The sequence below is a fragment of the Streptomyces prunicolor genome (genome assembly GCF_045162825.1).
Taxonomy (GTDB): domain Bacteria; phylum Actinomycetota; class Actinomycetes; order Streptomycetales; family Streptomycetaceae; genus Streptomyces; species Streptomyces prunicolor.
Window position 1 is genome coordinate 9,995,504 of the sequence record NZ_CP108676.1, and the last position, 112,663, is coordinate 10,108,166.

Genomic DNA, 112,663 nt, shown 5'->3' on the forward strand with positions numbered 1-112,663 from the left:
CCGTGCGGACCATGGTGAACGGGATGATCCCCGCCAGCGCGGCCGCCGTGCCGGACAGGACGCCGGTGATGGTGAGGATCGCCGTCTCCGTGCCGACCGTGCGCAGCACCTGCCCCGGAGTCGCGCCCGCCAGGCGCTGGCCGCCGAACTCGCGGGCGCGGTAAGTCGTCGCCGCGTACAGGGAGTTGACCAGCATCACGCAGACGAAGACCACGATGATGCCGACAACCGTGAAGTTGAGGGTCTCCAGGTTCTTCGCGTCCACCGACTTCGTGAGGCCCGAGGCCTTCACCGCGTCGCTCTCCACCGCCTGCATGTACAGGGTCGCCGTGGACACCGCCGTGAAGAGGATCAGCGACATCAGGATCCCGGCGAGCTGGTCGGCCCGCTCGCGGAGGTTGCGGATCGCCAACCAGCCGCTCGCGCCGGTCAGTTGGAGCCGGTCGAGCAGGCCCTTCAGCAGGCGGGGTGCCAGCAGGGCGAGGCCGACCGAGAGCAGGATCGCACCGTACGCCGGTGCCGCCATCAGCGCCGCGTCCGTGGCGGAGAAGGCGAAGGTCGCCGTCACCGACACCACACCGGCGACCAGCGCGGCGTACGTGAAGAACGTCCGCGCCCGGCCCTGCTGACGGCGCCCGCGTGTCGCCCGTCGTACGGCCAGGAACGCGGCGCCCGCCGACGCCAACAGCGTGATGCCCAGGCCCGATTGGAGGGTGAAGGGGCCGAAGGAGTAGTCGACGGAACGGGCGACTTGGCCGCTGTCCTTGAACGCCCCGAGCAAGGCGCGTCCGCCGAGCATCGCGGGACCGACGGCGAGGATCGCGCCCAGCAGCGCGACGGCCACCGCCTCACCCACGACCATCCGCTTGAGCTGCGCCGGAGTCGCGCCCGAGCAGCGCAGGGTCTCCAACTCCCTCGACCGTTGACGGACGTTGACGGTCAGTGTCGACGCTACAGCGAAGAACACCAGCAGGGTTCCGTAGCCTCCGACGACACTCGCCGACGTGGAGAGCGTGTCGGCGCTGACCGAGTCGATGCCGTGCCGACTCGCCGTGTCCTGAAGGGAGTTGAACGTCATGATGATCGCCGCGCCCAGGAACGCGGCCAGCAGCGTCGCCAGGAAGCGGCCCGGCCGTTGCCGGATCGAACGCATCGCCAGGATGAACATCGCTCACACCCCCACCGTCACGTCGTCACCCAGGTGCGCCAGCCGCTCGGCGACCGCGTCGACGGTCGGCGCGTGCATCCGGCCGGCGAGCCTGCCGTCCGCGAGGAACACCACCGAGTCGGCGTACGAGGCCGCGACCGGGTCGTGCGTCACCATCACCACGGTCCGGCCGTGCACCCGCACCGCCTCCCGCAACAGCAGCAGCACACCCCGCGCGCTGCGCGTGTCGAGGGCGCCCGTCGGCTCGTCCGCGAAGATCACCCGGGGTTCGGTGACCAGCGCGCGGGCGATCGCGACCCGCTGTCGCTGACCGCCGGAGAGCTGGTCGGGACGGTGGCCGAGCCGGTCCCCGAGCCCGACCGAGGTCAGCACCTCCTGGGCCCGCCGCCGGTCGACGCGCCGCCCCGCGAGCTTCAGCGGCAGCACGGTGTTCTGCGCGACGGTGAGCGTGTCCAGGAGGTTGTACTGCTGGAACACGAACCCGATCCGACCGCGCCGGAACCGCGTCAGCTCCGCCTCGCTCCCGCCCGTCATCTCCACGCCGTCGACCATCACGATCCCGCTGTCCGGCCGGTCGAGCCCCGCCGCGCACTGCAACAGCGTCGACTTGCCGGACCCCGAAGGCCCCATCACCGCGGTGAACGTCCCGCGCTCCAGGCTCAGCGTGACCCCGTCCAGCGCGGTCACGGCGCTGTCGTCACGGCCGTAGGTCCTGCTCACCTTGACCAGCCGCAGCGCTTCGGCGGCGGGTCCCTTGTCGTGCGTCCGTCGTACGGTGCGAAACATCGCTCTCACCCTCCGTGCGGCACGCCCTGTGCCTCGCCAACGACGCTACGGAGAACGCCGGTTGCGCACATTGGGCGCAGAACCCGTATCCCGGGGTGTACTCAGCGACACCCCCGAGGCCGGGCTCTCAGGGGGACGCTGTGACAGGGCTGTGACCGGAGGTATGGCTTCCGCCACAGCGGTCCCGGCCCGTTCTTGATCGACTCTGTGGATGCCGAGAAGGATGCCGAGAGGCGTGTACGACACCGTGCTGGTCATGGTGGTGGGGCTCCTCGTCGGCGCCGCCATCTGGACGGTCGCGGACGTGGCGTACGACGATCCCGCCGCCGGACTGTCGAAGCCGGGCCCGGTCTGTCCGCGCGAGGGCATCCGCGTCACGGCCGGACCGGTGAACCCCGCGCTGGGCCTGCGCGCCATGGCCCTCACCCTGGAGAACTGCGGTACCCGCACTTACCGCGTAGAGGGCTACCCCGAGATCAGGCTGCTCGACCGCGACCAGCAGCACGTGACCAGCGTGTCGGTGATCCACGGCAGCGGCGGTATCGCCACGGTGACCGGATTCGACGACGCGCCGGACGCGGTGACGCTGGCCCCCGGCGAGCGGGCCTTCGCCGGCCTGCTGTGGCGCAACACCGCCACCGGCTTCGGCGCCGCGGACTACGTGCCGTATCTGACGGTCGCGGTCCGGACCGGGGCGCTGCCCGTCCTCCTGTCACCGGACGGCGGCCTCGACCTCGGGACGACGGGACGACTCGGCGTCGGACCGTGGCGAACCAGCACCAGCAGTACCAGTACCAACACCACGGGCCCCGGCGGAGGCACCCGATGACCGACCAGGGCACCCCCGCAGCCGGCTTCCCGCAGCGCGTCCTGCACCGCTCGCGCGCACACCGGCGGGTCGACGCCGTCGCGCGCGGGCTGCTCGTCGGCGTGGACGTCCTCCTCGTCGCGCTGATCCTCGTGCTCGGCAGCGAAGGCGTCTTCACCGCGGACTGGATGGGCGACAGCGGAATGATGGACGCCACGGCCGCCTCCTACCAGCACGACTGTGTCGTCTTCCTCTGCCGGGTCGAGGCCGTGACCGTCGCCCTGGCGATCGCCTGCCGCCTCTGGACCACGGCCGTCACGCAACTCGTGGTCCTGACGTCCGCCGCGGTCTTCATCGCCTCCCTCTCCACCTACTGGAACCCCTGACCGACCGCCCGTACGGGTCACCAGAACGCGCCGCCCCCGGCCCCGCCCGATGCAATGGACCTGTGACCGCGCCCCCGGACGACTGCCTCGCCCGCAACGAGTGGATCTGCGGCGAGTACCTGAGCACCCGCCGCCACATCCTCCTCGACGCGGCCGTCCAGCACCTCCAGCTCACCGCGATCTCGGTACTGATCGGCCTGGCCATCGCCCTCCCGCTCGCGGTGGTGGCCCGCCGCTGGGGCTGGGCGGCGGGACCGGTGCTCGCGGTCACGACGATCCTCTACACGATCCCGTCCCTCGCGATGTTCTCGCTGCTCCTCCCCGTCTACGGCCTCTCGGCCACCCTCGTCGTCGCCGGACTCGTCCTCTACTCACTCACCCTGCTCGTCCGCAACATCCTCGCGGGCCTGCGCGCCGTCCCCGAGGAGACCCGACAGGCGGCACGCGGCATGGGCTACGGCCCGATCCGCCTCCTTCTCACCGTGGAACTGCCCCTCGCCCTGCCCGCCGCGATGGCCGGCCTGCGCATCGCCACCGTCTCGGCGGTCTCGCTGGTCACGGTCGGTGCGATCGTCGGCTTCGGGGGACTCGGCAACCTCATCTACGCGGGCATGAACACCTACTTCAAGGCACAGGTGCTCACCGCGTCCGTGCTCTGCGTGGTGATCGCGATCGTCGCCGACCTGCTTCTCCTGCTCGTGCAACGGCTCATCACCCCCTGGACAAGGGCGATCCGCGGATGAACACCCTTACCGACGCCTGGCATTGGCTCACGAACTCCGCCCACTGGTCCGGCGACGACGGCATCTGGCACCGGCTCGCGCAGCACCTCGTGCTCACAGTCGTCTGCCTCGTCATCAGCTGCCTGATCGCGCTGCCGATCGCCCTCGTTCTCGGCCACCTCGGCAAGGGCGGCGCGCTCGCCGTCAACATCTCCAACATCGGCCGCGCGGTGCCCACCTTCGCCGTGCTGGTGCTGCTGCTCCTGACCCCGATCGGCAAGTGGGGCGAGGGGCCCACGGTCGTCGCCTTGGTCCTGTTCGCCGTACCGCCGCTGCTCACCAACGCCTACGTCGGCATGCGCGAGGTCGACCGCGATGTGGTGCGGGCCGCGCGCGGCATGGGAATGACGGGCCGTCAGATGCTGTTCCGTGTCGAACTGCCGCTTTCCCTCCCGCTGTTGATGAACGGCGTCCGGATCGCGGCCGTCCAACTCGTCGCCACCGCCACGATCGCCGCGCTCGCGGGCGGCGGCGGACTCGGCCGCATCATCACCGCCGGGTTCAACCTCGCCAACACCGCACAGGTGGTGGCCGGGGCGGTGCTTGTCGCCGTGTTCGCGCTGCTCGTCGAGGGCGTCTTCGAGGTCGCCGAACGGCTGGCGCCCCGGTGGGCGGGGAGAGCACGATGAAGCGAATGCGACGCATGGCTGCCGCTGGCCTCCTCCTCCTGGTCACCGGCTGCTCGACCGGGCCGTCCCTGGAGAATCAGGAAGCCGTCACCGCACCGCCCGGCGACAGCCACCACCTGACCATCGGCTCGGCCGGTTTCACCGAGAGCGACCTGCTCGCCCAGATGTACGCGCTCCTGCTGAACCAGGCCGGCTACAAGACGTCCCTGCTCACCGTCGCCAACCGCGAACTCTACGAACCCGCCCTGGAATCAGGGCAGATCGACGTCGTACCCGAGTACGCGGCCACCTTCTCCGACTGGCTCAACGCCAAGACCAACGGCCCGAATGCCCCGGCCGTCGGCTCACCCGACCTCACCACCACGATGAAGGCACTGCGCAAACTGGCCACGCCCCGCGGCCTCACGGTCCTCGACCCCGGCAAGGCCGTCGACCAGAACGCCTTCGCCGTGGCCCGCTCGTACGCCAACGAGCACCACCTGAAGACCCTCAGTGACCTGGGCGCCTCGGGACTGAAGGTACGGCTCGCGGCGGGCGACGAGTGTGTGCAACGGCCGTACTGCGAACCGGGGTTGAAGAAGACCTACGGCATCGACATCACCGCCGTCGACCCGAAGGGCGTCGGCACGACCCAGGCGAAGAGCGCGGTGCAGAACGGCCAGGACCAGATGGTGCTGACCACGACGACCGACGCCACGCTCGACCAGTTCGGCCTGGTCCTCCTCGCCGACGACAAGCACCTCCAGAACGCCGACTACGTCGTCCCGGTCGTCAACCGCTCCCGGGCGGGGAGCACGGGCGTGACCAAGGCGCTGGGGGAACTCAATGGCGTGCTCACCACGGCCGACCTTGCCTCCATGAACCAACAGGTCGACAGCTGGCGGAGGTTGGCGCAAGACGTGGCGCGGACGTATCTCAAGGACAAGGGGCTGTTGAAGTGAGGCCACGGGGATTGTCAGTGGCGGCTTGTACCGTTCGGGCATGGGTGTCTATCTGGTCGATGTCGGTGCGGGGGAGTGGCTGAGTGAGGACACGGGGGAAGGGGGGATGGGCGCGATCGCCAAGGGCCTCGACGCGGAGCTGGCCCGGCGCGGACTGCCGTCGTACGCGTCCGTGCCCGAGCGGGACTTCGGGTCGGCGTTCGAGGAGAAGCTGAGCCCGTCCATGCAGGGGTTCGACGCGCTGTGCCGTGCCGAACTGACGCCTGCCGAGCGGGAGTTGATCGGCGACTGGACGGTGCTGGTGCCGATCTCGCTCGACGAGGAGATACGGCTGCCCATCGGCTCCGCCTACACGGACGAGACGGTGATCGCGGGTGCACCCCAGGTGCTCGCCGTGGCCGAGCGGCTGGCCGCGGCACTCGAACTGCCCGCCGGGATACCGGAGGTGTCCGGGAACCTCGCCCTGACGTTCTGGTTCCTGGAGGGCGAGGCGGAGGAGCTGGCCGCTGCCGTGCCCGGCCGCTGGAGCGAGGACCTGGACACGGCCTTCTACGTGGCTCTGTACCTGCGCGCCGCCCAGCACGCGCTCCGACAGGGCTGCCCCGTCACCTACTCCTGAGCCGCCGAGCGACCCTCACGCGTCCGCCACCGAGTCGAAGTCCACCTGCCCCCGGGGCACCCCGAGCGCGTCCGCGTCCACGGACCGCCGTAGCGCCTCATGCAGCTTCGCCGGGGTGAGCACGCCGAGGAAGCGTGCCCCGTCCAGCACGGCGACCCACCCGGCGTCGTGCTGGAGCATCACGCCGAACGCCTGCTTCAAGGGGGCGCCCACCGGTACCCACGCGTTCATCCGGTGGGCGAGTTCGCCGACCGTGCCGCCCGCGGTGAGTTCGTCGGCCTTGACCCAGCCCTGCAGTTCGCCCTGTTCGTCGAGGACCACCGCCCACCTCGCGCCCTCGACCCGCAGCCGTTCGGCGGCCCGCTGCGCAGGCTCGTCCACGCGGGCGACCGGCGGCTGTTCCAGGTCGTCGGGCTCGATCTCCGTCACCGACAAGCGCTTCAGCCCCCGGTCCGCGCCCACGAACTCGGCGACATACGGCGTCGCCGGCGTGCCGAGCACCGCGCCGGGTGTGTCGTACTGCTCGATCCGCCCCTGCCCGTACACGGCGATCCGGTCGCCCAGCCGTACCGCCTCCTCGATGTCGTGCGTGACCAGCAGCACCGTCTTGCGCACGGCGGCCTGCATCCGCAGGAACTCGTCCTGCAACTGCTCCCGCACCACCGGGTCGACCGCGCCGAACGGTTCGTCCATCAGCAGCACCGGCGGATCGGCGGCCAGCGCCCGCGCCACACCGACGCGTTGGCGCTGCCCGCCCGAGAGCTGCTCCGGGTAGCGCGCTCCGTACGTCTTCGGGTCGAGGCCCACCAGATCGAGCAGCTCGGCGGCCCGCTCCCGTGCCTTCGCCCGCTTCCAGCCGACCAGGGACGGCACGGTCGCCGTGTTGTCGAGGATCGTGCGGTGCGGGAAGAGGCCCACCTGCTGGATGACGTATCCGATACGGCGGCGCAGCCGTACCGGGTCGACGCCTGCGATGTCCTCGCCGTTCACGAGGATCCGGCCGGAGGTGGGCTCGATGAGCCGGTTGACCATCATCATGGTCGTCGTCTTGCCGCAGCCGGACGGGCCCACCAGCGTGACGAGTTCGCCCTCGTTCACCTCGAAGGACAGCCCGTCCACGGCCGTCGTACCGTCCGGGTACCGCTTGCTGACCTGCTCGAACCGGATCATGTCCTCACGCTAACGGCGCCGGTCCGCCGCCGCCCTTCAACAGCGTCCCACCGGCTGGTGACGCGGGCATGCGGACCCTGGCATGATCCGAACGACCTCCATCTCCCGGCGGGCCGAAGGGACAGCGGCATGAACGACGGAGTCGACGGAGCCGACGCGACGGCCCGCAACGGAAGGCTGCGCCGCCGTACGTTGCTCACCACGGCGGCCCTGAGCGTCGTCCCCGCGGCGATGGCGGGAGGGAGCGGCGTCGGGGGCGGCGCATCGGCCACCACCACGGTGTCGGGTCTGACCGTGGAACACCGCACCGACCCGCTCGGCATGGACGCGGCACACCCGAGGTTCGGCTGGCGCATGGCGTCCACCGCGCGGGGCCGGCACCAGACGGCGTACCGGATCAAGGTCGCCACCTCGCCCCGGCAGCTGACCCACGGCAGCCCCGACGTCTGGGACAGCGGTCGCGTCGACGCGTCGGACTCGGTCGCCGTCCGCTACTCGGGCCCCGAACTGCGCGCCTCGACCCGCTACCACTGGACGGTGACGGTGTGGGACGAACACGGCCGCGCCGTCCGCGCCGCCCCGACCGCCTCCTTCGAGACCGGCCTGCTGAGCACCGACGGAGTCACCGGCTGGGACGGCGCGCAGTGGATCGGCATGGCGAGTAAATGCCCGAACACCTCCGGCGCACCTCTCCTGCGCCGCCAGGCGGAACTGACCGGCGGGCGGGTGAGCGAGGCCCGGCTGTACGTGTCCGCGCTCGGCGTGTACGACGCCTACGTCAACGGCCGACGCGTCCCGGTGCCGCAGGGCGACGGCACGACCTACGAGTTGCTGACCCCCGGCTGGACCAACTACGACACCACCGTCAACTACTTCACCTACGACGTCACGGACCTGCTCGCGGACCCGTCACAGGTCACCCTCGCGGCCGTGCTCGGCAACGGTTGGTACAACGGCCGCATCTCCGAGAACAGCGTCTACTGGTCGGCCGACGGCAACTCTCTCGCCCTCAAGGCGAAACTCCTCGTCCGGTACGCCGACGGCTCCACCCAGACGATCGTCACCGCCCCCGGCGACGACTGGCGAGCCACCGACACCGGCCCCTACCGCACCGACGACCTCTACGACGGCCAGCTGTACGACGCCCGCGAGGAGCTCCCCGGCTGGGCGGCGAACGGCTTCGACACCTCGGCCTGGTCCGCTGTCGAGGCCCAAGACCCTTTCCCCGACGCCCAGTTGGTCGCCTATCCCGGCGAGAGCGCCCGCCTGATGCCCGAGTGGGACCGCAAGCCGCACTCCGTCACCGTCTACACGGGAGTCACGGGGGTCGAGGGTCAGGACGGCAGCGCGAACGGCAAGGGTCGCATCGTCGTCGACCCCGCCCGCACGGTCACCGACCCCGTACGGGCATCGACCGTCTCGGTCACCCTGCACCCCGGCGACACCGCCGTCATCGACCTCGGCCAGAACCTCGTCGGCGTGCCCCGCTACACCCTGCGCGGCGCGGCAGGCGCCCAAGTCGCCTTCAAACCGGGGGAGATGCTCAACGACGACAGCGCGGGCGCCGACGGACCGGCCGGCTCGGTCTACCGCGCGAACCTGCGCACCGCCGAGGCCACCAGCACCTACATCCTCAAGGGCGACCCGGCCGGAGAGACCCACCAGGACTCGCTCACCTTCTACGGCTTCCGGTACGTCTCCGTCACCACGACCGAGACCGTGACGCTCGTCGAGCTCACCGGCAAGGTCGCCACCTCCGCCCTCCGCGACATCGGCACCGTCACCACCGACGACACGGACGTCAACCAGCTGATCAGCAACGTCCGTTGGGGCCAGCGCGGCAACTACCTCTGGGTCCCCACCGACTGCCCGCAACGAGACGAGCGTCTCGGCTGGACCGGCGACACCCAACTCTTCGCCAACACGGGCCTGTTCAACACCGACGCCGTCACCTTCCTCAGCCACTTCCAGGACACACTGATCGACTCACAGCACAACTACGGTGCGGGAAAAGCCCAGTTCCCCTGGGTCGCCCCCGGCCACCGCTACGGCCAGCCGCTCCCGGCGAGCGGTTGGGCGGACTGCGGGGTGGTCGTGCCGTGGACGGTGTGGCAGATGTCCGGCGACACCACGATCATCGACCGCAGCTGGACGGCGATGACCAAGTACCTCGACTGGATCCGCCACCGCACCGGCGACACCCACGCCGGCCAGGGCGCGGTCTTCGGCGACTGGCTCGCCTTCCAGATCACCAGCACCCAGCTCATCAGCGACGTCTACTACGGCTACAGCGCCCGCCTCATGGCGGACATGGCCCGAGCCACCGGCCGCACCGCCGAAACGGCCACCTATGAGCGGCTGTTCACCCACATCAAACGGGCCTTCATCACCAAGTACTTCGCCACCGACGCCCTCACGGGACAGCTCACCGTCCGGTCGAGCCTCGGCGACCCACCGCCCCACACCCCCGGCAACAGCGCCGGCAAGACCGAGGACGACACCCAGACCGCCCTGCTCTGGATCCTCAAACTCGGCTTCTACGACACCGAGTCGCAGCACCGCCAACTGGTCACCCTGCTCACCGACAACATCGGCAACAGCCCGGCCTACAAGGCCGCCCACCCCGACAGCACTCGCGTTGAGTACCCGGAGAACACCCTCGCCGTGGGCTTCCTCGGCGTGAACGTCATCGCCCCCGTCCTCACCGCCGAGGGCCGCGTCGATCTCGCGTACAGCCTCCTCCACCAGAACGCGATGCCGTCCTGGCTCTACTCGGTGGCCAACGGCGCCACCACCGTCTGGGAGCGCTGGAACTCGTACTCGAAGCGGGACGGTTTCGGGCCGGTCGACATGAACTCCTTCAACCACTACGCCTACGGCGCGATCATGGAGTGGATGTACGAGAGCATGGCCGGCATCGCCAAGGACCCCGAACACCCCGGCTTCAAGCACTTCTTCCTCCGGCCACACCCCGACCCGACCGGCAGGATCACCCGGGTGAGCGGCTCACACGTCTCTCCCTACGGCGAGATCGTCAGCGAATGGACCGTACGGGAAGGGAAGTTGACGTACCGCGCGGTCGTCCCCGCGAACAGCACGGCGACCCTGCGCATCCCCACCACCGACCCGTCGACCGTCCACGAGGACAACGGGCCCCTGGCCGAGTCACTGGGCGTGGAGTTCCTCGGCTTCACGGACGGCACCGCCTCCTACCAACTGCCGTCCGGAACTTATGAGTTGACCTCCGCGCCAGCCTGACCGCTCACCAGCACCACCTCCAGGGTGCGCGGACCGTGCACCCCCTCGACCCGGTCCAGCTCGATGTCACTGGTTGCGGAGGGGCCGGAGATCCAGGTCAACGGGCGTGCAGGATCAAGGCGTTGGAGCGCCTGGGGGACCGAGGAGACGACCTGGTCCGGCACCCGTACGACACAGATGTGGTGGTCGGGGACGAGCGTGATACGGCGGCGGCCCTGGTCCGGGCCGCCGTCCAGGACGATGGTGCCGGTCTCGGCGATGGCGATGGCGCAGCCCGTGACCACGCTCTCGACCTTGTCGAGTTCGTGCGGCGTGCTCACACCGCGGTCGTGGACGCGGGTGGGATCGGCGGCCGACATCCACTCCGGCGGCAGCCCCGGGGGCACGAGGACATACTGCGGTCCCCGTTGGGCGAGCAACCGCATGATGAGGTAGGGCAGTTCCTCTGGGTCCGTACGGTGCACGATCGCCCGGTAGTCCGCCAGGTTCTCGGCGAGCAACTCCACCGTCTGCTCGACACTCCGGTCCCCGTGCTCGCGCAGATAACCGCGTGCGAAGGCCTGGTCGTAGGGCGTGTCGTCCTGCGGCACGTCCGCGAGCGCGCGCTCCACGCGGCCCAGAATCCGTTCCCTGCTGCTCACTTGGAGCCGTCCTTTCCACCGTTCGTGCGCTGCCACCAGTCGCGGAACGGCTCCGGGGGCACGGCCGGCAGGTCCCGGGTGCCGCTCCACGCCTTGCCGGGGCCGGGGAGGGTCCGTGGATGGAAGCGGCGAGTGCGGGACGCGAGCCGTTGCCCGGTGCGCAGGGCGCCCGGGTGGGTGAACGTCCAGCGAGCCGCTCGCATCGCCGCGCGCTCGGCGGCATGGCCCTTGGCGGGTTGCAGGACGACCTTGTTGCCCTCGCGGGTCACCGGCCCGCCCTCCACGACCCGCTCCCGCAGATGCACCAGCACCTCGGGGATGTCGATGGCGACCGGGCACACCTCGTAGCAGGCACCGCACAGCGACGAGGCGTACGGCAGCGAGGCGTCGATCTCGCTTGCCGTGCCCCGGAGTTGGGGGCTGAGGATGGCGCCGATCGGGCCCGGGTAGACCGAGCCGTAGGCGTGACCACCGGCCCGCTCGTACACCGGGCAGACGTTCAGACAGGCCGAGCAGCGGATGCAGCGCAGGGCCTGGCGGCCGACCTCGTCGGCGAGGGTGTCGGTGCGGCCGTTGTCGAGCAGGACCAGGTGGAAGGTGCGCGGCCCGTCCCCGTCCGTCGTACCCGTCCACGTGCTGGTGTACGGGTTCATGCGTTCGGCCGTCGAGGAGCGGGGGAGGGTCTGCAGGAACACCTCCAGGTCCTGCCAGGTGGGCACGATCTTCTCGATGCCGACGACCGAGATCAGCGTCTCGGGGAGGGTGAGGCACATCCGGCCGTTGCCCTCCGACTCGACGACGACGAGCGTGCCGGTGTCCGCGACCATGAAGTTGGCGCCGGAGATGCCGACTTTGGCCCGCAGGAACTTCTCGCGGAGGTGGAGACGTGCGGCCTCGGCGAGTTCGGCGGGTGTGTCGGTCAGTCCTTCCGGTGCCGGGCGGCCCCACTCGCTCATCTCGCGGACGAAGATCTCCCGGATCTCGCCGCGGTTGCGGTGGATCGCGGGGACCAGGATGTGCGAGGGGCGATCCTTGCCCAACTGCACGATGAGTTCGGCGAGATCGGTCTCGTAGGCGCGGATGCCCGCCGCCTCCAGGGCTTCGTTGAGCCCGATCTCCTGCGTGGCCATCGACTTGACCTTGACGACCTCCGACTCACCCGTCTCCTGGACGAGTCGGGTGACGATCCGGTTGGCCTCGTCCGCGTCGGCGGCCCAGTGGACGATGCCGCCCGCCGCCGTCACCGACTCCTCCAACTGGAGCAGATACCGGTCGAGATGACGGAGGGTGTGGTCCTTGATCTGCTTGCCGGCCTCGCGCAACGCGGTCCAGTCGGACAGCTCCGCCACGGCCTTGGCCCGTTTGGCGCGGATCGTGTGGGTGGCATGGCGCAGATTCCCGCGCAGGGTCTGGTTGTTGACGGCCTCGTGGGCGGCGACAGGGAAAGCCGGATAGACGGGCGGGGGAAATGCGGGCATTCCGACGAACGTCTCGCTCATGCGCCCGCCTCCTCTTCTGTCTCCGTCGCGGCCAGAATCTCGGCGATGTGCACCGGCCGCATCTCGGTGTGGAGCCGCGCCATCGTGCCCCCGATGTGCATGAGACAGGAGTTGTCCGCCGCGCACAGCACCCCGGCGCCCGTCGACTCGGCGTTGCGCACCTTGTCGGCGCCCATCGCCGCCGAGACATCGGCGTTCTTCACGGCGAACGTCCCGCCGAACCCACAGCACTCGTCCGCACCGGGCAGCTCGACCAACTCCAGCCCCTTGACGGCCCGGAGGAGCTTCAGCGGCCGGTCACCGAGCCCGAGGCTGCGCAGCCCGTGGCAGGTGGGGTGATAGGTCACCTTGTGCGGGTAGTAGGCCCCGACGTCCGTCACCCCGAGCACATCCACGAGGAACTCGGTCAGCTCGTACGTCTTCGGCACCACCGGCGCCAACGTGGCCGCGAGAGTGTCCCCACGCCCCTCGGCCCGCGCCCTTTCGCCCATCCGCGGATACAGCTCCCGCACCATCGCCCCGCACGACCCGGACGGCGTGACGATCGCCTCGTACTCCCCGAATACATCGGAGAAATGCCGGGCGAGCGGCTCGGCCTCATGACGGTAGCCGGTGTTGTAGTGCGCCTGCCCGCAGCATGTCTGGGCCATCGGGAAGTCGACCTCGACGCCCAGCCTGGTCAGCAGTTTCACCACGGCGCGCCCGGTGTCCGGATAGAGCGTGTCGTTGACGCAAGTCAGGAACAGGGCGACACGCATCGCGGCTCCTTAGTGGTCGATCATCGGATGAGTGCAGCGTAGTCGGAGGTCACCGTCTCGGGGAGCCCCTGGTTCATCGTGCGGCGAGCCGGGCCTCCGCCGCCCGCCACCGGGCGGTGTCGCCCTGAGGCTCATAGCGGGTCGACGGCTGGGTTCGGGCGAGGAGCGCCCGCATCCCGGCCAGGTCACCGACGAGCCCGTGGGCCCGGGCCTGGACGAGCACGTTACCGAGGGCGGCGGCCTCCGTGGGACCCGCGACCACCGGCAACCCACAGGCGTCGGCGGTCAGTTGGCACAACAGCGCGTTACGGGTACCGCCCCCGACGATGTGCACCACATCGACTCCGTGGCCGGCGAGTTCCTGGGCATCGCAGACCGCCCGCCGATGGGCGAGCGCGAGGGAGTCGAGAATGCACCGGGTGATCTCCGCCCGGGACTCCGGCACCGGTTGCCCGGAACCGCGACAGGCGTCGGCGATCCGCTCGGGCATCCGCCCCGGCGCCAGAAACGCCGCGTCCCCCGCGTCCACCACCGACCGCAGCGCCGGAACCCGGGCCGCCCCGCGCAGCAACTCGCCCAACTCCGGCTCGCCCCAGGCCCGTACACACTCCTGAAGCAGCCACAGCCCCATGATGTTGCGCAGATAGCGGACCGTGCCGTCGAGCCCCAACTCGTTGGTGAAGTTGGCGGCACGGCTGGCCTCGCTGAGCACCGGCGCATCGAGCTCCAGCCCGGCCAACGACCAGGTACCGGTGCAGATATAGGCGAACCGCTCCTCAACTGCCGGAACGGCGGCGACGGCTGACGCGGTGTCATGCGACCCGACCACCGTCACCGGCACGGGCCCGCCCAGCCCCGTCTCCTCCACCACCTCGGCGCGCAACACCCCCGCAGGATCGCCCGGTTGCCGCAAGGGCGCGAACAGCCCGAGGTCGATACCGAGGCGCGAGGCGATGTCGTATGCCCAGTCACGCGTCCGGGGGTCGATGAGCTGAGTGGTGGAGGCGTTGGTCAGCTCGGTGCCCTGCTCGCCGGTGAGCCAGTACGACAGCAGATCGGGGATGAGCAACAGCCGCTCGGCGTGCGCCAGTTGGGCGGATTCGCGAGCGGCGGTCAGCTGATACAACGTGTTGAACGGCGCGTACTGCAACCCGGTCGACGCATACAGCTCACTCGCGGGCACGGTCGCCCAGACCTTCTCGGCGACCCCCTCCGTGCGGGCGTCCCGATAGTGCACGGGATTGCCCAGCAAGGCCCCGTCAGCGTCCAACAGACCGTAGTCCACGGCCCAGCTGTCGATACCGACCGAGTCGAGCCGCCCACCGGTGACCCCACCCGCCGCCCGGATCCCGTCGAGGACACCGGCGTACAGCGCGAGGATGTCCCAGCGCAGCCCTTCAGAGGTACGAACAGGCCGGTTCGGAAACCGATGGGCCTCCGCCAACTCCAGGGAGTCGGGCCCGACACGGCCGACCATGACCCGTCCACTGGACGCGCCCAGGTCGACCGCGGCATACGCCTTCACGTCGTCGCTCACCGAAGGAAGGCGGCCGCAACGCCGGCGTCGACCGGGACGTGCAGCCCGGTGGTGTGCGTCAAGTCCCCACCGGTGAGGGCGAAGACGGCATTGGCGACATGCTCCGGCAGCACCTCACGCTTGAGGATGGTCCGCTGGGCGTAGAACTCGCCGAGCTTCTCCTCCTCGATCCCGTAGGTCGCCGCCCGCTGCGCACCCCAGCCCCCCGCGAAGATGCCCGAGCCACGCACGACACCGTCCGGGTTGATCCCGTTGACCCGGATGCCGTGCTCACCCAACTCGGCGGCGAGCAGCCGTACTTGATGGGCCTGGTCGGCTTTGGTGGCCGAGTACGCGATGTTGTTGGGTCCGGCGAACACGGCGTTCTTGGACGCGATGTACAGAATGTCCCCCCCGAGTCCCTGCGCGATCATCGCCCGCGCAGCCTCACGCGAGACGAGGAACGACCCTCGGGCCATGATGTCGTGCTGCAGATCCCAGTCCCGGGCCGAAGTCTCCAACAGGGGCTTGGAGATGGAGATCCCCGCGTTGTTGACGACAAGATCGATCCCACCGAAGGCAAGCAGGGCAGCCTTGAAGGCAGCGCCGATCTGCCCCTCGTCCGTCACGTCAACGGTGACGGCAACGGCCTTGTCGGGCCCACCCAGTTCCTCCGAAACGGCCTGCGCGCTTTCGGAGTTGAGATCCGCAACAACAACACAAGCCCCCTCGTCAACCAGCCGCCGGGCAATGGCTTTCCCGATCCCACTCCCCGCACCGGTGACGAGCGCGACCCGAGTGGCAAGCGGCTTGGGCTTGGGCATCCGCTGAAGCTTGGCCTCCTCCAACGCCCAGTACTCGATCCGGAACTTCTCCGACTCCTCGATCGGCGCGTACGTGGAAACGGCCTCGGCCCCGCGCATCACATTGATGGCGTTGACGTAGAACTCACCGGCCACGCGCGCCGTCTGCTTGTCCTTGCCGAAGGAAAACATGCCCACGCCCGGAATCAACACGATCGCCGGGTCGGCGCCACGCATCGCGGGGGAGTCGGGCAGCGCGTGCCGCTGGTAATAGGCGGCGTACTCCTCGCGGTAGGCGGAGTGCAGCTCCTTCAGCCGCGAGATCGCCTCGTCCAGCGGAGCGGTGGGCGGCAGATCGAGAACGAGCGGCCTGACCTTGGTCCGTAGGAAGTGGTCGGGGCAGGAGGTACCGAGCGCGGCAAGCCGGGGATGCTCGGCCCGCGCGAGAAAGTCGAGCACGACATCGGAGTCGGTGAAGTGCCCCACCTGCGGCCGGTCTTGAGAGGCGACAGCACGAACGTACGGCGCGAGCGCGGCGGCCCGCTCCCGTCGCTCATCCTCGGGCAGCGCACCGTACCCCTCGACGACGGGCCCGAAGGGCTCAGACCTCCCCCGCTCGACGAGGAACGCCTCGGCGGTACGAATGATGTGCAGCGAATTCCGCTCGCACTCCTCGGACGTATCACCCCACGCGGTGATCCCATGCCCCCCGAGCACACACCCGACGGCCTGCGGATTGGCCGCCTTCACGGCAGCGATGTCCAGCCCCAACTGAAACCCGGGCCGCCGCCAGGGCACCCACACCACGCTGTCCCCGAAACACTCGCCGGTCAGCTTCTCCCCATCGGCGGCACAGGCGAGCGCGATCCCGGAATCGGGGTGCAGATGATCGACATGAGCGGCGTCGACGAGCCCATGCATAGCGGTATCGATAGATGGCGCCGCACCCCCCTTCCCATGCAGGCAGTAGTCGAACGCGGCAACCATCTCGTCCTCGCGCTCGACACCGGGGTACACGTCGACCAACGCCCGCATCCGATCCAACCGCAACACGGCCAGCCCGCCCTCGGTGAGCGTCCCGAGATCCCCTCCGGACCCCTTCACCCACATCAACTCGATCCCACTACCGGTGACGGGATCGGTGTCGGTGCCTTTGGCGGATGCGTTGCCCCCGGCGTAGTTGGTGTTTCGGGGATCAGCGCCGAGTCGATGCGACCGGGCGAGGAGAGAGGCGGCTTCGGGGTGCGGTGCCATGAACGTCAGTCCTTTTTGAGAGAGGGCGAGTGCATTCCTTAGGGGCGCGGGGAACTGCGCGACCAGCCACACACGGCCCGCACCCCGCAAACAACAGATCCAGGCAGACGCTCACGCCCCCCAACCGGCCTGCTGCCCCCCAACCCGCTCAGCAACAATCCGCTCCTGCCACCCGCTGGAGCGATACGCAGCAATCGGGTCAGGGGCAAGCCCCTGCTCCTCCCGCACCTCCCGCAGGAGCGGCCGTACATCCGTGTTGTAGGCGTCCATGAGCACGGCATTGGCCTCCAGCACATCCCCGGCACGCTGCGCCGCAGCCAACGCCACGGGGTCCACCAGCAACGCCTTGGCCGTAGCCTCCTGCACGTTCATCACCGACCGAATGATCGCCGGAATCTTCGCCTCGATGTTGTGACACTGATCCAGCATGAAGGCGACATCGGCAGTGAACCCCCCACCCCGAATCACCTCGTACATGATCCGGAACAACTGAAACGGATCGGCCGCCCCCACCATCAGGTCATCGTCCGCATAGAACCGAGAGTTGAAGTCGAACGCCCCGAGCTTCCCCTCCCGCAGCAGCGTGGCGACGATGAACTCGATATTGGTGCCGGGCGCATGATGCCCGGTATCGACCACGACCTGAGCCTTGGGCCCGAGCTTCAGACAATGCGCGTACGCAGTACCCCAGTCCGGCACGTCGGTCGCATAGAACGCCGGCTCAAAGAACTTGTACTCCAGCAACATCCGCTGCCCGTCCCCAAGCCGCTCGTACACCGCGGCGAGCGCCTCACCCAACCGATCCTGCCGCGCGGAAAGATCATCCTGCCCCGGATAATTCGTCCCGTCGGCGAACCAGAGTTTCAGATCGGCAGAGCCCGTCGCATCCATGATGTCGACACACTCCAGCAGATGATCAAGGGCCTTGCGCCGCACCGCCGCATCGGGATGACACACACTCCCGAGCCGATAGTCGTCGTCCTGGAACGTGTTCGAGTTGATCGCCCCGAGCTTCAGCCCGTGGTCCTCCGCGAACTTCCCCAGCGCCCCGAAGTCGTCGACCCGGTCCCACGGGATGTGCAGAGCCACGGTCGGCGCCACGCCGGTGAACTCGTGGACCTTGGCCGCGTCCTCCAGCTTCTCCTGCGGAGTGCGCGGAACGCCCTCCTGGGCGAAGACCTTGAACCGGGTCCCCGAGTTCCCGTACGCCCACGACGGCGTCTCGACTGCCTGGGTCCTGAGAGCGGCCTTCACCGCGGCGAGATCGGTCACTTGAGGGCTCCTGTGACGTGCGACGGAACGGCGTATGTATGAAACGATTCAGAGAGCGAAGTTATGAGCCTCCCGAAGGGGTGTCAAGCCCTACGGTGAACCCTGTGTGCCGTGACTCCAATGTGACCTTTGGCTATCGAAAGTTTTTCGACGCGGACCCATTGACGTGACAAGGCTGGCGCGCCTAACGTCCCGGCAACCAAGTTGAAACCTTTCACGACGCTGTGAGGGCCTACCCGCCGGCGTTGTCGAGGAGCCCCTCATGACCCACCCGTCAGAAGCGGGTCCGGCCCCGGTGCTCGCGCTCAAGGGCATCTCCAAGTCCTTCGGCGCGGTGCGCGCCCTGCGGGACGTGTCCCTCGATCTCTTCCCCGGTGAGGTGCACGCACTCGCCGGTGAGAACGGCGCGGGCAAGTCCACTCTCATCAAGACCCTCGCCGGTGTGCACCGGCCCGACGCCGGCCAGGTGCTGCTCGACGGCGCGCCCGTCCTCTTCCACGGCCCCGGTGACGCCCGCGACGCGGGTATCGCCGTGATCTACCAGGAACCGACCCTCTTCCCCGACCTGTCGATCGCCGAGAACATCTTCATGGGCCGCCAGCCCCGCCGCGCTCTCGGCCGTATCGACCACAAGGCCACGTACACGGCGACCGCCGAACTGATGAAGCGGCTCGGCGTCGAGCTCGACCCCGACCGCCCGGCGCGCGGACTGTCCATCGCCGATCAGCAGATCGTGGAGATCGCCAAGGCGCTCTCCTTCGACGCCCGCGTCCTCATCATGGACGAGCCGACGGCCGCCCTCACCGGCAGCGAGGTGGCTCGCCTCTTCGGCGTCGTGCGCACCCTGCGCGAACAGGGCGCCGCCGTCCTGTTCATCTCGCACCGCCTGGAGGAGATCTTCCAGATCTGCCGGCGCGTCACCACCCTGCGCGACGGCGCCCTGATCTCCAGCGAGCCGATCGAGGGGATGACCGAGGACGATCTCGTGCGGCGCATGGTCGGCCGAGACCTCGACGAGCTGTACCCCAAGCAGGACGTCGAACCCGGCGAAGTCGCCCTGAGCGTCAAGAGGTTGACCCGCGAGGGCGTCTTCACCGACGTGTCCTTCGACGTACGGCGCGGAGAGATCGTCGGTCTCGCCGGGCTCGTCGGCGCCGGCCGTACCGAAGTCGCGCGGGCCGTCTTCGGCATCGACCGGTGGGACGCCGGCGGGGTCGAGGTCGACGGCAAGTCGCTGACGAACGGGGCCCCTTCTGCCGCGATGGCCGCGGGCCTCGCCCTCGTCCCCGAGGACCGACGCGCCCAAGGCCTGGTGATGGACATGTCCATCGAGCGGAACATCGGCCTGACCGGCCTGCGGACGACCGTCAGGGCCGGCCTCGTCGACCGGGGCGCCGAGCGCAGCCGTTCCCTCGACTGGGCGGTGAAACTGCACGTCAAGTACGCGCGGATCGCCGACACCGTCAACACCCTCTCCGGCGGCAACCAGCAGAAGGTCGTTCTCGCCAAGTGGCTGGCCACCGGCCCGAAGGTGCTGATCGTCGACGAGCCGACCCGTGGCATCGATGTCGGCACCAAGGCCGAAGTGCACCGGCTGCTCAGCGAGTTGGCCGCCGACGGGGTCGCCGTCCTGATGATCTCCTCCGATCTGCCCGAGATCCTCGGCATGGCCGACCGCGTGCTGGTGATGCACGAGGGCCGGCTCACCGCCGAGATCCCCCGCTCCGAAGCCACCGAGGAAACCGTGATGGCCGCAGCCACCGGGAGGGCCGCCGCATGAGCAGCGCCTTCATGACGACCGCAGCTTCCGGGAGGGCCGCCGTATGACGGTCACCGCTCCCAACCCCGCGCCCGCCGCCGAAGTGCCCGAGTCGAGCAGCACCCGGCTCGTCGACCGTGTCTTCAAGATGCGCGAACTCGCCATCCTGGTCGTCTTCTTGGTGATGATCGGCATCACCCAGGCGGGCAACAGCGAGTTCCTGTCCGAGCAGGGCATCAAGGACCTGCTTCTCAACGCGACCATCCTGGTGCTGGTCGCCACCGGTCAGTCGCTGGTCGTCATCACCCGTAACGTCGACCTGTCCGTCGGCTCCACGCTCGGCATCACCGCGTTCGCCACCGGCACTTATCTTCAGGGCGGTGGCAACGCTGTCATCGCGATCCTGCTGGCGGTCCTGCTCGGCATCGGACTCGGCCTCGTCAACGGGCTGTTGGTCAGTCTCGGGCAGGTCCCCGCGCTGGTCGTCACCCTCGGCACGCTCTACATCATCCGGGGCGTCGACTCCATCTGGGTCGGCTCACGGCAGATCACCGCCGCCGATCTCCCGGGCGGATTCGTGGACTTCGGCTCCGGCGGCCTGTCCGCGGTGCCCTGGCTGGCGATGATCGCGCTCGCCGTACTGATCGCCACCGCCTACTACCTCAAACACTTCGGCAGCGGACGGGAGTTGTACGCGCTCGGCTCCAACCCCGAGGCCGCCCGGCTCGCCGGTATCCCCGTCCGCAAGCGGATCCTCGCCGCGTACACGTTCTGCGGCGGCCTCGCCGGACTCGCCGGCGCGATGTACCTCGCCCGCTTCGGCAACGTCGACTCCGGGACCGGCACCGGCTATGAACTCACCGTGGTCAGCGCGGTAGTTGTCGGTGGTGTGGTCTTCACCGGCGGCTCCGGCAGCGTGTACGGCGCGGCCCTCGGCGCACTCCTGCTGACCTCCATCAACAGTGTGCTGCCCGCCCTCGGCGTCAGCTCCGTCTGGGTGCTGGCCATCAACGGCATCCTGCTCATCCTCGCCATCGCCGTCGACCGGATCGTCGCCCTGCGTGTGGCCACCGCACTGAAGAAGAGGAACGCCCGCCATGCCTGAGTCGTTGACGCGTGCGATCCGCTGGGACACGGTCGTCGGCGCCCTGCTCATCGTCCTGCTGCTGTTCTCCTTCTCCTTCGTGGACGGCTTCGGCAACGCGCTGAACCTGTCGTTCCTGATCGGCAACACCCTTCCCATCGCGCTGATCGCCCTCCCGATGACCCTCCTTGTCGTCGCCGGCGAGATCGATCTGTCGGTCGCGTCCACGGCCGGGCTGTCGGGCGCGGTGATGGGCAAGCTGTGGAACGACGGCATGACCATCGAGACGATCATCCCGATCTGCCTGCTGCTGGGCGTGGTCTGCGGGTTGATCAATGGGCTGTTGGTGACCCGGCTGGGGCTGCCGTCCCTCGCCGTCACCATCGGCACGCTCGCCGCGTATCGGGGGATCGCGCAGATCGTGCTCGGTTCCGATGCCGTGACCGATTTCCCCACGCAGTACCTGGACTTCGCGTCCGGGCGGCTCGGGGGGACGTTCCTGCCGCAGGCTTTCCTGCCCTTCCTCGTGTTGCTCGCGATCGCTGTCGTCCTGCTGCATGCGACGCCGTTCGGGCGGTCGTTGTTCGCGATCGGGGCGAATGTGGAGGCTGCTCGGTTCGCCGGTATTCGGGTTCGGCGGCAGAAGCTGATCCTGTTCACGGTGACCGGGTTGATGGCCTCGCTGACCGGGGTCTTCTGGGCGCTGCACTACGCCAGTGCGCGCTATGACAATGCCACGGGGCTCGAACTCTCCGTCGTGGCAGCGGTGTTGCTCGGCGGTATCGACTTCGACGGTGGAAAGGGGACGTTGGGAGGTGCGGTCGCCGGGGTGTTTCTGCTCGGGGCGTTGCAGAACGTGATGAGCCTGGTGAATGTTTCCGCGCAGTCGCAGATCGTTGTCACCGGTGTTCTGCTCGTGGTCTCGGTACTTGGGCCTCGGGTTGCTCGGCAAGTCGCTGTCTCTCGGGCCGCGGCACGATCCAGTTAGTAGGTCGGTTGGCGGCTGCGGGCCTGATGTGGCTGGTCGCGCCGTTCCCCGCGCCCCTTGAGGGCGCCTCACTCACCCCTCGTATCAAAAGGAACCCCTGCCATGCGCAAAACATCCCTTCGCCGTGCCCTTGCGGCTCTCGTCGCCGTCACCTCTCTCACCCTCGTCGCCACCGCTTGCGGTGGTACCACCAAGAAGGACGTGAAGGACGAGAACACCGGGTCGGCCGTCACCGGTGGCAAGGCGGACCCGAATGCGGCCCTCAAGAAGGGGCTCACCGTCGCCTTCCTGCCGAAGGCGGTCAACAACCCGTACTTCACCACGTCCGACAAGGGCGGCGAGAAGGCGCTCACCGAACTGGGCGAGAAGTACAAAGAGGTGGGGACGACCAACGCCACCGACACCTCTGGTCAGGTGAGTTACGTCAACACGCTCACCCAGCAGCAGGTGAACGCGATCGCCGTCTCGGCGCAGGACCCGGGCGCCCTGTGCACCGCGCTCAAGCAGGCGATGAGCAACAAGATCAAGGTCGTCACCTACGACTCCGACACCAACCCCGACTGCCGCAACGCCTTCGTCTCGCAGGCCAGCGCCGAGGACCTCGCCCGTACCCAGGTGCAGCTGCTCGCCCAACAGATCGGCTACAAGGGCGAGATCGCGATCCTGTCCGCCGCGCAGACCGCGACGAACCAGAACACCTGGATCGGCTTCATGAAGGACGAGCTGAAGGATCCCAAGTACAAGAACATCAAGCTGGTCAAGGTCGCCTACGGCAACGACGACGCCCAGCAGTCCTTCCAGCAGACCCAGGGCCTCCTCCAGGAACACCCGAACCTGAAGGGGATCATCTCCCCGACCACCGTCGGCATCAAGGCCGCCGCCCAATACCTCTCCGGCTCCAAGTACAAGGGCAAGGTCAAGCTCACCGGCCTCGGCACCCCGAACGACATGCGCAAGTACGTCAAGAACGGCACCGTCGACGGCTTCGAGCTGTGGGACCCGGCGAAGCTCGGCGCCCTCGCCGCGCAGACTGCGGTGGCGCTGGTGTCGGGGCAGATCACCGGCAAGGAGGGCGAGACCTTCAAGGCCGGCGGGACGTCGTACACCATCGGCAAGGACGGCGTGATCAGCCTGGGCAAGCCGACCGTGTTCAACCTGAAGAACATCGACCAGTTCAACTTCTAGTAGATACGGGGGTGTTGATGCAACGCGTGTGCTTTCTACTGAAGGTCCGGGCGGACCGCCTCGACGAGTACCGCGAGCGGCACGCCGCCGTGTGGCCCGAGATGCTCGACGCACTCTCGGCCACCGGCTGGCACAACTACTCGCTCTTCCTGCGTGAAGACGGCCTGCTGGTCGGCTACTTGGAGACCGAGGACTTCGCCGCCGCCCAGGCCGGCATGGAAGCCACCGACATCAACTCCCGCTGGCAGGCGGAGATGGCGCCGTTCTTCGAGTCCCTGGACGGCGCCCGTCCCGACGAAGCGATGAAGCCCCTCACCGAGGTCTTCCACCTCGCGTGATCCCCCACAGGAGCCGCTCATGAAAAGACGCGCCGTGCTTGCGACCGCCATACTTGCGGCCGTGGCAACGCCGGGCATCGCACGGGCGGCCGACCCCGGCCCGTCCGTCACCAAGAAGAGCACCACCCAACTCGACGCCCAGGCCGTCTACTTCGTCTCGTACGACGGCCTGGTCAACAACAACTCGTTCCAGAAGAACGGCCTGTTCACCTACAAGGGCTACCAGTACGCGGCCTGGTACACCGCCAGCAAGCACGCCGTCGTCGCCCGCCGCGTCCTCGGTGGCTCCACCTGGTCCACGATCACCCTCTCCCACACCCTCAAGAGCGACGACTCCCACAACGTCATCTCCATGGGCGTCTCCAAGGTCGACGGCCGTCTGCACCTGCACATGGACTCCCACAGTGACGGCTTCTTCTACGTCAAGTCCGTCGCCGGCCTTCTCGACAACCCGGCGTCCACCGCCTGGACCTCGGCCGTCCTCGGAGCCGTACAGACATCGCTGGACGGCGTCGCCCTCACCACCCAGTTCACCTACCCCCAGTTCATCGCCACCCCCGAAGGCAAGCTCCAGCTCAGCTACCGCGTCGGAATCTCCGGCAACGGCCGCAACGCCCTTGCGGAGTACGACGGTTCGAGCTGGACCGCGCTGGGGGAGTGGAGCGCCTCGACCGGCACCTACACCAGCACCCACGGCTCCAGCACCGCCCGCAACATGTACCTCCACGGCATCGACTACGACGTCAACGGCCGACTGCATGCCTTCTTCACCTGGCGCGAGCAGTCCGCTGCCGTGATGTGCAACAGCGGCGGCATCACCAACCACGACACCGGCTACGTCTACTCGACCGACCGGGGCCGCAGTTGGCGCAACGACGCGGGAACTGTCGTAGGAACAACGGGTAGTTCGAACACCGTGGCCGTCACGGACGCCGGACTGGTCGTCGACCCGCTCGACCCCGACCACTCCCTGATGAACCAGGAGAGCCAGTCCACCGACTCCACCGGCCTCCCGCACGCGATCATCAGCTACGTCCCCGGCCGCTTCGGCCAGTGCACCACCAACTACGTCACCGACCGCACCGCCAACGGCCGCGCCTTCCACGTCCGCAAGAACGCTGCCGGGACCTGGCAGAAGACCGAGATCCCGATCGCCCTCAACTCCAGCCAGCGCACCAAGCTGGTCCTGGACAAGTACGACAACGCCTACGCGGTGCTGCCCTACGGCCGTATCGCGGGCGCGTCGAAGGCCTCCGGGTACACCGACTGGGCGCTGCTGTACGACGGGAGCGGCCTGAACGCGTTCGGCGAGGTCGTCATCGACGAGCTGCGGGTCAAGGCGGACAACGTGCTGTCGGTCATGTACCAGGAGAAGTCGAGCGGTACGACCCCCTCGGCACTCCACGTCGTCGACTTCGCCCTGCCCGCGTGAGCGGCACCGCCGAAGGAGTCGGCACAGGTCATGGCGGTAATGTGAAGACCTGCCCGCCGTCCCACGTCACCCTGGAGGTCTCCGCCTGATGGCCCAGCCGGTGGGTATCAAGGACGTCGCCCGCGCCGCCGGAGTCTCCGTCGGCACGGTCTCGAACGTCATCAACCGCCCGGACACCGTCGCCACGGAGACCCGGGCCCGGGTGCAGTCCGCGATCGACCGGCTCGGCTATGTCCGCAGCGAGTCGGCGCGTCAGCTGCGCGCGGGCCGCAGCCGGATCATGGGGCTGCTGGTCCTCGACATGGGCAACCCGTTCTTCGTGGACGTGGCCCGCGGCGCCGAGCGGGCCGCGCGGGAATCCGGGCTCGGCGTGATGGTCTGCAACAGCGCGCAGAGCCCCGTCGAGGAGGCCGACTACCTGTCGCTCTTCGCCGAACAGCGGGTGCGGGGCGTGCTGTTGACCCCGGCGGACGCGACCGGACGCAACATCGAGTCGTTCCGGCGGCACGGCATCCCGTTCGTACTCGTCGACCGGGTCGCCGAGGGCACCACCGAGTGCTCGGTCTCCGTCGACGACGTCGCCGGCGGCGCGCTCGCCGTGCGGCACCTGATCGACGCCGGGCACCGCTCGATCGCGTACGTCAGCGGCCCGCCCGGCTTCAACCAGGTGCGGGACCGTCGTACGGGCGCGAAGAACGCGCTCGCCGAGGCCGGTCTCGACCCCGACGCGCTGCGCGAGCTGCCCACCGACCGGCTCGACGTGGCGTCGGGGCGCGATGCCGGTGCCCGGCTGCTCGGCCTCGCCGACCGTCCCACGGCGGTCTTCTGCGCGAACGACCTCCTCGCCCTCGGCGTCCTCCAGGCCATGTACGCGGCCGGGGTCGGTGTCCCCGACGACCTCGCGATCGTCGGCTACGACGACATCGAGTTCGCCGCGGCGGCGGCCGTACCGCTCACCTCGGTCCGCCAACCCGCCGTCACCATGGGCGCGTTGGCCGCCGAGCTGCTCCTGGAGGAGACGGAGGCGGAGACCGCCGCGCGTCCGCACGAGCACCGGCGGGTCGTGCTCCAGCCGGAACTGGTGGTGCGCCGCTCCAGCCTGGCCGCCCGCTGACCCGTCGGTCAGTAGCGATCGGCAGGATTTCATGATCCAGGGGGTCGGATATCGGACGCGCATGTGCTGAGATGTGACGCGGCCCGTAAATCGTCCGTCCCAGGAGCCCCGTTGTCCGTCAGCTACCGCCAGCCCGGCGTCGTCCTCACCGACCGCCACTTCACCGTGCCCCTCGACCACGAGGACCCCACGGGCGAGACCATCGAGCTCTACGCCCGTGAGGTCGTCGCGAGCGACAAGGCGCACCGCGAGGACCTGCCGTGGCTGCTCTATCTCCAGGGTGGGCCCGGTTTCGGGGCGAATCGTTTCGTCGGTAGGCAGGCCTGGCTCGACCGCGCGCTCGACGAGTACCGCGTGCTCCTCCTGGACCAGCGCGGCACCGGCCACTCCACCCCGCTCAATCGGCAGACACTCCCGCTGCGCGGCGGGCCCGCCGCGCAGGCCGAGCACCTCGCGCACTTCCGCTCCGACTCGATCGTCCGGGACTGCGAGACGATCCGCCCGGCCCTCACTGGCGGCGCCCCCTGGACCGTCCTGGGCCAGAGCTTCGGCGGCTTCTGCACGGTGAACTACCTGTCCACCGCCCCCGAGGGCCTGCGCGCCGCCGTCCTCACCGGCGGCCTCCCGTCCCTCGACGCGCACGCCGACGACGTCTACCGCGCCGCCTACCCGCGCATCGAACGCAAGGTCGCCGCCCACTACGACCGCTACCCGCAGGACGTGGACCGCGCCCGCCGCATCGCCGAGCACCTGATGCGGCACGAGCCGGTCCTGCCCAACGGCTACCGGCTCACCGCCGAGGCCTTCCAGTCCCTCGGCATCATGCTCGGCGGCAGCGACGGCAGCCACCGCCTCCACTTCCTCCTGGAGAACGCCTTCGTCCGCACCCCGAGCGGCCACGAACTCTCCGACGCGTTCCAGGAAGAGGTCCAGAACTCCCTGTCCTACGCCGGGCACCCCCTCTACGCCCTCGTCCACGAGGCGTGCTACGCCCAGGACACCCGCCCCACCGCCTGGTCGGCGGAGCGCGTCCGCGGCGAGTTCCCGCAGTTCGACGCCGCCAAGACCCTCGCGGGCGACAACCCCCTCCTCTTCACCGGCGAGACCATCCACCCCTGGATGTTCGACTGCGACCCCGCCCTGCGCCCGCTCCGCGACACTGCCGAACTCCTCGCCGCCCACACCGACTGGCAACCCCTCTACGACCCCGCGCGCCTGGCCGCCAACGAGGTCCCGGTCGCCGCGGCCGTCTACCACGACGACATGTACGTCGACGCGACCCACTCCCTCCAGACCGCCCGCGCCATCCGCGGCCTGCGCACCTGGGTCACCGACGAGTTCGAGCACGACGGGGTACGGGCCGGCGGCCCACGCGTCCTGGACCGGCTGCTCGCTCTGACGCGGGACGAGGCGTAAGGCAGGGGCTTTGCGGCTGGGCGCGGGCCCCACCGGGTGGCCGCCGAGGACATGCACTGTCGAAATGTCCGGCATAAGGTTCATTTCGATGAATACCAAGCCACTGAACAGCACGTCGCTCCGCCGGGGGCGCCCGGCCGCCCTGGTCCTCGCCGTCGTCGCGGCGAGCACGGTCGCGCTGGTGTCCTGCGGCGACGACAACGACGACAACGACAGCAACGGCAGCAGCAGCTCGCAGGCTGCGACGCCGCCCACCGCCTCCTTCTCGGGCATGACACCGTCGGCCCTGAAGTCGGCGGCGTCCTCGGCGGTCGAGTCGGCCCGCGCCGCAGCCTCGGCCGCCGCGTCCTCCGCATCGGCCGCGGCCTCCTCCTTCGAGGCATCGGTGTCGGCCGAGGTGGCCCGCGCGAGCAAGGACGCCCAGAACGAGCTCAAGGACGTCAAGGGCCAGGGCAACGCGATGTCCGACGTCGCCATGACCGGCAAACCACGCGCCCAGACCAGCGGCCTGCTCGCCGTCCTCGTCACCATCACCAACAAGACCGACAAGAAGGCGTCCTACGCCGTCCAGGTCGACTTCCTCGACTCCTCGGGGAAAGTGGTGGAGACCCGCTACGTCGGCGCCGAGAACCTCGCCCCCGGCGCGAAGGCCCAGCCGGTCGCCATCAGCACCAAGCCGCCGGAGCCGGTACTGACCCCGAAACTGGCGAAGGCGCAACGCTATTGAGAAACTGCCGACCTGAGCGTTGTGCCCTTTAGGGGCGCGGGGCTGTGACACTGTGCGGCTCCGCCGCGTGAGCGCGACCAGCCCCCACCGGCCCGCGGATTCACGACTGAGCTTCCAGCGGAGCGTCTAGCGCTGGGAGTTGAGCTCGTCCACGGCTGCTCCCGCGTCCCCGATCGTCGTGTAGTCGACGGCGAGGAAGTTCACCGGCCGACCGCGTTCCCGCTCGCAGCGGTGGACGCGGTCGAGCACGTACTGGCGGGCGTTGACCTTCCCCGCGTCCAGGCGGCTGCCGCCGTCGATGGTGATGAAGTGGTTGAGCAGGAACAGGCGTTTGTCGCTGCCCCCGCGATGCGGTGCGCAGCTCATCGCGTCCGGGGTGCGGAACGCGAACGGGGTCTCCATCCCGTAGTCGTAGAAGTTCCGGTACCAGGGTGCCGGGCCGTCGGCCCGCTCGGCGAAGACGACGAGTCGACGCCCGCTGTCGACCATGTCCCCCAGGGTCGGCCACGGCTTCGCGGGATCGGGGTCGGGGGTGTGGATCAGGTCGGTCAACCCGGCCTGCGCGAAGGCCTGTTCGGTGTCCTCGCCGCTGATCGCGTCCTGCACGATCAGGGTGACGACCTCGGTCGGATGGGCACGCATCCAGTCACCGATCTCGCGCAGCGCGGGCACCAGCGCGATCGCACCCGCCCGGCACACGGAGTGGCACAACCACAGCCCCGCACGCGGCGGGTTGAACCTGTCCACGGCCGCGGCGATGAACTTCCGCTGTTCCGAGGTGAAGTCGGACTCGGCGAGCCGCTGGGTGATCTCGTCCGGGCGCTCCCACCGGTAGGTGTCGATCTGCAGGGCGCGCACCCCGTCGTCCAACTGGGCGGAGATACCCGGGTCTTGGAGCGGACCGATGAACCGGTCGACGGTCGTCGACATCGCGTTGTGCGAGGTGAGGTAGGCGACCTCGTCGTAGGGCCGGTCGCACAGTTCCGTACTGCCCTCGCAGGTGCGGGACGCGGCGGGCGTGACGGCGTACGGCACCAGCAGGATGCCGGTGACGGCGGCGCCGCCCGTGGCCAGGGCCAGCCACCGGAGGCGCGGGAGCGCGGGGACGCGCGGTCGAGCTTGGAGGGCCCAGCCCACGCCGGTCAGGAGGGCGCCGGCCAGCACGGGCACCAGGGCCGTCGTCAGGGCGGTGGCCGTGAGCCGGTCCAGGGCGGTGCGCTGCACATCGTCGACCAGCCGGGTCAGGCTCGGCGGCCAGGAACCCGGCGGATCGATCACCCGTCCGCCGCTGACCAGCCGGAACAGGAGGGCGACGAGCGCGGCCAGTACCCCACCGGCCGCGAGCGACCAGCCCAGGGGGAGAAGCCGACGGCCTGGAGGAGTCGAGCCTCCGCCGACCCACAGGACCACCAGCGCGACCACGAGAAGCGCCGAGGCGAGGGCCTCCGCGAGCCCGAGCCCGACGGCGGTGTAGGTGCGGGCACGGTGGAGGGGCGCCAGGTCGTTGCCGGACGCGGCGAGGGTGTCCGTGAGGTTCCAGGTGCCGCCATCGACGGTAGCCCGCAGCTGAGCGGCGGCCGTACGGGTCCGGTCCGACGCGAGTGCGGGGGCGACGGTCGCGAGCGCGGTCGCGACGTCCCCGTCCCGCAGCGCCGTCTCGACCGCCGGACGCAGGGCGCCCCGCTCCGCCACGGGCAGACCGCTCACCAGTGTCCCGGCCGCGCGGCCCGCCTGTGCCTCGGTCAGCGGAAGAGCGGGTAGCCCGCTCGGCACATGCCCCGCGACGACGGCACCCAGGGCGGCGGACAGGTCGGCCGAGAAGCGCGTGAAGTCGGGCTCGGGCCGGTCCTGGACGGAGGCGACGAGATCGCCGAAATAGATCTGGGCGAGGTCGTTGAGGTTGGCCAGCACCGGCCGCAGATCGACCGTGAGGTCCAACGAGTCGCGCTTGCCGCCCAGGTAACCCACCACGGCGTCGATCTGCTGCTGGGTGAGATCCCGGACCGTCTCCGGCGGCAGCACCAGCTTGAGGTTGGAGGTGACCTGCGCCTCCGGCACGGGCAGCCGGGTCAGCAGCCCCCGGGTGACCGGCGCCGCCTTCGGATCTACCAGCACCTGGTTGTACAGCCGGTCGTAGGCCTTCTGCTCGTCCAGCACGGACCGGTAGAAACCCGGTGAGACCACGGTCGAGCGGGCCGTGGCCGCGAGGGTGAGCACGGCCGTGGCGAGGACGACCAGCACCAGGGCCGCGACACGCGGCAGCCTGCGGGACGGGATGCCGACCGGGTCCATGACTCACCATCGTCGTCCCGCCCCACCCGCCCCGCAAACGGACACGGGCCACGGAAGCGGCGTGGTGGTGTTCACGCCATCAGGGACGTCACAGTGACCGGCGGATCACCTCGGGAAAGCGAGGGCGGCTTCGTGCAACGAGGCCAGCAGGTCCAACGGCCGTCGGTCCGGGAACTCCGCACGGGTCAGGTTCATCGTGTACGAGATTCCGACCCGCTCGCCGGGCCAGGCACCGTGCCGTGATCCTCCCGCGCCGGCATGGCCGAAGGCGTCGGGCGGCGGGCCGAACAGGCCCAGCTCCGTGCGGAGTTCGAAACCGGCGCCGTACGCCATCGGGGTGCCCCACAACGGCGAGACACCCCGTCGCAGTTCCCGCCGCCCGAGCCGTACGGTCGCCTCGTCGAGCACCCGGACACCGTCCAACTCGCCGCCCCGGGCGAGGCAGGTGTAGAAGCGGGCCATCGAACGGGCCGTCACATGTGCGCCCACGGCGGGCAGTTGGGCGCGGCGGAAGCCGGCGGAGTTCCACAGGGCGGGTGCGTCGGCAGTCAGCAGGGGATTGCGGGTCAGGACCTGCAAGGCGTCCCTCTCCTCGTCCTCGTCCTCATCCTTCGGCCGCAGGACACCCGGCCCCGCGATCGTCGTCGCGACCCGGTGATGCTCCGTGTCCGGCAGCCCCAGCCAGATGTCCAGGCCGAGCGGGCCCGCGAACTCGTCGGCGAACAGGGCGCCCACGGTTCGTCCGTCCACCCGCCGTACCAGTTCCCCGGTCAGCCAGCCCCACGTCAGCGCGTGGTACACGAACGCGGCCCGCGGATCGGTCGTCGGGGCCTGTGCCGCGAGGAGTGTCGCCATGTGCTCCGGGTTCAGCAACTCCTCTGTGTCGACGGGCTGTTGCACGCCCGGCAGCCGCGCCTGGTGGGACAGGATCTCGGCGACCGTGATCCGCTCCTTGCCGGCCGCGGCGAATTCCGGCCAGTAGCGGGCGGCCGGGGCATCCAGTTCCAGCAGGCCACGCTCGACCAGCAGCAACACGCACGCGCTCGTCAGGCCCTTGGCTCCGGAGAAGACGAGTTGGAGCGTGTCCGCCTGCCACGGTTGCCCTGTTCCGGGGTCGGTCACCCCGGCCCACAGGTCCACGAGGGGTTCGCCGTCCCGGTACGCGGCGAAGGCGGCACCCACCTCCCCGTACCGCGCGAAGTTCGCGGCGAAGACCTCCGCGACCTTCTCGAAGCCGGGCGCCGTGCGGCCCTGGACGTCCATCACGCCCCCTGCGCCGACAGCAGGGCGAGGGCCGCCTGCTTGGCGTCCTCGGCGGCCCGGCCGTGTGGGTCGTGGTGGTCGGCCACGACGGTGGCGCCCTCCAACAGGATCAGCAACTGCCTTCCCAGGAGGGCCGGTTCGCGGGCGCCGGCGCGTTCGGCGATGCCGGTGAGCAGCTCGCCGTAGCGGGCCAGGTGACGGTCCGCCAGTGTGCGGGCGGGCGGTGCGTGCCGCTGCGTCGCCGCGTTGACGATCGCGCAGCCCCGGAAACCGGGTTGTCGGTACCAGTCACCCAACACGTCGAAGAGTGCGGTGAGTTGGGCGCGCGGATCAGGGCCGGCCGCCGCCACCGCCTCCGTCAGCCAGTGCACCACCCGGTCGCTCCTGGCCTCCAGGACCGCCTCGACCAGGCCGTCCTTCGAACCGAAGTGGCGGTACAGCGTCTCCTTGGAGGCGCCGACCGCCCGGCACAGCTCGGCCACGCCGACGCCGTCCAGTCCCCGTTCGTAGAGGATGCCGGTCGCGGAGGCGAGGAGGGTGGCGCGGGTGCGCTCGGGATCCAGGGCCGTTCCTTTGGGTACAGGCATGGAGAAGATGGTACCGATCGGTTCGATGTGAGTCCATGGTGGTGCGGTCAGGTCAGTGCGCTGAACGCCATGGAAGATCACATGGCGACCCGCTGGCGTACGGCTCCCCGGGAGCGGGCGCGCCGGATGTTCGAGGTCTTCCCCGTCGTACGACAGCTCCGCGAACTGCTCCGCTATCCGACCGCGGCGCTCACCCTGGCCGCCGCCGGGCCGATTCACCCCGACCTGCGCCGGGCCCTCGCCCGTACCGAGGACCTCACGCACGGGACGCCCGAGGAACTCGGCGCGCTCGACGTGGGTGTGCACCAGCAGGGGGTCGACGAACTCCTGTTGCGGAGCAGCGAGTTGGTGCGGGCGGGAGTGCGCGGCAAGAAGAAGGAGCGACGCGGTGCCGACCTCATGGGTGCCCGGCTCAAGGGCGCCGATCTGAGCCGGGCCGACCTGCGCGGTGCGGATCTGATCGGTGCCGACCTGCGGGACGCCGATCTCACGGACGCGGACCTCACCGGCGCGTTCTTCCTCACTCAGCCGCAGGTCAACGCGGCCCGGGGGAGCGTCGGGGCCAGGTTGCCGGGGTCAGTCGTCCGTCCCGTGCACTGGACAGCGGGGCTCTGACCGCGCCTCGTCGGGGACCGTGACCGGCGCGGGCGCCGCTGTCGCCGTGCGGCGGTCGAGGTGCAGGCGCAGGCCGTCCGGCATCAGCGTCAGGCGTTCGGTCACGCGCAACTGGTACGCCGGGTCGGGGCGCAGCTCGTAGCGGCGCAGCAGCAGGCCCAGGACCAACGTCGCCTCGTGCAGGGCGAATTGGCGGCCGATGCAGGCCCGCGCCCCTGTCCCGAACGGCTTGAAGGTGTGCGGGGCGCGGGCGCGTACGGCCTTGGCGTCGAAGCGGTCCGGGTCGAACTCCTCGGCGTCCGCGCCCCACACCTCGGGGTCGCGGTGCAGCATCGGCGTGAGGATCAGCGCCCAGGCGCCCCTTCGCATCGGGTGGACCCCGGCCAACTCGGTGTCCCGGGTGGCCTCGCGGGCGTACGCCGGGGCCGTCGGCCACAGCCGTAGCGACTCGTCGAGCACCCGGCGGACGTAGCGCAGCTTGGCGACCTGGTCGTAGCCGGGGGTCTCGGTGTCGCCCCAGACCTGGTCCACCTCGGCGCGGGCGCGGGCTGCGATCTCCGGGTGACGGGCGAGGTAGTGCAGGGCGAAGGAGAGGGAGCCCGAGGTCGTCTCGTGGCCGGCGACCAGGAAGGTGATGACCTGGCGGCGGACGTTCTCGGGGGAGAGGCGCTCGCCGGTCTCCGCGTGGGTGGTGTCGAGCATCCGGTCGAGCAGGTCGCCGGCGCCGCTCCCGCTCGCCTCGCGGCGGGTCCGCACCATCTCGTCGACCGTGCGGTTGAGGTAGGCGATGTCCGCCTCGTTGCGGCGAGTTGCGGTGCGCAGCAGGAGCGGGGCCAGCGGCGACGGTACGGAGTTGAGGCGCTGCGCGTAGCTGAGCGTGCCCACCATCGCCGTCACGAAGGGGTGCGGGCGGTCGCGTTCGAAGGAGCCGAAGTCATGGCCGAAGCCGGTCCGCGAGATCGTCTCCAGGGTCAGCTTGGTCATGTCGCCGGGCACGTCCACCGAGCGTCCGGCCGCCAGCTCGCGGTCCCAGCGGTCCGTGAGCCGCTCGGCCACGGACAGCATCATCGGGTGGTAGCCCGCCATCGCCTCGCGGCTGAAGCCGGGGGCCAGGACGTCGTGCGCCAACTGCCAGTTGGGCTCGTGGTTGTACGCCGTGAACAGCCCGTCCCCGGCGACCGGCCGCAGGTTCGCGACCCCGAGGCCGACATGCTTGGCGAACCGTGACTCGTCCGCCATGTCCGCGACCAGATCGGCGCCCCAGACGAACACGAACTCCTTGCCGAAGGCCCTCCGCCGGAAGATCGGGCCCAGTTGGCGGGCGTAGCGGAGTGTGTCCTGGAGGGGAGTGCGGCGGTCGGCGCCCAGGACGTCACCGAGCAGCGGGACCCGGCGCGGGGGATGCGGGATGCGGTCGAGGCGGGGCCAGCCCTGCTCGGCGCCCCGGAATCCCTTCGGCAGCGCGGTCGGCGTCGCCGTCGTCGTCTCCGCCATGACGCGATCTCCCTTGAGTCTGCGGCAGGTTGAGCCTGTTGTACGTGGGTTCAATAGTGGGTTTCAGTGTGATCCCGCTGTTGAACCGACGTCAAGTAAAGTGCGGGAATGGCCGCGAACCAGGGTGAGCGCACGCGCCGCCGGCTCAGCACCGAGGAGCGCCGGGAGCAACTGCTCACGGTGGGCGCGCGGTTGTTCTCGGAGGATGCCTACGACGACGTGTGGATCGAGCAGGTCGCCGAGATCGCCGGAGTCTCCCGCGGGCTGCTGTACCACTACTTCCCGACCAAACGGGACTTCTTCGCGGCCGTCGTCGAGCGCGAGAGCGAGCGGATGCTGCAGATGACGGCGGCCGTACCGGGCGTACCGGCCCGTGAGCAACTCGCCGTCGCCCTCGACACGTATCTGGAGTACGTGCACACCCACGCGCACGGCTACCGCGCCTTCCACCGTGCCGACGCGGCGGGCGACCAGACCGTACGGCGGGTCTATCAGCGGGCGTTGGCGGCACAGGAGCGGCAGATCCTGGCCGCGCTCGCGGCGGATCCCGAGTTCGGGCCGGCTGTGGGGGAGCGGCCCGACACGAAGCTCGCGGTGCGCGGCTGGCTGGCCTTCACCACCGCCGTCTGCCTGGAGTGGCTGCGGGGGCCGGAGTTGAGCCGGGAACAGGTGCGCGATCTGTGCGCGCGGGCGCTGTTGGGTGTTCTCTCGCCCTGAACGACTCCTGTAGCGCTCGCCCCGAACGACTTCTGTAGAGATTGCGTGGCGTGGTTGGCGTGCGCCCCGATCTTCGGTAGGTTAGGCAAGGCTTACCTAAGGAGGTTCAGGGATGGGTGACAGCCAGACGTGGACGGCCGTGCCTGCCGCGGCCGAGCGAGCCCGCTCGGTGCTCGCCGCCGCATGGTCCTGCGCGGTGACCGCGGAGGGCGGTCGCGAGGAGTTCGTCGGTGCGCACAGCGTGGACGACGACGGTCGGGTGCTTCTTCAAGTGCCCGAGGACAGCGCCCTGTTGGCGGCCGCGATCTGCGCGCCCCGCGGAGAGCCGTCCGCCGTCCTGGAGTTCGCGGACGTCGCGCCCGTCCCCGTGCGCAACCGTATCCGGTCCCGGCTGTGGATGGCCGGCTGGTTCGTCCCCGAGGACGACCAACTCGCCTTCCGGGCAACGCGCGTGGTGCTGCGCCCGGCGACCGGCGCGGTCGTCGTCGACCTCGACGAGTTCGCCGCCGCCGAACCCGACCCGCTGGCCCTGGCCGAGGCCCAACTGCTCACCCACCTCGCCGACTGCCACTCCGACGCGGTCGAGCGGCTCACCCGGCTCGTCGAACCCGACAGCCTGCACGGCGCGGTCCGCGTCCAGCCCCTCGCGGTCGACCGGCATGGACTGACCCTGCGCATCGAGCGCGCCCGCGCCCACGGCGACGTACGACTGCCGTTCCACGCACCCGCCGACTCGGTCACCCACCTCACCGAGCGCATGCATGTGCTGCTCACCCAGGCCAGCGCCGCGTCCTGCCCGCGCCCCCTACAGCGGCAGCGCACAGACGGCGACCGGTGACGCGAACGGCTCGCCCGCGAGCGTGAGTTGACCCGTGTTGTCGTCCACGTGGAACACGCTGACCGTGCTCGACCTCTGGTTCGCGGTGAACAGCAGCGTCCCGTCCGGCGAGAGCGCGATCTGCCGCGGGAAGTCACCGGACACCGGCACCGTGCCGAGCAGCCTGAGCCGGGCGCCGTCCGCCTCGACGGCGTACCGGGCAAGGGAGTTGTCGCCGCGGTTGGCGAGATAGGCGTACGCGCCGTTCGGCGTCACCAGGATCTGCGCCGGGTAGTTGGTGGCGTTGCCCGTGCTGCCGCTGGACTGCGGAGCGCCGATCGAGAGGGCACCCGTGGCCGGATCGTAGGCGCAGACCGCGATGGTGTCGTCGACCTCGTCGGCCAGGTAGGCGTACCGGCCGCCGGGGTGGAACGTGAGGCTGCGCGGGCCCGCACCCGCGCGGGTGTGCGCCTGGGAGACCTCGGTGAGCGTGCCCTTCGTGGTGTCCAGGTGGTAGGTGTAGACCGTGTCGGTGCCCAGGTCGACGGCGAGGACATGGCCGCCGTCGGGACTGGTCACGAACTGGTGCGCGTGCGGGCCGTCCTGGCCGGGGCCCGGCTGCGGACTGGAGTGCTTGGCCAGCGCCGTGCGCTCGCCGAGCGCGCCCGAGGTGTCGATCGGGTGCACGGCCACGCTGCCGGACGTGTAGTTCGCGCTGAGCAGCCAGCGTCCGGTGGGGTGCACGGACAGATGGCAGGGGCCCGCGCCGCCGGTGCTCCGCGAACCGAGGATCTTGCGGTCCGCCAGGCGTACGGCGGTCACCGCCCCGGCCGTCTGCTCGTCGACCGCGTACAGCGTGCGGCCGTCGGGGTGCACGGCGAGGTACGACGGGTCGGCGACCCCGGTGAGGGTGCCCGCGCCGGTGATCTGCCCGGTCGACGCGTCGTAGGTGGCCAGGCCGATGCCCGTGCCGCCGCCGTCGACCGAGGTGTAGGTGCCGAGGTAGAGGGGGCGGGGGCCGGAGGCCTTGCCCTTCCGGTGTGCGCCGGGTGCCGGTGCCTTCGCGGGCGCCGAGGCCGCCGTAGGAGTGGATTCGGGGTCGGCCGGTGCTGAAGCCGGTGCCGGGACCGCGATCACCGCCGCGGTTCCGCCCAGGGCGCCGATGAAACGGCGCCTGCTCCAGCCCTCGCGTGACGCCTCCGCACCACTGGTCATGCCCACACCCTCAGGTCGTCGCTCGCCACGGTCGTCACGGCAACCTTGGCGTGCGGGGCCTGTTGAGCGCAAGACCGGCAACGAGCGTTGCGGAGGGTGCAATGGGTGGCGGGCGAATGACCTATCCGGTCGACTGTCCGGTGAGCGGTCTACCAGTCGCCGTCCTCCACCGGCTTGCCCTTCGCGTCCTTGAGGGGTTGCACCTGGTCGGCCGTGGGCTCCTGCCAGGGTTCGTGGTCGTCGCCGAGCCAGTCGCCGACCGGCTGCACCGCGCCCAGGGTGTCGGTGGGGGCGAGATCCTCGGCGTCCTGGTCGTAGTAGTCGAACCAGGGGAGCCCCGCCCGGGTGTACGCGGCACGGTCCACCGGCGACGGCGGCGGGGCCTCGCCGGTGATGCGGCGCCACTCCGGAGGCGTCACCAGGTGCACGAAGACCCGCCCGGCGGGCGCCTCGGCCCAGTCCTTCAGCGGGCGGTCGTCCTCGTAGACCTCCTGGTGCATCGAACCGCCGACACCGAGCCCCATCGCGGTGGCGGCCCGGGGGCTCGGTGCCGGTGGGGCGCCGGGCGCGGACATCATCGGCATGGCGGGCATACCGTAGCCGCCGGTCGGCAGGGCCGTCGTACGCGCGCGTGACTGCTGCGACCGGCGTCGCTCCGCCTCGCGCCACTTGGTCAACTCCCGTTCGCCGAGCGGGAAGGACTGGAGCTGGACACCGCCCCATACCTCCTCGCCCGTGACCTGCCCCTCGACCGTCGCACCGAGGCCGAGCGGGACCGCCACGAACTGCCGGACCGTCCCCTTGCCGGAGTTGATGCCGTCGAGCCACGGCTGGCGGGGCAGCACCACGTAGTTCTGCGGGCTCCGGGACAGCCGGTCGCTCCACGGCTTCCCCGAGACCGCGCAGACCTTGCCCACCCCGACCTGGAGGGCGGCCGGTTCCCGCGTGCCCGCGAAGCTCAGCCACATCGCCTCGCGCAGATACACCGGCAGCATCACCCCGCCCCGCGCCCGCCACGCCTCCGGCACCGTGTCCGGGAAGTCCGCGACCCGCCGGACCGGGAACTCGCCCAGCCCCGGCGGCAACGGATGCGTACCCGTCTCGGGCAGCCGCAGGGTGCGGACGAACCGCACCGCCACCCCACCGGGCAGCCGCAAGGTGTTCCCGTCGATCCGTACGGTGCTGTCGGTCATGCGCCCGCCCCCCATTGCCGTGCTGCCGAAGGCGCCCCGCCCCCAGGTGACTCCGTCACCTAGAACGATCGGCGCCCCCGCCCCGGTTCCTGCGCAGCCGCTCCGGTACCCCCACCCGCTCCCGCAGCCAGGCCAGCCACGGCAGGCGTTTGCGCTGCTCACTGGAACACCGGTCCAGTTCCTCCAGCAGCCGGCGCGAGCGGTGCTCGGTGTCCAGCTCGTCCAGCATGCGGTTGACCTCGGTCAGCATGGCCCCCAGCAGCTGCCACTGGGCCGCGTCACGCTGGACCTCCTCCAGGAGCAGCTGGGCCAGCTTGTCGCGGGTCGCGGCGGCCGTGTGCAGCTCGGCGGTGAGCCGCGACTCCGCGGACTCGGCGCTCACCGTCACGTCGGTGGTCACCAGCACCGCGAAACTGACCACGGCGTCCCCGATCTCGGACAGCAGTTGTTCTACGGCCGCGCCGGTGGGCGGCGCGAACAACGGCTCGGGGTCGCGCTGTTTCGCCAGGTCGGTGAAGGTGCGGGCGAGAACGCGGAGCACGACCGTGCAGATCTCCAGCGTGTCCAGGCCGGTCCGCAGCACGATCCGGTGCAGCAGCCCCTCGCGCACGCGTGGATTGAGCCGCAGGCTGTCCTCGGCCTGCCGGAGGGCCGCGTCCACCTCGATGATGTCGTGGTCGAGCCGCCGTGCCTCGTGCAGCCGCGCGGTGGCGTGGTCGACGGGTGTGCGGCCCGCCGCCTCCTCGCCCATGCGCCGCATCAGCCGCCGTAGCCGACGGGCCAGGCCCTCGATCGACTCGCCGGCCTCGTCCACCCACACCGGGGGAGCGAGCAGCAGATTGCAGCCGAGTCCGACGACCGCGCCGATCAGTGTCTCCACCACCCGCGCCCAGGCGGTGTTCCCGACCGTGGTGACCCCGAGGACCAGCATCGCGCTGATCGCCACCTCGGGCACGTACTCATCAACTTTGACCAGCCGCCCGACGACCAGCGCGGCCACGATCAGCAGGGCCAGGCTCCACCAGGTCAGACCCACCAGCAGACTGAAGGCGATGGCGACGAGGACGCCGGCGACCACGGCGTTCACCCGGCGGATGCCGTTCGTGAGGGTGGCGTAGAGGGTGACCTGGACGACGAGGAGCGCGGTCAGGGGAGCGGTCAGCGGCGCGGGCTCGGGGCTCAGCCGCAGGGCGACGACGTACGCGACCGTCGCCGCGGTCGCCGACCGCAGCGTCTGGACGACCACCGGGTCCCGGTGCCGTCCCACGAACCGCACCAGTGGCGCGGTCCACTCACGGACATCTCGCATCCCTGGCCTATTCCCTCTCACGGGTGCGCTGAACGTTGTCGTTGAGGACCGTAGCTGTCCGCAAGGCCTCCTAGATTGGCATCACCGCACTGAGCGAAGGGGAACGTTCATGACGAACATCCAGGGCATCGAGGTACTGACCCGCTCGCACGACTATCTGCGTGAGGTGGTCGCCGCCGTGCCCGAGACGGCCTGGGCGGCGCCGACGCCGTGCACCGAGTGGACGGTACGGCAGGTCCTCAACCACGCGCGCATCGACCAGCAGGCATACGGCCTCGTCCTCACCGGCGACCGGCCCGGCTCCGACCCCTTCCACCCCGCGGACACCCTGGACGGGGACCCGGTCGCCGAGCTCGACAAGGTGCTCCGCGCGGTGGCGGACGGCTATGCCCAGCTGCACGCCGACGCCGACCAGGTGCCGACACCGCTGGGCCCGATGCCCTTTTCGTTCGCCGCGGCGACGGCCGCCATGGACGCGGCCGTGCACGCCTGGGACATCGCGGCGGCCACCGGCCAGAACCGGCCGTTGAAGGCGGACCTGGCCGAGGGGATCTGGCCGGCCGCGGACCGACTCGTCGATCAACTCCGGGATTCCTACCAGGTGTTCGCGCCCGCGCTGGAGGTGACGGACGAGAACGACCGGGCCGAGGCGCTCCTCGCCTTCCTCGGCCGCGACCCGCACTGGACACCCGCCGGCTCCTGAGGGAAACCCCACCCCGATACGGAGGACCACCGCATGGTCCCCGCCCCCGGGGTCACGCGACCCTCGCACCATGAAACGGCATCGGACCGGACTGATCCTGACCCTGCTCATCAGCCTCGGCACCGTCGCGACCGGCACCCCGGCCGCGACGGCGGCACCAACTCCCGCGCCCTCGGCCGTGGTTGCGGCCCTCGACCGCTCCGCCCACCCCCTGCGGACCGTCGAACCGGGCGGCCCCACCGACGACTTACACCCCCTCGACCGCATGATCGGCGGCGCCCAGGTCGTCGGCCTCGGCGAGGCCACCCACAGCTCCCACGACTTCCTCGCCCTCAAGGACCGCGTCTTCCGCCACCTCGTCGAGAAGAAGGGCTTCCGCACCTTCGCCCTGGAGGGCGCCTGGAGCACCGGGCTGCGCCTCAACGACTATGTCCTGTACGGCAAAGGGGACCCGCGGCGCATCTTCCGCGAGGAGTTCCAGCGCGACTACCTGTGGTGGAACAACACCGACTACCTGAGGCTCGTCGAGTGGATGCGCGCGTACAACGTCCGGCATCCCGGCGACCCCGTGCGCTTCATGGGCGACGACATCGGCTGGGCCGGACCGGAGCTGTACGACTCGGTCACGGCCTATGCGGCCGACCACTACCCCGAGTTGAGCTCCCGGCTCGCCGAGCTGTACCGAGGGCTGCGGCCCACCGTGCCGGCCGGGACGTACATCGAGCAGTACCTGGACAAGCCGTACGCCGAACGGCAGGAGATGGCCGAACGCACCGGCCGCGCACTGGAGTTGCTGAAGAAGCAGTCACCGGGGAAGGACCGCGATGCGTACGACCGGGCCGTGCAGAACGCGACCGTCCTCGACCAGGTGGCCCGGCAGTACGACTTCGAATTCGCCGACCCCGCGCAGGTTCCCGCGGCGATGCGCTACCGGGACGAGACGATGGCGGCCAACGTCGTCTGGTGGCAACGGCACACCGGCACCAAGGTGTTGCTGTCCGCGCACGACGCCCACATCGGCTATGTGCCGTCCGACCCGGCCAACTACCCCAAGATGCAAGGGGCGTTCCTGCGTGACACCCTCGGCTCCCGGTATCGCAGCGTGGGCCTGACCTTCGACCAAGGCTCGTTCAACGCCACCGGCCCCGACGACGCGATCCACCGCTGGACGCTGGGACCGGCCGGGGCGGGCAGCAACGAACAGACCCTGGACCAGGTGCGGTTCACCGACTACCTGGTCGATCTCCGCTCGGTCGGATCACCGGCCCGCGCATGGCTGGCGGAAGGGCGACCGACCCGAAGCATCGGCACCGACTACCCGGAGGACCTGCGGACCATCGCACTGGCCCGCAGCTACGACGTGCTGATCCACCTTCACTCGGTCACGGCGGCCCGACTGCGCGACCGATAGCCCGCGATCTTCGCGAGGTTGCCGCAGCGGTCCATCGAGCACCAACGGCGGCGGCGGGCCTGGGAGTCGTCGAGGAACAGCAGCGAACACTCCGGGTTCTCGCACTCCTTGACCCGCTCCAGCAGCGGACTGCCCACCAGCAGAACGCCGTCCCGGGCCACCGTCGCCAGCGCCGCGCGTGCCGGATGCGCTGACTTCCAGCGCTGTTCGCCCAGTTGGGGCGCGAGATCCGGTCGCGCGGCGGCCTCGTTGACCCGCTCGACATCGGCCGCCGCCGGTTCCCGACCGGCCATCGCGTCCCGTACGACACGGTAGAGCGCCTCGCGCAGGGTGCGCGCGTCCGTCAGCTCCCGGGCCGTGACCCGCACCGGCTCGGTGCTCGCCGCCAGCTCCGCCTCCGTGATCCAGCCGGCCAGGGCCGCCGGATCGGGGAGCCGCTCGACGGGGGTGCCGTGGCGTTTGCCGAGGGTCGCCACGAAGTTCAGGCACGGGCGTCCGCCGATGAACGGGAAGACGGGCGGGATGGTCATGGCAGCGAGCTTACCTCGCGTACACCGGTTCATGCGGTGTACGGCATGGCGGCCGACGGTGAGCGAAGGGGTGAACGGCGACCCTTGACACCGGTTCGTCCGGTGTCGCATGGTGACACTAGTTCAACAGGTGTCGACCAGATGGTGTGGCCCTGACAGGGAGTGGGTGGCGGTATGCGTGCGGTACGGATCGACGAGTTCGGCGGGCCCGAGGTGCTGGTGTCGGTCGAGGTGCCCGACCCGGTCGCGGGTCCCGGGCAGGTCCTGGTGCGGGTCGCGGCGGCGGGCGTGAACCGCGCGGACGCCCTGATCAGGTCCGGGAACTACCACCGGGCCGGGAAGCCGCCGCTGATCCCGGGAGTGGAGGGCGCCGGTACCGTCGCCGCGCTGGGGGAGGGCGTCACCGGTTTCACGGTCGGGCAGCGGGTGGTGGCCCTCGACGGCGTGAACTCACCCGGTTTCTACGCCGAGTTGACGGTCGTACCCGCCACCCAGGTCACCGCCCTGCCTGACGGCATCGACCTCACGCACGCCGCCGCACTGCCCGTCGCCTGGCTGTCGGCCTGGTACTGCCTGCGGCACCTCGCCCGGGTCACCAAGGAGGACACCGTCCTCGTGAAGGCCGCCGCGAGCGGGGTCGGCAGCGCGGCCGTACAGATCGCCGCCGAGACCGGCGCCCGGGTCATCGCCCTCGCCGGGTCCCCCGAAAAGGCCGCCTGGGCAGGGGAGTTCGGCGCTCACGCCACCCTCGACACCTCGGCACACCCGGAAGACGCCGAGGTCGACGAGGTGCTACGACTCACCGAGGGGCGGGGCGCGGACGTCGTCCTCGACACCGTCGGCGGCCAGGCCTTCGGGCGCAGCCTGCGCGAGATCGGACACGGCGGCCGGGTTGTCGCCCTCGCCAATGTCGCCCTGGAGCCCAGCGCCGTCGACACCCGCGACTTCTATCCGAAGAACGCGTCGATCCTCGGCTTCCAGCTCACCAACCTCCAGATCCACGGCGGCTACGACCCCCGCCCGGACCTGCGCGAACTCGCCGAGCGGGTCGCCGCGGGCGCATACCGTGTACCGATCGAGACCGTCGTACCGCTCGCTGATGCCCGTGCCGCCCACGAGCGGCTGGAGCGACGCGACAACCGGGGCAAGATCGTGATCGCGGTGCCGGGAGACTGACCTCAGACGTACAGCTTGTCGAGGAAGGAGGTCAGATTGCCCACCGTCCGGTCGATCTGCTGCTCCACCGTCAGGCTCTCCTCGATGCGGATGCCCGACTCGGGGATTTTCTTGCCGCGTGCATAGAGGGAGCAGGCGAGGTCGGTGCACATGTACAGGCCGACCGAGTTGCCCTCGCGGCCCGCCGGGCCCGCCTTGCGTGCGGTCATCAGGGAGACCCCGCCGCCCGGGTGGGTCGTCACGCACAGCGAACACATGCTCCGGTGCAGAAAGCCGCGCTGCGAGGACGGGAAGCGGAGCGTGACGCCGATCAGACCGTCCGCCCGCTCGGCGACGAGGTAGCTGCGGTCCGGCGCCCCGGGATCTCGCCAGCCCAGGAAGTCCAGGTCGCCCCAGGGGCGGGTGTCGAGATCGCGGGGGACGGCCAGCCGCTTGGCCTCGCCCTTAAAGCAGTTGACGAACGAGTTGCGGATGTCATGCTCGGTGAGTGATCTCATGGGGGAGTCTCCTGGGGCGGTGTCCGTGGGGGGCGATGTCTGTTGGGTGATGCCTGTTTCCGAAACCTAGGGGGTCTAGGTTTCGGGTCAGAGTAGTAAGCGAGCGGTGGAGGAGCCAATGGATTTCGGGGGCGTCGAGGGCGTCGAGGGCGTTGGTGGCGTCTGGGCACGCCAGGCGCGGGCGCTGCGGCACGTGGCCGAGAGCTCTTCGGGCCCGGCTGTCGACCCGCGCCTGCGCATCACCCTCAACTTGCACCCCGACCGTACGGCGACGGCGACCGGCCGGCCGATCCTCGACGCGCTGGCCCAAGACGGCACGTACCACTCGCAGTTCGTCACCGGCACCAGCAACGGCGGCCTCACCGCCCGCCCCGGCGGCGACCGTTGGCGCTGGGAGAGCCGGATCTTCGCGGGTGCCTACGACGACGCGCCCGCAGCCGAGCGACCGGTGTACGGCGCGTTGGACTTCCGGCGCCAAGTGGTGGGCGCGGCACCGAGGTTCGGCTCCTCGCACTTCCGGCTGACCGGCGCGGCGCTCGCCCGGGCGACCTTCTGCTACCCGGACAGCGCGGCCGAACCGACCGACTTCGGCGTCGCTTCCGCCATGAACCTGATCGCGCTCGCCGAGGCCGACGAAGACGAACAGGACGCCCTCAACGACTACATCGAGACGCAGGTGCACGGCGGTGTCGTCCTCGACCGGGACATGGAGGCCCTCGTCCTGGACGCGAGCTACCGAGGCACCCCCGTCGAGACCGCCGCCCGCCGCCTGCCCTGCCCCGTCGAATGGCACCCCGGCTACCGGCTCACCGTGCGGGAGTTGCGCCGCCACGCTGACTACAGAGGTCAGGAATACACCGACCTCGGCGCCCGTATCGCCGAGCACGGTGTCGTCGACCCGCGCGTCATCGGCGACGCGGCCCGCACCGGCCGTTACGAACTCCAGGACCTGAAGATGGTGTGGCACACCCTCGCCCGCTTCGGGGCGCCGGAGGGGGCGGGTACGGCCTACCGCTCGTCGGCGTCCGTGACAGGGACCGGCGGCCACACTCCCGGCGTCAGCACCCCAAGTGCATAGGCGCGGGCGACCAGTTCGGTACGGTTCGCCGCGTCCCACCGGGCCGACAGCCGCCGTAGGTGATAGGTCACGCCGTCCGTCGTGAGGCCGGTCTCGCGGGCCGTGCGGGCGGTGGTGGCGCCGCTGGCGAGCAGGGCCAGGATGCGGGCCTCGATCGGGGTGACCTGCGCGGGGGAGTCCTCGCCAGGCCTGCCGTCACCGGGTTCGCCCTCGCCCCGCACGCAGAGCATGACCAGCAGCGCCGGTGTCTCCTCGACCGTGTCGCTGACCGGGTCGGCCGTCAACTCCCCATAGCGTTCGGTGCCGTTGGGAGCCCGCCACCGTACCGACACCTGGTAGCGCGACCGGTGTCGCAGCCGCAGCGCCTGCGCGATCCGCTCGACCTGTCCCGACTCCTGCGGCTGGAACAGGTCGAGCACGTCCCGGCCGCGCAGCCGACCCGGTGTCGTACCGCACTCCGCCGCCATCGCGGGATTGGCGACCTGCACCGAGCCGTACACGTCACACACCGCGACCGGCACCGCCACCCGGTCGAAGAGCATCAGGGCACGGTTGCGCCACACCACGCCCTCCCTGCGGGTCCAGTCCACCCGTACCTCCTGCCACGTCCTTGCGCACTACATCATCATGCGGCTCAGTGGCATTTCCCACTGCCGCTGAGGCAGGGCGTGTAGTGCACGGTCGGAGTGGGCGTGGGGTCCGGATGAGCGCGGTCGTAGTCCTGCTGTGAACCCGTGAGCAGGGCGCCCAGGAGCAGAGCGAAGAGGAGGTGCGACACCAGGGTCCACGGTGCGCGGGACAGCGCCGCGACCACTGCCAGGGCGAGCACGACGTAGAGGAATATCTTCATCCAGGCGATTTCCCCGAGCGCTGCCGCGTCGATCTCGTCGGGATCCCCCTGCGCGGCCCAGCTCTCCATGCCGTAGCTGAAAACGATCCACGCCAGGACGACGCCTTCGCTGATGAACAGGACAACGGCGGCGATGACGTCCGAAGTTGTGGACGTCCTGCTGGACCACGGCCGTCTGCTGCGCAGCGGCGGATGCAAGGGCAGTACCTGCGTCATGGGCCCACCCTGCCGGGCCGGTCACGGGGTGCGCATGAGTACGCGCACTCAGTTCGCGCGCCCGACTAGCCGGACCGGACCGTCGAAGCAAGACGCCATCCGTGGTTTTCGCTACACGATCATGTAGTCACGCGGCACGGGCCGCCGGGGCGGGGCGAGCACGCTGGAGCGCAGTACTTCCGTACCGCGAAAGGCAGTTGTCGCGCCATGCCCCCCACCGCGCCGCACCCCCAGCCCGTCGACACGCTCCCCGGCGTGCCCGTCGTCGACATCACCGCGACCGGCCCCGGTCGCACCCCGATGCAGCAGATCATGGAGCTGATGCGCTGTCACGGACCTGTGTTCGTACGGCGGTTGCACGGGCGGGACACACTGTTCGTCAGTGATCTGGACCTGGTGACCGAGCTCGCCGACGAGCGGCGGTTCGCCAAGCACATCGGGCCCGCCCTGGAGAACGTCCGGGCCTTCGCCGCCGACGGACTCTTCACGGCGTACAACGACGAGCCCAACTGGGCCAAGGCGCACGACATTCTGATGCCCGCCTTCGCGCTCGGCTCGATGCGGACTTATCACCCGGTGATGCTGAAGGTGGCCCGCAGGCTCGTCGAAGCGTGGGACCGGGGCTCCCGGGACGGGCAGCCCGTCAACGTGCCCGACGACATGACCCGGATGACCCTCGACACCATCGGACTCGCCGGATTCGACTACGACTTCGGGTCGTTCGAGCGGGCCGAGCCGCACCCCTTCGTCGAATCGATGGTCCGCTGCCTGGAGTGGAGCATGACCCGGCTGGCGCGCGTCCCGGGCGAGGACCACTCGGCGGCCGACGCGGCGTTCCGGGCCGACGCCGACTACCTCGCCCAGGTCGTCGACGAGGTCATCGCCGCCCGCACCGGCACCGACCAGGGCGACGCCGGGGACCTCCTCGGGCTCATGCTCAGTGCCGAGCACCCGGTCGACGGTACGACGCTCGACACCGCCAACATCCGCAACCAGGTGATCACTTTCCTGATCGCGGGCCACGAGACGACGTCCGGCGCGATGTCGTTCGCGCTGTACTACCTGGCCAAGCACCCGGCCGTGCTCCAGCTCGTGCAGCGCGAGGTGGACGCGCTGTGGGGCGACACGGCGGACCCGGAACCGACGTACGACGAGGTCGGCCGGCTCACCTACACGCGCCAAGTCCTCAACGAGGCACTCCGGCTGTGGCCCACGGCCGCCGCGTTCAGCCGGCACGCGCTGGAGGACACCGTGCTCGGCGGACGCATCCCGCTCAGCGCCGGGCAGGCCGTCACCGTGATCGCGCCGATGCTGCACCGGCAGCCCGGCTGGGGCGACAACCCCGAGCTGTTCGACCCCTCGCGCTTCACACCCGAGGCGGAGGCGGAGCGTTCCGTGCACGCCTTCAAGCCCTTCGGCACTGGTGAACGGGCCTGTATCGGGCGGCAGTTCGCGCTGCACGAGGCGACCATGCTGCTCGCGATGCTCGTCCACCGCTACCGGCTGCACGACCACGCGGACTACGACCTCAGGGTGAAGGAGACCCTCACCCTCAAGCCCGACGGCTTCACGCTCACCCTCACCCCGCGCACCCCCGCCGACCGTGTGCACACGCCGCTGCCGGGTGCGGTCGAGGCCCCCGCGACTCCTACGGCCGACACGGCCACCCTGCCCGCCCGCGTCCGCCCCGGCACTGCGGCCCTCTTCCTGCATGGCAGCAACTACGGCATCTGCCGCGAGTTCGCCGCCCAACTCGCCGACGATGCAGCGGTGTTGGGATGCGCGGTGGAAGTGGCACCACTGGACGCGTACGCCGACGGGCTGCCCACCGACCGGCCCGTCGTCATCACCTCCGCCTCCTACAACGGCCGCCCCACCGACGACGCCCTCGCCTTCGCCGCCTGGCTGGAGGAGACCCACGACCTCACCGGCGTGACCTATGCCGTCCTCGGCGTCGGCGACCGCAACTGGGCCGCCACCTACCAGCACATGCCGACCCGCATCGACGCCCGCCTTGCCGAACTCGGCGCCACCCGCCTGACCGACCGCACCGCCGCCGACGCCTCCGGCGATCTCACCGGCGCCGTACGGGAGTTCACGGCCCGACTGCGCACGGCACTCCTGGAGACGTACGGCGATCCGGACGCCATGGACACCGCCGAATCCGTCGAACCGGCCACCGGCTACGAGGTCCGCACCCTCACCGGCGGCCACCTGGACGCCCTCGCCGAACGGCACGACCTCGTCCCGATGACCGTCACCGAGGCCCGCGACCTCGCCGCACCCGGCCACCCGCGCCGCAAGCGCTTCGTCCGCGTCGCCCTACCGGACGGTTCCGCCTACCGCACCGCCGACCACCTCACCGTCCTGCCCGCCAACGCCCCGGCGCTCGTCGAACGCGCGGCCGCGGCCCTCGGCGTCGACCTCGACACCGTCCTCGACATCCGCCCGGCCCGCCCGCGCCGCGACGGCCTCGCGGTCGACCGACCCGTGACCGTACGCCAACTACTCACCCATCACGTCGAGTTGCAGGACCGCCCGACCGCCGACCAGCTGGTCGCGCTGGCCGCCGCCAACCCCTGCCCGCCCGAGCGCATCGCCCTCGCCGCCCTCACCGACGACCCGCGCACCTTCGTCGAACTCGTCGAGGATCACCCGGCGTTGCGCGGCGCCCTGGACTGGCCCACGCTCCTCGAACTCCTCACCCCGCTGCGCCCCCGGCACTACTCGATCTCGTCCTCGCCCGCCGTCGACCCCGGCCACGCGGACCTCATGGTCTCCCTGCTGGAGGCCCCGGCCCGCTCCGGCAAGGGCGTCTATCGGGGCACGGGCTCCGGCCACCTCAACACCGTCGCGCCCGGCGACACGGTGTACGCCCGCGTCCAGCCCTGCCGCGAGGCCTTCCGGATCGACGACTCCACCCCGGTCGTGATGATCGCGGCGGGCACCGGCCTCGCCCCCTTCCGCGGAACCATCGCCGACCGTACGGCCGCCCTCGCCTCGGGCACCGAACTCGCCCCGGCGCTCTGCTACTTCGGCTGCGACGCCCCGGACGCCGACTACCTCCACGCCGACGAACTCCACGCCGCCGAGCGCGCCGGAGCCGTCTCGCTCCGCCCGGCGTTCAGCGCGGCCCCGGAGGGCCAGGTGACCTTCGTCCAGCACCGCGTCGCCGCCGAGGCCGACGAGGTGTGGGCCCTGCTCGACGCGGGCGCCCGGGTGTTCGTCTGCGGCGACGGCTCGCGCATGGCACCGGGCGTGCGGGAGGCGTTCCGTACCCTGTACCGGGACCGCACGCCCGGCGCCGACGACGCGACGGCCGAGCGGTGGCTCAACACACTGATGGCGGACGGACGTTACGTCGAGGACGTGTACGCCGCCGGCTGACCGAGAGGGAGAGGTGGGCGCACGGTGACGGACTCCTCGGAGCGAGCCCGACAGGTACTCCGCGCGGCGGGCATCCCGCCCGGCGACCTCGCCCACCTCCGCCCCCTCGGCGGCGGCACCTACAACACCGTCGAGGAACTCACCCTCACCGACGGCACCCGCTACGTCCTGAAGACCGCGCCCACAGCCCCCGGCCTGGCCCACGAGCGCCAACTCCTCATCTCCGAGGCAGACTTCTACGGCGCCGCCGCCAAGGCCGGGGTGGCGGCGCCGCGCGTCGTGGTCCTGGAGGGCGACACCCTCCTGATGATGCTCTGTCCGGGCGAACCCTGGGACGACTCGCTCACGGACCCCGAAATCACCGACCTGCGCACGGAGTTGGGCTGCCAACTCGCCCGCCTGCACGAGATCACCGGCCCCGGCTTCGGCTACCCTTCCGGCGCCCTCGGTCCGCTCGCCCCCGACTGGCGGACCGCGTTCACCACGCTCTACGACGCCGTCCTCGACGACACCCGCCGCTACGAGGCCTGGCTGCCGCTCCCCGCCGACGAGATCGCCCGCACGGCCCGGTCGGCGTACGTCGCCCTGGACGAGGTCACTGTCCCGAGTGCCGTCCACTTCGACCTGTGGCAGGGCAACATCCTGGTCGACCGCACGACCGGAACGCCCCGGATCGGCGGCCTCATCGACGGCGAGCGGATGTTCTGGGGCGACCCCCTGGCCGACTTCGTCTCCCTGGCGTTGCTCGACGACATCCGGAAGGACGAGGCGTTCCTCGCGGGCTACCGGGAGGCGGGCGGGCGGGCCGAGTTCGACCGGTCGGCCGACCTCCGTTACGCCCTCTACCGCAGCTATCTCTACCTGATCATGCTCGCCGAGGCGGTCCCCAGGGAGTTCGGCGCGGAAGAGAACCGCTGGCGCCGGGAGAAGGTCGGCCCCGAGCTGCTCGCCGCCCTGCGAGAGATCGACGAGACGGCTTCCACCCCGTAGTGTGCATTCCGCCGCCCCTTAGTTCAGGGCGTGAATTAAGAGGGCGGGGAAAGTCGCGTCCGGCGGGACCGCAGGAGTATCTTGCAGGTCGGGCAGGGTTCGGAGGGAGCCACATGGCGGGGCGGAACGGGCGCACGGTACGCGACCTCAGGCGGGCCAACCGCACGGCCGTACTGCAACGGCTGTACTTCGACGGACCCCTCAGCCGCTTCGAACTGGGCCCGGCGACCGGACTCAGCTCCGGCTCGGTGAGCAACGTCGTCGCGGACCTCGTCGCCGACGGCTTGGTCGAGGAGGCCGGCAGCGTCGACTCCGACGGCGGCCGCCCCCGCACGCTGCTCCAAGTCGCCCCGCACAGCGGCCACATGATCGGCGTCGACGTCGGCGAGACCCGCGTCCGCGTCGAGCTGTTCGACCTCACCCTCACCGAACTCGCCCGCGCCGAACGCCCGTTGGAGCAGCAGCGCTACGAGGTCGAAGTCATCGTCGGCCACATCCGCGACGGCATAGCCGAGGTTCTCGCCACCGCCGACATCGCACCGGAACAGCTCCTCGGCGTCGGCATCGGCGTCCCCGGCATAGTCGAGCACACCCCGGACCACGGCGCCGTCGTGCACGGCCAGACGATCGGCTGGGACGCGGTCCCGCTCGAAGAACTGCTCCGCTCCACCTCGCAACTCCCCGACGCCGTCCCGTACTTCATCGACAACGGCGCCAAGACGCTCGGTCAGGCGGAGATGTGGTTCGGTGGAGGGCGCGGCGCGCGCAACGCGATCGTCGTCCTCTTCGGCTCCGGCGTCGGCGCCTGCCTGGTCACCCCGGAAGTGGAGAACGGGCGGGCGGTCGAGTGGGGGCATCTGACCGTACGGGTCCGCGGCCGCCGTTGCCGCTGCGGCGCCCTCGGCTGTCTGGAGGCGTACGCGGGCGCCGAGTCGCTGCTCGACCGCTGGCGCGAGCAGGGCGGACGCCCGCCCGAGGGCACCGACGAGGAGACCGCGATGACCGCGCTGCTGGTCGCCGCCTACCCGCCCGAGGGCGTCGAGGCCGACCCCGTCGCGCTCGCCGTCCTGGAGGAGACCGCCGAGTACCTCGGCGCCGGCCTCTCCGACCTGATCAACCTCTTCCAGCCCGAGCGCATCCTCATCGGCGGCTGGGCCGGGCTCCAGCTCGGCACCCGCTTCCTGCCCGCCGTACGCCACCACGCCACCGCCTACGCGCTGCGTCACCCCGCCGGACGCGTGACCATCGAGCTGGGTCGCCTCGGCCCCGACGCGGTCACCGTCGGCGCCGCGATCCTCCCCCTCGCCGACTTCTTCGCCCGCGGCGGCCGCCGAGCCGAACCCGAACCCGAGGGCCCGCCGCCCGCCTGGCGCACGGCACTTGAGGAACGCGCCCCGCACTGAGCGGAACGGCGGCTGGGGGATGATCACTCCATGACCGAGATCATCCTGATGTCCGACGCCCGGGTCGCCGCCATCCCCGTAGTCGAGTGCGGGGAGCCCCTCGTCGACGTGAGCGACTTCCTGCTGGTCGACGACCGCAAGAACAAGGAGTCTGACAGCGGCGCGGAACTCCTGCTGCGCCGGGGCGTGTTGGACCGACTCCTCGAAGCGCAGGCCCTGCTGCCCGACGGCCTGCGCCTGCTGTTCGTCGAGGGCTACCGGCCGCCGCCCCTCCAGCGCCGATACTTCGAGCGCTACGGCGACGAGTTGCGCGCCGCCCACCCGGACTGGCCAGCCGATCGCATCCGGACCGCCGCCAGCCGCTATGTGTCGCCGCCCGAGATCGCCCCGCACTCCGCCGGCGCGGCCGTCGACCTGACCCTCGCCGACGCCGACGGCCGCGAACTCGACATGGGCACCCCGATGAACGCCAACCCGGAGCAGAGCGACGGGGCTTGCTACACCGGCGCCGACAACATCACCGCCGAGGCCGCGGCCCACCGCGCCGTGCTCGGCAGGGCGCTCGACGCGGCAGGCCTGGCCAACTACCCGACGGAGTGGTGGCATTGGTCGTACGGTGACCGCTACTGGGCCCTCGCGACCGGCGCGCCCGCCGCCCTTTATGGGCCGAAGGACCTCGACCCTTCGTGAAGCTGTGCCCGGAACTATCCGGCAAACGCGTCCACACCGGTTAGATCGGCGGACAGCTTCCACAGACGGGCCGCCTGCTCGGGGTCGGTCGCCCAGGACTTGACGTGAGTGCGGTCTTCGTCGCCGTCGGTGGCGGGCTCGGCGATGTCGCAGTCCACCAGGTAGACACCGCCCATGCCGTCCAGCTGGGGCGAGGTCGCCGCCCATACCTCGGTGGCCGCGCCCTGCTCCGGAGTCTTGAAGCCCTCGGGGTTGAGCGTGTTGCCCTGCTCGTCCACCCAGCCGCGCTCGACCATCTCCGCCCGGGGGAGGTGGCGTTGCAGCGGCGTCAGGATCCCGCCCGGGTGGAGCGCGAAGGCGCGGACGCCCCGATCGGCGGCGAGCTTGTCGAGGTGAACGGCGAACAGGACGTTCGCGGTCTTGGCCTGGCCGTACGCCTCCCACTTGTCGTAGCCCCGGCTCCACTGGACGTCGTCCCAGCGCATCCCGGAGTTGTGGTGGGCGCTCGACGACACCGAGACCACACGGGCGCCGCCCGACTCGATCGCGGGCCAGAGCCGGTTGACGAGGGCGAAGTGGCCGAGGTGGTTGGTGGCGAACTGCGCCTCCCAGCCGGGCCCGACCCGGGTCTCCGGGCAGGCCATGATCCCGGCGTTGTCGATCATGTGGTCGACGGTGCGGCCGGAGGCGAGGAACCGCTCGGCGAAGCCGCGCACGCTCTCCAGGTCGCCGAGGTCCAGCTCGTCCACCTCGACACCGGGCAGTCCGGCCACGGCCTCCCGGGCGACGTCGGGGCGGCGGGCCGGGACGATCACCTGGGCGCCCGCCTCGGTGAGCGCGCGGGTGGCCTCCAGGCCGAGGCCGGAGTAGCCACCGGTGACGATCGCGAGCTGTCCGCCGAGGTCGAGGCCCGCCAGGACGTCGTCGGCGGTGCTCTTCGCGTCGAATCCCGAGCCGATCTTGTGCTGTGCAGTGGTCATGAAAGGAACGCTACGAATTGAAGTGCGCTCGAAGTCAAGCGAAGGCAGTGGGCGCGCGAACCCGGACATGGGGAAGCCCCGACCGCGACGGGGGAATCACGGCCGGGGCGGCCAAAGGGGTGGGCACGGAAGGCGGTCGCCTCGCGGCGAAAGGCTCCACAGGGCTTCAGCCGAACGATCTTCCCTGTGGGCGGAGGTTGAGGCCCGGGGACACTGTTCCCTCCGCACCCACAGTCTGTTCAACGGGGAACTACCGGTGAGTGTTCCTGCGTACGCCGCCGCGACCGGTGATGTGCATCACGCGCCATTGGTCCAGTCCAGTAGCGCGTCCGCCGACCAGGTCGTGATCACCCGTTCGGCGGCCACCCCGCACTCCTCCGCCCGCGCACAGCCGTTGATCTGCCAGTCGAGCTGCCCTGGCGCGTGCGCGTCGGTGTCGATCGAGAACAGCACCCCGGCGTCGACGGCCTTCCGCAGCAGCCGCCTCGGCGGGTCGAGACGTTCCGGACGGCTGTTGATCTCCACGGCCGTGCCCGACTCGGCACACGCGGCGAACACCTCGTCCGCGTCGAACTCCGACTCCGGCCGCGCGGCACCCCCGTCCCGCCCGATCAGCAGCCGCCCGGTGCAGTGCCCGAGGATGTCCGCGTGCGGATTCCGTACGGCGGCCACCATGCGCCGGGTCATGGCGCGGGCGTCCATGCGCAGCTTGGAGTGCACGGAGACCACGACCACGTCGAGCCGTTCCAGCAGCTCCGGTTCCTGGTCCAGTGAGCCGTCGTCGAGGATGTCGCACTCGATGCCGGTCAGCAGTCGGAAGGGTGCCCAGGTCTCGTTCAGCGCGGCCACCACGTCCAGCTGCTCGCGCAGCCGCTCCGGGGACAGTCCGCGGGCCACGGTCAGCCGGGGCGAGTGGTCGGTCAGCACGGCCCACTCATGGCCCAGCCGGGCCGCCGTACGGCCCATCTCCTCGATCGGGCTGCCGCCGTCCGACCAGTCGGAGTGGAGGTGGCAGTCGCCGCGCAGCAGGGCGCGCAGTTTTTCGCCGCCGGGGCCGGCCGGAGCGGGAGCCTCGCCCTCCAGCTGCTCCAGATAGGCGGGAACCTGCCCGGACAGGGCCTCGCGGGCCACCTGCGCGGTCTTCGGGCCGATGCCCTTGAGGGATTCCAGCGTCCCGGCCGCCGCGCGTTCGGCGATCTCGCCCTCGGGGAGTGCCGCCAGCACCCCGGCCGCCGTACGGAAGGCGCGTACGCGGTAGGTCGGGGCCAGGGAGCGTTCCAGCAGGAAGGCGATCCGGTCCAGTGCCTGCACGGGATCCATAGAGCCTCCTCCCGCGAGCGGTCCCCGGCCGGGAACCGTGGACCACTCGCGTCCGCGTGATGCGTTCTAGGCTCTATTGCATGACCGAAATGTCCAGCCCGCACATCTCCAGCCCGCGGATCATGGTGCTCAAGGTGCAGCCCGGTACCCCGCCGTTCCGCATCGTGGAGATCGACGGGGAGATGGTCGCCGAGGCCACGGGGATCACAGACGTGCTCCAGGTCGCGGCCGTGTGCGGCATCACGGTCCGCGACCTGGACGACCCGGACGTGGTCCGCTGGGTCGGTGGGGACAAGCTCACCTGGTTGCCGCACTAGGCCTTACGGATTCAGCCGACGGTCCACTTCTGGTTGGCGCCGCCCGAGCAGGTCCAGATCTGCAGCGGGGTGCCGTTGGCGGAGGTGTTGCCGGTGACGTCCAGGCACTTGTTGGCCTGTGGGTTGACGATGTCGTTCGCCGAGCTGACGGCCCACTGCTGGGCCGCGGAACCGTTGCAGTCGTAGAGCTGCACCTTGGTGCCGTCCGCGGTGCCGCCTGCGTTCACGTCCAGGCACTTGCCGAGCGCGCGGATCGTGCCGTCGGAACCCACCGTCCACTGCTGAGCGGCCGAGCCGTTGCAGTCGTAGAGCTGGACGGCGGTCCCGTTGGCGGAGCTCGCCCCGTTGACGTCGACGCACTTGCCGGCGAGTCCCTTGATGGCCACGCCGGTGGCCGTGTCACTCGTGGTCACCGACACCGAGTCCACCAGCAGTTGGGCCGGGAAGGCCGTGGCACTGTTCGGGTCGCCGGGCCAGTCACCGCCGACCGCGAGGTTGAGGATGAGGAAGAACGGCTTGTTGAACGCCCAGGTGTTGCCGCCGACGTCGGAGGGCGTGCGGGTCTGGTAGACGACCCCGTCGACCGACCACTTGATCGAGTTGGGCGCCCAGTCGACGGCGAAGGTGTGGTAGGCGTCGGCGAAGGCCGCGCCGTTCGCCAGCGTGTAGCCGGCGCCTATCCCGTTGGCACCGGAGTAGCCGGGGCCGTGGATGGTGCCGTGGATCGTGGAGGGCTCGAAGCCGACGTTCTCCATGACGTCGATCTCACCGGAGTTGGGCCAGCCGACCGACCCGATGTCGGTGCCGAGCATCCAGAACGCGGGCCACATGCCCTGCCCGCGCGGGATCTTCATCCGGGCCTCGACGTGCCCGTACTGCGCGCTGAACTTCCCGGAGGTGTTCAGCCGCGCCGAGGTGTACTGACAAGTGCCGTACCAACACTGGTAGTTGGCCGGGTTCTCCTTCTTGGCGGTGATCACGAGATGGCCCTGGCCGTCCAGGGACGCGTTGTTGGTGCCGGAGGTGTAGTACTCGCGCTCGTGGTTGTTGACGTTGTCGCCGGTCTCCTGCGTCCACTTCGAGGAGTTGACCGCGCTGCCGGCGGCCCCGTCGAAGGTGTCGGAGAACGTGACGGCGTCGGCCTGGGCATCCGACGTGGAAGCCGCCTGCGCCGGACCGATCGCGGCGGACGCGACCAGTGCGGCGGACAGGGCGGCGAAGAGGCATCTGCGGAGTACGCGTGGGGAGGCCACGGCATTCCCTTCTGTACGGCGGACGTGGGGACCGACACGCCGACTGAGGTGGGGGGTGAAAGCGTCGCCTCTTGATTTAAGGGATGAGATAAGGGGAGCGTCAATACCTTGGTACGGACCAGTAGTTGAATGTTACGGACCGGTAGTCGAAGGTCATGAAGTGGCCTTCGGCGCTTTGGACGCCTTCGATGCCTTTGTTGTCCTTGCTGCCTTCACGGGCTTCGCCGACTGCTCGGTCTTCGCCGGCTTCTCGGGCTTCGGGGTCTTCGCCGCGGGCTTCCGCGCGTGTACGGCCTTGCCCAGCCGCCGCCCCATCAGGACCCAACCGATCAGCGCGCCCGTGGTGTTGAGGATGACGTCGTCGATGTCGAAGGCCCGGCCGGTGATCAACGCGCCCTGCGCGAACTCCACCAGCAGCATCACGGTCGCCGTCAGCAGCAGCACCCGCAGGATGCCGCGCGCCCGGGGTGCGAACACCGGTACCAGCACACCGAACGGGATGCCGAGCACCACGTTCCCGCCGATCTGCTTGATGGCGTCCCGCATGGCCGGCTGGTCGAGATAGGCCTTCAGGGAGCGGCCCGGGTGCAGATTGGTGTGCACCAGCGCCTTGGACGCGGGGGACGGCTCCAGGGTGAGCTTGGCCAGCACGACGGCGAACGCCACCATGAAGACGAAGGCGAGCAGCATCGAGAACACCCGTAGGACGAGCGGGAGTTGATGCCGCTCGGGGCGGGCGGGCTTCGGTTCGGGATCCGTCTTCCTGGTGCGCAGGCGTGCGGTGGTACGGGCCATGCGGTGGTCCTCCAGATGTCAACGTTCCTGCGTCGTGAGGCGGATACCCGTGAACCGGCCGGCGATGCCCTCGCCGGCCGGCGTCCGGTCAGGCGCTGTACGAGATGTTCACGTTCTTGAAGCCGAGCGAGCCGAGCAGCCCCTTGAGCATGTTGGTGGTGTTCGTCTCGGCCCGGGTGGTCAGGCCGCTGGTCTTGGCCGCCTCGGCTATGTGCTTGGAGGCGAGCTTCTGCACCGCCTGCTCGCTGTTGGGGTTGTCGGAGAAGATGTCGCCCAGTCGGTCCAGCAGGCCCCGCTGCTTGGAGACCGTATAGGAGTGGTCCGGGTCGAGCGCCGGCTTGCCGAGCGTCGCCTTCGGCAGCTTGATACTGGCCGACGTGCGGTCGCTGTTGACCGTCACGTCCTGCTTGCCGAGCTTGCCCAGGTCGACATACCCCTCCACGGTGCCCGCGCCGACGTACAGCGTGCGGGTGCCACGGATCGCCTGGGGCAGGAACTTGGCGTCCTTCTCCAGGTCCACGACGACCTGGAAGTTGCCGGAGGCCGCGTCGTAACGGCTCATGTCCTGAATGGACTTGAGCAGAGCGGGACCCGAACGGTCATGGGTCTCGGTGCCGAAGATGTCCCGCAGTCCCGGGAGCACGGCCAGTCGGAGCCCCGCGAACAGCACGGCGATCACAACGACGACGGCGGTGAGCACCTTCGCCCAGCCCGGCATGCGCCGGGTAGTACGGCTGATGGAAGTCGTCATGGGGACGGCCCTCCCTTCCTCTGTATCCGCATGCCCCTCAAATCGCTTGTCAGACCGACCTGTTGGCCGAACGGACACCCTGACGGGAGCGTGGAGGGCGCACTAACGTGAAAAGTCACTTTTCCGGCCCGCCAGGAGTCCCGGATGACCGCAGACAGCATTTCCCCGCAGCTTCGCCCCATGCATCTCGTGACCTACCCGGAGCCCGCTCCGCCCCGTCTTGTGACACTGGCCACCGGTACCCCGGTATGGCTGGTCACCCGGTACGCCGATGTACGCCGGGTGCTCATGGACCCGCGCTTCGACCGGAGTTCGCTGCACGCGAAGGACGCGCCGCCGCTGCTCGTCGTACCGAACATCCTCGACAACCCGGACGGACTGCTGAACCAGGACGGTGCCGGGCACCAACAGCTGCGCGGCACGGTGCAACGGGCGTTCACCCCCCGCGCGATCGCCCGCTGGCGGCCCTGGGTGGCAGCGGTGGTCGACACGCTCCTCGACGACCTCGCCCGGCAGCCCCAACCCGCCGACCTCGTCGGGGAGTTCACCTGTCCGCTGCCCGTCACGGTGATCTGCCGGCTCATGGGACTCGACCACCTGGAACTGGCCCGCATCCGTGGCTGGGCCGACCACGCCCTGTCCGGCGGCGCGCACACGGCGGACCAAGTCATCGCCGCCATGACCGAGTTCGGCGCCTTCGCCGGCCGACTGATCGGCGAACGGCGCCGCGAGCCCGGCGACGACCTGGTGAGCGCACTGGTGACGGCCGGCGACAGCCTCGGCATCGAGGACCGGCACCTGGTGGCGCTGGTCTGCGGGCTGGTCGTCGCCGGACACGAGACCACCATGACCGCGCTCGGCAACATCGTCGTCTACCTCCTCACCGACGGAAACGCGGCCCGGACCGCCCTCGCCGAGAGCGAGGAGTCGGCCGCGAACGCCGCCGAGCAACTGCTGCGCCATGTACCGCTCAGCGAGGGGCGCGTGCTGCCCGGGCTGCTCCGCCGAGCCGTCGAGGACGCCGAGATCGGCGGGGTGACGATCCCGGCGGGCAGCGTGGTCGCCGTCCAGACCAACTCCGCCAGCCGGGACCCCGACGTCTATCCGGTGGGCCCACCCGACGTGAGAGCCCCGCTGCCGGTACCCGGCGTGATCTTCGGGGCGGGACCCCACCACTGTCTGGGCGCCTGGCTGGCCCGCCTCGAACTCGAACTGGGCCTGCACCGCCTGATGGTCCGCTTCCCGCTGCTGCGCGCCGAGTTCACCCCGGACACCATCGAGTGGCGGGAGGGACAGCTGACCCGCGGCCCGCTACGGTTGCCGGTGTCCTGGTGAACACCTCCTAGTGCGGGCGCAGTTCACGGTCACCGGACGGACGCGACCACCACACCCCCTCCCCGTGCGTGAGCCCGGGCAGGCTCAGCTCCACCTCACGCACCCGGCGGGCCGGCAGCTCACCGGTGATCAGCCAACCGCCTACACCGCCCGTCGTCCCTGCGAACTCGGCGCAACAGGAGGCGAGTTGCGCGGTCACCGGCGCGAGCGCGTCCAACGGGACCTCCGTCTCGAACGTGACGTACGGCTCGTACAGTCGCGTCCGCGCCAGCCGTAGCGCCCGGCGCAGCACGATCGGGGTGAGACCGCGGAAGTGCGCCGCCGTGCTGAGCGGGGCCGAGTACCCGGAGCGGGTCAGGGTGACCCGGTAGTCCGTCACGGGCGCGCCCTCCAGCCCCCTGAGCAGGGTCACGTGGACGGTGTCCTCGATGGCCTGGTGGAACGCCCTTGGGAGCGCGCCGAGTTCGGTCTCGTAGCCGAAGATCCCGCCTGAGCCGCGCTCCGCCGGTTCGACGCGGAGCCCGATCGTGGCCCAGTAACGGGTCCCGTCGTGCCACGGCCGTTCTTCGCAGGCCTCACCGGCCCCGGCCGGTCGTTCCAGGAACCGCACCCGGATCGGCTCGAAGGCGGCCTCAATTCCGAAGTCCTGCACGAGAGTTGCCGTGAGGACCTCCTTCTGGACCTCCCCGTACAGGAGCAGCACGGTCGCCCCGGAGACGGTCGGCCGCGCGTGCAGCAACGGGTCCTGGTCGGCCAGCGACAGGAGTGCCGAGCGCAGTGCCGCCGCCTGCTCGGGCTGCCGGGCCCGTACGACCGTCTCCAGGGTCGGCGGCGCGAACTGCGGTGCCCGCGCGGTGAGTTCACCGAGCCGGTCGCCGACCCGGATGCCCTTCGGACCGGTCAGCGCCCCGATGTTCCCGGCGGTGAGCGGGCCGGGGCGGCCGATGACATCGAGCCGCGTGACGCGTCCGGAGACCTCGACCGTCCGGCCGTCCGCCCCGTGGCGGCGGAACGTGAGCCGCTGCTGCGGGGCCACCTCACCGTCGTAGAGCCGCAGATACGCCGTCCGTTCGCGGCCCGGGCCGGGGCGTACCGCGAAGACCGTGCCCCTCGGGGTGCCTGAGCCGGTGGCCGAGGGCGGGATCAGGCGGACCAGGTGGTCGACCAGGTCGGTGACGCCCTGGCCGCCGAGAGCCGAGCCGTGGAGGAGGGGGTGGATCGAGCCGTCGGCGGTGTGGATGGCCAGGGACTCGCGCAGGTCGTCCGGGGTGGGGGGTGGGCCGTCGACGACGGCCGCGAGGATCGCCGGGTCGACCTCGGCCAGTGCCTCGGCCAGGTCCGGGTCGGTGAGCGGGCGTGGTCGTACGCGTGCCGCGGGTGTGCCGAGGGCCGTCACATCCGTGAGGGGTACGACGTGCGGGGTCAGCCGGCGGCGGATGTCCGTGAGGAGGTCCTCGGCGCGGGCGCCCGCCCGGTCGATCTTGTTGACGAAGACGAGCGTCGGCAGCCGTAGGCGGCGCAGGGTCCGCAGCAGGACGCGGGTCTGTGCCTGGACGCCCTCCACGGCGGAGAGCAGCAGGACCGCGCCGTCGAGGACCTCCAGGGCGCGCTCGACCTCCGCGATGAAGTCCGAGTGGCCGGGGGTGTCGATGAGGTTGATCTGGGTGTCGCCGGACGTGAACGCGGCGACGGCCGAGCGGATGGTGATGCCGCGCTGCCGCTCGATCGCACCGTCGTCCGTACGGGTGTCACCCGCGTCGACGCTGCCGAGGCGGTCGGTCGCGCCGTGGTCGAACAGCAGCCGCTCGGTGAGGCTGGTCTTACCGGCGTCGACGTGGGCCAGAATTCCGATGTTCAGGGTGTTCATGCGTGATCGAGTCCTCGAGAACCGTCGTCCAGTGGGGAAGCTGGTGGATTCCGAGGAGTCGGCGCATCTGGGGCTCCTGACATGCGGGGGAGTACGGGCGCGGCCATCATGGCCTGCGGGAGTGGGCGGCTCGCAACCCGTTTTCGCGGGTCAGTAGCATGAACCACGGCCGGGAATGATCATGCGAGGAGCAGCAGATCGTGCGAGACATCGCCGTGTTCAGCGGGAACGCCCATCCCGAGTTGGCCAGGGAGGTCTGCGCGCATCTCGATGTCCCGCTCAGCCCGACCCGGGTCAGCCGGTTCGCCAACGACTGCCTGGAGGTACAGCTCCAGGCCAACTGCCGGGAACGGGACGTCTTTCTGATCCAGCCGCTCGTCAAGCCGGTTCAGGAGAACCTGGTGGAGCTGCTGCTGATGTGCGACGCGGCGCGCGGCGCCTCCGCCGGGCGGATCACCGTCGTCATGCCGCACTACTCGTACGCCCGCTCCGACAAGAAGGACGCCCCGCGCATCTCGCTCGGCGGGCGGCTGGTCGCCGACCTGATGGTGGCGGCGGGCGCGAGCCGCGTGCTGGCCATGACCCTGCACTCGCCCCAGGTGCACGGCTTCTTCTCGGTGCCGGTCGACCATCTGCACGCGCTGCGTGAACTGGCCGCGCACTTCCGGCAGTACGACCTCTCCCGCACCACCGTCGTCTCCCCTGACCTCGGCAACGCCAAGGAGGCCGCCGCGTTCGCCCGGCTGATCGGCGCGCAAGTGGCCGCCGGTGCCAAGCAGCGGTACGCGGACGACCGGGTCGTCATCAGTTCCGTCATCGGTGACATCGCCGACCGGGACGTCATCGTCCTGGACGACGAGATCGCCAAGGGCAGCACCGTGCTCGAACTCCTGGACCGGCTGCGGGAGTTGGGCCCGCGCTCGATCCGAGTGGCCTGTACGCACGGCCTGTTCGCGGCAGGCGCGCTCAAGCGGATCGGCGAGCAGCCCGACGTGCTGGAGATCGTCTGCACCAACACGGTGCCGGTGCCCGAGGAGGAGCGCACCGAGAAGCTGCGCATCCTGTCCATCGCCCCCGCGCTCGCCGAGGCCGTACGCCGCATTCACAACGGCGAGTCCGTCAGCGCCCTGTTCGACGCGCCGCCGAACGAATAGACATGAGGGGACGGAGCAACGCTCGGCATCAACCGAGGTGATCAGGAGGACTCGCCGTGGCGAAGGCGAAGTTCGAGCGGACCAAACCCCATGTGAACGTCGGCACCATCGGTCACATCGACCACGGCAAGACCACCCTCACAGCGGCCATCACGAAGGTGCTGCACGACCGGTTCCCCGACCTCAACCCCTTCACGCCGTTCGACCAGATCGACAAGGCGCCCGAGGAACGGCAGCGCGGCATCACCATCTCGATCGCGCACGTCGAGTACCAGACCGAACACCGGCACTACGCCCACGTCGACTGCCCCGGGCACGCCGACTACATCAAGAACATGATCACCGGCGCCGCTCAGATGGACGGCGCGATCCTCGTCGTCGCGGCCACCGACGGGCCCATGCCGCAGACCAAGGAACACGTCCTGCTGGCCCGGCAGGTCGGCGTGCCGTACATCGTCGTCGCCCTCAACAAGACGGACATGGTCGACGACGAGGAGATCCTGGAACTGGTCGAGCTGGAGGTGCGCGAGCTGCTCACCGAGTACGAGTTCCCCGGCGACGACCTCCCGGTGGTCAAGGTGTCCGCGCTCAAGGCCCTCGAAGGGGACCCCGAGTGGACCGCCTCGGTGCTCGAACTCCTCGCCGCCGTCGACGAGTTCGTGCCCCAGCCGGTACGGGACGTGGACCGGCCGTTCCTGCTGCCGATCGAGGACGTCTTCACCATCACCGGGCGCGGCACCGTCGTCACCGGCCGGATCGAGCGCGGGATCCTGAAGGTCAACCACGAGGTGGAGATCATCGGCATCCACCCGCAGAAGACCCGGACCACCGTCACCGGCATCGAGATGTTCCGCAAACTCCTCGACGAGGGCCGGGCCGGCGAGAACGTCGGACTGCTCCTGCGTGGGGTCAAGCGCGAGGACGTGGAGCGCGGCCAGGTCGTCATCAAGCCCGGATCGGTCACCCCGCACACGGAGTTCGAGGCCCGCGCCTACATCCTGTCCAAGGACGAGGGCGGCCGGCACACGCCCTTCTTCCACAACTACCGCCCGCAGTTCTACTTCCGCACGACGGACGTGACCGGCGTGGTGACCCTACCGAAGGGCACCGAGATGGTCATGCCTGGCGACAACACGACCATGCACGTCGAACTGATCCAACCCATCGCCATGGAGGAGGGGTTGAAGTTCGCGATCCGCGAGGGCGGCCGGACGGTCGGGGCCGGTCAGGTCACCAAAATCCTCAAGTAGCGCTCCCTGTAAGGCTCATAACGTGCCGGACGTGGCCTCGGGCTGCCCCAGGGCCGCGTCCAGCGTCGGCTGCGGCGGCAGCAGCCGACTGAGTCCGGTGACCCGCAGGATGCGCAGCGTCAGCGGATGGGCGCAGACGAGGTGCAGCCTGCCGTCGCGCTCCAACATCCGCTGCCGTGCCCGGTACAGCAGGCGCAGCCCCGAGCAGTCGAAGAACTCGACCTGGCTGAGGTCGATCACGACCCGCGCGCGGGGCCGCGCCGTCACCCGGTCCAGATACGGCAGGATCTCCGTCGCCGCGGCGATGTCGATCTCGCCGCGGAACTCCAGGACCGTGAACCCGCGGTCCCGGTGGACACGCAGATACCGGGTCAGCGGCGCGGGTTCCTGCTGCACGTCCACTTCGCCTCCAACCGGCCCTCGGTGAAGCGGGGTTGAGCGTAGAAGCGCTCCCCGCCCTGCAAGTTACCCTCGATGGAGTGAATTTGAGCATGTTCGATTGACATATGTCTTCGAATCTAGCCAGAGCTTTCTGAGATGTTCGGCGCAGTCGCGCGCCGGCGTACGCCCGGGCCTACGACAGTGCGTGCCAGGCCTTGGAAAGTGCCTGCCGGAACTGCTCGCTCTGATGTGCCGTGAGCTGGGCGACCATCCGTTCCTCCAGCTCCCGCACCGGCCCGGCGCAGCCCGCCAGCAGCTCGCGCGCCTCCTCGGTCAGGAGGATCAGCAGCTCGCGTCGGTTGCGTGGATTGCGCTCCCGGCGGATCAGCCCGCGCCCCTCCAGGGAGCGCACGAGATCGGCGATGGACTGCGCGGTGACGAAGGAGTCCCGGGCGAGCTGCGCCGCCGACAGGCCGTCGTGTCGCTGCAGAACCGTGAGCGCGGTGTACTGGAGTGCGGTGATCCCGTACGGCCTGACCAGCTCGTCCAGGTGGGAGCGGACGACCAGCTCCACCTGCTTGACCATGTACAGCAGGGAGGGGGGTGCCTTCGTCGCGTGGGTGCCGACAAGGGGTCCGGTCAGGGGTTCAGCCAAGGGTTCAGCCATGGATTCACCCTAGAGCATTGACAGGAAACCTGTCCGTAACGAGACTGCGGACCAGACGAGAAACCAACAGGAATCCTGTTGGTTGAAATCTTGGCAACGATAGTCCTGGCAACGATGCTGAGGAGTGGCGATGACCGCCTTCGAGATCGAACCCGGCCGCCTGTTCGTCGGAGGCCGCTGGTGCGAGGCCGCCGACGGAGCGCGCACCGAGGTGGTCGACCCGTCCCGGGGCCGGGTCGTCACCACGGTCGCGGAGGCGGGCCCCGCCGATGTGGACGCGGCCGTCCGCGCCGCCCGCGAGGCCTTCGACAGCGGTCACTGGTCCGGGCTCAGCGGACGTGAACGCGGCCGGATCCTGCACCGCGTCGCCGAGCTGATCCGCGAGAACGCCGACGAACTCGCCCAGTTGGAGAGCCTCGACGTCGGCAAACCCATCACCCTCTGCCACGCCGTCGACGTCACCAACGCGGCCAACGACTACGAGCACTACGCGGCCCTCGCCCACTCACTGGACGGTGCCGTCCGCGACACCCCGCTCAACGCCCTCGCCTACACCAAGCGCGAACCGCTCGGCGTGGTCGCCGCGATCACCCCCTTCAACTTCCCGCTGATTCTGGCCGGTTCGAAACTCGCCCCCGCCCTCGCGGCCGGCAACACCGTGGTCCACAAGCCCGCCGACGAGACCCCGCTCAGCGCCCTCTACATGGCCGGACTGCTCCAGCGGGCCGGCGTCCCGGACGGCGTCGTCAACGTCGTCACCGGCGCGGGCCCGGTCGTCGGCGAGGCCCTGCTCCGGCACACCGGCATCGACAAGATCGCCTTCACCGGCTCCACCGCCGTCGGCCGGCACGCCGCGAGTATCGCCGGCGAGAACCTCAAGTCCGTGACCATGGAACTCGGCGGCAACGCGGCCCATCTCGTCTTCGAGGACGCCGACCTGGAGAAGGCAGTCGGCGCGGTCATCAAGGGATTCGTCTTCAACACAGGCCAGTTCTGCATGGGCGGCCCCCGTCTGCTGGTGGCCCGCCCCGTCTACAGCACCCTCCTCAACATCCTCGCCGACGCCGTCCCCGGCGTACCGCTCGGCGACCCCCGGCTGCCCGAGACCGTCGTGGGCCCGATGGCGGGGGAGAAGCACCTGCGCAAGGTCGAGGAGTACGTCGACCTCGCCCGCAAGGAGGGCGCCCGCATCGTCTGCGGCGGCGAACGCCTCGACCTGGACGGCGGCTACTACTACAAGCCCACCGTCATCGCCGACCTCGCCAACGACTCCCGGGTGATCCAGGAGGAGATCTTCGGCCCGGTCCTCACCGTGCAGCCCTTCGACACCGAGGACGAGGCCGTCGAACTCGCCAACTCCACGCCCTACGGTCTGGCTTCGGGCATCCAGACCGGCAACCTCACTCGCGCCCACCGCATCGCCGACCGGCTCCAGGCGGGCATCGTCTGGGTCAACGACTGGGCGATGCTCGACCCCAACGTCCCCTTCGGCGGCGTCAAGGACTCCGGCTTCGGCCGCGAGTACGGCCCCGAGGGCCTCGCCGCCTATACCCGGACCAAGTCCGTCGTCGTCTCCCTCGACTGACCACGCCCAGCAACGCGACCGACCCCGCCGGTCAACTCAACTGACCACGCCCACTGAGGAGTTCGTACGATGTCCACCACCACGCGCGCGGCAGTCGTCGAGTCGGGCGGCGCACCCTTCACCCTCACCGCCGTCGAACTGGCCGAGCCGGGCCCGCACGAGGCGCTGGTCCGAGTCGTCGCAACCGGCCTGTGTCACACGGACCTTGGTGCGGCGAGCGGCGGACTGCCTTTCCCGCTCCCGGGAGTTCTCGGTCACGAGGGCGCCGGTGTCGTCGAGGAGGTCGGCTCGGCCGTCACCGGTGTCGTGCCCGGCGACCATGTCGTGCTGTCCTTCACGTCCTGCGGCGACTGCCGCAACTGCCAGGGCGGACACCCCGCCTACTGCGCGACCTGGCTGCCGCTGAACCTCATCGGCGGTCGCCGCGCCGACGGCAGCAGCACCATCAGCCGCGACGGCGAACCGCTCGGCGGGCACTTCTTCGGTCAATCCTCTTTCGCCGAGCGGGCGTTGGTCGACGAGCGCAGCCTGGTGAAGGTCGACCCGGATGTGCCGCTGGAGTCGATCGCCCCGCTGGGCTGCGGAGTTCAGACCGGCGTCGGTGCCGTGTGGAACGTCCTCAAGCCCCGGCTCGGCGACACGATCGTGGTGCTCGGTGCCGGGGCGGTGGGTCTGTCCGCGGTCATGGCCGCCGCGCTCACCCCGGCCACCCGGATCATCGCCGTCGACCGCGTCGGTGAACGGCTGGCCCTGGCAAAGGAGTTGGGGGCTACTCACACCGTGAACGCGGGCGAGGCCGACCTCGGCGAGACCCTCGCGGTGCTGACCGACGGCCAGGGAGCCGACGGCATCGTCGAGACGACCGGCAATGTCGGAGTCCTCCGCCAGGGCGCCGACGCGCTCGCCGCCCGGGGCACGCTGGTCGTCGTAGGGGCACCGCCGTTCGGCAGTGAAGTCGCCCTGGACGTCAACGGGTTGCTCCCCGGGAAGCGGATCGTGGGTCTCACCCTCGGCGACAGCGAGACGCAGAGCTTCATCCCGGCGCTGGTGCGGCTGGTCAAGGAGGGGCGGCTGCCGCTGCACCGCCTGATCACCACATATCCGTTCGCGGACATCGACCAGGCGGTGCGGGACATGAGCGCGGGCAAGGCGATCAAGCCCGTGCTCACCTTCTGACCCGTTCGGTCGGTCAGTCGACCGTCAGCACCAGCTTGCCCGCGGTGCGGCCGGTGCCGCCGAGCGCGTGTGCCTCGGCGGCATCGGCCAGCGGGAACGTCTTGGCGATCGTCGCGCGCAGCTTGCCCGCCTCGACGAGTTCCGCGATCGACTCCATGTCGGCGCGGTCGGCGTCGACGAGCATCCGGACCGCCCGCACACCGAGCCGCTCGGCCTCCTCGTAGAAGTCCGGCTTGCCCATCGGCACGATGGAGACCACGATCCCGCCCGGCCGCAGCACCCGCAGCGACTTGAGCGCGGTCTCGCCGCCGAGCATGTCCAGGACGACGTCCACGTCCTTCACGGCCTCGCTGAAGTCGGTCTCCCGGTAGTCGATCGCCTCGTCGACACCGAGTTCCCGGAGGAAGTCGTGCTTGGCCGCGCTCGCCGTGCCGATCACATACGCGCCGCGCGCCTTGGCGATCTGCACGGCCACATGACCGACCCCGCCGGCCGCCGCGTGGATCAACACCCGCTGACCGGGCTGGACTTGGGCGTTCTCGACCAGCGCCTGCCACGCGGTCAGCGAGACCAGGGGGAGCGCACCCGCCTGGATGTGGTCGATACCGGCGGGCTTGTGGACGAAGGCGCGGGCGGGGGCGGCGACGTACTCGGCGTGCGAGCCGTGGCCCCACGGGTAGGACAGCATCCCGAAGACCTCGTCGCCGGGTGCGAGACGGGCGACACCGACGCCGACGGCCTCGACGACGCCGGAGACGTCCCAGCCGAGGGTGAACGGCGGTTCGCCGAGGAAGCCGCCGGTGGCCCGGTGCTTCCAGTCGGTGGGGTTGAGCCCGGCGGCGTGGACCCGGATCAGGATCTCGTTGGCGCGCGGCGCGGGCCGCTCGACCTCGGCGACTTCGAGGACCTCGGGACCACCGAGGGCGTTCTGCGTGATGACTCGCATGGTGTTCACAGTGCTCATGGTCAGTCAGCCTGCCGGGTCCCGCACGACAAGGAAATGGCACGATGGCCAACCTTCGATAGAATCGTGCCATGCAGCATGTGGAACGGGTCGTGGTCCTGGCGCTCGACGGCGTCTACCCCTTCGAGCTGGGCATCCCCAGCCGTATCCTCGGCGCGGCCGACGGCCGCTACGAGGTGCTGACCTGCACGGTCGACGGCCGCCCGGTGCGCACCAACGCCGACTTCTCGGTCGCGGTGGAGCACGGCCCCGAGATCCTCGAAACGGCGGACACGGTCGTGGTCGCCTCCATGGCGACCCCGCGCATCCCTGAGGGGCTGCCCGCCGAGATCGCCGCCGCCCTCGCCCGGATCCGCCCGGACGCGCGGATCGTCTCGATCTGCACGGCCGCCTTCGTGCTCGCCGCCGCCGGTCTCCTCGACGGCCGCCGGGCCACCACCCACTGGCAGGTCGTCGACCGTTTCCGGGCCCTGTATCCGCAGGTCGACCTGGACCCGGACGTGCTCTTCGTCCACGACGGCCGGATCCTCACCTCCGCGGGCGCGGCCTCCGGAGTCGACATCTGCCTGCACATCGTGCGCACGGACCACGGCAGCGAACTCGCCAACGCGGTCGCCCGCAGCTGCGTCGTCCCGCCGTTCCGCGACGGCGGCCAGGCCCAGTACATCCAGCAGCCGGTGCCGGACTGCGGGGTCACCAGCACGGCCGCCACCCGCGACTGGGCCCTCACCCGCCTCGACGAGCCCCTCGCCCTGACCGACCTCGCCCGGCACGCCGGAATGAGCCTGCGCACCTTCGCCCGCCGCTTCAACGACGAGGTGGGCCTCAGCCCCGGCCGCTGGCTGATCCAGCAACGCGTCGCCCGCGCCCGCGACCTCCTGGAGGCCAGCGACCTGTCGGTCGACCAGATCGCAGGCCGCGTCGGCTTCGCCACGGGCGCGTCCCTGCGGCAGCATCTGCACGCGGCGATCGGGGTCTCCCCACAGGCGTACCGGCGGACGTTCCAAGAAGCCCGCTGAACCCCAACGTTTCGGCCCGCCCGTGCGTCGTAGGAACAAGACGCGAAGGGGCAGCACATGCGCAGAGGTCTGGCAGGGGTCGCCGTACTGGTGGCCGTGACGGCAGTGGGATGCGGCACGGACGACGGGAAGGACGTCGTGGTCGCGGGCACACCGCCGGCCACGCCCTACGTCGGACCCCTGTACGTGTCGGCCACCGGCTCCGACAAGTCGGGTGCCGCGGGCCGGGCGCTGGAGTGCGACGGCGCGATGTACGAGGGCGGTGGCGCCGACGCATGGAGCAAGGGCGACGGCGGCAAGACCCCCGAGGGCGGCCTGCGGGCGTACTTCGACATCGAGCAGCCGGACGTGCCACGCACGGGCTACCGCGTCGAGCGCAAGGCGGACGGCCGCGTCCTGTTCTCCTACGACGTCGACGGCCGCACGAAGGTGGCCGTCGTCGTCGCCAAGGACCGTAAGAACAGGCCGGGTTGGGGCCCGGAGACCAGCGCTTCCTGCGACCCGGCCGAACTCCCGGAGAGTTTCACCAAGGCGCACGGATACGAGATCTGGACCGGCAAGGACGGGAAGCGGGTGGCGACCACGGTGGTGAGCAGTTCGGTCGGTGCCGCGCACTGCGACTGGCAGAAGGCGCACTTCCTGCAGATCGGCGAAGGCGTGAAGGGGAGGCTGTACGCCCGCGATCCTGACAAGGTGCTCCCTTCCCAGATGCTCACCGCCCCCTACGACGGTGACGTCCGCATGCCGGCGGGTGCCCACGACACCGGATACCGGTACCGCGACTGGCAGTTGTGGCTCACCGCCGACGCGTCGAAGGCGTACGTGCGCACACCGGACGGCGTGGAGGCCTGGCCCGCGGTCAAGACGGGCGAGGGCTGCCTTTGAGCGTCCGTCACCGGCTCATGTGCAGGGCGACCAGCAACTGCCATACCTGGTCGGCGATTTCCTCCGCCGTGCCCTCCAACAGCCCGTGCAGCCAGTCGGCGAGGACCCCGCCGAAGGTCCCGGCGACGGCCGAGGCGATCAGCGGGGCGTCCGCCGCGCCCGCGAGTTCGCGCTCGCGGAGGCTGTAGGCGCGCAGGTCCCGGTGCAGCACCCGGCCGAGCGGGCCGCCGCCGCCCGGGCTCAACAGGGCGCGGTACAGGGCCGCGTGGGGGAGCAGCCCGGCGAAGAACTCCGGCAGCGCGGGCGGCGCGTGCACCGGGTCGGGCCGCCCGCGCCACGCGTGCAGTGCCTCCACGGCCTCCCGTACGACGTCCGCGCAGGCGTCGACGGCAAGCGCTTCCAGCCCGTCGTAGTGGACGTAGAAGGTGGCCCGGCCGACCCCCGCCCGGCGCGCCAGGGCGGTGACGCCGACCTCCTCCAGGGAGTGTTCGGCGCACTCGTCGAGGAGGGCCTGGCGCAGCCGTGCCCGGGTGCGGGCGGCCCGCCGGTCCTCGGGCTCGGCGCGGCTCACCGGGCGATCAGGACGGCGGCCAGGGCCACCGCGCCGGGCAGCGCCTGGGCGAACAGGATGCGCCGGTTCGCCGTCACCGTGCCGTAGACGCCCGCGATCACGACGCAGCTCAGGAAGAACACCTGGGCGCGGAAGCCGGTCGGGTCGGCGGCGATCAGGCCCCAGATGAGACCCGCCGCGAGGAAGCCGTTGTACAGGCCCTGGTTCGCGGCCAACGGCGCGGTGGCTCTTGCCATGCCGGGGTCGAAGCCGTGCAGCCCGCGCCCGGGCTTCTTCTCCCACAGGAACATTTCGAGCACCAGGATGTACAGGTGCAGCGCGGCCACCAGCCCCACCAGCACGTTCGCGAGCGTTTCCATGATCGATCGACTCCTCGTCAACTTGGACAGGTGTCTACTATAACTGGACACCTGTCCATGTTCAGACTTTCCGGAGCGTGACGGAACCCTCACTTCCGCACCGCCTTGAGGTTGATCTTTTACGGTTCAAACCCGATAAGCTCCCGTGCGGCGCAGCGAGTTGACGTGGTCGAAACGGGTCGGCTCCTGGTGCGTCCTCCCGAGTGCGGTCTGTCCTCGCACACCCCCATGTTCGTTCGTGTCGCTTCGAGGGATGCAGATGGAACTCGCCACTCCGCCACCGGCGGCGCGGGCCCCTGTCGCCTGGTACAGCTGGTGGCTGATGCCGCTGGCCTTGGGGGGTGGGACGGTCGCCGCCACGTTCATGAGCCCGGAGCGAATAACCGCGACCGTGGCCGGAGCGGTGGCCACGGCGGCCAGTGCCGTGTGCGTACGACTGCTCGTCCGCACCCGGGCCCAACTGCGCCGTTCCGAAAGCGGTTTCCGCACCTCGCAGGCCGAGCACTCCCAGCAGTGGCAGCAGCATGTGGCGGGCCTGGAGCGGAAGTTCAGCGCCGAACGCGCCACACTGGAGGCGCAGCTGACCGAGCACTCCGGCGCCTACGAGACCCGGCTCGCCGATCGGTCCCATGCCTATGAAGGTCAACTCGCCGAGCAGGCGCGGGCGTTCGAGGAGCGGCTGACCCAGCAGGCCGCGTCCTACGAGGCGCAGCTCGCCGACCAGGCCGAGGTGTGGCAGGAACAGCTCGCCCACCAGCTCGGCGCCGTGGCCAGGCTCGCCGACGAACAACTCCCGAACGCGCTTAAGCAGTTGCGCGCGGGTGACTCCATCGACGACCTGCTGCCGGCCGCCAACCAGTGCGCGAAGGTCAGCGCCGAGCTCCAGGCCGAACTACGCAAGGTGCTGCGGATCTCGCTCATCGGTGTCGAGGAGGAGTTCGACCGCTCCACCGCCGCCGAGCAGGCCGTCATCAGCATCGGCAACCGCATCCACGTACTGACCAGCAAGCTCCGCGGCCGACTGCACGAACTCCAGGGCGAGCACGGGCGGTTGCCCGCCGTCGCCAGTGGTCTGATGGAGCTGGACCAGGAGATCGGCCCCGCCGACTGTCTCGCCGCGAGCGTCGGTGTGCTCGGCGGCTCGGACCGCCCCGGCCGGCAGTGGCAGGAACCGCAGCGACTGCTCAGCGTGGTACGCGGCGGCATCGGCCGGATCAAGGACTTCCACCGCGTCGACGTACGCCAGCTGCCCGAACTCGGCGTCGACGGCGGCCTGGTGGACCACCTCACGCTGATCTTCGCCCACCTCCTGGACAACGCGGCCCGCTACTCGCCGCCCACCGAGCCGGTCATCGTCTCCGGCAAGGAGGTACCGAACGGCGTCGGCATCGAGATCCAGGACTCCGGCAAGGGCCTGAGCGAGGAGTCCAAGCGCGAGGCCGAACACGCCCTCGCCGGCACCGGCGCGGGTCCCGGACTCGGCGGTGTCTCCGAGGACGCCAGCATCGGCCTGCGGGTCGTCGGCACCCTCGCCCGCCGCTACGGCATCCGCGTCACCTTCGCGGACTCACCCTGGCTCGGCACCTCAGTGGTCGTCGTGGTCCCGCACAAGTACTTCAGCCGGCTGCCCGCGGCGGCCGTGACCGGCACCCCCTCGTTCCAGGCCGCTGCGACGGCCGCGACCGAGGAAACGAGCCCTGGCACCGCCGTCGCGCAGAGCCCGGCCGAGACCGCCGGGGCGGCGGACACCACACCCGGCGGGCTGCCCAGGCGCCGTAGCAAACGCGGCGAGACGGTGCGGCCCCAAGCGGCCGAACGTGCCGAGCGCGCCGAACGTGCCGAGCGGACCGGGGAGATGGCCGTCTCCGTGGTTCCGCCCGACGCCTCCTTCACCGGCCTGGCGGCCTTCGCCAACGCCGGACGGGAGACCCCGGGGGAGGAACCGGCGTTCGCAGGCCGCGAGTTCACCGAGCACAGCACGGAAGAGAGCGACGAGTCCACATGACGCAACAGGGAACCGACGTGAGCTGGGCGCTCCGCGATCTGGTGGAGAGCATCCCGGAGATCCGCTTCGCCCTCGTGGCCTCCAGCGACGGCAAGGCGATCACCTCCTTCGGTGCGGAGGACCCCGACGACGTGGACCGCTTCGCGGCCGTGGTGGCCGGCCTGCAGGCGCTGGCCCAGCCGGTGGCCGAGCAATTCCCCAAGTACGCGGGGCAGTTGCGGCTGGCGATGATAGAGGTCGACGGCGGCCATCTCTTCGTCGTCCGCGCGGGTGTGGAGACGTATCTCGGCGTGCTGGCCCGGGAGGGCCTCGACCAGGGCCTCCTCGGACACCAGATGCGGGACCTGGCCCGCAGGATGGGTGAACTCCTCGGCACCACCGCGCGCCTGGAGGAGCACTCTGGATGAGTGCTCCCCGCCGGCCAGTCGACCCCTCCGGTCTGGAGCGTTACTACGTCCTCACCGGAGGGCGCAGCGGACCGGGCGGTTCGGCGTCGAGCCTCGACGTGGCGACTCTCATCGTCTCCCGCGCCGCGCCCGTACCGGGCATGCAGCACGAGCACGAGGAGATCCTCCGGCTGTGCCGCGAGCCGCTGTCGGTGGCCGAACTCGGCGCCTACCTCGGACTGCCCTTCAACATTCTCGCGGTGCTGCTGGCGGACCTGCTGGAGGCGGACCGCGTCGAAGCCCGTGACCCCATCCCGGCGCACGACGCCGGTCGCGGGCCCGACCTCGCGCTCCTTGAGGAGGTACTCAGTGGACTTGAAAGGCTTTGACCAGCCCGGCTTCGGCACCCTGGAGGCAAGCGTCGACAAGGGGGGCACCCGCTCGGTGAAGGTGATGATCGCCGGCGGTTTCGGCACCGGGAAGACCACGATGGTCCGCTCGGTCAGTGACATCAAGCCGCTCACCACCGAGGAGACCCTCACCCAGGCGAGCGCCGGAGTCGACCACCTCATCGGGGTCACCGACAAGACGGAGACCACCGTCAGCCTCGACTTCGGCAAGATCCGCCTCAACGACGAGCTGGTCCTCTACCTGTTCGGGACGCCCGGCCAGGAGCGGTTCTGGTTCCTGTGGAACGGCCTGTTCAAGGGCGCGCTCGGCGCGGTGGTCCTCGTCGACACCCGCCGCCTCTCCTCCAGTTTCCGCGCGATCGAGGAGATGGAACGGCAGGACGTCCCGTTCGTCATCGCGCTGAACGTCTTCCCCGACTCACCGGAGCATCCGGTCGACGAGATCCGGGACGCCCTGGACCTCTCCCCGGACATCCCGGTCGTGGCCTTCGACGCCCGCGACCGCTCCTCCAGCCGTGACGTACTGGTCGCGCTGATACGGCACTTGAAGGAACGCTCGGCCGTCGTCGCACTGGAGTCCCGATGACCGACCAGACCTTGAACGGTCCCGCTGCCCCGCGCGGCTGCCCCGTCGCCCACGGGTCGACTGACGACCTCACGCGACTGTACGGGCCGGATGCGGCGACCGACCCGCGCGGCATCTACGAGCGGCTGCGCGAGCAACACGGCTCTGTGGCACCGGTGTTGCTCGAAGGGGACGTGCCCGCCTGGCTGGTCCTCGGGTACCGCGACAACCGGCGGGTGCTGGACAGTCCCCGGCAGTTCACCCGGGACGCGCGGATCTGGCGGGACTGGCGCGAGGGGCGGGTGCCGGACACCTCGCCGATCATGCCGATGGTCGGGTGGCGGCCGGACTGTGTCTCCCAGGACGGCGAACCGCACCGTCGGCTGCGGGGCGCGGTGACCGACGGGCTGTTGGCGGCGGCCGGGCGGGGGGTCCGGCGGCACGCAACTTACTTCGCCAACAAGCAGATTGACGCGTTCGCGGGTGCCGGGCGCGCCGATCTGGTGGCTGACTATGCCGAGTATCTGCCGATGCTTGTGCTGACTCGCATTCTGGGGCTTCCTGCGGCGGACGGGAGCCGGCTGGTGGAATCCAGTGCGCAGGTTCTCAAGGGTGGAGAGGACGCCCTGCTGCACAACGACCGCATCATCGAGATCCTCGGTGAACTCGCCGAGCGCAAGCGGGCCGAGCCGGGGTCTGACTTCACCACCGCGTTGATCGAACATCCGGCTGGGCTCGATGCGGAAGAGGTCGTCATGCATGTGCGGCTTGTGCTGATCACCGCGCACACGACTACCAGCAACTTGTTGGCTCGGGTGTTGCAGCGGATCCTTACCGATACCTCTCGGCTTTCCGGGCTGGTCAGTGGGCAGTTGACTGTCTCGGCCGTTGTCGAGGAAGTCATGTGGGACAGCCCGCCGTTGGCCGTCATGCCGGGGCGGTTCGCTACGGCGGATCTTGAGCTCGGGGGGCACCGGATCGCGGAGGGGGATCTGCTCGTTCTTGGGCTCACCGCGGGGAATGTCGATCCGGAGGTTCGGCCTGGTGCGGGGGTGTCCGTGCAGGGCAATCAGTCGCATCTGGCGTTCAGTTCGGGGCCGCACGAGTGTCCTGGGCAGAGTATTGGGCAGGCGATTCTTGAGGTCGGGGTGGATGTGTTGCTGCATCGCCTGCCGGGGTTGCGGTTGGGAGTGGGAGCTGAGGAACTGACTTCTACGGCATCTACGTGGGAGTCTCGATTGGATCGGCTGCCAGTTGAGTTTGCCCTGTGAGTCGGTAGTACTTCGTGTGCGGGCCGGTGGGGGCTGGTCGCGCAGTTCCCCGCGCCCCTAAAGAAGCTGCCCGACCCCTGGCCGGGCAGCTTGCCCCCGCTTTCAGACCGCCAACAAGTCGTCCACCGAACCCTTGCTCGCCAACTCCGTCTTCTTCTCCGCGTATCTGCCCGACACCGGCGCCCACTCGTAGTTGCCGTTGATCCAGTGCTGGATGGCCTCCACGCCCTGCTGCACCCGGCGGCGTTCGTCCTCGTTGAGGGTCAACTCGTCGCATATCTGGGGGACTTGGGCCTCCAGGGCGAGGTACTCGGTGAGGCAGGCGTTCGTCATGCGGTAGGCCTCTTCGGCTGCTGCTTCCCAGGACAGGGCGCGGTCCCGGTGGAGTGCGGCTATGAGGTTGTGGCCGTCGCCTCGGCGGCGTTCGCGTTCGAAGGAGTGGATGTCGTTCATGAAACCGATGGTGTCGGCGGCGAGGTCACGCATGCGTTCCATCAGCGGGTGTGCCTGCACCTGAGCCGGAACCCCGAAGCCCCGGCTGCGTTCGCCGGCGTCGATGCTGTGATGGATGCCGACCGTACGGCGCCGGAACTCCGTGTACTCGTCGAGGTCCAGCGTGCCCGCGATGCCCCGGGCCGCCAGGTCGAGCTCCTCGCAGTGCGCCACCAGGAACCGGCCCCAGGACGCCGCGAACCGGGTTCGCCAGGTCAGGGACATGCCATCCGAAAGGTGGTTCCACACCTGCGCCCAGGCCACGGTGATCGGGCAGACCACCCGGGGCCTGCTGCCCGCCGGACGCAAGGGTGTGACGATCAACTCCCTTGCCACGTCCAGTATTCGGTCGGCGCGGTCGGGTTGGCTCGCGTCGAACTGGTCGTCGAAGAGGAACGCCAGCGAGAACCAGTTCATCAGGACGACCATGTCCGCGGCCGACGCGTGCGGATAGGTGCGGGCCGCGGCCTGCGGCAGATCCCGCGACCGGTACTTCTCGAACCCGGCCTGGCTGCGCACCAGGCCCATGTCCCAGATCCAGCGCAGATGGCGGGCCCGTGCGTACTCCAGATGGTCGCTGACGGGGGTGTCGAAGGGGAGGTCGAAGGTGACGTCCTGAGGCATGCGCTTCCTTTCGGGAGACGGAACACTGAGTCTCCCCACTGCGAGCGGGCGGTCCGTTCGACCGCCCACACCCTCGAACTGCGCTTCGTGGTGCGAAAGTTGGTCCCACAAGCGCTTACGAGGCTGCCCAGAGCCTAGATGATCTACAGCGCGCCCCGATCGTGATCCCCGTTCCTGTTCACGCCTCCTGAGCTGCGTACACTCCCGTCCCGCCCACATAAGTAAGCGCTACCTGCGTCTCCGCGATCTCCTCCGGCGGAGCGGCGAACGGATCGCGGTCCAGGACCACCAGATCCGCCAACGCCCCCGCCGCGATGCGGCCCGTGTCGTCGAGGTGGTTCGCGTATGCCGAACCCGCGGTGTACGCCGTGATCGCCGCCGCGAGATCGAGGCGCTCGCCCGGCAGGAACACCGGTCCCATGCCCCCGGGTTCGACCCGGTTGACCGCGACATGGATGCCCTGGAGCGGATCCGGACTGCTCACCGGCCAGTCGCTGCCCGCCGCCAGCGTGGCCCCGGACCGCAGCAGCGCCCCGAACGGGTACTGCCACAAGGCCCGTTGGGGCCCGAGGAACGGAATCGTCAGCTCGTCCATCTGCGGTTCGTGCGCGGCCCAGAGTGGTTGGATGTTCGCCACCGCGCCGAGGCGTGCGAAGCGCGCCACGTCGTCCGGGTGCACCACCTGAAGGTGTGCCAGGTGTGGTCGGGTGTCGCTCGTCCCGTTCGCGGCTCGTGCCGCTTCTACGGCGTCCAGCGCATCCCGCACCGCCCGGTCGCCCAGCGCGTGGAAGTGGCACTGGAAGCCGAGCGCGTCCAACTCGGTCACGTAGGCGGGGAGTTGCTTCGGGTCGATGAAGCTGGTGCCCCGATTGGCCGTGGCACAGCCGCACTTGTCGAGGTAGGGGTCGAGTAGGGCGGCCGTGCCGGTCTCTGCGACTCCGTCCAGCATCAGTTTCACGCTGCTCGCGCGGAAGCGGCCGTGGCTCAACTCAGCCCGCCGTTCGACGAGTTCGGGGATCTGCTCGGCCCCTCGCTCCCGGTCCCACCACAGTGCGCCGACCACGCGTGCGGTGAGCGAGCCGTCCCGGGCGGCGGCGAGATAGGCGTCCGACGGGTTGTCCATCCCGAGGAACTCCCCGACCAGCGCGTCCTGCCAGGCCGTGATGCCGAGCGCGTGCAGATGCCGCTGGGCGTGCAGCAGTGCGGCGAGGCGGTCGGCCTGGGTGGCCGGTGGCGTGAGTCGGCCGACCAGTTGCATCGCCCCTTCCTGGAGCGTCCCGGCAGGTTCACCCGACGCGTCCCGCTCGATCCGCCCGTCGACCGGATCGGGCATGTCCCTTGTGATGCCCGCGAGTTGGAGGGCCCGACTGTTCACCCAGGCCCCGTGATGATCCCGGTTGGGCAGATACACCGGCCGGTCCGGTACGACCGAGTCCAGCAGCTCCTTCGTCGGCGTACCCCCCTCGAACGCCTCCATCGACCACCCGCCCCCGGTGATCCACTCCCGCTCCGGATGCGCGTCGGCGTAGGCCCGTACAGCGGCGATGGTGTCCTCAGCCGTCTTGGCCCGCGTCAGATCGCACTGGGTCAGCTCAAGCCCCGCCGGCACCGGATGCACATGCGCGTCCTGGAACCCGGGCAAGAGCAACCGCCCCGCCAGATCGACGACTTGGGTACGCGGGCCGGCGAGCTCGTGCACCTCGGCATGGCCCACGGCGGTGATCCGGTCGCCGGTGACGGCCACGGCGGTCGCGGTACGGCCCTCCGGGGTGAGGACAGGGCCGTTGGTGAAGAGGAGGTCTGCGTGCATGGTTCGTATCCTTGCGGGGTTGTCAGGAGGTGGCGAGCAGCTGCGGGGCGTCGGCGTCCGTGCCTTCGCCCGAGTGGAAGTACGGCGACCTGCGCACCCACTTCGCCCACGCGGCGGCCAGGAAGCCGGACGCGATCATGGCCAGCGGGGTGAGCAGCAGGAACCAGCCGTTGTCCGCGCTGACTTCGAGGTGATCGGTGGACGTGTAGAAGGACCAGCAGAGGTAACCGCCCAGTGCCAGAAGGGAGATGGCGCTCAGTGTGGGCAGTACGACCGCGCGTACGCCCTGCCGCCAGTCCTCCCGGAGGAGAGCGCGGAAGCGGACGGCGGCGGCCAGGGCGGTCAGGGCGTAGGAGAGCGCCACGACGATCCCCACTGCGTTCACCGTGGCCATGATCATGTCGGCGAGGCGGGGTATCACCAGCGCGAGTGCCGCAACCGCCGTTGCCAGCGCGCCGATCAGCAGGGTGCCGAGGGCCGGAGTGCCGTAGCGGGCGCTGACCTTGCCCCAGATCGGGCCCAGCGTGCGGTCGCGGCTCATCGCGAACATGCCTCGGGCGGTGGGGATGACGCCGGCCTGGAGTGAGGCGACCGCCGAGAACATCAGGGCGACCAGGGGGAGCGCGGCCAGGGGCTGGGAGGCCAGGCGGTCGCCGAAGTACGCCAGGCCCTGGGCGCCGTGGCCCGCCAACTCGCCCTCGGACAGCACCCGTTGGAAGGCGATCGAGCCGAGCAGGAACAGGCCCAGCATGGTCACCAGGGTGATGAGCCCGGCCCGGGACGCGTCGCGTGGGTCGCGTACCTCCTCGTTCACGGTGAACGCGGCCTCGAATCCCCAGTAGCAGAACACCGAGAGCAGCAGGCCCTGCGCCAGCGCCGACGCCGAGGGGATCGCGAACGGGTCGAACCAGCTCAGGCTGAAGGCGTGCGGGCCGGTGACGATGCCGTAGCCGCAGAAGCCGAGCAGGACGACGTACTCGAAGATCAGCAGTCCGGTCTGGAGGCGGGCGGCGGTGCGGACGCCGGTGACCGCGGTGAGCGTGACGGCGATCAGGATCACGATGCCCACGGCGGTTGTCTGGGCCGTCGAGCCCGGGTCGAGGGTGAGGCCGCCCGCCTCGTGGACTCCGGCCTCCCCGGCGAGCTGGATCATGGCCGAGCCGGTGACCGCCGTGGTGTACGCGAGGAACGCGATCGTCGCGACGATGTTCACCCAGCCGACCAGGAAACCGAGCCACGGAGTGAGTGAACGGCCCACCCACACATAGCCGTTGCCCGCGTTCGGCTCGACCTTGTTCAGTCGGGAGTAGGCGCCCGCGATGCCCAGGATCGGCAGGAACGCGAGCAGCATGATGGCCGGCAGATGCAGCCCGACCACCCCGGCGGTCACGCCCAGACCGATGCCGATGCTGGTGGTCGCGGCCGTGCTGGACGCGGCGATGGCGACGCCGTCCAGCAGACCGAGGGATTTGCGCAGTGCGGGCCCCGACGGGGGTGGCGTCTCGTTCATGGCGTGCTCTCCGCTCGCACCGGGGGGCCCGAACGGCCCCGGTGAACGCACATGAAACTGCCCGCGCACTTAACAGGTCAACGGTGTTGTCATAAGGTGCGGGCACAGGAGCAGCGAGGAGGTCGTCGTATGAGTGAGCGTGTCGTCCCGGCCGCCGACCGGCGGCGCAGGCGCCCCACCAAGCAGGGCGTCGTGCTGTCCGAGGAACTGATCGTCGAGACCGCGCTGCGACTGATCGAGGAGCACGGCACCGAGGCCCTGTCCGTGCGCCGCCTCGGCCGCGCCCTGGGCGCCGACCCCAGCTCCCTGTACCGCTACTTCCGGCACACCGACGACCTGATGCTGGCCGTCGCCGACGAACTGATCGGCCGGACGCTGCGCACCTGGCGGCCCAGCGGCGACTGGCTCGCCGACCTGCGGGACCTCGGCCTGCGCGTGCACGCCGGGGCGCTCGCGCATCCACGGGCGGCGGTGCTCAGCTCGTACCGGGTGACCGGGCGGGTGTACGAGATCCAGGCCGTGGAGGCGATCCTCGGGGTGCTGCGCGGGGCCGGGTTCCCCGATGTCGAGGCGGTGCGGATCTACCACGCCTACGTCGACCAGGCCCTCGCGTTCGGTGCCCTCGACTCCGCGAACACGGCGCTGCCGCAGCCGGCCCGCGAGGCGGAGACGGCCGTATGGCAGGCGACGTACGCGCGGTTGCCCGCCGACACGCATCCGCACATCGCGGCCACGGCCCGCCACCTCGTGGCCACCATGCGGCACAGCTCCTACCCGGCCGCCCTGGATCTGCTGCTCAGCGCGGCGGCGGCGCGGCTCGCCGAGATTCGTGCGGCGGGGGAGGGCTGAGACCTCTCTCCGCGAGCGGCGCAAGGCTCCCTGTAAGCGGTGCGTGGCTTTCTACGCGGCGCGCGGCTTCCTACTAGTACTCCAGCCGTAGTTCGTGATCTTCATGTCTGCGCTGCTTGCCGTCGGTAGTGGCTGGCGCGGGATCGGGCCTGGTGGCAGCGTCGCCAGGACTTGTGGCGGCGGACCTGGTGCTCGTCCAGTGCGGCCAGGCCCTTTCCGGACTGGAAGAACTCCTCCACTCGCCATCTTGATCCAGCCACCCGCACCAGCTCGGTCAGCGGGACCGGCCCGGGCGAGTAGCAGCGGTGGTAGGCAAGTTCTCCGGTGCCGCGGTTGCGGCGGATCCCACGCGGAACTTCCCTGCTCTGGTGGTGACTTCGTGCGAGCAAGCCACCGCGAGGACGTAACCGATGCCACGTTCCTCCAGCGCGGTCCGCAGCCTGGTGTTGCCTCCGTAGACCTCGTCGCCCGCGACCCGTGCGGCCCGGTGGCCGGCGTCCAGGAACCGGGTGACCATCCGGGCGGCCAGTTCCGGCTTGGTGGCGAAGGAGGTCTCCTCGGGCAGGCCCGCGGCCCGGGAGCCGTCGGAGTCGGTGGTCCACGAACGGGGAACGTAGAGTTCCCGGTCCACCGCCGTATGTCCCCGCTCTCCTGCGTAGACCAGGTGGACGGCGACCTGGGCGCTCTCAATCCTGCCGGTGGTGCCGGTGTACTGGCGCCGGACGCCGACCGTGTGCGTGCCCTTTTTCACGTCGCCGGTCTCGTCGACCACCAGCACGGCCCGGTCGTCGTGCAGGTGCTCCACCACGTAGCCGCGCACGTCACCACGGACGGCGTCGGCGTCCCACTTGGCCCGGCCCAGCAGGTGCTGCATGCCGTCCGGGGTGGTGTCCCCGGCCCACTTCGTGATCGTCCAGCAGTTCTTTTGCGGGAGGTCCGACAGCAGACCGAGCACCAACTGCCGGACGCGACGGCGGGGTTCAACACGGGCGAACCGATCCGCGATCCGGCTCATCAGGCCCTCGAATGCCTCCTGCCAGCGGGCAGGATCTAGGCTGTCACCCGCGGCCACCGCGAGATCGTTAGTCTTCACACACCGATGATCAGGGGTGGCCGTTCCGTGCCTGCCACCATGAGTCTTGGACTCTACGAGTCGAACCAGCGAAACCAGATGGGCCTGCCTACGCCCGCGTGCCAGCTCTGGAAAGCGGTACGACGCTGTTCGGGCGTCGTCAACGACTCCTCGTGGGCGAGCCAGTCCAGGTACCACTCCGCGAATGTCGCGGCTTGCCGGTCATCGTTGAGCAGCGGGTTCAAGCGATCGCACGTCGCACGCCCGTCGAACCACATGGTTCCTCGCATGGGCCCGCTGACCACGAGAAGCGTGTAGAAGCCGCAGCCGTCGTCTTTGAGAAAGACGGCCCCGGTGACCCGAGCGGCTTCGATCGCGTCCGCGGTCTCCCGCCAAGCGTCGTGAGCAGTTTGGTAGGCCGCATCGGAGATGTAGTCCTCCCGCTTAGGCTGGCTGTCCCACGCGTCCTCGCTCTCCGCCAGTGCGCTGTCATGGTCCGGAAAGGGGACATGAAGCTCGTTGTGGTCCTCATGCCGGGCACCGTCCCAATCCCAGCGCGAGCCGTTGAACTGCAGCTTCCGCACCCGGCCGCCCGCGCTGACACGCAGCAGGTACTGGCGGTAGTCCTCGGGGAACTCCACGCCGAACTGTTCCTCTGCCTGGCGCACCTGCGTCTCGCTCAGGACTTCCGGGAGACTTCGTCTGCCGAGGCCCATGCCGGGCCGCGCGTACAGAGCGACGGTCCGATCCCGCACCTCATCCCAGTTCACTGCCTGCATGCCCGGCAAGATAGCCGGTCAACCGACTACGGCGTCGGCTTGGCCCCGGCGCCTCAGAGCCACGACAGCAGCCCGGCTACGAAGATCACGATCTACGGCTGGAGTACTACGAGTGCGGGGCGAAGGCCGTCGTCGTGAAGGTCGCCCTGTTCGCGTTCGTCGTGCCGTCGGTGATCCACCAACGGGTGGGGAGCTTGCCGTAGGTGCCGAACTTCGTGTCCGCGCCCCAGTTGAGGATCAGTTCGTCCTTGCCGTCGCCGTTGAAGTCGGCGGCCCCCGCGGGGCGGGCGTGTCGCCACTTCGCCGGGATCGTCTTTCCGTCCGCCGTGGCGGGGCCTTCGCGCAGGACGCTGGTCCGCCGGGCCCCGTCGATGAGGGTGGCGCCCTCGTACGTGGCGACGAGGATGCCGTCACGGCCGTCGCCGTCCGGGTCGGCGCACACGTAGCCACCGGGCCCGTACTGGGTGCGCGCGGACTTCGGCGCCTGGGGGAGCCGGTAGGTCACCGGTGCGCCGCCGTCGCCGGGATACACGGCGAGCGAGCCGTCGACATCGGCCGGCTCGGTCTCGAAACCGGGTTCGTCGCTACGGCTGCCGTCGTCGCCGACCGCCACATCGCGCTGCCCGTCGCCGTCGAAGTCACCGAACGCGTGGGCGTTGCCGGTCCTCAACTGTCGCCCGGTGGATGAGAGTTGCGAACCTCGGCGGGCCGTGTAGAGCGTGTTGCCGGACTGTTCGCCGTCGCTCACCGCGTGCATCAGGAGCGAGGTCGCGCGCGGTGTGCCGGACGGGGCGACGGCGTCGGCGGTGAGATCGCCGTCCGCCCAGGGGAGACTCGTGTCGGTGCGGGCGGGGGCGCCCGAGCGTGTGAAGGGGCCGTACATCACCACCAGGGACGAACGGTTGTACGCGAACCCGGCGAGGTCGTGGTGCCCGTCGCCGTCGAAGTCGCCGCGCACCAGGGACTGGACGCCCAACTTCGTTGCGCTCTGCGGCAGTTGGATCGGGGTGGCGGAGGTCTTTCCCTTCGGACCGCCGGGGCCACCCCACGCGATGTACGGGACGGTGCGCGGGGCGACGACGTTGTTGTCCGACGTCATCGCGCCCTGGACGGTGGTGACGAAGTCCGGGAAGCCGTCGCCGTCCAGATCGGCCGTGGTGAGGTCGGCTGCGGACAACGAGCCCTTCGGGGCGAGGAGTTGTCTGCCGGGTTCGGGCAGGCCCAGGTCGGTGCGGCCGTAGACCGTGCGTGTCGACGGGTCGAGGCCCTTGACCGATCCGTAGACCACACCCACCCGTTCGTCGACGGCGCCGTCATCGCCGCCGACGACGATCGGCACCACGAGGTCGCGGTGCCCGTCGCCGTTGATGTCGTCGGGGTCCTTGGAACCCTTGCCCGGAGCGGGAGTTCGGCTCGCGGCGGCCGTCGTCGGCTCCCCCGAGGAGGGCGACGACTCGCGGGCGGTGGTGCCGCTGCCGCATCCGCTGAGCGGAGCGAGCGCGGTGCAGACGGCGACGGTCACTACGGCGATACGAGGCTTCACCCGTCTCACTCTTACATCCCGCGTCCCACCCGAACCAGGAAAGCCGTGCGGTTGTTGCGCGTTCGTTGACCGACGCCGGTCGTCGGCATCAACTGGCCGAACCGGGATATCCGTTGGGTGCGTGGCAACCGGAACCGCCCCTTGCGCGCCTGAATCCTCGGAGGACCCATGGCACTCGTGAACGCTAGCTTCGTGGTGCTCGACGCGCTGGAGCCGGAGAAACTCGCCGTGTTCTACACGGAGTTGCTCGACGGCGAGCAGACCGACATCACGCTCGACCAGGTGGAGATCAGGGGTGCCGACGGGACCCGGCTGGCGTTCCGCCGCGACCTCGGCGCCACCCCGCCGAGCTGGCCGCGCGCCGAGAACAACCAACAGGTGCACCTGGACTTCCTGGTGGAGGACATGGACGAGGCCGAGCGCAGGATCGTCGGACTCGGCGGGCGCCCGCTGGAGACCAAGGACATGCCGGGCCCGTTCGCGGAGCGCGTGTACGCGGACCCGGCCGGTCACTCCTTCACGCTGCGCCCGGTGCCGCCGACGGCCGCCGACCAGGGCTGAGCGACTTCGTTCCAGGCCGCCCCGGTCGCCAGTGCCCCACCCCCGGCCGCCCTGGTCCCAACTGACCTACTCCCGGCCGTTCTTGTCCTTCGCCGGCCAGATCCCGGTGGAGCGTTCGATGGCCTTCGCGCCGGTGCGGTCCGCCGCGCTGCGCGCCACCGCGAAGAGGGCGCCCTGGAGCGCGGCGGCGAGCAGGATCTCGGCCCAGCCGCGGTCGCGGTCCAGCGGGTCGGGGGCGTGGTCCTCGTGCCGTACCGCTTTCCAAGCAGCGCGGAAGGCACGGCCGGCGAGGGCGCCGCTCACCAGGCCCAGGACGAGGCCGACGGGCTGGTAGACGAGGGGGAGTTTCTTCTTCTTGATCTTGGCCACGCGGATCTCCTTCTGTGGACGGGCGGCTCGGCACCGATGGGTCGGATCCCCGACGGTGTCACCGAAACCGGGGCTTCGGTAGAGGGTGTGAGCAGTGCTTTCAGGGGCAGTCGGCGTGGATGAGCGACACAGCTGCCGACCACGCATCCGACCGACCGACGGACCAGAAATCCGATGGCGCGACGGACCGTAAGACCCGGGTCACCATCCTTGTCGCCCTCGCCGCCAACCTGGTGATCGCGGCCGCCAAGGCCGTCGGCGGTCTGGTCGCGGGGTCGCCCGCACTCCTCTCGGAGGCCGCGCACTCGGTGGCCGACAGCCTCAACGAGGTCTTCCTCCTCGCGGCCCTGCGCCGCAGCCGCCGCCCCGCCGACCAGCGGCATCCCTTCGGCTACGGCAAGGAACGGTTCTTCTGGTCGCTGCTCGCGGCCGTGGGGATCTTCGTGATGGGCGCCTGCTTCTCCGTGTTCCAGGGCGTCGAGGCCCTGCGCGACGACGCGGAGGAGACGTCCACCGGCTATGTCGTCGGCCTGGTCGTGCTCGCCGTGTCCCTGATCGTGGAGGGCGTCTCCCTGCTGCGGGCCCTGCACCAGGTGCGCGCCCAGGGCGGCGGGAAGGACGCGTTGCGCGACCCGGCGCTGCGGACCGTGGTCGCCGAGGACGGCACGGCCGTGCTCGGCGTGACCCTCGCCATCATCGGCATGGCGCTGCACATGATCACCGGGCAGGTGGTGTGGGAGGCGTCCGCCTCGATCGCGATCGGCGCGCTCCTCGGCTACGTCGCCTACCGCCTCGGCCGCGACGCCCGCGACCAGCTCATCGGCGAGGCCGTCGACCCCGAACTCGGCGACAGGATCCGCTCGTTGCTGGCGGCCGAGCCCGAGATCGACAGCGTGGAGGCGCTGTTCACGATGCGGATGGGGCTCGACTCGACGATGGTCGCCGCCCGCATCGACCTCGTTCCCGGCATGGACAGTGAACGGGTCGAGGAGGTCTCCATGCGCATCAAGGAGTCCCTCGCCCGTGCGGTGTCCGAGACCGGCGAGATCTTCCTGGACATCACCGACCGGCCGGCGGCGGAGGAAGCCCTCGTCGCGGAAGAGGCAGCGGAAAGCCCCGCCGCGACGGGGGAGCGCGGCGGGGCCTGAACGTCGGATGCCCGACGGTCACCGGTTCATGCGCCCCGGAAACAAGAAAATTTCTCCGGGCCGGTCAGTCTCCGGTACTCAGCTTCCGGCGGCCGGTTCGAGGACGAACACGGGGATCTGCCGGTCCGTCTTCGTCTGGTACTCGGCGTACGGGGGATACGCGGCGACCGCTCGCTCCCACCACTCGGCCTTCTCGTCGCCGGTGACCTCGCGGGCCGTGAGGTCCCACTTCTGCGGTCCGTCCTGAAGCTCGACGTGCGGATCGGCCTCGATGTTGAAGTACCAGACCGGGTGCTTGGGAGCGCCACCCTGAGAGGCGACCACGGCATAGATCCCGTCGTGCTCGACACGCATCAGCGGGGTCTTGCGGATCTTCCCGCTCTTGGCACCCACGGTCGTCAGCAGGATGACGGGCAGACCGGTGTCCGCCAGCGTCGTCCCCTTGGTGCCGCCAGAGCTCTCGTACAGCTCGACCTGGTCGCGCACCCACTGCGACGGGCTGGGTTCGTACTCGCCCTGAAGAGGCATGTCATTCGTCCCATCTCGCGTTCTACGGCTGTCCAGCACCGAGATTCAACACCAGCCGGTGCCGGATTCATCCACACCGCGACTCTCTTCGGCCACGCCCCCTCCACCGGGTGACTACCTCGGAGGTAATCGCACCGGAACGGCCTCTCGGGCACAGTCGGCACCCCGAACGACCGCGGCCGAGAGAGAGCACGCCCATGTCCACGACCCCGACCACCCGCACCGTCGTAGAAGACCTGCTGCACCGGATCGGCCACGCCGAGCCCGAGCGTGTCGCGGAGTTGTACGCCGAGCACGTCGACTGGAGGCTCGACTGGCCCGAGGACGAGCACGGCCGTCCGGCCACCCCGTGGATTCGGCACCGTGCCACCCGCGCCGACGTCGCCGAGCACTTCCGTGAGCTTGCCGCGCATCATGTGCCGGGACAGGTGGGCACGGAGGTCGAGCGCATCCTGGTCGACGGCGAGGACGCGGCGGTGCTCGGCGAGATCCGGCTGGTCGCCAGGTCCACCGGACGGCCGTATCGCGCCAGGTTCGCCCTTCATCTCACCGTCCGGGACGGGGTGATCGTCCGTCATCACGTGTACGAGGACAGCCTCGCCGTGTCCCTGGCCTTCGCCCCGGCGGACGGCGGGACTCCGGTCGCGGGCGGGTGACGTCGGACCCGTCCCGCGACCGTGATCGTCGAGCCGGCCGGGGCCATCAGGTTCGGCCAGATTGTAGGTACCACCGATCTGGCCGAACTTAAGGTGGCCTCATAGGTGCCTCGGGCATCTAATGAAGATCGGCAAGACGCACTCTTCGTCTGCGAGGTCTTCCATGACGGATCTGACGGAACTGACGGCTCCGACCGACCTGCCCGAACCCGTCTCCTTCCCACAGGACCGCACCTGCCCCTACCACCCGCCCGCCGGCTACGACCCCCTCCGCGCCGCACGCCCGCTGACCCGCGTCACGCTCTACGACGGCCGCACGGCCTGGCTCGTCACCGGGCACGCCGCCGCCCGAGCGTTGCTGGCCGACCAGCGGCTGTCCACCGACCGCAGCCGGCCCGATTTCCCCGTGACCAACGAACGGTTCGCGGCGGTCCGGAACCGCAAGGTCGCCCTGCTCGGCGAGAACGACCCCCAGCACCGCACCAAGCGGCGGATGATGATCCCCGCCTTCACCGTCAAACGCGCCACGGCGATGCGGCCCGACATTCAGCGGATCGTCGACGAACTGCTCGACGCGATGATCGCCCAGGGTCCGACCGCCGACCTGGTGTCCGCGTTCGCGCTGCCCGTTCCCTCGATGGTGATCTGTGCGCTGCTAGGCGTCCCGTACGCCGACCACGAGTTCTTCGAGGCCCAGTCCCGGCGCCTGCTGCGCGGTCCGAAGGCCGAGGACAGCCAGGACGCCCGGGATCAACTGGAGGCGTATCTGGGCGAGTTGATCGACCGCAAGCAGCACAGTCCGGGCGAGGGGGTGCTGGACGACCTCGTCCGGGACCAGCTGAACGAAGGGGCGCTGGACCGCGAGGAGTTGATCTCCCTCGCGATCATCCTCCTCGTCGCGGGCCATGAGACGACCGCCAACATGATCTCCCTGGGCACCTACACGCTGCTGCTCCACCCCGAGCGGCTCGCCGAACTCCGGGACGATCCAGGGCTGTTGCCCGACGCGGTCGAGGAACTGATGCGGTCGCTGTCCATCGTGGACGGGCTGATGCGGCAGGCCCTTGAGGACATCGAGGTGGACGGCACGACGATCCGGGCCGGCGAGGGCGTGATCTTCTCGGCCGCGGTCATCAACCGCGACGAGGACGTCTACACCGATCCGGACACCCTGGACTGGCACCGGCCCACCCGTCATCACGTCTCGTTCGGCTTCGGCATCCACCAGTGCCTCGGCCAGAACCTCGCCCGCGCCGAACTGGAGATCGCCCTGCGCAGCCTCTTCGACCGGCTGCCCACGCTGAGCCTGGCTGTGCCGGCGGAGGAGATCCCCTTCAAACCCGGCGACACGATCCAGGGGATGCTGGAACTCCCCGTGACCTGGTAAGAGGCTGCGCTCCATGCACACGGAAATCCACATCGACAAAGACATCTGCATCGGGGCGGGCCAGTGCGCCCTCGCCGCCCCGAGCGTCTTCACCCAGGACGACGACGGCTACAGCACGGTGCTGCCGGGCAAGGAGGACACCGACGACCCGATGCTCAGGGAGGCGGCACGGGCCTGCCCAGTGAGCGCGATCACGGTGTCGGACAGGGCGGTGGGCTGAGCGGGGTACTCCGTAAGGGGAGGGCGGGCTGCCGGGCGACCGGTTCCCGAGCGCGGCGAAGGACTCGCTGGGCTGAGCGGTTCCTGAGGAGGCGGTGGCCGGCCCGCCGAGCCACCCCTCCAGCCCGCCCACCTCACCCCACCACCCCAAGCACCCCCACCTCAACTCTCCGCAGCCCCTCCCGCCCCGCGACCACCTCGTACGCGGCAACCCGCCCACCCTCGACCCTCACCCGGAGAGCCAACAACAACCGTCCCCCCGGCGCGACCACGAGACCCACGTCCCCGTCGACAAGGGCCACGGCCGCGAACCGCGTTTGGTGCCGCAGCAACACCGTCCCCTCCGCGACCGCCCGCGCACCCCGCAACTCGGCCCCCACGCCCGGCGGCAACACGGCGGGGTCGGCGTACCGGACGACATCGGGGGCGAGTACGTCGAGGAGCGCGCCGAGGTCACCGCCCCGCGCGGCGGACAGGAACGCCTCGACGACCTCCCGGTGCCGGTCGAGTGCGGCGCCCGGCACCACCGGCGTGCCCCGCACCTTGTGCCGGGCCCGGCTGGCGAGCTTCTTCGCGGCGGGCAGGGACCGGTCCAGGACCGCCGCGACGCTGTCGAACGGCACCGCGAACAAGTCGTGCAGCACGAACGCGACCCGCTCCGCAGGACCCAGCGTGTCCAGCACCACCAGCAGCGCGTGCCCCACCGATTCGGCGAGTACGGCCTCGTCCTCGGGCAGCTCGTCGGCGCTCGGCTCCGGCAGCTCGTCGCCGTAGGGATCCTCGCGTCGGGACGCGCGTGAGCGGAGCAGGTCCAGGCAGACGCGCGAGACGACCGTCGTCAGCCAGGCGGTGAGGTTGTCGATGCCGTCGCCGCCCGTACGGCCGAGCCGCAGCCAGGCCTCCTGCACCGCGTCGTCCGCCTCGCCGAGCGAACCCAGCATCCGGTACGCGACCGCCCGCAACTGCCCGCGCCGCTCCTCGAACCGCTCCGCCAACTCCTCGTGCCCCCGCATGGGTCACCTTTCCTCGCCGCGCTCCGTCACCTGTCCGACGTACACGAAGACGTAGACGAACCGACCGAGGTGACCACACCATGCTGCTGCACATCGACTCCAGCGCCGACACCGCCGCCGACTCCGTGACCAGGCAACTCACCGAGACCTTCGCGCGCACCTGGCACACCCCGCACGGCAGCACGGGGGACTACTGCCACCGCGACCTCTCCGCCGCGCCGGTGCCGCCGATCACCCCCGCCTACACCACCCTCGGCCGCCGGGTGGAACGCGAGGGATTCGTCCCGCCCGCCAAGGTCCCCGCGCTGATCGAGAGCGCCGCCGAGCGGCACGAGTGGGAGCTGACCCTGCCGCTGGTCACCGAACTGCTGGGCGCCGACACGGTGTTGCTCGGTGTCCCGATGTACAACTTCTCGGTGCCCGCGACCCTGAAGGCATGGATCGACCGCGTCACCTTTCCCGGGGCGCTGACCGACCCGGACACCGGCGAGAGCCTCCTGCGGCACACCCGCGTGGTCGCAGTGATGGCACGCGGGGGCGGATACGGACCCGGCACCCCGCGCGAACACTTCGACTTCCAAATGCCGTACCTGAAGGCCTACTTCGGCAACCTGGGCGTACCGCCGGAGAACCTCCACCTCGTCGCCGCCGAACTGACCCGGGTCGATGTCCTGCCTCAGTTGTCCGGCCTGGAGGCCCTGGCGGCGGATTCGCTCACCAGGGCCCGTGCCACGCTCACGGAACTCGCCGCAGCCTGACGTCAGTTGGCCCGCGACAGCGAACGGGCCGCCTCCCGGGCCTCCGCCGCCGGCTCCGCGCTGCCGGTGATGCCCGCCGTGACCATGGCCCCCTCGGCCAGCAGGAACAACTGCCCGGCGAGTACGTCGGCCAGCCCCGCGTCCGTCACGAGACCGGCGAGATAATCGCGGAACGCCCGCTTGTGCGCCCGCACTTGGGCCACCACGCGCTCCGAGGTCGCGCCGAGCTCGCCGTACGAGTTGATCCAGGCGCAGCCGCGGAAATCGGCCTCGCCGAACCACTCCTCCAGCCAGTCGAAGACGGCCGGAATCCGCTCCTGTGGATCATCGTGCCGCTCGACGTGTTCGGCGATGCGTCCGCGCCAGCGCAGGTCGCGCCGTTCGAGATACGCGACCACCAACTCCTCCTTCGCGGGGAAGAGTTGGTAGAGCCGCTTGAGGGAGAGTCCGGAGGCGGTGCGGACGGCGTCCATGCCGACGGCCTGGACGCCCCGCCCGTAGAACAGCTTCTCGGCGGCGTCCAGCGCCTGCTCCCGGGCGACTTCGCTGTCCATGGACCAGGCCCCTCCTTGACGTGAGAACGTGCGTTCTCTACGTTAGCAGCCACCTGGAGAACGCACGTTCTCCATCCTGTCTCACCTCACCTCATCCCACCCCGTTCCGCTCTGGAGACGACCATGGCCGACCGCCCTCCCCTCCCGCCCTTCACCCGAGAGACCGCGGCCCAGAAGGTCCAGGCCGCCGAGGACGCCTGGAACACCCGCGACCCGCAGCGGGTGGCGCTCGCCTACTCGGAGGACTCCGTCTGGCGCAATCGCGACACCTTCGTCACCGGCCGCGCCGAGATCGTCGAGTTCCTCACCGCGAAGTGGGCCCGCGAGCAGGATTACGCGCTGCGCAAGGACCTGTGGGCCTTCGACGGCAACCGCATCGCCGTCCGTTTCCAGTACGAGTGCCGGGACGCCGACGGGCAGTGGTGGCGGTCGTACGGCAACGAGCTGTGGGAGTTCGACGAGCACGGCCTCATGACCCGACGCGAGGCGAGCATCAACGACCTTGCCATCGAGGAGAAGGACCGGCGCGTCTTCGGGACCCGGCCGGACGAGGAGCGCGGGCGATCCTTTCCCCTTCAATAGGCTCCCCTCCGCTTCAGTAGGCTCGCCGGGTGACCGAACAGGACCCGAAACCCTTCCTCTACGTCGTCGTCTGCGCCGCCGGGATCGCCGTGGACGTCAGCAAACTGATCACCGCCGCGCAGGAGCGGGACTGGGAGGTCGGGGTCATCGCGACCCCGGTGGCGATGGGCGGCTTCTTCGACACGGCCGCCGTCGAGGCGCAGACCGGGCGCCCAATACGTTCGGCGTGGCGCACCCCCGGTGACCCGCGCCCCTTCCCGCCCCCGGACGCCGTGCTCGTCGCGCCCGCCACCTTCAACACCATCAACAAATGGGCGGCCGGTACGGCGGACACCCTCGCGCTCGGCACCCTCTGCGAGGCGTACGGTCTCGGTGTCCCTACCGTCGTACTCCCTTGTGTGGGCGAGGCGTTGGCCGCCCATCCCGCGTACCGGGCGAGCCTCGCACGGCTGCGCGAGATGGGCGTGCGGTTCGGGGAGCCGTACTCCGGCGAGGTCCAACCCGACGGCGGGCGGCCGGAGTTCGGCTGGGAGCGGGCGCTGGACCTGCTCTAGCCGCAGGTCACCGTCGGTCCCGCCAGCATGCCCCCGGTGTACAGCGCCTGGCCCTGCGGCATCCAGTAGCCCAGCTTCGAAACCACCGTGGAACAACGGGACTTGACGGCGACCTGGACCACCACCGTGTCCGGGTGCCCCGGCTGGAGATCGGTGAGCGCGCAGTCCAGGGCGTGCGGGAGCCGGGCCTGCGACGGGTGGCGGCCGACCAGCGGGTTGACGCAGCGCGGGTCGGACGTGGTCAGTTCCGCGCCCGTCCCTTCCTCCGCGATGAGGCCGAACCGCGCGCTGCCGTCGCCCTCGTCGCTGTGCCGGTGGACCGTGTACGTCAGCGTGGTCACCGAGTCGGGCCGCAGCGTGCTCCGGTCGACCTCGATGCTGTGCGTGGCCTTCGGCCTGGGCGCGGTCAGGGTCAGCGTGGCGTGGAGGGTGCCCCGCAGGTCCACGCCCTCGGGTGCGGATTGGACGCGCACGGTGGCCGTGAAGGCGTACGTCCCCGGGCCCGGATACTGGCCCGACCCGGGCAACGTGCCGGACGCGGCCGTCGCGCCGTCCCGCTCGGCGGTCCAGGTGCCCGAGGTGCGGCACGTGTACCGGACGGTCGACCGGAGCTGTCCGCAGGCCGCGGGAGCCGAGACCGCCATGGTCGGGGTGCCGCTGCCCGCGCACAGGCTGACCACGGCATGCTGGCCGCGTGCGCCGTGCAGGGTGCCCGCGGGCGTACACAGGGTCGACGGCGGCTCGGGCGGGGACGGCGCCGGGTCCGTGCCGCCCCACGCGGGCGACACCAGGGCGAGCGGCAGCAGGACCGCCCCCATCAGAATCCTCAGGCTGGTCGAACGTCTCGGCACCGCGTTCCTCCCGTACGGCCGCGACCGGCCGGGTGCCGGTCGCCTGCGCCGAGGATGCGGGACCCCGGTCGCCGCCCGGCCGCTCCCACGCCGGGCGGACGGGGGCGGTCACACCAACGCCGGACGGCCTTCAGTGCCCCAGCGGGACCCGCAGCTCCGGCTGCAACAGCTCTCCGTGCGCCGCTACCAGGTCGTCGCACAGGTCCCAGATCCGCTCGACCGGCAGGGCCGCAGCCGTCGCCGGGTCGGCCATCGCCGCGTGCCGGATGTGGCGCGGGTCGCCGTCCGTGGCCGCGCGGACCACCAGGTCGGTGACGGAGACGTAGGCGCTGTTGAGGGCCGCGCACTGCGGGGGCAGGGCGCCGATCCGGGTCGGCTGGACGCCCAACGCGTCGACCAGACAAGGGACTTCGACGACCGAGTCGGCGGGGAGGTTGTCGATGAGGCCGCGGTTGGGGACGTTGCCGTAGATCGTGCGGGGTGTGCCGGTGACGATGCTGTGGATGATCTGCGGGGCGTACTCCAGCGTGCCCTCGACCGGGAGCGGGATGCCGGAGGCGAGGGCGTCGCGGGTGCGTTCGTAGCTCGCGGTGTTCTCCTCGATGATCTCCAGATACGCGCCGACCGGCAGCCGTAGCCGCTCGATCTCACTGTTGTGGTGGAGATACCAGGGCACGTACTCGGCGGAGTGCTCGCTGGTCTCGGTGGGATAGTGGCCGAGTCTGCGGTACATGTCGACGCGGACCCGGCGCAGGAGTTCGGGGTCCTTCGCGATCGTCTCGTCGAGGAGGGGGTAGAGGCTCTGCCCGGCCTGCTCGAAACGCAGCACCCACGCCTGGTGGTTGACGCCCGCGGCCAGGTAGGAGACCTCTTCGAAGGGGACGCCGATCAGCTGGGACAGGTCGTGCATCGTCCAGTACACCGAGTGGCACAGGCCCGTCGCCTTGAGGGAGGGGGCGATGCGGCTCAGGTAGAGGAGGTTCATCGCCATCGGGTTGGTGTAGTTCAACAGGTGGGCGTCCGGGCAGAGTTCGGCCATGTCCTCGGAGAGTGACTTGAGTACCGGGAAGGTGCGCAGCGCGCGGAAGATGCCGCCGATGCCGAGGGTGTCGGCGATCGTCTGGCGCAGGCCGTAGCGGGCCGGGATCGCGAAGTCGGCGCGGGTGGCCTCGTTCATGCCGACCTGGACGATGTTGACGACGAAGTCGGCGTCCGCGAGGGCCGGTCGGCGGTCGAGGTGCGCGGTGATCTCCGGCTCGGCGCCGCGTACTTGGGCGATGTGCCGGGCCGCGCCCTCCGCCGTCGCGAGCCGTTCCGGGTCGACGTCGTGCAACGCGATCCGGGCGCGGGCGAGTTCGGGGAAGGCGAACAGGTCGGCGAGCAGGCCCTGTGTGAACACCACACTGCCGGCGCCGATGAAGGCCACCTTCACAGCGCTGCCGTCTGTCATCAAGTTCCTTTCAGGGAAGCGGTGTTGGGGTGTGCTGCTCATCCTTTGAGCCCGCTGGACGTCAGCGACTGGATGAACGTCTTCTGTGCCAGCAGGAACGCCACCAGCACCGGCACGACCGTGATGACGTTGCCCGCCATCACCGCCGACCACTTGGTGTGGTGCTGTCCCTGAAAGGTCGTCAGGCCCAGCTGGAGGGTGTACTGGGTGTCGTGGTTGATCGCGATCAGTGGCCACGACAGGTCGTTCCAGGTGGACAGGAAGGTGAGGACGGCGACCGTTGCGAGCGCGGGCCGGGCCAGCGGCATCACGATCGAGAACAGCACCCGCAGCCGCGAACACCCGTCGATCCAGGCCGCTTCCTCCATCTCCCTCGGCAGCGCGAGGAAGAACTGCCGGAACAGGAACACCGCGAACGGCGTCACCAGCGACGGCAGGATCAACGCGCCCAACGAGTCGATCAACCCGAACCACTTCATCACCAGGAACGTCGGGATCATCGTCAGCTGGAACGGCACGACCATCGTCGCCAGCATCAGCCCGAGCAGCACCCGCGACCCGGTGAACCGCATCCGCGCGAACGCGTACCCGCCGAGCGACCCCAGCAGCAGATTCGACACCACCGCCACCGAAGCCACGATCAGCGAGTTGGCGAACCAGCGCGGGAACATCGCGTTGCCCAGCACATACCGGTAGCCGCCCAGGTCAACTCCCTTGGGCCACAAGGCGGGTGGGAAGCGGTTGATCTCCGCGTTCGTCATCACCGAGCTGAGCAGCAGCCACACGAACGGCAGCGCGAAGCACAACGCCAGCGGCGCCAGCACCAGATGCCACGGACTCACCCGCCGCGCACTCATCGGACCCCTCCTTCCGTACGACCCTGCCGCCGCCGTACGACCCGCAGCGCGCCGCCCGCCACCAGCAGGGCCACCGCGAGGACGTACGCCGACGCGGCGCCGTAGCCCGCCGTGAACATCTGGAAGGCCTGCTGCCAGACGAAGTACACGATCACCGTGGTCGAGCCCAACGGGCCGCCCTTCGTCGTCACATAGATCAGGTCGAACACCTGGAGCGAGGTGATGAACTGCCACAGCAGCAGGAACACCGTGACCGGCGTGAGCGCGGGCAGCGTCACATGGCGCAGCACCTGTACCCGGCCGGCGCCGTCGATGCGGGCCGCCTCGACGAGTTCGGGCGGCACGTCCTGGAGCGCGGCCAGGTACACCACGACGCAGAAGCCGACGCCGCTCCACAGCGAGATCAGCACCAGCAGGTACAGCGCCTGGTCCGGGTCGGCGAGGAAACCCTGGGCGGAGATGCCGAGTTGGTGCAGCAGCGCGTTCGCGACGCCGAACTCCGGGTCGAGGATGAACGAGAACAGCACGCCCTGGGCCGTCGCCGACACCACGAACGGGATGAACACCAGCGTGCGGTACAGGCCGATGAGCCGGATCCGGCGGTTGAGCGCCAACGCCAGCGCCAGCCCGCCGACCAGGCTGAGCGGCACGTACAGAGCCGCGTACAGCAGCGTATTGCCCACCGCTGTACGGAAGTTGGGGTCCTGGGCGAGGGCGCGGTAGTTGTCGAGGCCGACCCAGCGGCCGGGCGTGACCAGGTCGTCGGCGCGGAACGACAGCAGCAGCGACCAGACGACGGGCACGACACTCAGCCCGAGGATCACCACCACCGACGGACCGATGAACGCCCAGGCGGTGGACCGCTCTTGGCGGGCGCGACGGCGAGCGGCGCGGCGCGCGGCCTGAGTGGTGGCCGCGGGCTGTGCGGGAAGGGTGAGGGCGCGGGGCAGTGTGGACATCGGGGTCTCCCGGAAGGGGGAAGTCACCTGGGGATGAGCAGGGCCGCGTCGGCCTTGTCGGCGCAGGAACGGAGCGCCTTCTCGGGGGAGTCCCGGCCGAGCAGCACGGAGACGATCGCCTCGCCCAACGCCTGCGAGATCTGCGGATACGCGGCATGGACGGGCCGGACGCGGGCCGAGCGCAGGCTGTCGGTGAAGACGTCGAGCCCGACCGTACGGGCACTGTGCTCCCGCCACTGCGGCCGGGCGGCGGTGCCCGTGCTCAGCGGCAGCCCGCCCGCCGAGATGTCCCAACGGACGTCGTGGACAGGCGAGTTCATCCACTGCACGAACTCCACGGCCGCCCGGGAACGGGCCGAACCGTTGTCGAAGACCGTCCACGTGTCGGGCCCGGAGATGGTGACCGCGTGCCCGCTGTACGTCGGCAGCGGCACGACCCCGTAGTCGATCTTCGCGGTGATGATGTCGGGCAACTGCCAGGGACCGGTGGCGACCATGGCCATCCGGCTGTTGAGGAACACCTGGTAGAGCTGCTCGCTGCCGGGCTTGGTGTCCAGGTACGCGCTTTTGTCGTGGCCGAGTTGGGCGAGTGTGCGCAGGGCCCGTACACCCTGGTCGGCGAAGCCGATGTGCTTGCCGTCCGGGGCGACGACCTCGCCGCCGAGATCCCACAGCATCGGCCACAGCCGCCACACCGTGTCCTCGTCACCGACGGCCGGCCAGCCGGTGCCGAAGACCCCCCGGTCATGGTCGGTCAACTTCCTTGCGGTGTCGGTGAATTGGTCCCAACTCCAGCCAGGCTTCGGGTAGTCGAGCCCGGCCTGCCGGAACAGCTTCCTGTTGTAGACGACGGCCAGCGAGTCGAGCACCGCTGGCGCGGCGCGCACCCGGCCGTTGACGGTGACCGCGTCCCGTACCGGCTTCCAGAACGTGTTCCACGGCGTCGGCCCGTCGCGCATCGCGGAGGTCAGGTCGACGACCCGCGGGCTGCGCGCCACGCTCGCCAGGTCCGAGCCGAAGATATAGGCGATGTCCGGGTACGAGCCGGCGGCCAGCGCTGCGGTCACCTTCTGGAGCATCGCGTCGGCCAACACCCCACCGCCGCCCGGGTCCACGCGGATCGTGGGGTGGGTCCGGTTGAACTCGGCGACCAGCGTCTCCACCGCCTTGCGGCCCGTGTCGACCTGCCCGTGCCACAGCTCCACGGTCACCCGGCCGTCCGCACCGACCCCGTCCGAGGCGCCGCCCGCACAACCGCTCGCGGCACCGATCGCGGCGGCCCCGAGCAGCAGCCCACGGCGTGACATCCCGTTCCTCAGCACGGCCGCCTCACCGCACCTTGCGGACGTAGTCGGAGCCGCCCGGCGTCGACACGTCCACGTCCCGGCGCACGATGCTGAGCCTCCCGGCGAATCCCGAACGGGCCTTGCGCAGACCGGAGTCGGAGTACTCGATGACGATGACCCGGTCGTCGAAGGCCTTGGCGTACGCCCCGCACTCGTCGTACTCCGCGCACTCCTCCGCGATCGCGAAGTCGAGCCCGGTCCGCTTCCTCAACCCGGCCAACTCCACCGTGTTCTTCTGGGCGATGGCGAGACGGCGGGCGTGCGCGTGCCGGGAGAGCAGGGTGATGAAGGCGGTCGCGTCGTTCGCCGTCAGGAGGTCGTCGGAGCGGGTGTAGCTGTCGTAGTTGTCCGGCTCGACCGCGTCGAAGCCCTTGGCCGCGCAGCTGTCGATCCACCGGTTCACCCGTGCCGCCACCCGCGCCCGCTTCGCCGCCGTACGGATGTCGAGCAGCGCCTCGCCCCAGTCCTCGTCGACGACCACCTCACCGTCCGCGTCCCGCAGCAGCAGGTCGACCGGCCAGGAGGCGCGCTCGTCCGGCTGGGCCTGGAAGGCGTTGACGTAACAGATGTTGTACAGGCCGGGCGCGGGCGACGCCGTACGGTCGCGGCTGACGATCCGGACGCCGGTCGGCGGGGGATAGGCGCCGCCGATCTGGTAGTCGAAGTCGGCGTGGAGGGGCGGGAGTTGGACCGTGCCGGGCGTCGAACGCGAGGCACTCGCCGACGGGGTGGGGCGTTTCGGCGGCCTGGGGCTCTTCGACGGTGGGGAGCTTCTCGACGGCGCCGCGCGGGACGGGCTCTCCGAAGGCGCCGCGCGCGACTGCTGCTCCGGCGCCGAGCTGTTCGAGGTTCCGCAGGAGGTCAGTACCGCCGCGGTCGCGACGGCGCCGCTCAGGACCGCCGCCGTCCCGAGACCTCCGACGCGGGAGACACCCTTGACGGGCATGTCCGCTCCATCAATCGCGGGTACGACCCCGCCTCGGACCGGATGGAGCCGCGGTCCTGGCGACTGTGGCCGGGCTTGGAACCTGTCCGCTACCGGCTGGGCGCACCTCTGCGTACCGCGCCGCACGCGCGGGCACGTCCAGGATCAAAGCGCCCGGCCGCGCCACTCGTCAAGGGTGCGCGCAGATGCACGGCTTCGAGTACTCACGAAGTCGTACGCTCCAAAGCGGTACCGAACTCGAAGGCAGGAGCAGCAACGATGCAGTACGTGAAGCTCGGTTCGACGGGCCTGGACGTCTCGCGGATCTCTCTGGGCTGCATGACCTACGGCCTCCCGGACCGCGGCACCCACGAGTGGACCCTCGACGAGGAGGCGTCGCGCCCGCTGGTCCGGCAGGCGCTGGAGGCCGGGATCAACTTCCTCGACACGGCGAACGTCTACTCCGACGGCACCAGCGAGGAGATCACCGGCCGGGCGCTGCGTGACTTCGCCCGCCGTGACGAGGTCGTGCTCGCCACCAAGGTGCACGGCAGGACCCGCCCCGGACCCAACGGCGCGGGACTCTCCCGCAAGGCGATCATGTCCGAGATCGACCACAGCCTCGAACGCCTCGGCACCGACTACGTCGACCTCTACCAGATCCACCGCGCCGACCCGCACACCCCCGTCGAGGAGACGATGGAGGCGCTGCACGACCTGGTGAAGGCGGGCAAGGTCCGCTACATCGGGGCGAGTTCGATGTACGCCTGGCAGTTCGCCAAGCACCAGCACATCGCCGAGCGGCACGGCTGGACCAAGTTCGTCTCCATGCAGAACCACTACAACCTCCTCTACCGCGAGGAGGAGCGCGAGATGCTGCCGCTCTGCGCGGACCAGGGCGTGGGTGTACTGCCCTGGAGCCCGCTGGCGCGCGGCCGTCTCACCCGGGACTGGGGCACCACCACCGAGCGCAGCAGCACCGACAACTTCGGCAACCGTCTCTACCAGGACGGCGACCGCGCCATCGTCGAGGCGGTCACCAGGATCGCCGGTGACCGGGGCGTCCCGCGTGCCCAGGTCGCCCTGGCCTGGCTGCTGCACCAGAGCACGGTGGCCGCACCGATCGTCGGCGCGGGCAAGCCGCAGCACATCGAGGACGCCGTGGCCGCCGTCGAACTGGAGCTGAGCGACAAGGAGTTGGAGGAGCTGGAGCAGCCCTACACTCCGCACGCGATCAGCGGCCACTCCTGACATGCCGCCAACGGGGCTTGCTCCAGGTCTCCTGACGCAGCTCAACAAAGCTTGATCCAGGCCCTTTTGACGAGCCGTCAGTGCGGGCCCTGCGGTGCGAACTCCGTGCCGCACGGTCCCGCCCCGGCGCTCTGCGCCAGCGACACCCGCTCGCCGCTCATGGAGATCGTCCGGTAGAAGCTCCCGATGTGATCCGCCGAGCGGCCCACGTAGTGCCCGATGAACGAACGGCGAAAGCGGTCCGTGCTGCGATTGGGCTGCGAGCCGTGCACCAGGCTGCCGTTGAAGAACAGGACGTCGCCGGGCGCCATGTCGACCGGTACGGGCGTGAGTCCCGGCGGCGGCGGCACGTACTCGCGCGCGAAGGACACCCCGGGATCCGCTTCCTCCGGGCAGAACACGTCCATGCGATGGGTGCCGGCCACGACCTCCAGGCCGCCGTTGTCCCGGTCGATCTCGTCGCAGGCGATCCACGCGGCCACACAGGTGCCCGGCTCCGCCCGCAGATAGAAGTTGTCCTGGTGCAGGGCCTGGCCCCGCGCCCCCGGCGGCTTGAAGTAGAACATGCTCTGCGCGGCCAGTACTTCCTCGCCGAACAGGGTCTCCAGGACGCTCCGCAGGCGCGGGTCCAGCAGGAAACGCAGGGCGAGCCGGCTGATCTCGTGCGGGTGCATCACCCTCGGGTGGGTCCGGAGGGGATCGTCGGAGACGCGCGGTTCGAAGTGCCCGGGTACCGGACCGGCCGCGTGCAGCGCCGTGAACTCCGCGCAGAGCCGGTCGATTTCGTCGTACCCGAACAATCCGCGCGCGACCGTGTACCCGTCCTCCGTGAACGCGCCGAAGTCCGTGGCCGTCATACGGGACCTCCTCGGTGTGGTGTCACCACCACAGTGCCAGGCGGTCGGACGCCCGCCTATTGGTTCCGCGTGAACTCCTTGATCGGTGCTGGTGGGGAAGGTGTCAACTCCTGTGACGTCAGGGTCCTGCCCGGCAATGGGCCGGGCGGCCGGAACATGACCTGGGAAAACCGGAAGAAGGGCCGTCCCCAGAGGTGACACGTGAGGTGTGGCGAGCGCTCCCGGCCAATGGTTTCTGGATTTCCGGTGTGGATACCGTGGCAATCCCCTAACGGACCCGATTGACGAATCGTCAAAATGCGGGGACCCGACCGCAATGCACAAAACGGAGGCAGACCTTGTTCCGCCTCGCTGACCTGTGCAAAGGTGTGCCTGTCGGCGCGCGGGCACATAGATGATTCCCCTCCGTGCGCTCGAGGCCGCTCCCGTACGTCACCCCCCTTGCTTCAAAAGAGCTGCCCCAGGCGGACGTTCGGGATGCCATCAATCGGACGGGCTGACCCTGTCAGTCTGTCGGCAGGGTCGCATACCCGCCGGTATGGGCCGAATTCCGCGTTTCACCTGGAGGAATGCAGCCGTGAAGGACGCAGGTCCCTCGAATTCCCCGACTTCCGCTCACCACTTCGAAGTGACCGACGAGCAGCTCAGCGCCGAGCTGAAGAAGTGGACGGGGACGACGCCCGCGCTGCAACCCGTCGGCGAACTGCTGGACCGGCACTGGGAGGCGGCCTTCGCCTATGCGCGGCTGTGCACCGACGGATCGCACCACGCCGGAATGCTCACCACGGCCGCTTTCACCCGGCTCTTCGGGGAATCCCTGCGGCAGTCCGGACCGACCGCGGCCTGGCGTCCCCAGGTGCTGGTCACCGTCCGCCGTATCGCCACCGAATGGGTGGCCGACCACCGGCAGGAAATGCTCCACCCCGATCTGCGCTGGGAGAACGGCGAGATCGACCGCGTCGCAGCCCGGATGCTGCCCGTGCCCGAACGACGCCTGCTCTCCCGGTCGTTCCAGCGGCTGCCCCAGGCGGCCCGCACACTGCTCTGGCACATCGAGGTCGAGTCCGAGCCCTATGCGATACCCGCCGGACTGCTGGGCCTGGACGAAGGGGGCGCCGACATCGAACTCGGGCGTGCCCGCGGCCGGTTGCGCGAGGAGTGCCTCCAGGTCCACCGCGAACTGGCCCAGGACGACGAGTGCATGCGCTACATCCGGCTCCTGGACGTCACCTTCCGGCGCGGCGGCGCGGAGGTCGACCCGGACCTCGCCATGCACCTCAGCGTCTGCAAGCACTGCCGGTACACCGCCGACCAGTTGAACCAGTTCAACGCCGGGCTCGGCATCGCGCTGGCCGAAGCGGTGCTCGGCTGGGGCGCGCGGGCCTACCTGGAGGTCAGGGCCGGCAGCCGCGCGCTGCCCGCCGAGGTGCCGTCCGCCTCGACCGAACTCGCGGTGCACCCCGGCCCGCGGCGCGGCGAACTGAGATCGGCCCACAAGGCGGCCCGCCGGGTCCGCCGCCGCAACCTCGCCGTCGCCGTGCTGACTGTGAGCGGACTGGTCGTCCTCCCACTCGTCCTGTGGTCGATCAGCGGCTCCGGCGGCGACAAGACCACGACCGAGAACCAGGCCGCCGGCGCCTCCGGCACGGACAAGGAATCCGCCAACCCGTCCTGGGCCAGCAAGAACGACACCACCCAGGGCACGCTCAGCGGCCGGCTGCACAACGTCGAGTCCGGCCTGTGCATCGGCGTCGCCGGCAACAAGCCCCTCAAGGGCACCGAGGCCGAACTGCAGACCTGCTCCTCGGCGGCCGGCCAGCAGTGGTCGTACGAGACGGACGGCAAGCTGCGCAGCACCGCCGACCCCGGCCTTTGCCTCGACTCGCACCTCGCCTACGAGGTACAGCTCGCTCCCTGCACGGGTACGTCCTCGGCGACCGCGAAGAACATCCGCTACGACTTCACGCTCCAGGGCATCCTCGTCCCGCGCTGGAACCAGGACCTGGCCCTGACCCCCGCCTCCACCGACGGCGGCGGCGCGCTCGTCCTGAAGACGCGGGCGGACGGCTCGACCCAGCGCTGGGTCTTCGACACCTCGAAGGCCGACCCGCAGATGCAGGTCGTCAACTGGGACACCGACAGCACCGACTCGCCTGCCCCCACGACGAAGAAGGCCGCCCCGACGCCCTCGAAGACCCCGACGGCCACGCCCACCCCGACGCCGACCGCGTCGACCCCGCAGTCCACACCGACGACGTCGTCCCCGATCACGGACTACTGCGACGCCTACCCGTCGTACTGCGAGGGGAACGGCCAGAGCGGCGGAGGCTGGTCCGGCGGCGGATACGGCGGCGGTGGCGGGCACCGCGGCCACTGACCCTCAGTGGTGGTGCGGCGGTGGCGGCGGCAGGGTCGAGATGCCCGGCGCCGCCTCCGGCCACACCAGCAGCACCGGACAGGGCGCGTGATCGACGGCGAACCGTACGGCGGGCCCGAGACTGTGCGGGCCGAGCCGGGCCCGGTCGCCGTCGCGGGCCAACACCAGCAGATCCGCGTCCCCGGCGGCGGCCACCACCTCGCGCTCGACCCGCCCGGCCCGCTCCGTCCGGACGCACGGCCGCCCCAGCCGCTCGGCCGCCGCCTCCAGCAGCTCCACCGCGGACGTACTGCCGAGATCCTCCAGCCGGGTCCCGGGATCGCGCTTCGGCCCACCCCGGCCGAGCAGCCCGGCGAACGCCCCGTGCGCGACCTCGGGCACATCCGGCCCGCTCACATGCAGCAGCACCACCTCGTCCGCCTCCGGCGCATGCGTCCGTACGGCGTCCACGCAGGCGGGCCAGGTGCCCTCGACCAGCCAGGCGATCACACGCATTCGGTCTCCCTCGGTGTCAGAGAACCTGGAGCGACACCCACAGTGCCAGCACCGCCGGGACGAGCGCGGACGGCACGACGAGCAGCCCCAGCTTCGTGAACTCCTTGAGATCCACGCCGTGTTCGTGCTGATGCACGATCCGCCGCCACAGCAGCGTCGCGAGCGACCCGGCGTAGGTCAGGTTCGGTCCGATGTTCACCCCGAGCAACACGGCGAGCACGGCCCCCGGCCCGGACTGCGCGGTCAGCGGCAGCAGGACCAGTACCGCCGGCAGGTTGTTGATGAGATTCGCCAGTACGGCGGCCAGGGCGGCGATCCCGAGCAGCGCCGCGATGCCGGTGCCGCCGGGCAGCAGGTGCCCGAGCGCGTCCGAGAGCCCGTTGTCCACCACCGCCCGCACCACGATCCCGAGCGCCAGCACGAACGCCAGGAAGGACGGCGCGGCGGCCCGCACGACCGTGAGCGGGGTCGCCTGCCGCCGGAGCAGTGCCCGGCCGGCGAGGACGAGCGCGCCCGCCAGCGCGGCCCACGCCGGATCGACGCCGATCGCGGAGGTCAACACGAACCCGGCGAGGGTGCAGGCGACGGTCGCCAGCGCGAACACCGGCAGCTCGGGTTTGTCGCCGGAGGTCGGGGAGGGGGCCGCCGCCGCTAGGTCGCGGGCGAAGAACTTCCGGAACACCAGATACTCGGCGCCGATCGCGACCAGCCAGGGCAGCACCATCAGCCCGGCGAAGCGGGTGAAGCTCAGGCCGCTTGCAGCGAAGGCGAGGAGGTTCGTGAGATTCGAGACGGGCAGGAGCAGCGAGGCGGTGTTCGAGAGATGCGTGCACGCGTAGACGTGCGGCTTGGGACGCACGCCCATCCGGGACGCCGTCGCGAACACGACCGGCGTCAGCAGCACGATGGTGGCGTCGAGACTCAGCACGGCCGTGATCAGCGAGGCCAGCGCGAACACCGCGGTCAGCAGCCGGCTCGGGCTGCCCTTCGCCCACTCCGCCATCCACGCCCCGCAGGCCCGGAACAACCCCTCCACATCGCAGAAGTGGGCCAGCACGAGCACCGCGGCGAGGAACCCGACCACCGGCCCGAGCTGCTCGGCCTCCGCCCGCGCGTGGTCGAGCGAGATCGCCCCGGTGGCCACGGCGATCCCGGCGGCCGGGACGGCCAGCACCGCCTCCGGCCACCCGAAGGGACGGACCACGGCCCACACGAGGACGGCGACGAGCAGGACGACGGACAGGGTTTCGGCGAGCGGGGTGTTCAGGGGACGGTCCTCCGGGACGCGGGACGTGGTGCCCGCCCCATGTAACCAGGCCGCGGCGCGCAACCCGTGATCAGGAACCCGTACCCGCGCTGAGCACCGTCAGACGCACCGTGGACGAGTTGCCCGACAGGGGCACCGCGCCGGCCGTCCACTTCACGTGCAGCGTGTCCTGCTCGTCGGGCGGGGTCACCGCGAGCCAGCTCGCGGTCGCCGTCTTCGCGCCGCTGACCTCCGGGTTGGAGAAGGACAGGCCCGCCCAGGCGCTCTGCCCCGGCTTCAGCGTGACCGTGGTGGCGCTGCCGGACTCGCGCTGCGGGTCGTCGCCCAGCTGCGTGCCGGACGCGTTCAGGAACGCGGCGCCGGGATAGCCGCGGACCGTGCAGGTACGGCCGGACGAGTTGGTGAGGACGATCGGGAAGTTCTCCTGGCCGGCGCCTGGGTCGTTGGCGCCCACCTTCGCCTTCAGCTCGGAGGTGTGGCACCGGGTGCTGCTGGCGGTGCCGGTGTTGGTGCTCGTGCCGCCGGAGCCCGAGGAGGTGGAGGAACCCGACGAGGCCGAGTTCGAGCCCGTGGCGGTGTCGGTGCCGCCAGGCGTGGAGGCCGGCGTGCCGGACCCGTCGGCCGAGGCGTCGCCGCCCGCGGGCGCGGCCGTACCCGACTGGGTCTGCGGGCTGCTCACCGTGCCGCTGCCGTTGTCGCAGGCCGTCGTCGTCAGACCCAGGACGGCGATCGCGCTCACGAGCAGGGCCGCCCGGCGCAGGGACTGGGACGAGTTCGCCATCTTCAACACTCCTGGTGGTTCACCACACGCACTTCGGCGTGCTGACCGCGCCTCATGCGCCGTCACACTGATCCGATACGGACGGGCGCCGAAAAGTTCGCGAGTCCGACGGGATCTTTTCCTGGACTTGGGGTTCGACAGTAATCAGGTGACCCGGAGCGATCGGAGTATGCGGGAGGTCGCGTCACCGCTGTGCTGCCGGATCTGCACGTACACCTGGGGCTGCGCGGCGCCGCCGACCATGCGCAGCGCGGTCTCCGAGAGGGTGCCCGTGCCGCCCGAGCAGTCGCTCCAGGTGCGGATCGTGCCGCGCCAGGTCGCGTTCGCGTAGGCGTGGCTGCCGTCGTAGTGGCAGCCGGAGTGGGCGATGCCGTCGACCTCGGTCGTCACGCTGCCGTGTTCGCTGAGGCCGATGAACACGCCGTTCACGTCCGCCGAGAGGTCCGGCCACTTCGCCAGGTCGTCGGCGACGGCCAGCCCCGGCTCCTGCCCGGACTGGAGACCGAGGGTCTGCGGATTCCAGCCCGAGTCGCGCAACTGACGGCCCCACGCGGCGGGCACCTCGACCACGACCCGGCCGGTGCTGTCCTTGACCCGCAGGTCGGAACTCTTGGACGACGACGGCAGGTTCAGCACCACGGCGCCCGTGCCGGCCGCCACCACGACGAACAGACCTGCCATCAGCGCCACACTCCGGTGCCGGCTGTGCGGTCTGCGCTGCTTGCGCTGTCTTCGCGTGGTGGCCGCCTCGGCGGCCAGCCGCTCCAGCTCCTCCGCGAAGTCCCGCGCCGTGGGCCAGCGCTTCTCCCGGTCCGGCTCCAGCGCGCGGAACAGGGCCCGCTGCACCTCGGGCGACACGTCCGGCCGCAGCCGGTCCGGCCGTACGACCTGTCCGGGCGCCCCCGGGACCGTGCCGGTGATCAGCTCGTAGCCGACCGCTCCCAGGCTGTACACGTCGGCGCGCTCGTCGATGCCGTACCCGGGCTGCGCCTGCTCCGGCGGCTGATAGCCCGCGGAACCGGCGGCCAGGGTGAGGCCCGACCCCTGCGCCAGGCTCTTGGCCAGACCCAGGTCGGCGAGCAGGACGCGGTAGCTGCCGTCCGGGGCGCTGCGCAGCAGCACGTTCGTCGGCTTGATGTCCCGGTGCACGATCCCCGCCTTGTGCAGCGCGGCGGCGCCCCGGGCGGCCAGCGCGGTCAGCCGCAGCGCCTCGGAGACGGGCAGCGGACCCGACGTGAGCAGATCGGCGAGGGTGCCGGCGTCGGCGTACTCCATGACGAAGTACGGCCGCCCGTCGGGCAGCTCACCGATGTCGTAGACCTGCACCACCCGGTTCGAGTCGGCCCGGCGCAGCAGCCGGGCCTCGGAGAGGAAGCGGTCGACGATGTCGAGGCGGTGCGCCCAGTTGTCGGCGAGGACCTTCACGGCCACCGGGGCTTCGAGCACGTCGTCGTGCGCGAGCCAGACCGTGCCGAACGCGCCGGTGCCCAGGCGGCGTTCGAGTCTGTAGCGGCCGATCTGTTCGACGAAGTGCATGCGACTATCATGCCTGCTCGTAGACCGAGGCGGAGGAGTGGATCCAGTGCAGGACAAGGCGCGGACCGAGGAACTGGCGCGGCGGGCCGCGGCCGGTGACCCGGGTGCCCTGGACGAACTGCTGCGGACGATCGGACCCGAGGTCCTGCGGCGGTGCGGACGCTTCCTGCCGTGCCGTGAGGACGCCGAGGAAGCGGCCCAGGACGTACTGATGCAGGTCGCCCGGAAGATCGGCACGTTCGAGGGCCGCAGCCTCTTCAGTACCTGGCTGTACACGGTGGTCGCCAACGGCGCCCGGCAGAAGTACCGCGAGTTGAAGCGGCGGGCCGCCGAGCAGCCCGCCGAGATCGACGTGTCACAGCACGTCGATCCGCGCACCACGAGCGTGATCGCCGGGTCGAAGATCGACCTCCTGGAGGCGCTGGAACGCCTGGAGCGGGAGCAGCCGCACCTCGTCGAGCCGCTGGTCTACCGGGACATCTGCAACCTGGAGTACGCCGACATCGCCGAGCGGATCGGCATCCCGCTCGGCACCCTCAAGTCCCGGCTGCACGAGGCCCGCCGCCAGGTCAGGCCCTGGCTGACCGAGCTCTCCTGAGCCGACCGACCTCTCCCGATACGGCTCAGACCTCGTCGAAGAGCGAAAGCTCCGCCCAGATCGTCTTGCCGTCCGCCGTGTGCCGACTGCCCCAGCGCTGGGTGAGCTGCGCGACCAGCAGCAGGCCGCGCCCGCCCTCGTCCCAGGTCTTGGCGCGGCGCAGGTGTGGGGCCGTGTGGTTGGTGTCGGAGACCTCGCAGATCAGCGTGGTCGCGTCATGGATCAGCCGGAGCCGGATGGGGTGCGCGCCGTAGCGGATCGCGTTGGTGACCAGCTCGCTCACCACCAGCTCGGCCGTGAACCCGGCCTCGCTCATGTTCCAGCTGTCGAGCTGCTCCACGACCTGCTTGCGGATGGGGGCGACGAGCGAGGGATCGGCCGGGATGTCCCAGGTCGAGACCTGCTCGGCGGGCAGCCCCTGGGTGCGGGCCAGCAGCAGCGCCACGTCGTCGGCCGCGCCGCCCGGCGGGAGCACGGCGTGCAGGATCCGGTCGCAGGTCTCGTCCAGCGAGTCCGACGGGGCGTACAGGGCGTCGAACAGCAGCCGTTGACTGACGTCGAGGTCCCGGTCCCGGTTCTCGATCAGCCCGTCGGTGTACAGCGCGAGCACGGTGCCCTCGGGCAGCTCGAACTCGGCCGACTCGAAAGGCAGCCCGCCCAGACCCAGCGGCGGCCCCGCGGGCAGGTCGACGGGCTCGGGCGGGCCGCCCGGCCGGATCATGACCGGCGGCGGATGCCCGGCGCGCGCCAGCGTGCAGCGCCGGGACACCGGGTCGTACACCGCGTACAGACAGGTCGCGCCGACCTCGCCCGGGCTGCCCTCGCCGCCGGCCTCCGCGGACAGCCGTACGACGAGGTCGTCGAGGTGGGTCAGCAGCTCGTCCGGGGCCAGGTCGATGTCGGCGAGGGTGCGGACGGCCGTGCGCAGCCGGCCCATCGTGGCGGAGGCCTGGATGCCGTGGCCCACGACGTCCCCGACGACCATGGCGACCCGCATCCCGGACAGCGGGATCACGTCGAACCAGTCGCCGCCGACCCCGGCGCGCGCCGCCGGCAGATAGCGCGAGGAGGCCTCCAGGGCGGCCGTGCGCGGGAGTTTGCGGGGGAGCAGGCTGCGCTGGAGGGCCAGTGCAGTCTCGCGTTCGCGGGAGAAGCGGCGGGCGTTGTCGATGCAGACGGCGGCGCGGGCGGTGACCTCCTCGGCCAGCAGGACGTCGTCGTCGGTGAACGGGTCGATGCGCCGGTACCGGGTGAGGACCGCCACCCCGAGGGTGACGCCGCGGGCCTGGATCGGTACGGCCATCGAGGAGTGGATGCCGTACTCCTCGACGCGCCTGGTGCGGGTGCGGTCCCAGGCGAGCCAGAGTTCCAGGTCCCGGCCCGAGGCGACGAGCGTGCGGCCCGCGACCAGCGCGTCGGCCTGCGGGGACTGCTCCGGGTACAGGTTCAGCTGGCCGGGCTTGGCGACCGCCTCGGGGCTGCCCTGCTGCACCGACTGGTGCGCGGCCCGGCGCAGCCTGATCGGCGCGGTGATCGCCGTCGGGAGCTCGCCGCCGTGCTCCTGCGGGTCCAGCAGGTCGATGCTGACGAAGTCGGCGAGGGCCGGCACACAGACGTCCGCGAGCTCCTGGGCCGTACGGGTGACGTCGAGGGTGGTGCCGATGCGGACGCTCGCCTCGTTGACGAGTTGCAGCCGCTCCCGGGACAGGTAGTTCTCGGTGAAGTCGTGCGCGGCCAGACACACGCCCCGCACCCGCCCCTCGGCGTCCGTGATCGGCGCCATCCGGGCCAGCCACGCGTGCGCGGCGTCCTCGCCGCCGGTGCGCATGTAGATCTGGAAGTCCTCGGCGGTGCCCGAGGTGAGCACGCGCAGCATGTACTGCTCCAGCTCCGCGCTCTGCGTCTTCCCGCCGATCTCGGTGACCCGCAGCCCCTGGATGCGCTCCTCGGGCAGCCCGATCACATCGGCCATCGCGTCGTTCACCCGGCTCAGCCGCAGCCGCTCGTCGTAGACCGCGATGGCACACGGCGACTGGGTCAGCGCGGCGGTCGCGAGGGGGTCCTCGGCGGCGGGCGGACCGCCCCCCTCCAACGGCGTCACGACGAGCCAGTCGCCGGGCCCGCCGTCCCGGGGCCGCCGGTGGTGGGCCAGCAGCCACACGGAGACGACGCGCCCGTCGCGATGGCACAGCGCGACCGTGCCGTCCCAGCGGGCACCCGTGATCCCGGGCAGCGCCTCGGCACCGTCGGCCAGCAGCCCCACGGCCGGGCGGCCCACGACCTCGTCCGCGGTGTGGCCGAGGAGCCGCCTGGCCCCGTCGTTCCACTCCACCAGAGTGCCCGCGTCGTCGATGACAACCCGCGCCGTCGCGGCATCGTCGAACGGGTAGACCGGTCTCATCGTCGCCACTCCATTGCGCGCACTCACAGTGAACAGTCACGCCACTTGCGTTCCAGCCTAGTGCGTCACAGTCTCGCGCGGACGAGAACCCCCAGGGCCGGGGGGTACCCGTGGTCAAGGGGGAAAACCGGTCGAATCGGCACACAGGACAGCTGTCTGCCTCCGCACCCTTGACGCCCCGGAGTGGCACCCCGTCAGAATCTGTTCGGTCACGATCAGTTGTGAGTACTTCTGGGCCCTGATGAGGGAGAGCCGCCATGACGGTCACTCGCAGATCGGTTTTGATCGCTTCTACGGCCGCGCCGACGGCCGCATCACTCCTGGCCGCCCCGGCCGCACGAGCCGCCGGATCGGGCGCGTCCGGCCGCCACACGGTCCCCCTCCGGGACGGCTGGCGCTTCGCGCTGGTCAACCCGGGCGGGACCACCGACCCGACCGGCGCCTACGCCGACGCCGCCGCACCCGACTACGACGACTCGGCCTGGCGTCAGGTCGCGGTCCCGCACGACTGGAGCATCGAACAGACCCCCACCACGGCATACGGCACGACCAGCGGCACCGGGTTCTTCCCCGGCGGCCTCGGCTGGTACCGCATCGCCTTCACCCTGCCGCCGGCCTTCGCGGGCAAGCGGATCTCGGTCGAGTTCGACGGCGTCTACATGGACTCGTACGTCTATTGCAACGGCACACAGGTCGGCCAACACCCCTACGGATACACGGGGTTCGCCCTCGACCTTACCGACCTGGCGCACACCGACGGCAGCACGGAGAACGTCGTCGCCGTGAAGGTACAGAACCAACTCCCCAGCAGCCGCTGGTACTCGGGCAGCGGCATCTACCGCGAGGCCCGCCTCGTCGTCACCGAACCGGTGCACGTCGAACGCCGGGGCACGTATGTCACGACCCCGGACATCACCGCCGAGCGGGCCGTCGTACGGGTTCAGACGTCCGTGGTGAACGTGTCGGGTGCCGCGAGCGAGGTCGAGGTCAGATCGAGGGTCGTCGACCCCGGTGGTCGGACGGTGGCCCGCGCCGGCTCCACGGTCGCTGTCGCCGACCGGGCGACCGAACCCCATGAACTCGCCGTCCCCAAGCCCAAGTTGTGGGACATCGAGACCCCGGACCACCGCTACACCCTGGAGACCGAACTTCGGGTGGCCGGCAAGACGGTCGACACGTACAGCACCCCCTTCGGCATCCGCACGTACCGTTTCGACCCGGACGAGGGCTTCTCCCTGAACGGCGTCCACACCAAGATCAAGGGCGTCGACCTCCACCACGACCAGGGCGCTCTCGGCTCCGCGATCAGCATCGACGCGGTACGCAGGCAGTTGAGCATCATGAAGTCGATGGGCGTCAACGCCTTCCGCACCTCGCACAACCCGCCCTCGCCCCAAATCATCCAGGCCTGCGAGGAGTTGGGCATCGTGATGATGGTCGAGGCCTTCGACTGCTGGCACACCGGCAAGACGACCTACGACTACCACCGCTTCTTCGACGACTGGTGCGAGCGGGACGCCACCGAGATGGTCCTCGCCGCCCGCAACTCGCCCGCCGTGGTGCTGTGGTCCATCGGCAACGAGATCCCCGACTCCACCGCCACCGCAGGTCTCGCGATGGCCGACCGCATCATCGGCGCGATCAAGGCGGCGGACGACACCCGGCCGGTGGT

The 112,663-nt window shown here is 70.3% G+C and carries 104 protein-coding genes and 2 pseudogenes (2 of these 106 cut by a window edge); 53 read left to right on the forward strand and 53 right to left on the reverse strand.

Annotated elements, in window-relative coordinates; all coding sequences use genetic code 11:
* Both OG588_RS45175 and OG588_RS45180 read right to left on the reverse strand, forming a co-directional pair.
* Positions 1-1,168 carry the 5' portion of an FtsX-like permease family protein gene (locus tag OG588_RS45175; RefSeq protein WP_405952347.1) on the reverse strand. It extends 143 nt beyond the left edge of the window, so the window shows 1,168 of its 1,311 coding nt (coding positions 1-1,168); its start codon is at positions 1,166-1,168; the stop codon falls past the left edge of the window.
* 3 nt (positions 1,169-1,171) lie between these two features.
* The gene (locus OG588_RS45180; RefSeq protein ID WP_405952348.1) at positions 1,172-1,954 is read right to left on the reverse strand and encodes an ABC transporter ATP-binding protein; all 783 of its coding nucleotides are present in this window, start codon (positions 1,952-1,954) and stop codon (positions 1,172-1,174) included.
* 235 nt (positions 1,955-2,189) lie between these two features.
* Here OG588_RS45180 and OG588_RS45185 point away from each other — a divergent pair, with 235 nt between their 5' ends.
* From OG588_RS45185 to OG588_RS45210, 6 genes are all read left to right on the forward strand, one after another.
* Positions 2,190-2,783 carry a DUF4232 domain-containing protein gene (locus OG588_RS45185; protein WP_405952349.1) on the forward strand — a complete coding sequence of 198 codons (594 nt, stop codon included), beginning with the start codon at positions 2,190-2,192 and terminating at the stop codon, positions 2,781-2,783.
* Positions 2,780-3,148, forward strand: a complete 369-nt coding sequence (locus tag OG588_RS45190; protein ID WP_405952350.1) for a hypothetical protein — start codon at positions 2,780-2,782, stop codon at positions 3,146-3,148. Before OG588_RS45185 ends, OG588_RS45190 begins: the two co-directional genes overlap by 4 nt.
* Before the next feature lie 62 nt (positions 3,149-3,210).
* Positions 3,211-3,891: an ABC transporter permease gene (locus OG588_RS45195; RefSeq protein WP_405952351.1), complete on the forward strand. Its 681-nt coding sequence runs from the start codon at positions 3,211-3,213 to the stop codon at positions 3,889-3,891.
* Positions 3,888-4,559 carry an ABC transporter permease gene (locus OG588_RS45200; protein ID WP_405952352.1) on the forward strand — a complete coding sequence of 224 codons (672 nt, stop codon included), beginning with the start codon at positions 3,888-3,890 and terminating at the stop codon, positions 4,557-4,559. Before OG588_RS45195 ends, OG588_RS45200 begins: the two co-directional genes overlap by 4 nt.
* Before the next feature lie 14 nt (positions 4,560-4,573).
* Positions 4,574-5,500: an ABC transporter substrate-binding protein gene (locus OG588_RS45205; protein WP_405952353.1), complete on the forward strand. Its 927-nt coding sequence runs from the start codon at positions 4,574-4,576 to the stop codon at positions 5,498-5,500.
* Between the two features lie 40 nt (positions 5,501-5,540).
* Positions 5,541-6,119, forward strand: a complete 579-nt coding sequence (locus OG588_RS45210; RefSeq protein ID WP_405952354.1) for a hypothetical protein — start codon at positions 5,541-5,543, stop codon at positions 6,117-6,119.
* Positions 6,120-6,134: 15 nt separating this feature from the next.
* On the opposite strand, the gene OG588_RS45215 is transcribed toward OG588_RS45210, so the two are convergent.
* Positions 6,135-7,289 (reverse strand): betaine/proline/choline family ABC transporter ATP-binding protein, encoded by a 1,155-nt coding sequence (locus OG588_RS45215; protein ID WP_405952355.1) that lies wholly within the window; start codon positions 7,287-7,289, stop codon positions 6,135-6,137.
* 129 nt (positions 7,290-7,418) lie between these two features.
* Between OG588_RS45215 and OG588_RS45220 the strand changes: the two genes are divergently transcribed.
* Positions 7,419-10,547: a family 78 glycoside hydrolase catalytic domain gene (locus tag OG588_RS45220; protein ID WP_405952356.1), complete on the forward strand. Its 3,129-nt coding sequence runs from the start codon at positions 7,419-7,421 to the stop codon at positions 10,545-10,547.
* Here OG588_RS45220 and OG588_RS45225 read toward each other — a convergent pair.
* The 6 genes from OG588_RS45225 to rhaI form a co-directional block, all read right to left on the reverse strand.
* Positions 10,520-11,188, reverse strand: a complete 669-nt coding sequence (locus OG588_RS45225) for a lactate utilization protein C (RefSeq protein ID WP_405952357.1) — start codon at positions 11,186-11,188, stop codon at positions 10,520-10,522. The two genes, OG588_RS45220 and OG588_RS45225, sit on opposite strands and share 28 nt — an antisense overlap.
* Positions 11,185-12,687 (reverse strand): LutB/LldF family L-lactate oxidation iron-sulfur protein, encoded by a 1,503-nt coding sequence (locus tag OG588_RS45230; RefSeq protein WP_405952358.1) that lies wholly within the window; start codon positions 12,685-12,687, stop codon positions 11,185-11,187. Before OG588_RS45230 ends, OG588_RS45225 begins: the two co-directional genes overlap by 4 nt.
* Positions 12,684-13,445 carry a (Fe-S)-binding protein gene (locus OG588_RS45235; RefSeq protein ID WP_405952359.1) on the reverse strand — a complete coding sequence of 254 codons (762 nt, stop codon included), beginning with the start codon at positions 13,443-13,445 and terminating at the stop codon, positions 12,684-12,686. The genes OG588_RS45230 and OG588_RS45235 overlap by 4 nt, the downstream gene beginning before the upstream one ends.
* A gap of 73 nt (positions 13,446-13,518) precedes the next feature.
* Positions 13,519-14,970: a rhamnulokinase family protein gene (locus OG588_RS45240; RefSeq protein WP_405953379.1), complete on the reverse strand. Its 1,452-nt coding sequence runs from the start codon at positions 14,968-14,970 to the stop codon at positions 13,519-13,521.
* An 8-nt stretch (positions 14,971-14,978) separates the two neighbouring features.
* Positions 14,979-17,018, reverse strand: a complete 2,040-nt coding sequence (locus tag OG588_RS45245) for a bifunctional aldolase/short-chain dehydrogenase (RefSeq protein ID WP_405952360.1) — start codon at positions 17,016-17,018, stop codon at positions 14,979-14,981.
* A 111-nt stretch (positions 17,019-17,129) separates the two neighbouring features.
* A complete protein-coding gene (rhaI, locus tag OG588_RS45250) occupies positions 17,130-18,290 on the reverse strand; it encodes an L-rhamnose isomerase (RefSeq protein ID WP_405952361.1) in 1,161 nt (386 codons plus the stop codon).
* Positions 18,291-18,552: 262 nt separating this feature from the next.
* On the opposite strand from rhaI, the gene OG588_RS45255 reads away from it, so the two are divergent.
* The 9 genes from OG588_RS45255 to OG588_RS45295 all read left to right on the forward strand — a co-directional run bounded on the left by OG588_RS45255 (position 18,553) and on the right by OG588_RS45295 (position 28,333).
* The gene (locus tag OG588_RS45255; protein ID WP_405952362.1) at positions 18,553-20,070 is read left to right on the forward strand and encodes a sugar ABC transporter ATP-binding protein; all 1,518 of its coding nucleotides are present in this window, start codon (positions 18,553-18,555) and stop codon (positions 20,068-20,070) included.
* Positions 20,071-20,113: 43 nt separating this feature from the next.
* Positions 20,114-21,154, forward strand: coding sequence for an ABC transporter permease (locus tag OG588_RS45260; protein ID WP_365985864.1), 1,041 nt, complete (start codon positions 20,114-20,116; stop codon positions 21,152-21,154).
* Positions 21,147-22,121: an ABC transporter permease gene (locus OG588_RS45265; protein ID WP_405952363.1), complete on the forward strand. Its 975-nt coding sequence runs from the start codon at positions 21,147-21,149 to the stop codon at positions 22,119-22,121. The genes OG588_RS45260 and OG588_RS45265 overlap by 8 nt, the downstream gene beginning before the upstream one ends.
* A 102-nt stretch (positions 22,122-22,223) precedes the next feature.
* Entirely contained in the window at positions 22,224-23,306 is a 1,083-nt protein-coding gene (gene rhaS, locus OG588_RS45270; RefSeq protein ID WP_405952364.1) for a rhamnose ABC transporter substrate-binding protein, read from the forward strand.
* A gap of 17 nt (positions 23,307-23,323) precedes the next feature.
* Positions 23,324-23,644, forward strand: a complete 321-nt coding sequence (locus OG588_RS45275) for an L-rhamnose mutarotase (RefSeq protein WP_033278944.1) — start codon at positions 23,324-23,326, stop codon at positions 23,642-23,644.
* 19 nt (positions 23,645-23,663) lie between these two features.
* Complete coding sequence (locus OG588_RS45280) at positions 23,664-25,076, forward strand: BNR repeat-containing protein (protein WP_405952365.1); 1,413 nt, start codon at positions 23,664-23,666, stop codon at positions 25,074-25,076.
* Between the two features lie 88 nt (positions 25,077-25,164).
* Complete coding sequence (locus OG588_RS45285) at positions 25,165-26,190, forward strand: LacI family DNA-binding transcriptional regulator (RefSeq protein WP_019057705.1); 1,026 nt, start codon at positions 25,165-25,167, stop codon at positions 26,188-26,190.
* Between the two features lie 111 nt (positions 26,191-26,301).
* A complete protein-coding gene (locus OG588_RS45290; RefSeq protein ID WP_405952366.1) occupies positions 26,302-27,606 on the forward strand; it encodes an alpha/beta fold hydrolase in 1,305 nt (434 codons plus the stop codon).
* A gap of 88 nt (positions 27,607-27,694) precedes the next feature.
* Positions 27,695-28,333, forward strand: a complete 639-nt coding sequence (locus OG588_RS45295) for an FxLYD domain-containing protein (RefSeq protein ID WP_405952367.1) — start codon at positions 27,695-27,697, stop codon at positions 28,331-28,333.
* Positions 28,334-28,459: 126 nt separating this feature from the next.
* Here OG588_RS45295 and OG588_RS45300 read toward each other — a convergent pair whose 3' ends face one another.
* From OG588_RS45300 to OG588_RS45310, 3 genes are all read right to left on the reverse strand, one after another.
* Positions 28,460-30,625, reverse strand: coding sequence for a hypothetical protein (locus tag OG588_RS45300; protein WP_405952368.1), 2,166 nt, complete (start codon positions 30,623-30,625; stop codon positions 28,460-28,462).
* A gap of 105 nt (positions 30,626-30,730) precedes the next feature.
* Positions 30,731-31,888, reverse strand: coding sequence for a serine hydrolase domain-containing protein (locus OG588_RS45305; RefSeq protein ID WP_405952369.1), 1,158 nt, complete (start codon positions 31,886-31,888; stop codon positions 30,731-30,733).
* Complete coding sequence (locus tag OG588_RS45310; protein WP_405952370.1) at positions 31,888-32,475, reverse strand: TetR/AcrR family transcriptional regulator; 588 nt, start codon at positions 32,473-32,475, stop codon at positions 31,888-31,890. Before OG588_RS45310 ends, OG588_RS45305 begins: the two co-directional genes overlap by 1 nt.
* Positions 32,476-32,568: 93 nt before the next feature.
* Here OG588_RS45310 and OG588_RS45315 point away from each other — a divergent pair.
* Positions 32,569-33,090: pseudogene (locus OG588_RS45315) on the forward strand (pentapeptide repeat-containing protein); the annotation flags it as partial.
* Here the strand turns inward: OG588_RS45315 and OG588_RS45320 are convergent.
* The gene (locus OG588_RS45320; protein WP_405952371.1) at positions 33,052-34,584 is read right to left on the reverse strand and encodes a cytochrome P450; all 1,533 of its coding nucleotides are present in this window, start codon (positions 34,582-34,584) and stop codon (positions 33,052-33,054) included. The pseudogene OG588_RS45315 and the gene OG588_RS45320 overlap by 39 nt on opposite strands.
* Before the next feature lie 108 nt (positions 34,585-34,692).
* On the opposite strand from OG588_RS45320, the gene OG588_RS45325 reads away from it, so the two are divergent.
* Positions 34,693-35,301 carry a TetR/AcrR family transcriptional regulator gene (locus tag OG588_RS45325; RefSeq protein ID WP_405952372.1) on the forward strand — a complete coding sequence of 203 codons (609 nt, stop codon included), beginning with the start codon at positions 34,693-34,695 and terminating at the stop codon, positions 35,299-35,301.
* 112 nt (positions 35,302-35,413) lie between these two features.
* Positions 35,414-36,139, forward strand: coding sequence for a DUF2470 domain-containing protein (locus tag OG588_RS45330; RefSeq protein WP_405952373.1), 726 nt, complete (start codon positions 35,414-35,416; stop codon positions 36,137-36,139).
* Here the strand turns inward: OG588_RS45330 and OG588_RS45335 are convergent.
* The 3 genes from OG588_RS45335 to OG588_RS45345 all read right to left on the reverse strand — a co-directional run bounded on the left by OG588_RS45335 (position 36,107) and on the right by OG588_RS45345 (position 39,835).
* The gene (locus OG588_RS45335; RefSeq protein ID WP_405952374.1) at positions 36,107-37,333 is read right to left on the reverse strand and encodes a lactonase family protein; all 1,227 of its coding nucleotides are present in this window, start codon (positions 37,331-37,333) and stop codon (positions 36,107-36,109) included. The two genes, OG588_RS45330 and OG588_RS45335, sit on opposite strands and share 33 nt — an antisense overlap.
* Positions 37,334-37,482: 149 nt before the next feature.
* A complete protein-coding gene (locus OG588_RS45340) occupies positions 37,483-38,526 on the reverse strand; it encodes a hypothetical protein (RefSeq protein WP_405952375.1) in 1,044 nt (347 codons plus the stop codon).
* A gap of 55 nt (positions 38,527-38,581) precedes the next feature.
* A complete protein-coding gene (locus OG588_RS45345; protein ID WP_405952376.1) occupies positions 38,582-39,835 on the reverse strand; it encodes an FUSC family protein in 1,254 nt (417 codons plus the stop codon).
* A gap of 109 nt (positions 39,836-39,944) precedes the next feature.
* On the opposite strand from OG588_RS45345, the gene OG588_RS45350 reads away from it, so the two are divergent.
* Positions 39,945-40,538: a TIGR03086 family metal-binding protein gene (locus tag OG588_RS45350; protein ID WP_405952377.1), complete on the forward strand. Its 594-nt coding sequence runs from the start codon at positions 39,945-39,947 to the stop codon at positions 40,536-40,538.
* A 70-nt stretch (positions 40,539-40,608) separates the two neighbouring features.
* The gene (locus tag OG588_RS45355) at positions 40,609-41,949 is read left to right on the forward strand and encodes an erythromycin esterase family protein (protein ID WP_405952378.1); all 1,341 of its coding nucleotides are present in this window, start codon (positions 40,609-40,611) and stop codon (positions 41,947-41,949) included.
* On the opposite strand, the gene OG588_RS45360 is transcribed toward OG588_RS45355, so the two are convergent.
* Positions 41,913-42,479 carry a CGNR zinc finger domain-containing protein gene (locus OG588_RS45360; protein WP_405952379.1) on the reverse strand — a complete coding sequence of 189 codons (567 nt, stop codon included), beginning with the start codon at positions 42,477-42,479 and terminating at the stop codon, positions 41,913-41,915. The genes OG588_RS45355 and OG588_RS45360 overlap by 37 nt on opposite strands.
* Positions 42,480-42,653: 174 nt before the next feature.
* Here OG588_RS45360 and OG588_RS45365 point away from each other — a divergent pair, with 174 nt between their 5' ends.
* Complete coding sequence (locus tag OG588_RS45365; RefSeq protein ID WP_405952380.1) at positions 42,654-43,655, forward strand: zinc-binding alcohol dehydrogenase family protein; 1,002 nt, start codon at positions 42,654-42,656, stop codon at positions 43,653-43,655.
* A 2-nt stretch (positions 43,656-43,657) separates the two neighbouring features.
* On the opposite strand, the gene OG588_RS45370 is transcribed toward OG588_RS45365, so the two are convergent.
* Positions 43,658-44,152 (reverse strand): FBP domain-containing protein, encoded by a 495-nt coding sequence (locus tag OG588_RS45370; RefSeq protein ID WP_405952381.1) that lies wholly within the window; start codon positions 44,150-44,152, stop codon positions 43,658-43,660.
* Between the two features lie 118 nt (positions 44,153-44,270).
* Here OG588_RS45370 and OG588_RS45375 point away from each other — a divergent pair, with 118 nt between their 5' ends.
* Complete coding sequence (locus OG588_RS45375; RefSeq protein WP_405952382.1) at positions 44,271-45,230, forward strand: DUF3626 domain-containing protein; 960 nt, start codon at positions 44,271-44,273, stop codon at positions 45,228-45,230.
* On the opposite strand, the gene OG588_RS45380 is transcribed toward OG588_RS45375, so the two are convergent.
* Together OG588_RS45380 and OG588_RS45385 are read right to left on the reverse strand one after the other, a co-directional pair.
* Positions 45,161-45,772, reverse strand: a complete 612-nt coding sequence (locus OG588_RS45380; RefSeq protein WP_405953380.1) for a helix-turn-helix transcriptional regulator — start codon at positions 45,770-45,772, stop codon at positions 45,161-45,163. The genes OG588_RS45375 and OG588_RS45380 overlap by 70 nt on opposite strands.
* A gap of 92 nt (positions 45,773-45,864) precedes the next feature.
* Positions 45,865-46,296 carry a DUF6234 family protein gene (locus tag OG588_RS45385; RefSeq protein ID WP_405952383.1) on the reverse strand — a complete coding sequence of 144 codons (432 nt, stop codon included), beginning with the start codon at positions 46,294-46,296 and terminating at the stop codon, positions 45,865-45,867.
* Positions 46,297-46,503: 207 nt separating this feature from the next.
* Between OG588_RS45385 and OG588_RS45390 the strand changes: the two genes are divergently transcribed.
* The 4 genes from OG588_RS45390 to OG588_RS45405 all read left to right on the forward strand — a co-directional run bounded on the left by OG588_RS45390 (position 46,504) and on the right by OG588_RS45405 (position 52,766).
* A complete protein-coding gene (locus tag OG588_RS45390; RefSeq protein WP_405952384.1) occupies positions 46,504-49,683 on the forward strand; it encodes a cytochrome P450 in 3,180 nt (1,059 codons plus the stop codon).
* A 24-nt stretch (positions 49,684-49,707) separates the two neighbouring features.
* Complete coding sequence (locus OG588_RS45395) at positions 49,708-50,673, forward strand: phosphotransferase family protein (protein WP_405952385.1); 966 nt, start codon at positions 49,708-49,710, stop codon at positions 50,671-50,673.
* A gap of 113 nt (positions 50,674-50,786) precedes the next feature.
* The gene (locus OG588_RS45400; protein ID WP_405952386.1) at positions 50,787-52,076 is read left to right on the forward strand and encodes an ROK family protein; all 1,290 of its coding nucleotides are present in this window, start codon (positions 50,787-50,789) and stop codon (positions 52,074-52,076) included.
* Between the two features lie 30 nt (positions 52,077-52,106).
* Positions 52,107-52,766, forward strand: coding sequence for a M15 family metallopeptidase (locus OG588_RS45405; RefSeq protein ID WP_405952387.1), 660 nt, complete (start codon positions 52,107-52,109; stop codon positions 52,764-52,766).
* Between the two features lie 14 nt (positions 52,767-52,780).
* On the opposite strand, the gene OG588_RS45410 is transcribed toward OG588_RS45405, so the two are convergent.
* Together OG588_RS45410 and OG588_RS45415 are read right to left on the reverse strand one after the other, a co-directional pair.
* Positions 52,781-53,746, reverse strand: a complete 966-nt coding sequence (locus OG588_RS45410; RefSeq protein WP_405952388.1) for an SDR family NAD(P)-dependent oxidoreductase — start codon at positions 53,744-53,746, stop codon at positions 52,781-52,783.
* Positions 53,747-54,043: 297 nt separating this feature from the next.
* Positions 54,044-55,066 (reverse strand): PHP domain-containing protein, encoded by a 1,023-nt coding sequence (locus OG588_RS45415; RefSeq protein ID WP_405952389.1) that lies wholly within the window; start codon positions 55,064-55,066, stop codon positions 54,044-54,046.
* 80 nt (positions 55,067-55,146) lie between these two features.
* On the opposite strand from OG588_RS45415, the gene OG588_RS45420 reads away from it, so the two are divergent.
* Entirely contained in the window at positions 55,147-55,383 is a 237-nt protein-coding gene (locus tag OG588_RS45420) for a hypothetical protein (protein WP_366093623.1), read from the forward strand.
* A gap of 11 nt (positions 55,384-55,394) precedes the next feature.
* On the opposite strand, the gene OG588_RS45425 is transcribed toward OG588_RS45420, so the two are convergent.
* The 3 genes from OG588_RS45425 to OG588_RS45435 form a co-directional block, all read right to left on the reverse strand.
* Complete coding sequence (locus OG588_RS45425; protein WP_405952390.1) at positions 55,395-56,636, reverse strand: ricin-type beta-trefoil lectin domain protein; 1,242 nt, start codon at positions 56,634-56,636, stop codon at positions 55,395-55,397.
* 153 nt (positions 56,637-56,789) lie between these two features.
* On the reverse strand, positions 56,790-57,431 hold the full coding sequence (locus OG588_RS45430; protein ID WP_405952391.1) for a VanZ family protein: 642 nt from the start codon (positions 57,429-57,431) through the stop codon (positions 56,790-56,792).
* Between the two features lie 88 nt (positions 57,432-57,519).
* Positions 57,520-58,182, reverse strand: coding sequence for a DUF4230 domain-containing protein (locus tag OG588_RS45435; protein ID WP_019057735.1), 663 nt, complete (start codon positions 58,180-58,182; stop codon positions 57,520-57,522).
* A 144-nt stretch (positions 58,183-58,326) separates the two neighbouring features.
* Here OG588_RS45435 and OG588_RS45440 point away from each other — a divergent pair, with 144 nt between their 5' ends.
* Positions 58,327-59,517 (forward strand): cytochrome P450, encoded by a 1,191-nt coding sequence (locus OG588_RS45440; RefSeq protein ID WP_405952392.1) that lies wholly within the window; start codon positions 58,327-58,329, stop codon positions 59,515-59,517.
* 7 nt (positions 59,518-59,524) lie between these two features.
* Here OG588_RS45440 and otr(A) read toward each other — a convergent pair whose 3' ends face one another.
* The gene (gene otr(A) / locus OG588_RS45445; protein WP_405952393.1) at positions 59,525-61,384 is read right to left on the reverse strand and encodes a tetracycline resistance ribosomal protection protein Otr(A); all 1,860 of its coding nucleotides are present in this window, start codon (positions 61,382-61,384) and stop codon (positions 59,525-59,527) included.
* A gap of 200 nt (positions 61,385-61,584) precedes the next feature.
* Between otr(A) and OG588_RS45450 the strand changes: the two genes are divergently transcribed.
* Together OG588_RS45450 and tuf are read left to right on the forward strand one after the other, a co-directional pair.
* Positions 61,585-62,538 carry a ribose-phosphate pyrophosphokinase gene (locus tag OG588_RS45450; RefSeq protein ID WP_317771488.1) on the forward strand — a complete coding sequence of 318 codons (954 nt, stop codon included), beginning with the start codon at positions 61,585-61,587 and terminating at the stop codon, positions 62,536-62,538.
* Positions 62,539-62,594: 56 nt separating this feature from the next.
* Entirely contained in the window at positions 62,595-63,788 is a 1,194-nt protein-coding gene (tuf, locus tag OG588_RS45455; RefSeq protein WP_366093629.1) for an elongation factor Tu, read from the forward strand.
* A 15-nt stretch (positions 63,789-63,803) separates the two neighbouring features.
* Here tuf and OG588_RS45460 read toward each other — a convergent pair whose 3' ends face one another.
* Positions 63,804-64,184 carry an anti-sigma factor antagonist gene (locus tag OG588_RS45460; protein ID WP_405953381.1) on the reverse strand — a complete coding sequence of 127 codons (381 nt, stop codon included), beginning with the start codon at positions 64,182-64,184 and terminating at the stop codon, positions 63,804-63,806.
* A gap of 178 nt (positions 64,185-64,362) precedes the next feature.
* Positions 64,363-64,836, reverse strand: coding sequence for a MarR family winged helix-turn-helix transcriptional regulator (locus tag OG588_RS45465; RefSeq protein ID WP_405952394.1), 474 nt, complete (start codon positions 64,834-64,836; stop codon positions 64,363-64,365).
* Positions 64,837-64,966: 130 nt separating this feature from the next.
* Between OG588_RS45465 and OG588_RS45470 the strand changes: the two genes are divergently transcribed.
* Positions 64,967-66,421 (forward strand): aldehyde dehydrogenase family protein, encoded by a 1,455-nt coding sequence (locus tag OG588_RS45470; RefSeq protein WP_405952395.1) that lies wholly within the window; start codon positions 64,967-64,969, stop codon positions 66,419-66,421.
* A 69-nt stretch (positions 66,422-66,490) separates the two neighbouring features.
* A complete protein-coding gene (locus OG588_RS45475) occupies positions 66,491-67,597 on the forward strand; it encodes an NAD(P)-dependent alcohol dehydrogenase (RefSeq protein ID WP_405952396.1) in 1,107 nt (368 codons plus the stop codon).
* A gap of 13 nt (positions 67,598-67,610) precedes the next feature.
* Here the strand turns inward: OG588_RS45475 and OG588_RS45480 are convergent, their stop codons facing one another.
* Positions 67,611-68,561: an NADP-dependent oxidoreductase gene (locus OG588_RS45480; RefSeq protein WP_405952397.1), complete on the reverse strand. Its 951-nt coding sequence runs from the start codon at positions 68,559-68,561 to the stop codon at positions 67,611-67,613.
* Between the two features lie 71 nt (positions 68,562-68,632).
* Between OG588_RS45480 and OG588_RS45485 the strand changes: the two genes are divergently transcribed.
* Complete coding sequence (locus OG588_RS45485; protein ID WP_405952398.1) at positions 68,633-69,580, forward strand: GlxA family transcriptional regulator; 948 nt, start codon at positions 68,633-68,635, stop codon at positions 69,578-69,580.
* 57 nt (positions 69,581-69,637) lie between these two features.
* Positions 69,638-70,465 carry a hypothetical protein gene (locus OG588_RS45490; protein WP_405952399.1) on the forward strand — a complete coding sequence of 276 codons (828 nt, stop codon included), beginning with the start codon at positions 69,638-69,640 and terminating at the stop codon, positions 70,463-70,465.
* Positions 70,466-70,472: 7 nt separating this feature from the next.
* On the opposite strand, the gene OG588_RS45495 is transcribed toward OG588_RS45490, so the two are convergent.
* Together OG588_RS45495 and OG588_RS45500 are read right to left on the reverse strand one after the other, a co-directional pair.
* A complete protein-coding gene (locus OG588_RS45495; protein ID WP_405952400.1) occupies positions 70,473-71,036 on the reverse strand; it encodes a TetR/AcrR family transcriptional regulator in 564 nt (187 codons plus the stop codon).
* Positions 71,033-71,395, reverse strand: a complete 363-nt coding sequence (locus OG588_RS45500) for a DUF1304 domain-containing protein (RefSeq protein ID WP_405952401.1) — start codon at positions 71,393-71,395, stop codon at positions 71,033-71,035. The genes OG588_RS45495 and OG588_RS45500 overlap by 4 nt, the downstream gene beginning before the upstream one ends.
* Positions 71,396-71,654: 259 nt before the next feature.
* Between OG588_RS45500 and OG588_RS45505 the strand changes: the two genes are divergently transcribed.
* The 5 genes from OG588_RS45505 to OG588_RS45525 are packed head-to-tail and all read left to right on the forward strand — an operon-like array spanning position 71,655 to position 76,032.
* Entirely contained in the window at positions 71,655-73,400 is a 1,746-nt protein-coding gene (locus OG588_RS45505; RefSeq protein ID WP_405953382.1) for an ATP-binding protein, read from the forward strand.
* A complete protein-coding gene (locus OG588_RS45510) occupies positions 73,397-73,807 on the forward strand; it encodes a roadblock/LC7 domain-containing protein (protein WP_019057749.1) in 411 nt (136 codons plus the stop codon). The genes OG588_RS45505 and OG588_RS45510 overlap by 4 nt, the downstream gene beginning before the upstream one ends.
* Positions 73,804-74,175: a DUF742 domain-containing protein gene (locus OG588_RS45515; protein ID WP_019057750.1), complete on the forward strand. Its 372-nt coding sequence runs from the start codon at positions 73,804-73,806 to the stop codon at positions 74,173-74,175. Before OG588_RS45510 ends, OG588_RS45515 begins: the two co-directional genes overlap by 4 nt.
* Positions 74,156-74,782 (forward strand): GTP-binding protein, encoded by a 627-nt coding sequence (locus OG588_RS45520; protein ID WP_405952402.1) that lies wholly within the window; start codon positions 74,156-74,158, stop codon positions 74,780-74,782. The genes OG588_RS45515 and OG588_RS45520 overlap by 20 nt, the downstream gene beginning before the upstream one ends.
* Complete coding sequence (locus tag OG588_RS45525; protein WP_405952403.1) at positions 74,779-76,032, forward strand: cytochrome P450; 1,254 nt, start codon at positions 74,779-74,781, stop codon at positions 76,030-76,032. Before OG588_RS45520 ends, OG588_RS45525 begins: the two co-directional genes overlap by 4 nt.
* Positions 76,033-76,134: 102 nt before the next feature.
* Here OG588_RS45525 and OG588_RS45530 read toward each other — a convergent pair whose 3' ends face one another.
* From OG588_RS45530 to OG588_RS45540, 3 genes are all read right to left on the reverse strand, one after another.
* Positions 76,135-77,148: a terpene cyclase gene (locus OG588_RS45530; RefSeq protein ID WP_405952404.1), complete on the reverse strand. Its 1,014-nt coding sequence runs from the start codon at positions 77,146-77,148 to the stop codon at positions 76,135-76,137.
* 178 nt (positions 77,149-77,326) lie between these two features.
* Complete coding sequence (locus OG588_RS45535) at positions 77,327-78,958, reverse strand: amidohydrolase (RefSeq protein WP_405952405.1); 1,632 nt, start codon at positions 78,956-78,958, stop codon at positions 77,327-77,329.
* Positions 78,959-78,980: 22 nt separating this feature from the next.
* Complete coding sequence (locus tag OG588_RS45540; RefSeq protein ID WP_405952406.1) at positions 78,981-80,468, reverse strand: APC family permease; 1,488 nt, start codon at positions 80,466-80,468, stop codon at positions 78,981-78,983.
* 129 nt (positions 80,469-80,597) lie between these two features.
* On the opposite strand from OG588_RS45540, the gene OG588_RS45545 reads away from it, so the two are divergent.
* Positions 80,598-81,317, forward strand: coding sequence for a TetR/AcrR family transcriptional regulator (locus tag OG588_RS45545; protein ID WP_405952407.1), 720 nt, complete (start codon positions 80,598-80,600; stop codon positions 81,315-81,317).
* 101 nt (positions 81,318-81,418) lie between these two features.
* Here the strand turns inward: OG588_RS45545 and OG588_RS45550 are convergent.
* From OG588_RS45550 to OG588_RS45560, 3 genes and pseudogenes are all read right to left on the reverse strand, one after another.
* Positions 81,419-82,332: pseudogene (locus OG588_RS45550) on the reverse strand (IS701 family transposase).
* A 131-nt stretch (positions 82,333-82,463) separates the two neighbouring features.
* Positions 82,464-83,168 (reverse strand): SMI1/KNR4 family protein, encoded by a 705-nt coding sequence (locus OG588_RS45555; protein ID WP_405952408.1) that lies wholly within the window; start codon positions 83,166-83,168, stop codon positions 82,464-82,466.
* Between the two features lie 106 nt (positions 83,169-83,274).
* Positions 83,275-84,711, reverse strand: a complete 1,437-nt coding sequence (locus OG588_RS45560; RefSeq protein ID WP_405953427.1) for a hypothetical protein — start codon at positions 84,709-84,711, stop codon at positions 83,275-83,277.
* Positions 84,712-84,879: 168 nt separating this feature from the next.
* On the opposite strand from OG588_RS45560, the gene OG588_RS45565 reads away from it, so the two are divergent.
* Positions 84,880-85,272: a VOC family protein gene (locus OG588_RS45565; RefSeq protein ID WP_405952409.1), complete on the forward strand. Its 393-nt coding sequence runs from the start codon at positions 84,880-84,882 to the stop codon at positions 85,270-85,272.
* Positions 85,273-85,338: 66 nt separating this feature from the next.
* On the opposite strand, the gene OG588_RS45570 is transcribed toward OG588_RS45565, so the two are convergent.
* Positions 85,339-85,641: a DUF4235 domain-containing protein gene (locus OG588_RS45570; protein ID WP_405952410.1), complete on the reverse strand. Its 303-nt coding sequence runs from the start codon at positions 85,639-85,641 to the stop codon at positions 85,339-85,341.
* A 119-nt stretch (positions 85,642-85,760) separates the two neighbouring features.
* Here OG588_RS45570 and OG588_RS45575 point away from each other — a divergent pair, with 119 nt between their 5' ends.
* The gene (locus OG588_RS45575; protein WP_405952411.1) at positions 85,761-86,789 is read left to right on the forward strand and encodes a cation diffusion facilitator family transporter; all 1,029 of its coding nucleotides are present in this window, start codon (positions 85,761-85,763) and stop codon (positions 86,787-86,789) included.
* A 78-nt stretch (positions 86,790-86,867) separates the two neighbouring features.
* Here OG588_RS45575 and OG588_RS45580 read toward each other — a convergent pair whose 3' ends face one another.
* Positions 86,868-87,317, reverse strand: coding sequence for a nitroreductase family deazaflavin-dependent oxidoreductase (locus tag OG588_RS45580; RefSeq protein WP_405952412.1), 450 nt, complete (start codon positions 87,315-87,317; stop codon positions 86,868-86,870).
* Positions 87,318-87,514: 197 nt separating this feature from the next.
* Between OG588_RS45580 and OG588_RS45585 the strand changes: the two genes are divergently transcribed.
* From OG588_RS45585 to OG588_RS45595, 3 genes are all read left to right on the forward strand, one after another.
* Positions 87,515-87,973, forward strand: coding sequence for a nuclear transport factor 2 family protein (locus tag OG588_RS45585; protein ID WP_405952413.1), 459 nt, complete (start codon positions 87,515-87,517; stop codon positions 87,971-87,973).
* Positions 87,974-88,136: 163 nt separating this feature from the next.
* Positions 88,137-89,360, forward strand: coding sequence for a cytochrome P450 (locus OG588_RS45590; RefSeq protein WP_405952414.1), 1,224 nt, complete (start codon positions 88,137-88,139; stop codon positions 89,358-89,360).
* A 13-nt stretch (positions 89,361-89,373) separates the two neighbouring features.
* Entirely contained in the window at positions 89,374-89,580 is a 207-nt protein-coding gene (locus OG588_RS45595; protein WP_266865761.1) for a ferredoxin, read from the forward strand.
* A 133-nt stretch (positions 89,581-89,713) separates the two neighbouring features.
* On the opposite strand, the gene OG588_RS45600 is transcribed toward OG588_RS45595, so the two are convergent.
* Positions 89,714-90,592, reverse strand: a complete 879-nt coding sequence (locus OG588_RS45600) for a sigma-70 family RNA polymerase sigma factor (protein ID WP_405952415.1) — start codon at positions 90,590-90,592, stop codon at positions 89,714-89,716.
* An 80-nt stretch (positions 90,593-90,672) separates the two neighbouring features.
* Here OG588_RS45600 and OG588_RS45605 point away from each other — a divergent pair, with 80 nt between their 5' ends.
* A complete protein-coding gene (locus OG588_RS45605) occupies positions 90,673-91,350 on the forward strand; it encodes an FMN-dependent NADH-azoreductase (RefSeq protein ID WP_405952416.1) in 678 nt (225 codons plus the stop codon).
* Positions 91,351-91,352: 2 nt separating this feature from the next.
* Here OG588_RS45605 and OG588_RS45610 read toward each other — a convergent pair whose 3' ends face one another.
* Positions 91,353-91,904, reverse strand: a complete 552-nt coding sequence (locus OG588_RS45610) for a TetR/AcrR family transcriptional regulator (RefSeq protein WP_405952417.1) — start codon at positions 91,902-91,904, stop codon at positions 91,353-91,355.
* A gap of 123 nt (positions 91,905-92,027) precedes the next feature.
* Between OG588_RS45610 and OG588_RS45615 the strand changes: the two genes are divergently transcribed.
* Positions 92,028-92,486, forward strand: a complete 459-nt coding sequence (locus OG588_RS45615) for a DUF1348 family protein (RefSeq protein WP_405952418.1) — start codon at positions 92,028-92,030, stop codon at positions 92,484-92,486.
* A 29-nt stretch (positions 92,487-92,515) separates the two neighbouring features.
* Positions 92,516-93,040: a flavoprotein gene (locus OG588_RS45620; RefSeq protein WP_405952419.1), complete on the forward strand. Its 525-nt coding sequence runs from the start codon at positions 92,516-92,518 to the stop codon at positions 93,038-93,040.
* On the opposite strand, the gene OG588_RS45625 is transcribed toward OG588_RS45620, so the two are convergent.
* The 6 genes from OG588_RS45625 to OG588_RS45650 form a co-directional block, all read right to left on the reverse strand.
* Entirely contained in the window at positions 93,037-93,891 is an 855-nt protein-coding gene (locus tag OG588_RS45625; protein ID WP_405952420.1) for a hypothetical protein, read from the reverse strand. The genes OG588_RS45620 and OG588_RS45625 overlap by 4 nt on opposite strands.
* A gap of 130 nt (positions 93,892-94,021) precedes the next feature.
* Positions 94,022-95,341: an alpha-glucosidase/alpha-galactosidase gene (locus tag OG588_RS45630; RefSeq protein WP_405952421.1), complete on the reverse strand. Its 1,320-nt coding sequence runs from the start codon at positions 95,339-95,341 to the stop codon at positions 94,022-94,024.
* 38 nt (positions 95,342-95,379) lie between these two features.
* Positions 95,380-96,198: a carbohydrate ABC transporter permease gene (locus tag OG588_RS45635; protein ID WP_405952422.1), complete on the reverse strand. Its 819-nt coding sequence runs from the start codon at positions 96,196-96,198 to the stop codon at positions 95,380-95,382.
* Complete coding sequence (locus OG588_RS45640) at positions 96,195-97,157, reverse strand: carbohydrate ABC transporter permease (protein WP_405952423.1); 963 nt, start codon at positions 97,155-97,157, stop codon at positions 96,195-96,197. The genes OG588_RS45635 and OG588_RS45640 overlap by 4 nt, the downstream gene beginning before the upstream one ends.
* A gap of 23 nt (positions 97,158-97,180) precedes the next feature.
* On the reverse strand, positions 97,181-98,464 hold the full coding sequence (locus tag OG588_RS45645; RefSeq protein WP_405952424.1) for an ABC transporter substrate-binding protein: 1,284 nt from the start codon (positions 98,462-98,464) through the stop codon (positions 97,181-97,183).
* A 22-nt stretch (positions 98,465-98,486) separates the two neighbouring features.
* Positions 98,487-99,449, reverse strand: coding sequence for an endo alpha-1,4 polygalactosaminidase (locus OG588_RS45650; protein ID WP_405952425.1), 963 nt, complete (start codon positions 99,447-99,449; stop codon positions 98,487-98,489).
* 258 nt (positions 99,450-99,707) lie between these two features.
* Between OG588_RS45650 and OG588_RS45655 the strand changes: the two genes are divergently transcribed.
* A complete protein-coding gene (locus OG588_RS45655; RefSeq protein ID WP_405952426.1) occupies positions 99,708-100,679 on the forward strand; it encodes an aldo/keto reductase in 972 nt (323 codons plus the stop codon).
* Positions 100,680-100,756: 77 nt separating this feature from the next.
* Here OG588_RS45655 and OG588_RS45660 read toward each other — a convergent pair whose 3' ends face one another.
* Positions 100,757-101,536, reverse strand: coding sequence for a phytanoyl-CoA dioxygenase family protein (locus OG588_RS45660; protein ID WP_405952427.1), 780 nt, complete (start codon positions 101,534-101,536; stop codon positions 100,757-100,759).
* 577 nt (positions 101,537-102,113) lie between these two features.
* On the opposite strand from OG588_RS45660, the gene OG588_RS45665 reads away from it, so the two are divergent.
* Positions 102,114-103,913: a ricin-type beta-trefoil lectin domain protein gene (locus OG588_RS45665; RefSeq protein WP_405952428.1), complete on the forward strand. Its 1,800-nt coding sequence runs from the start codon at positions 102,114-102,116 to the stop codon at positions 103,911-103,913.
* A 3-nt stretch (positions 103,914-103,916) separates the two neighbouring features.
* On the opposite strand, the gene OG588_RS45670 is transcribed toward OG588_RS45665, so the two are convergent.
* The 4 genes from OG588_RS45670 to OG588_RS45685 form a co-directional block, all read right to left on the reverse strand.
* Positions 103,917-104,408 carry a universal stress protein gene (locus tag OG588_RS45670; RefSeq protein ID WP_405952429.1) on the reverse strand — a complete coding sequence of 164 codons (492 nt, stop codon included), beginning with the start codon at positions 104,406-104,408 and terminating at the stop codon, positions 103,917-103,919.
* 16 nt (positions 104,409-104,424) lie between these two features.
* Entirely contained in the window at positions 104,425-105,738 is a 1,314-nt protein-coding gene (locus tag OG588_RS45675; RefSeq protein ID WP_405952430.1) for an arsenic transporter, read from the reverse strand.
* Positions 105,739-105,745: 7 nt separating this feature from the next.
* Positions 105,746-106,456, reverse strand: a complete 711-nt coding sequence (locus OG588_RS45680) for a DUF4232 domain-containing protein (RefSeq protein ID WP_405952431.1) — start codon at positions 106,454-106,456, stop codon at positions 105,746-105,748.
* A 144-nt stretch (positions 106,457-106,600) separates the two neighbouring features.
* Positions 106,601-107,992 carry a serine/threonine-protein kinase gene (locus OG588_RS45685; RefSeq protein WP_405952432.1) on the reverse strand — a complete coding sequence of 464 codons (1,392 nt, stop codon included), beginning with the start codon at positions 107,990-107,992 and terminating at the stop codon, positions 106,601-106,603.
* A 46-nt stretch (positions 107,993-108,038) separates the two neighbouring features.
* On the opposite strand from OG588_RS45685, the gene OG588_RS45690 reads away from it, so the two are divergent.
* Complete coding sequence (locus OG588_RS45690; protein WP_019057801.1) at positions 108,039-108,590, forward strand: RNA polymerase sigma factor; 552 nt, start codon at positions 108,039-108,041, stop codon at positions 108,588-108,590.
* A gap of 25 nt (positions 108,591-108,615) precedes the next feature.
* On the opposite strand, the gene OG588_RS45695 is transcribed toward OG588_RS45690, so the two are convergent.
* Positions 108,616-110,991 carry a SpoIIE family protein phosphatase gene (locus OG588_RS45695; RefSeq protein WP_405952433.1) on the reverse strand — a complete coding sequence of 792 codons (2,376 nt, stop codon included), beginning with the start codon at positions 110,989-110,991 and terminating at the stop codon, positions 108,616-108,618.
* A 257-nt stretch (positions 110,992-111,248) separates the two neighbouring features.
* Between OG588_RS45695 and OG588_RS45700 the strand changes: the two genes are divergently transcribed.
* Positions 111,249-112,663, forward strand: partial view of a glycoside hydrolase family 2 TIM barrel-domain containing protein gene (locus OG588_RS45700; protein WP_405952434.1) — the start only. The gene runs 1,678 nt beyond the window's last position; only the first 1,415 of its 3,093 coding nucleotides appear in the window; its start codon is at positions 111,249-111,251; its stop codon lies beyond the right edge, outside the window.

Coding starts and splice junctions, on each gene's coding strand:
- OG588_RS45180 (WP_405952348.1), bottom strand. CDS start 1,954: ATGTTTCGCACCGTACGACGGACGCACGACAAGGGACCCGCCGCCGAA.
- OG588_RS45190 (WP_405952350.1), top strand. CDS start 2,780: ATGACCGACCAGGGCACCCCCGCAGCCGGCTTCCCGCAGCGCGTCCTG.
- OG588_RS45200 (WP_405952352.1), top strand. CDS start 3,888: ATGAACACCCTTACCGACGCCTGGCATTGGCTCACGAACTCCGCCCAC.
- OG588_RS45205 (WP_405952353.1), top strand. CDS start 4,574: ATGGCTGCCGCTGGCCTCCTCCTCCTGGTCACCGGCTGCTCGACCGGG.
- OG588_RS45210 (WP_405952354.1), top strand. CDS start 5,541: ATGGGTGTCTATCTGGTCGATGTCGGTGCGGGGGAGTGGCTGAGTGAG.
- OG588_RS45215 (WP_405952355.1), bottom strand. CDS start 7,289: ATGATCCGGTTCGAGCAGGTCAGCAAGCGGTACCCGGACGGTACGACG.
- OG588_RS45220 (WP_405952356.1), top strand. CDS start 7,419: ATGAACGACGGAGTCGACGGAGCCGACGCGACGGCCCGCAACGGAAGG.
- OG588_RS45230 (WP_405952358.1), bottom strand. CDS start 12,687: ATGAGCGAGACGTTCGTCGGAATGCCCGCATTTCCCCCGCCCGTCTAT.
- OG588_RS45235 (WP_405952359.1), bottom strand. CDS start 13,445: ATGCGTGTCGCCCTGTTCCTGACTTGCGTCAACGACACGCTCTATCCG.
- OG588_RS45245 (WP_405952360.1), bottom strand. CDS start 17,018: ATGGCACCGCACCCCGAAGCCGCCTCTCTCCTCGCCCGGTCGCATCGA.
- OG588_RS45255 (WP_405952362.1), top strand. CDS start 18,553: ATGACCCACCCGTCAGAAGCGGGTCCGGCCCCGGTGCTCGCGCTCAAG.
- OG588_RS45260 (WP_365985864.1), top strand. CDS start 20,114: ATGACGGTCACCGCTCCCAACCCCGCGCCCGCCGCCGAAGTGCCCGAG.
- OG588_RS45265 (WP_405952363.1), top strand. CDS start 21,147: ATGCCTGAGTCGTTGACGCGTGCGATCCGCTGGGACACGGTCGTCGGC.
- rhaS (WP_405952364.1), top strand. CDS start 22,224: ATGCGCAAAACATCCCTTCGCCGTGCCCTTGCGGCTCTCGTCGCCGTC.
- OG588_RS45275 (WP_033278944.1), top strand. CDS start 23,324: ATGCAACGCGTGTGCTTTCTACTGAAGGTCCGGGCGGACCGCCTCGAC.
- OG588_RS45280 (WP_405952365.1), top strand. CDS start 23,664: ATGAAAAGACGCGCCGTGCTTGCGACCGCCATACTTGCGGCCGTGGCA.
- OG588_RS45285 (WP_019057705.1), top strand. CDS start 25,165: ATGGCCCAGCCGGTGGGTATCAAGGACGTCGCCCGCGCCGCCGGAGTC.
- OG588_RS45295 (WP_405952367.1), top strand. CDS start 27,695: ATGAATACCAAGCCACTGAACAGCACGTCGCTCCGCCGGGGGCGCCCG.
- OG588_RS45300 (WP_405952368.1), bottom strand. CDS start 30,625: ATGGACCCGGTCGGCATCCCGTCCCGCAGGCTGCCGCGTGTCGCGGCC.
- OG588_RS45305 (WP_405952369.1), bottom strand. CDS start 31,888: ATGGACGTCCAGGGCCGCACGGCGCCCGGCTTCGAGAAGGTCGCGGAG.
- OG588_RS45310 (WP_405952370.1), bottom strand. CDS start 32,475: ATGCCTGTACCCAAAGGAACGGCCCTGGATCCCGAGCGCACCCGCGCC.
- OG588_RS45320 (WP_405952371.1), bottom strand. CDS start 34,584: ATGGCGGAGACGACGACGGCGACGCCGACCGCGCTGCCGAAGGGATTC.
- OG588_RS45325 (WP_405952372.1), top strand. CDS start 34,693: ATGGCCGCGAACCAGGGTGAGCGCACGCGCCGCCGGCTCAGCACCGAG.
- OG588_RS45330 (WP_405952373.1), top strand. CDS start 35,414: ATGGGTGACAGCCAGACGTGGACGGCCGTGCCTGCCGCGGCCGAGCGA.
- OG588_RS45335 (WP_405952374.1), bottom strand. CDS start 37,333: ATGACCAGTGGTGCGGAGGCGTCACGCGAGGGCTGGAGCAGGCGCCGT.
- OG588_RS45340 (WP_405952375.1), bottom strand. CDS start 38,526: ATGACCGACAGCACCGTACGGATCGACGGGAACACCTTGCGGCTGCCC.
- OG588_RS45345 (WP_405952376.1), bottom strand. CDS start 39,835: ATGCGAGATGTCCGTGAGTGGACCGCGCCACTGGTGCGGTTCGTGGGA.
- OG588_RS45350 (WP_405952377.1), top strand. CDS start 39,945: ATGACGAACATCCAGGGCATCGAGGTACTGACCCGCTCGCACGACTAT.
- OG588_RS45355 (WP_405952378.1), top strand. CDS start 40,609: ATGAAACGGCATCGGACCGGACTGATCCTGACCCTGCTCATCAGCCTC.
- OG588_RS45360 (WP_405952379.1), bottom strand. CDS start 42,479: ATGACCATCCCGCCCGTCTTCCCGTTCATCGGCGGACGCCCGTGCCTG.
- OG588_RS45365 (WP_405952380.1), top strand. CDS start 42,654: ATGCGTGCGGTACGGATCGACGAGTTCGGCGGGCCCGAGGTGCTGGTG.
- OG588_RS45370 (WP_405952381.1), bottom strand. CDS start 44,152: ATGAGATCACTCACCGAGCATGACATCCGCAACTCGTTCGTCAACTGC.
- OG588_RS45375 (WP_405952382.1), top strand. CDS start 44,271: ATGGATTTCGGGGGCGTCGAGGGCGTCGAGGGCGTTGGTGGCGTCTGG.
- OG588_RS45380 (WP_405953380.1), bottom strand. CDS start 45,772: ATGCTCTTCGACCGGGTGGCGGTGCCGGTCGCGGTGTGTGACGTGTAC.
- OG588_RS45385 (WP_405952383.1), bottom strand. CDS start 46,296: ATGACGCAGGTACTGCCCTTGCATCCGCCGCTGCGCAGCAGACGGCCG.
- OG588_RS45390 (WP_405952384.1), top strand. CDS start 46,504: ATGCCCCCCACCGCGCCGCACCCCCAGCCCGTCGACACGCTCCCCGGC.
- OG588_RS45400 (WP_405952386.1), top strand. CDS start 50,787: ATGGCGGGGCGGAACGGGCGCACGGTACGCGACCTCAGGCGGGCCAAC.
- OG588_RS45405 (WP_405952387.1), top strand. CDS start 52,107: ATGACCGAGATCATCCTGATGTCCGACGCCCGGGTCGCCGCCATCCCC.
- OG588_RS45410 (WP_405952388.1), bottom strand. CDS start 53,746: ATGACCACTGCACAGCACAAGATCGGCTCGGGATTCGACGCGAAGAGC.
- OG588_RS45415 (WP_405952389.1), bottom strand. CDS start 55,066: ATGGATCCCGTGCAGGCACTGGACCGGATCGCCTTCCTGCTGGAACGC.
- OG588_RS45420 (WP_366093623.1), top strand. CDS start 55,147: ATGACCGAAATGTCCAGCCCGCACATCTCCAGCCCGCGGATCATGGTG.
- OG588_RS45430 (WP_405952391.1), bottom strand. CDS start 57,431: ATGGCCCGTACCACCGCACGCCTGCGCACCAGGAAGACGGATCCCGAA.
- OG588_RS45435 (WP_019057735.1), bottom strand. CDS start 58,182: ATGACGACTTCCATCAGCCGTACTACCCGGCGCATGCCGGGCTGGGCG.
- OG588_RS45440 (WP_405952392.1), top strand. CDS start 58,327: ATGACCGCAGACAGCATTTCCCCGCAGCTTCGCCCCATGCATCTCGTG.
- OG588_RS45465 (WP_405952394.1), bottom strand. CDS start 64,836: ATGGCTGAACCCTTGGCTGAACCCCTGACCGGACCCCTTGTCGGCACC.
- OG588_RS45470 (WP_405952395.1), top strand. CDS start 64,967: ATGACCGCCTTCGAGATCGAACCCGGCCGCCTGTTCGTCGGAGGCCGC.
- OG588_RS45475 (WP_405952396.1), top strand. CDS start 66,491: ATGTCCACCACCACGCGCGCGGCAGTCGTCGAGTCGGGCGGCGCACCC.
- OG588_RS45480 (WP_405952397.1), bottom strand. CDS start 68,561: ATGAGCACTGTGAACACCATGCGAGTCATCACGCAGAACGCCCTCGGT.
- OG588_RS45485 (WP_405952398.1), top strand. CDS start 68,633: ATGCAGCATGTGGAACGGGTCGTGGTCCTGGCGCTCGACGGCGTCTAC.
- OG588_RS45490 (WP_405952399.1), top strand. CDS start 69,638: ATGCGCAGAGGTCTGGCAGGGGTCGCCGTACTGGTGGCCGTGACGGCA.
- OG588_RS45500 (WP_405952401.1), bottom strand. CDS start 71,395: ATGGAAACGCTCGCGAACGTGCTGGTGGGGCTGGTGGCCGCGCTGCAC.
- OG588_RS45505 (WP_405953382.1), top strand. CDS start 71,655: ATGGAACTCGCCACTCCGCCACCGGCGGCGCGGGCCCCTGTCGCCTGG.
- OG588_RS45510 (WP_019057749.1), top strand. CDS start 73,397: ATGACGCAACAGGGAACCGACGTGAGCTGGGCGCTCCGCGATCTGGTG.
- OG588_RS45515 (WP_019057750.1), top strand. CDS start 73,804: ATGAGTGCTCCCCGCCGGCCAGTCGACCCCTCCGGTCTGGAGCGTTAC.
- OG588_RS45525 (WP_405952403.1), top strand. CDS start 74,779: ATGACCGACCAGACCTTGAACGGTCCCGCTGCCCCGCGCGGCTGCCCC.
- OG588_RS45530 (WP_405952404.1), bottom strand. CDS start 77,148: ATGCCTCAGGACGTCACCTTCGACCTCCCCTTCGACACCCCCGTCAGC.
- OG588_RS45535 (WP_405952405.1), bottom strand. CDS start 78,958: ATGCACGCAGACCTCCTCTTCACCAACGGCCCTGTCCTCACCCCGGAG.
- OG588_RS45540 (WP_405952406.1), bottom strand. CDS start 80,468: ATGAACGAGACGCCACCCCCGTCGGGGCCCGCACTGCGCAAATCCCTC.
- OG588_RS45545 (WP_405952407.1), top strand. CDS start 80,598: ATGAGTGAGCGTGTCGTCCCGGCCGCCGACCGGCGGCGCAGGCGCCCC.
- OG588_RS45555 (WP_405952408.1), bottom strand. CDS start 83,168: ATGCAGGCAGTGAACTGGGATGAGGTGCGGGATCGGACCGTCGCTCTG.
- OG588_RS45565 (WP_405952409.1), top strand. CDS start 84,880: ATGGCACTCGTGAACGCTAGCTTCGTGGTGCTCGACGCGCTGGAGCCG.
- OG588_RS45575 (WP_405952411.1), top strand. CDS start 85,761: ATGAGCGACACAGCTGCCGACCACGCATCCGACCGACCGACGGACCAG.
- OG588_RS45580 (WP_405952412.1), bottom strand. CDS start 87,317: ATGCCTCTTCAGGGCGAGTACGAACCCAGCCCGTCGCAGTGGGTGCGC.
- OG588_RS45585 (WP_405952413.1), top strand. CDS start 87,515: ATGTCCACGACCCCGACCACCCGCACCGTCGTAGAAGACCTGCTGCAC.
- OG588_RS45590 (WP_405952414.1), top strand. CDS start 88,137: ATGACGGATCTGACGGAACTGACGGCTCCGACCGACCTGCCCGAACCC.
- OG588_RS45595 (WP_266865761.1), top strand. CDS start 89,374: ATGCACACGGAAATCCACATCGACAAAGACATCTGCATCGGGGCGGGC.
- OG588_RS45600 (WP_405952415.1), bottom strand. CDS start 90,592: ATGCGGGGGCACGAGGAGTTGGCGGAGCGGTTCGAGGAGCGGCGCGGG.
- OG588_RS45605 (WP_405952416.1), top strand. CDS start 90,673: ATGCTGCTGCACATCGACTCCAGCGCCGACACCGCCGCCGACTCCGTG.
- OG588_RS45610 (WP_405952417.1), bottom strand. CDS start 91,904: ATGGACAGCGAAGTCGCCCGGGAGCAGGCGCTGGACGCCGCCGAGAAG.
- OG588_RS45615 (WP_405952418.1), top strand. CDS start 92,028: ATGGCCGACCGCCCTCCCCTCCCGCCCTTCACCCGAGAGACCGCGGCC.
- OG588_RS45630 (WP_405952421.1), bottom strand. CDS start 95,341: ATGACAGACGGCAGCGCTGTGAAGGTGGCCTTCATCGGCGCCGGCAGT.
- OG588_RS45635 (WP_405952422.1), bottom strand. CDS start 96,198: ATGAGTGCGCGGCGGGTGAGTCCGTGGCATCTGGTGCTGGCGCCGCTG.
- OG588_RS45640 (WP_405952423.1), bottom strand. CDS start 97,157: ATGTCCACACTGCCCCGCGCCCTCACCCTTCCCGCACAGCCCGCGGCC.
- OG588_RS45645 (WP_405952424.1), bottom strand. CDS start 98,464: ATGTCACGCCGTGGGCTGCTGCTCGGGGCCGCCGCGATCGGTGCCGCG.
- OG588_RS45650 (WP_405952425.1), bottom strand. CDS start 99,449: ATGCCCGTCAAGGGTGTCTCCCGCGTCGGAGGTCTCGGGACGGCGGCG.
- OG588_RS45655 (WP_405952426.1), top strand. CDS start 99,708: ATGCAGTACGTGAAGCTCGGTTCGACGGGCCTGGACGTCTCGCGGATC.
- OG588_RS45660 (WP_405952427.1), bottom strand. CDS start 101,536: ATGACGGCCACGGACTTCGGCGCGTTCACGGAGGACGGGTACACGGTC.
- OG588_RS45670 (WP_405952429.1), bottom strand. CDS start 104,408: ATGCGTGTGATCGCCTGGCTGGTCGAGGGCACCTGGCCCGCCTGCGTG.
- OG588_RS45680 (WP_405952431.1), bottom strand. CDS start 106,456: ATGGCGAACTCGTCCCAGTCCCTGCGCCGGGCGGCCCTGCTCGTGAGC.
- OG588_RS45685 (WP_405952432.1), bottom strand. CDS start 107,992: ATGCACTTCGTCGAACAGATCGGCCGCTACAGACTCGAACGCCGCCTG.
- OG588_RS45695 (WP_405952433.1), bottom strand. CDS start 110,991: ATGAGACCGGTCTACCCGTTCGACGATGCCGCGACGGCGCGGGTTGTC.